Source organism: Aeromicrobium endophyticum (assembly GCF_003586285.1).
GTDB lineage: Bacteria > Actinomycetota > Actinomycetes > Propionibacteriales > Nocardioidaceae > Aeromicrobium > Aeromicrobium endophyticum.
Genome location: NZ_QUBR01000001.1, coordinates 1,762,632 through 1,874,866, shown reverse-complemented (window position 1 = coordinate 1,874,866; position 112,235 = coordinate 1,762,632). Strand labels below are relative to the sequence as shown.

The following is a 112,235-nucleotide window of genomic DNA, read 5'->3' as shown; positions in this document are numbered from 1 at the left end:
CGACTACACGTTCAGCGTCAAGCTCGACCCGACCACCCCGAACACCGACCAGGGCAAGACCGCCACGGCCGCCTTCCAGTGGGACTCGGTCCAGGCCGACGCCACCACCACCAACCAGTAATCCAGACCTGCCGGCCCTCGGGACCGGCGCAGACGGTGCCGCCGACCTCCCCCGGGTCGGCGGCACCTCTGCATTCCCGGCGCGTGCGGACGCCACGGACGTTCGCGAGTTGTGGAACAGACGGGGAGATCGTGTGGAGATCGCGTGGATCGGCTCTCCCTACCTTGGATACATGAGCTCGACGACCCCCCGCCACCGCGACGCGGCAGCGCCGACGAACCGCCGGCTGCTGTCGGCGCTCGTGGGCCTGGTGCTCATCGTCGCGGCCGTCGCCCTCACCGGGTCGTCGTCGGCCTCGTTCGTCGCGCGGACCGGAGCCACCGGCAGCGTCAGCGCGGCCGCCGACTGGGTCGCCCCCACCGTCGCGGTGACCGCCCCCGGCTCGCCGCTGAAGGGCACCGACACCATCACCGCCACGGCGTCCGACGCCGGCTCGGGCGTCGCGAGCGTCACCATCCAGCGCACCGCAGCCGGCACCTCCGACTGGACGAGCGTGTGCACCACCTCATCGTCGCCCTACACCTGCGACTGGGACACCACGCAGGTCACCGACGGCGCCTACGACCTGCGCGCGATCGCGGTCGACCGGGCCGCCAACTCCACCACGTCCGCGGTCGTCTCGGCCACCGTCGCCAACAACGTCACGGTGGTGCTGGCCCGGCCCGGCGACCTCCTGCGCGGCTCCGTCACCACCACGACCACCGTGAGCGGCGCCGCCGGCCTCACGCCGACGGTCCGCGTGGAGTACGCACCGACGGGCACCACGACCTGGACCACGCTGTGCACCGCGGCGGCCTCGCCCTTCACCTGCTCGGTCAACACCGCGACCCTCGCCAACGGCACCTACGACCTGCGCTCGGTCGCAGTCGCCGGCAGCACCACCTACACCTCGGCCGTCGTCAGCAAGGTCGTCATCGACAACCTCGCCCCCACCGTGACGATGACCGACCCGGGCACGCCGCTGAAGGGCACCAAGACGTTCACGGCCACCGCCAACGACACGCACTCGGGCATCGCCACGGTCGTCATCCAGTCGTCGACCGGCGGCAGCTGGAGCGACCTGTGCACCGTCACGACGGCGCCGTACTCCTGCTCGGTCGACACCGCGACGCTCCCCAACGGCACCTACTCCTTCCGCGCCGTCGCCACCGACAAGGCCGGCAACACCGCGACGTCGGCGACCGTCGCCAACCGCACCGTGCAGAACACGACGGCATCGGTGACGCTGACGCCGCCGAGCACGTACCTGCGCAACGGAACGGTGCTGGCAGCGACCGCGACCTCGACGGGCACGATCGCCTCGGTCAAGATCCAGCGCTCGGTCGCCGGTGCCAACAGCTGGGTCGACATCTGCACCGACACCTCCTCGCCGTACTCCTGCACGTTCGACACCACACAGGTCGCCGAGGGCACGTACGACCTGCGGGCCGTCGCGACCACCACCGACGGCATCGTCGCCACGTCGACGGTCGTCACCAACCGCATCGTCGACAAGACGCCCGGCAAGGGCGTCGACATCCAGACGACCAACGGCGGCATCGAGGGCAAGATCGACGCCGGCGACACGGTGGTCTACACGTTCAGCAAGCAGATGGACCTCAGCTCGATCTACAGCGGCTGGTCCGGCGCGGCGACGTCCGGCACGATGCGGGTGCGCGCGGTGTTCTTCGGCCCGGACACGCTCGACGTCACCGCCCCGACCGGTCTCCGTCTCGGCACCGTCGACCTCGGCGCCGACTACACCTTCCTGTTCGACGCCACGAGCGACGTGTCGATCACGGCCGCCACGGTCACGGTCGACGGCGTCCCCCGCACGGTCGTGACGATGAAGGTCCTGTCGGCCAGCGGCATCCAGAACTCCACGCCGGCCGCGATGGTGTGGCGTCCGGCCTCGACGATCGTCGACCTCGCCGGCAACCCGATCAGCACCGCGGCCGTCACCGAGTCCGGCCCCCTGGACGTGGACTTCTGATGGCCGGCCACCACGACCGCTGCCAGCGGCTCGCCACCATCGCGATGACCCTGCTGTCGCTGACGCTGCTCGCCCGGCTGGTCCTGGCCCACCACCGCTCGTACGTCGACGTCCTGCTGCTGACGGTGCTGGTGCTCGTGGCGGCGACGACCGTCAAGCTGCACCGCGACCACGACCTCGAGGCACGGATGAGCGCGCTGGCGCTGTCGCTGCTGTGCGCCGCCAGCGTGGTGCTGACGGCGCTGGCCGGCGTGCCGGGACAACCTCACCACCCCGTCGGGATCTCGGCGATCGTGACGCTCGCCCTGTCCTGCATCGTCATGGGTCTGCTCGCGGCCGACCGCCGTGATCGACCCGCCGACGCCGACCTCGGATCACCGTATGCTTCATGAGATGCCCCACCTCGTGCTGCTCGTCGAGGACGACGACCAGATCGCCGCGCCCCTCATCCGCACGCTGGAACGGGAGGACTACGTCGTCGAGCGGGTCGCTGCCGGGCTCCCGGCCGTCGATCGCGTCCAGACCGGCGGCGTCGACCTGGTGCTGCTCGACCTCGGCCTGCCCGACGTCGACGGCCTCGAGGTGTGTCGCCGCATCCGCGCCAACGGATACGTCGGCGGCGTGCTGATCCTCACCGCTCGCGGCGGAGAGCTCGACCGGGTCGTGGGGCTCGACGTCGGTGCCGACGACTACCTCGCCAAGCCCTTCGGCCTCGCCGAGCTGCTGGCACGCACGCGGGCCCTGCTGCGTCGCGCCACACCCGCCACCCCGGCCACCGATGCCGCCCCGGCCGCGGCGGCTCCGGCTCCGGCCGCTCCCGCCGCGGCACCGCCCGCCGACGGCCTCACGGTCGACACCGAGGCACGCCGCGTCTGGATCGGCACCGCCGAGCTCGTGCTGACCGCCAAGGAGTTCGACGTCCTGGCGCTGCTGCACTCCAGCGCCGGCGCGGTCTTCACGCGGGAGCGCGTCATGGACGACGTGTGGGACGAGAACTGGTTCGGCTCCACCAAGACGCTCGACACGACGATCGGGCGACTGCGCCAGAAGCTCGAGGACAGCGCCGCCCCCGTGCGGATCGTGACGGTCCGCGGCGTCGGGTTCAGGTTGGAGAGCGACACCACGGATGCGTGAACGTCTGGTCGTGACGCTGATGTCGGTGACGGTCGGCATCCTCGTGGTGTTCGGCGTCGTCCGCGCCTACTCGACCGCCGACCTCGTCCGCGAGCAGCAGCGCGGAAGCGTCGCGCAGTCGGCCGACGCCTCGGCCGTGGCGATCGGCGCCCGCCAGGACGGACCCGAACCCGTCAGCGGGGCCTTTCTCGCCGCGCTGGCCGGCGACGACCGTCGCGTCACCTTCGTCGACGCCGACGGCCGGCGCACGTCGGGAGGCGCCGCGTCGGTCACGGGCACCGAGGACGGCGACCTCCGCGCCAGCAGGAGCGTGCAGGGCGGCGGCCGCGTGACGGTGGCCGAGGCTGCGTCGGTGCAGTCCGACCGCGTGTCCGGGGCGCTGCTGCCGCTCGTGCTGCTGGCCTTGGCCCTCGCCGTCGTCGCGGCCGTCATCGGCTCGCTGCTCGCCCGGCGGCTCGCGCACCCGTTCCGTCGCCTCGCCGACGACGCCACCCGCATCGGCGACGGGCATTTCGACGTCGAGGTGCACCACTCGTCGATCAAGGAGGCCGAAGAGCTCGGCAACGCCCTGCGTCGAGCGGCCTCGCAGCTCGGCAGCCTCGTCGAGCGCGAGCGCGAGCTGGCCGTCGTCGCCTCGCACGAGCTGCGCACCCCCATCACCGCGCTGCGCCTGTCGCTCGAGGACCTCACCCTGTGGCCACAGACGCCGCCCGACGTCGCCGCCGAGCTGCAGCACAGCCTGACCGAGGTCGATCGGCTGAGCGGTGTCATCAGCTCGCTGCTCGAGCAGGGCGCGCGTGGTCACCTCGGCAACGTCACGCAGACCGATGTCGGCGAGCTCGTCGGCGATGCCGCCTCCCGGTGGTCCGATCGAGGGGCTGCGCTGGGACGCTCCGTCGTGGCCGGCGGGTCAGACGCCATCGCGCTGCCGCTGCACCGGGCGTCGGTCGACCAGATCCTCGACGTCCTGGTCGAACGCGCCCTGCAGCACGGCGAGGGCACCGTCACGATCGACGCCGCCAGGTTCAGCACGCATGCACGCATCCGGGTCGCCGACGAGAGCGACCGCACCCTCGCGACCGGCATCGTGCGCGCCGACGCGGGTCAGCAGCTCACCTCCGCGGCCAACCAGGCCGAGTCGATCGGTGGCTTCGTCGGTGTCGAGGACATCGCGCACACGGTGCTGGTGCTGGCCCTGCCGTGGCCGCGCCGCCGCGTCGAGAGCTGAGCCACGCCGCCGATCAGCCGGTGGGGGCGCTCAGCTCGAGGGCGATGTTGTCGGGATCGCGGAACTCCAGGATCGCCGTGCCCGCCTCGCCGAGGTCCTTGATGCCCTCGTGCGCGATGCCGAGGTCGTCGAGCACCGTCACGGCGTGCTCCAGGGCCGCGACGTCGGCGACCGAGAAGCTGACGTGGTCGAGGCCCGTGCGGTCCTCGTCGAAGTGGTCGCCGCCGGGCGCGACCGGACGCAGGCCGAGCAGGCCGCCGCCGAAGCTGTAGATGACGCCGCCGAACAGGAAGGCGAGCGCATCCTTCGTGGCCTCGTCGGGGTTCGGCGGCAGCTCGAAGGCCACGTCGAAGTCGAACACGGAGTCGTAGAAGGCGCGCGAGACCTCGATGTCGCGGACGGTCAGACGGACGTGGTTGTAGTCGTTCACGGCGACGGGCATGACGCTCCTGGTGCTGGATGTGAGGGACCCGTCCACCGTCGCACGCGGCCAGCGACTCCGCCCGGTCAGTTCGTGAACAGCGCGTGCACTCCCCCGAGGCAGCACCGGGGTCTCCGGACCGCTCTGCGATACTCGCTGGAGGGCACGGTGGAGGTTCTCCGGATCACCGCCGTCACGCCCGGGCCTCTGGGACATGGGGACAATTGTTCTAACCTGCAGTAACGCGATCTAACCACTGGCATTGCAGTGCGTACCGGGAACGGCTGTCCCGGCCTCTACAGAACGCCGCGAGGCGCAAGCCCGGGAACGTGATGGCGCGGAGCCTGGAACGGGCGTATCCCAGACTCCGGCACCTTCCCGCGAGCGGGCCGTTGCAGGCGCCCCTTGTGCCCACTACTCAGTTCACGCGATCGGTCGACCGACGGGAGATGGTCTGTCGTGACGCCGCCTCCTCGGCCGCTCATGGCTTACCGCCCCCAGGGCCGCCGCCGAGGCCACGCCCGGACGAGCCGAGTTCGAGAAGAAATCTGGACAAGGGGCGCCCACTAGCTCGCAGTGCTCACCAAATTGTTCCCGAGCTCGACATTGTCGTCGTCGAGCAGCAGACCCAGCCGTCGCCAGACCATGTGTTCTACCTGACCTGTTACCCGGGTGAACGCCACTTCGAGTACCGCACGACCGAGTTCGAGGCCAGCCGCCGAACGATGCGACTCCGTCCGTGTCAACAGAGTCAAACCCTTGCGTGCGCAGAAGCGCGGCGATCGCGTCGGGCCCCGCGCGTCGGCACACAGAGAGTCACGACTACCTGCTGACGGGTCCGACGACGTTCTACGAGACGACGTAGATTACGGCTTCCTGGCCGACACGTAGGCCGGACGGTCAGCACTACGCCGTGAAGCGCTCCTTCAGCCATCGACCGATCTGCTGAGCGGCGAGCTCGGTCCCGGTGGGCTCGCCCGGCGCGACAGCCCCCCCGAAGTGGGTGCCAGCGACCCGGACGTGCTTCTTGTCCAGCGCGGGCAGCGCGGCGTACATCTGTCGGGCGTCAGCCGGAAAGCAGGCCTGATCGCCCGTCAGCTCGATCAGTAGCGTCGGAGACGCGACCGCGCTGACGTTCTTCACGAAGTTGGCCCGCGATGTCGTGGCCGACCACGTCGACATCCACGCCGAGGGGGTCGTGATGCGGCAGAACCCCGCGAAGCCGTGGTTGCCGAGATCGGGCCGCCGCCCGAACAGCGACCCGTAGGGACGACGATTCGGGTCGATGGTCAAGTCCAGGGAGCGCAGGTCGGCATCTGTGCGGTGCACGATCATGATGTCCGGGGTGAGCGCCCGCCGTCTGTGGGCCTCATTGCCCGTCTCGGCAGCGAGATCCTGATGATGGCGGGTAGCCTCGACGGACTCGGCCGCCAACCGGTCCAGGCGGTGGACACGAGCCTTCTGCGCCGCGCGGTACCGCTCGACGAACTCCGGTGCGTACGACGAGGAGTCGGGCGCAGGGCGGAACCCGTTGGCGGGGTCGAAGGCGTCAAGGGATGGGTCGACCGAGGTCGGATCGGACTCGTCCGTGATTGACGGGTCGATGACGCGCTGCAGCAGGACGCCCTGCCCAGGGTGCGGGGCCATGAAGATCGACCCGTCCGGCATCGGCATCCGCGCGGCGGCCAGGTCGACCGGCGTGCCGTCGGGCGCCGATGTCAGCCGCTCGCCCGCGTGCAGGCCCGCCTGCTCCTGGTAGAAGGCGAAGAGCGTCGCGCCACCGGAGTGCCCCAGAGCCACCCTGGACTCGAAGTCCTGTTCCTCCAGGAACGTCTGCCCCGCGGCCACGTCGAGCACAGCTTGTTCGTGTAGCAGCCGCATGTCGTTGTTCATCGACCGAGTCCCCTGGGTCCACACCGCGAAACCCTGATCGAGGAGCTGGGAGACCTGCGGGTGGTGCGTCACGTCCTCGCGTGGGTGCATGATGCTCACGACGGTGCCTGCACCGCCGGCGGGCGTCCGAAGCAGCCCGCTGACGAACGCCCCGTCCTGAGTGCGCAGCCGCACCGCAGCGGTCGCCTCTCCGCTCACGACTGGATCTCGAAACGGAGGGAGTTCTTGTCCCACCCCGCGATCCGGAAGCCTCGGATGCCGGCGACACAGCTGTACCAGACAGCGTGTCGGGCCCCCGTGGCCCGGCGGTCGATCTCGAAGGGCTCCGCGGCGCTGATCTCGAAGTAGGGCCCGTTCTTGGTCACGTGCACCTGCTGCGAGCGCTCGGCGACCTCGACGACAGGACGGTTCTCGGGCACGTCGAGGAAGTACACCGAGGCCATCAGCTGGTGGCCTCGGGCTGGGCGAGCAGGGTGTCCCAGTCGTCCGAACGCTCGACGATCAACTCGGCCTTGCGGTTGAGAAGAGCGTGAATGCTCGCATCGCCGCGGCTCACCACATCGACCAGTGCGTCGATCGTGAGATTCGCGTCGACGTCTTCCTGGGGGGTGACCGGTCGCAGGGCACGGGTGATCTCGACGATGTAGCCGTTGGGGTCATGCGTGTAGATCGACTCGATCGTCTCGTGCTGCACGCGCATCTCCGTGGCCCACTCGCTGTCGTCAAGGCGCCGCTGGTACTCGTTCAGCGAGTCTTCCGACTCCACGCTCAAGGCGAGGTGACGCGAACCGAGGAAGAACTCCGGCACGTCGTCGTCGAACTGTGCATAGGCGTCCCCGCGACCGCCGGGCAAGGGCTCCAGCCCGAAGTAGTAGAAGAAGGCGATCCGGTCGCCGTTGCCGATGTCGAAGAAGAAGTGGATGAAGTCCGGGTGCTTCTCCGGCCCCCAGCCTGCGGCGCAGATCGAGTGGACCACCGGGAAGCCGAGGACGTCCCGGTAGAACCTGACCGTGCCGACGGGATCGAAGGTCGGAAACGCCGCGTGGTCGACGCCGCGGACGAGATGCTTGTCGTGCAGAGCGTTCATCGGACTACCCCCAGGTTGATGCTGTCGTGTGCAGTGGCTGCACTGTCGTAGAGATCGGTGCCGGACATGAGGAGCGAGCCGGCGTTCGCGACGGCCGCCGGGAGGTTGAGAGCCCTCAGGATGCTGAAGGCTCCGGCCGTCGCGGCGCTGATGACCGGCAGTCCCAGCTCTTGCTCCGCATCGGCGATGAGCGACAGCGACGGCATCTGCACACAGGCCGACAGCACGACGGCGTCCACTCCGGTGAGGTCGAGCTCACGCGCCGCCGCCATGACGCGAGAACCCTCGATGCACCCGACAGCATGGTTGTCCTCGACCTCGAGCGCGCGGTAGTCCGCCACCTCGAAGCCCTCGTGCTCGATGTAGTCCACGACCTTGCGGGCCAGTGGCGCCATGTAGGGAGTGACCAGTGCGACCCGGCGGACTGACAGCGCCTCCAGCGCCTCCAGGAGTGCGCCGGCGCTCGAGCGCACCAGGGTCGGGGACTGCCCGGTGGCCAGCTGCTCGGCGACCAGCGACTCGACACGCTGGTGCTCCTCGTGCTCTCCGGCCATCAGTGCGACCAGGCAGGCATAGAGCAGGACGTCCGGCCCCGCGTCGGCAACTTCCATGACGCACCGTTCGCGCTGGACGTTCATGGCGGCCAGTCCCGCCGGCGTCACCGCCGTCATCCGCATGCGCGACGAGTGGAAGCTGACGTCGAGCCCCTCCTGCCTGCGCAGGAGCTGCGGGAGCTCGGTCTCCACCGTCACGTTCGAGCTAGGGACTATCAGTCCCACTCGCCTGAGTGTCATGTTTCTCCTTGGTGTCTTACCGCGACAATACCTATCCTTGTCGCCTGAGTCAAAGGTTCAACACTATCGTCAACAACTAACACGGCGACGCCCCCTCGTCACCGAGTCGCCGCGCGATGTAGGACTCGACACCGATGGTCATCATCACGTGGTCTCCGTGCCACACCGTGCCCGTCTTGCGCATCAACGATCGCGACGGCGAGTCCGGCTCCACCGAGTCCACCCACACGGTGGCGCGCACCGTCGTGTCAGGCCTCAACGGACGGGTCATCCGCACGTCGTTGATGGCGCGGCCGGCGATGATGGCCCAGTGACGATAAAGACGCGTCACTGCCAGACGCTGGAAGATCGCCATGGTGTGCAGACCACTGCCGATCAGGTCCCCGAACACCGTGCCGCGTGCGAACTCCTCGTCGACATGGAAAGGCTGGGGATCCCACTGCCGCGCGAACGCGATGATCTCGCCTCGCGTGACGCGGTGCTCCCCAAGCTCGATCTCAGTGCGGACCGGGACGTCCTCGGCGTACACCCGCTCGTACGTCATGGTGTCTCAGGCCGGCAACGCGCCGACGACGCGTTGCCGAAGACCCTTCTTGTCGATCTTGCCGACCTGCGTCCGCGGCAGTTGATCGATCAGCTCCACCCGCTCGGGCCACTTGTACTTGGCCACGCCGAGGGCCTCGAGGTGCTCCTGAAGGTCGGGTACGTCCAACCGCGGTCCCGTCGTGACGAGATAGGCGCACACTCGTTCGCCGAGCACCTTGTCGGGCATGGCGACCACGGCCGCGTCCTGCACCTGGGGGTGCCGGCGCAGAAGACCCTCGAGCTCCTCGGCGTTGATCTTCTCACCGCCCCGGTTGATGAGGTCCTTCAGCCGGCCCTCGATCGAGATGAAGCGCTGGCCGTCGTGCACCGTCACCCGGGCGAGGTCACCTGTCCGAAAGAACCCGTCCGCCGTGAAGGCCGACGCGTTGTGCTCTCCGGAGCTGAAGTAGCCAGGAATCGTGTACCACCCGCGGCACGCGAGCTCTCCGACCTCGCCGTCGCTCACCTCCTGCTCACCGCCCGGCTCGAGGATGCGGACCTCGTCGTCAGCGGCCAGTGGCGGGCCGACCGTGGTGCTCCGCAGCTCGCGAGGAGCGTCGAAGGGCGTGAGGGTGAACATCCCCTCCCCCATCCCGAACGTCTGAAGCGCACGCGCACCCAGCCCCTCGACCCGAGCGAACACCTCCTCCGGAACCTTGGCGCCGGACAGGACCACGGTCCGCAGCGCCGCCGCAGCGGGCTCGTACTCCTCCGACTGGATCCAGTTGAACATCCCGTGGCCGAAGATCGTGTCGTCCACACCGTGTTCAGCCATCATCCGCAGAGCGGTGGACCGCTCGGTCGGTGGCAGCACGATGCACCCACCGACCGAGTGCGTGCCGTGCAGGCCGCACGTGATGCCGGCGTTGTGGATGAGCGGCGCGGCATGGCATGTCACGCTCTCCTCGGTCCGGGACAGTGCGGTCGCCCACGCGAGGCCGTTGTTCCAGTACTCACCATGAAGGCGCGGAATGACCTTCGGCACCCCCGTGGTCCCGCCAGACAGCTGGTAGACGGCGACGTCCTCGGGCCCAAGCCCTGCCTGCGCGGCGTCGACCACCCGGCGTGCCCCTTGCCGGTCGACGTCGGCGCCGAGCGTCTCGATCGCTTCGACGTCGATGGCCTCGGGGTCGCGCACGCTGCCGACGGTGAAGAGCAGCCGCAGCGTCCCGCTCTGGGCGGCTTGCTCACGGGCGAAGGCGACCATGTCGAAACGGTCCGGCGTCGAGTCATCGACGATGTGCGCGACGGCCCCGACCAAGTTCGAGATGTGCCCGATCTCGTGCGCACGGTGTCCCGCCAACGTGGCAACCGGAATTCCACCCGCCTTGAGGACCGCGTACCAGGCCACGACACTGGTGATGCTGTTGCCGATCTGGAACAGCACGGGATCGCCCGGCTCGAGGCCGCCCATCGCGAACGCTGCCGCCACCTGGTCGCTCCGCAGATCGAGCTCGCGATAGGTAACCGACCCCTTCTCGTCGATGACGGCGGTGCGGGGGCCGAACCGCTCCGCCACCGCTCGGAAGCTCTGGGCCAGCGGAATCTCGTCCCACACACCGCTGGACAGGTACCGTTCGACACGAGCAGGGGGATACGGGACGACTCGCGGATCCACACGACGTGTCATGTCTGGACATCCTTCACGATCGGGAGACAGTCGCCTGTAACGCAGGCGATGATTATTCAACGCAGACGTAGATAGTACGTGATCCACATGACCCTGTCCAGCCGTGACACCGCGGGACCTCGTCACCGTAGGGTGACCCCATGGCATCCGACTCTCAGCGCCCGAAGACGCCGAGCACGCCACGGGCGGCTCAGCCAACAGCCGCAGCCGCGACTCCTCGCAAGCAGCTGATGGAGAACGAAGTGCTCGAGCACGCGACTCGACTGTTCGCCGAACGCGGGTTCTCCGGCACGAGTCTCCAAGACATCGCCACGTCGATGGGGCTCAAGCGCCCCGCGCTCTACTACTACTTCAAGAGCAAGGACGAGCTCCTCGACCGCCTCATCGTCGAGGGCGTGAACGGACCGGCCCACGAGCTCGCGGCCATTGCGAAGCGCAGTGACCTGGGTCCTGCCGAGCGGTTGCATGCCATCACGCGACAGAACGTGAAGTGGGTCCTGACGCACACCGACTTGTTCCTCCTCCTGGTCAAGTCCGAGTCAGAGCTGTCGCCTGCCAGCGCCAAGAAGTTCAACGCCGGGCGACGCGATGCCGCCGACATGGTCGCGGCAGTCATCGAGGAAGGCGTCGCAGCGGGCGAGCTGCGTCCTGTCAATACTCGGGTCGCGGCCCTCAGCGTCTTCGGCATCTCGAACTGGACCGCCTGGTGGTTCCAGCCCGGCGGCGACTCGATCGACTCGGTCGCCGACCAGGTCGCCGACATGGCGTTGGCAAGCCTGCAGCAGTCCGATCTGGCGGAACGACAGGCCATGAGTCCCCGACGCGCCATCGCCGCCCTTCGGCAGGATCTCGACCGACTCGAACAGACCCTGGGGCAGGACCGCTCGTCCTGACCGCGGGTCTCTTCGGGTCCTAGCGCATGACGGTTCCACCGTCGACGACGAGGACCTGCCCGGTCAACGCCTCCGCGGCGTCGGATGCCAAGAACGCCACGGTGTTCGCGGTGTCCTCAGGCACCAGCCTCCGCTTGACCGCCTGGGTCGCGATGACCGCGTCGAGCGCCCCCTCCTGGATCACCGCACGCGCCGCTGGGCTGTCGGTCAGGCCGGGCGCCACGGCCGACACGGCGATGCCGTCGCCGCCGTACGTCGCCGCAAGGCTCCTCATGGCGCCCAGCAGGGCAGCCTTGCTCGTGACGTAGGGCAGGAAGTCCGCGGTCGGAGGCACCCACTGACCATCGGAGGAGATGAAGACGATCCGTCCGAAGCCGTTCTCCACCATGCCCGGGACGAACGCTTGCGCCAACAGGAGGCCCGCCTCGACGTTCACGGCCATGAGGGCACGCCAGCGGCTCAGGTCGAGCTCCTCCAACGTCATCGAGTCCAGGTAACCCGCACAGTTGACCAGGACGTCGCAGCGTCCGTGTCGCTCGAGCACCGTCGCCGCAGCCTCTCGGGTCGACGACTCCGACGACAGGTCGCACACGACGTCGCCACCCGCTCGGTCAAGAACGACGGTGCGGTGCCCTGACGCCTTGAGGCCGGCCACGATGGCCGACCCGATCACGCCGGCGCCACCTGTCACGACCGCGATCCGCTGCTCATCTGCCATGGGAATCTCCTCTTCGATCCGAGCAAGCGCCGCCAGGCGCGACGCCGCTCATCCTTGTCATCGTTAGCGTTGATCTTTCAACGCTAGTGTCTATAGTGTCTCACGTCACGGTGCACGAGCGCCATGACCGTCTACTAGGCAAGGAGCATCGACGATGGGACGTCTCGACGGGAAAGTCGCATTCATCACGGGAGCAGGGCGCGGTCAGGGCCGCGCTCATGCACTTCGGCTGGCCGAGGAGGGGGCGGACATCATCGCCCTCGACATCTTGGAGGATATCCCTGGTCTCGCCTACCCGATGGCCACGATGGCGGACCGTGACGAGACGGTTGCGAAGATCGAGGCGATGGGGCGCCGGATCGTCTTCGAGAAGGCTGACGTGCGTGATCTCGACCGACTGCACGAGGTCGCCGCGCAAGGAGTCGCCGAGCTCGGCAGCATCGACATCGTGCTGGCCAACGCAGGCGCCGGGTCGCCCGGGGTCTCGTACGAGATGAGCGAGGACAGCTTCACCGACACGATCGACCGGTTCCTGACCAGCACCTGGCGCACGATCCGAGCGGTCGCTCCGCTCATGATCGAGGCCGGTCGCGGCGGCTCGATCATCCTGACGTCCTCGACGTCGGGACTCGTCGGCGTGCCCGGCATGGCTCACTACGTGGCCGCGAAGCATGGCGTCACAGGTCTGATGAAGGCGTGTGCCATCGACCTCGGTCCGTTCGACATCCGGGTCAACGCCATTGCCTCGACCACCGTCAACACCCCGATGATCCAGAACCCTGCGATCCGCGCAGCCTGGACGGGCGACCCCGACTCGACCGACGAACAGGTCGTCGAAGTCATGTCGGCGATGCACATCCTGGACGTGCCCTGGGTCGAGCCTGTGGACATCAGCCACGCCGTCCTGTGGCTGGCTTCCGACGAGGCGCGCTTCATCACCGGCGCGACGATCCCGGTGGACGCCGGTGCCCTCGCTCCCTTCACGATCCCGCACGGTGCCCGATGAGCGGCAACGGGCGACTCGACGGGAAGGTCGCCATCGTGACCGGCGCCGCCAGCGGGATGGGCGCCGCCGAGGCCAGGTTGTTCGTCGACGAGGGGGCGCACGTCGTGCTCACGGACCTCGACGACGAGCGTGGCGTGGCGCTGGCCGAGACTCTCGGGGACCGAGCTGAGTACCGGCACCACGACGTCGGCGACGAGACGCACTGGGCCGAGCTGGTCCGGCACGTCGACTCGACCCATGGCCGCGTGGACGTGCTCGTCAACAATGCGGGAGTAGCCCGGGCGGGCGCCATCGACGAGTTCTCCTGGGACGACTTCGACCTCTCGGTCCGGGTCAACCAGCGAGGCCCGCTGCTGGGCATGCGCGCCGTCATCGAGCCGATGCGGCGTTCCGGACGCGGAAGCATCGTCAACATCGCGTCCGGCGCGGCCCTGCAGGGCGAGCGGGGGCTGATCGTCTACTCAGGCACCAAGTTCGCTCTTCGCGGGATGACGCAGGTGGCGGCGGCCGAGCTGGCATCCGATGGGATCCGGGTCAACGTGGTGCACCCGGGGTGCATCGACACCCCCATGCACCAGCAGAACCCGCCGGAGCACCAAGCGACCCTAATCGGGCGCATCCCTCTCAAGCGGTTCGGGGATCCGGCCGAGGTTGCGACGATGGTGTTGTTCCTGGCGTCTGACGAGTCGTCGTACATCACGGGCACCGACTTCGCGGTCGACGGCGGAATCCTGCTCTAACGAGCACCGCGCTCCACCTCACGGCGCAAGCAGACGCCCGACCGGGCATCCCGGTCGGGCGTCCGCTCGTTGTCGTGCGGCAGCTAGGAGACGACGTGTCCCCCGTAGCTGGCCTCGGCCAGCACGTCGGCGTTCAGCTGGTCCTCTGCTCCGAACTCGGCCACGACGCGGCCGTGCGACATGACCAGCACCCGGTGCGACTGTGCGGCGACCTCCTCGAAGTCGGTGCTGACGAGGACGACAGCCGTCCCCGCACGCGCTGCCTGGTGCATCAGCCTGTACAGGACGGCTCGAGAACCGATGTCGACGCCGGCTGTCGGGTCCTCCAGGATCGCGACGTCAGGCCGGTCGGCCAGGGCGCGAGCGAAGATGACCTTCTGCTGGTTACCGCCGCTGAGCTCCGACACGACGCGATCGGGACGATCCCGAGGCGTGACGGCGAAGACCTCGCTGATCTCGGCCACCGCCGCCGTCTCCCGACGAGGACGGAGGAAGCCGGCCTTCGTCCAGGCTCCGAAGGCTCGCCGGGTCGGCAGCAGGTTCTCGCGGATGCCGAGTCCCGTGATGATCCCCTCGCGCTGACGGTCGCCTGGCACGACGGCGACCCGTCTCTTGATCAGGCTCTCCGGCCGACCGAGTGTCAAGGGACGACCTTTCAGCATCGCCGCCCCGCCTGTCGGCCGGTGGTTGCCGGCCAGCACCTGGGCCAGCTCTCGCGTGCCGCTGCCCACGAGACCACACACACCCAGAACCTCCCCGGCCCTCACCTCGAACGAGATCGGCATCGGCAGGTCGGCTGTGGTCAGCTCGTCGACCACGAAGTGAGCCGCGTCAGCTGCCGAAGAGCCCGCTACCTGGGGCAACGGCTGCGCGAGCACCGCCTCGGGCTCCGATCCGACGATGTGGCGGACCAGCTCGGTGTGGGTCAGCTCCGCAACCTGCGCCGTCACGGAACGCACGCCATCGCGCAGGACAGTGACCCGGTCGACCAGGCTCTCCAGCTCGTCGAGTCGGTGAGTGACGTAGATGAAGGCGACCCCGGTCCGCCGCATCGACCGCAACGATGTGGCGAGCCGTTGCATCTCCGGGGCCGGCAGGCTCGCGCTCACCTCGTCGAGGACCACGATCTTCGGCTCGAGCGCGAGCGCCCGGGCGAGTGCGCACAGGACCTGTTCGTCACGCGACAGAGAGTTGACCAACCTGTCCGGCGAGAAGGTCGCACCGACGGTCTCGAGCGCTCGAGCCACCCGCCGGGACGTGTCACGCACGCTGATGAGACCGAACGTCTTCTCGAACCCGATCTGGAGTCCGACATTGTCGGCGACGCTGATGTCCTCCACCAGACCGAGGTCCTGGTGCACGAAGGCGATCCCGACATCCTTCGCCGCTCCGGGGTCGTGCCCCGGCTCCAGCTCGTCGCCGTGCACCAGGATGCGACCGGAGTCCTGATGGTGGATGCCTGCCAGGATCTTGATGAGGGTCGACTTGCCCGCTCCGTTGGCTCCGAGCAGAGCATGGATCTCGCCGGGCATCACGTCGAACGAGACACCACGAAGGACGCGCGCCGATCCGAAGCTCTTGGTCAGATCGACGAAGCTCAGGGCCGGCGCCTCGCCGCTCGGACTGCCCTCTTTGTTCACCACAGACATGTCTGCCGCCATTCTCGACGCTGATGGAAGCGTCGTCTCGTGCTCGAGCGGCGCCGGTCGGAGCCGGCCGCTGGAGACGTCGGATGCTCGCCCACGCTGGGCGGGCGGGCTGCTGGACCGGAGGTGGCACGGCCCCGACCGTGCCACCTCGGTTGGATCGATCCCACGACTCAAGCCTTTGCTCGGCGTCGGCGGGCCAGCGTCGCGAAGATCACCGCGACGAGGAGCGCACCACCGTTGAACAGGTCCTGGACGTAGATCTGGGCGCCCTTCTGCTGCAGGCCGATGATGCCGACGCCGATCACGAAGACGGCGATCACGGTGCCGACGACGTTGTAGCGGCCCGGTCGGATGGATGTCGCCCCGAGGAAGGCACCCGCGAAGGCTGGTAGCAGTGAGCCGAACCCGACCACGGGCGATGACCCGCCGAGACTCGTGACCGAGATGCACCCCGCCAGGGCGCACAGCACTCCGGTCGTGACGAACGACTGGCGGACCAGGCGATCAGCCGCGATACCCGACAGCTGGGCAGCGACCGGGTTGGCACCCACCGCGTACGCGCGGCGCCCCCACACCGTCAACTCGAGCAGGACGAACAGCACGACCGCCACGACCGCCAGGTAGACGAAGGGCAGGGGAAGTCCCAGGACCTTGCCGCGGCCCAGGTCCAGGAACCAGGTGGCGGCCGTTCCCGAGATGACCTGGTTGCTGGTGAGCAGCTCGCTGATGCCGAGGACCACCAGACCGGTGCCCAAGGTCGTGGTGAACGAGGGGAGCTCCAGCCGAGTGATCAGCTGGCCGTTGATCACGCCGATCAACGCGCCGACGGCGAGCACCGCGGCGATCGACACCACGGGATTCCAGCCCTCCTTCAGCACGAGCACGGCGCACAGGCTCTGGGCCATGCCGAACTGGAAGCCTGCCGAGAGGTCGTAGTGTCCGGCGACCAAGGGCACCATCACGGCCAGTGCCAGCAGTCCGACGGTCGCCTGCTGGAGCAGGATGGCCTGCACGTTGCCCCACGTCGCGAAGACCGACGGGTTCCACAGGCTGAACGCCACCCACAGCACGGCCAGCACGACGATGAGGGAGAACTTCGAGAGAGCACCGACGACACGTCCGCCAGATGGGTTCGCCACGGTCACGACCCCCTCCGACGCTGCGGCCGGTTCGATCTCGCCGGGGGTCACCGACGCCCTGCCCGTGTCCTCCGCGGCGACCTGTGTAGCGCCGACGTTGCCGCTCACTTTCCGCTCCAGAGCTTCTCGAACTCCGGCTTGTACGAGAACTCCGTGTTCCAGCCGTTCTTCTGCATGTCCTTCGGCGCCTCGTCGATGTTGGCTGCCGTGAACAGACGCTGCGGCACGATCCAGAGCTTCTGCACCTCTTGGCCGTCGATGATGCGAGCGAGGGTGTCGGCGCCCAGCCAGCCCACGTAGTTGTCAGGAGTGAGCAGGTCCGCAGCCTGAGTCCCAGCCTTGAGACGACCCACCGAGCTCGGCGTCGTGCCGGACGTCGCCATGAGCTTGACGTCGGCGGTCCGGTTGGCCTGCTGAATTCCCTGGGCGACGAAGTCCGCGACCGAGTCGTCCGGCGACCACACGTAGTCGACGTCGGCGTGCTGCTGCAGCTGCGAGGTCACGAGCGGAGCCAGACTGGTGCCGACGGTCTGCGACGACACCGTCGAACGCCGGACGACGCAGTCCTTGCAGTCCTTGGCCAGCTGCTTCGCGATGGTGTCGTTGCGCACCATGATGTCGGCGTAGTCGGGGAGGTCGAGCAGGAGGACGTGAGCCTTCCCGCCGGAGTCCTTCGTGATCCACTCAGCCATGTCGCGCCCACCCTTGGCCGCGTCCGGGCTGATCCAGCTAGTAACTCCCTCGACGTCCCCGTCCTTCGGCGTCTGCGCCAGCATGACGAAGGGCACGTTCTTCGCCTTCACGGCGGCCATCGCGTCGCCCATGAGGTTGGGGTCGGACGCCACGTCGATGATGCCGTCGACGCCCGAGTCGACGGCCTGCTTGACCACTCGGTTCCACACGGTCGGATCCAGGCGCCCGTCCACGACCTCGGGGGTCCAGCCGAGCTTGAGGACGGCTTCCTTGGCAGCGGCGCCTTGACGGACGCAGCCGTAGCCGAAGTTGCCGCAGACCAGGATCATGACTCGCTTCTTGGCAGCCGGCGCAAAGGCTTCGGTCGGCCCGACGAAGGTGTCCACAGGCTTCATCGCGTCCGTCGTCGCCCCGCCAGAGGAGGAGCCGGTGCCACCTGCATCACTCGAGCTCGAGCAGGCCGCCATGGCCAGCGCCAGAGCGACGATTGCAGCGCCGGCCAGCTGCCGGCGTCGCATCCGGACGCTGCCGGCCATTCTTCTGGTGCTCACGTGTTACCTCCAGGGTTGGGGCGTCACCGCCATCATCATGCATGTCGTAAATTCGACTGCGGTGTCAAACAGTAGGGTCGCCGACGGTGTGTGTCAACGGTCACTTTTGACGGACGAGCCAGGAGACGCGGAAACCAGAAATGGCCGCGATGACGGGCGTTCTGCAGGCGCACTGCGCCCGCAGAACGCCCGCTCATCGCGGCCCCTGCCCCACCCATGTCACCGGCACAGGAAGGATCAACCGTGCCTGTCGACCCTTCCTGTCATCGCCGTGACGACGTCACCGCCTCCTGTCAGGCGGGTCGTTCCTGCACGAGTCGATAGTTGTCGCCGTCCTCAACGATGTAGCCGGCACCCGAGCCGGTGAAGTGCGTGCCGAGCACCAGTAGATCGGTCCCGGCACTGGCCTCGAAGAAGGCGCGACGCGTACGCCCAGACATCTCCGGATCGAAGTCGCCCGCCGAGCTCCACTCGGGCCGGGCGATCTGCATGGGGTGGTGGATGAAGTCACCCGTGATGAACGCCTGCTCCCCACCCGACTCCAGCCGCACGCTGTGGTGGGCGGACGTGTGCCCCGGCGTGGACTCGTAGCGAACGCCGGGCGCGACCTCTGCGCCCGACGGCACGAGCTCCAGCAGGCCTGCGTCGACGACCGGTTGCAGCGACTCCTTCTGGACCAGCTTCGCCTGGTTCGAGAAGGTCTCGGCATCGGCGTAGAACGCGCGAGCGATCACGTCGACCTCGCCGTCGTCCGCGCCCGTAGCAGACTCGGCGATTGCATCGCCCCCGTCGGGCAGCATCAGGTCGAGGTGGCGCTGCCACTCCGCGTCGACGACGACCAGGCGAGCGTTCGGGAAGGTGGGAACCCAGGCCCCGGTCTCGTCCTGGACGGCACACCAGCCGACATGGTCGAGGTGCACGTGGGTCAGGAGGATCAGGTCGATGTCATCGCGCTCGTACCCGGCCTCCGAGAGCCGCTCGAGGAATGCCGTGTCGAGATTGCTCCACACCGGCTGTGTCGGATAGCTCTTGCCGTTGCCACAGCCTGCGTCGACGAGGATCTTCTGGTCGCCCGTGTCGACGACGTAGCAGTGCAGGTCCGCCAGGATCTGTCCTGCCTCGTTGGCGTAGTCCGGACTCATCCAGTCGATGGTCTGGACCACTTCGCGTGGCGCCTCCGGGATCAACCCGTCGAACAGACCCAGCTCCGCAGGCAGCTCGTGGATCTCGCTGATCTTGAAATCGCCGACAGTCCATGTCCGCATGGCCGTACCTCTTGCTTCCTCGTAAGTGTGTGGTCGAGCCAGTCGCAGTCGCTCGCCGGACCACGTGCTGGTGGTGACGCACGTCATACTACTCGGGTTTCGACGCACTCGTCAATAATCCGTCGAATGCGTTCACGACTGGTGCGAACGTCACCGGCGCGCGACGCGGGTCTCAAGTCTCCGGGTACTCGAACACGAAGCCCTCCGGCACGACGACGCGATCGGTCTCATCCGGGAGCCCGAATCCCACGAGGAACTCTCTGACGCTCCACTCGTCGACGAACCCGCCCTGCCAGAAAGGATCTGCCCTGACGAGGGACTCACAGGCCTCTCGATCGACCGCCCTGTACAGGAACACCGCCCCCATGCCGTCCGCGTACGGCCCACTGAGGACGAGGGCCCCGGACTCCTCGAGGCTCGCCAGGTATCCCGCATGCTTGGGCCGCACGTACTGCCGCTCTTCTCCGCCCACCGAGTAGGCGTACTGCACCATGAAAAGACTCATTGACCTTGCTCCTGTCTCGACTGCGATCAGACGATGGCGCCGAGGCTCGTGTGGATGACCTGTCCCGTGATCGAGCGGGAGGCCGGGAGGCACAGGAACGTGATGACCTCGGCGACGTCGACGGGCTCCGAGGGGGCACCGGTCAGATTCTTCAGCGGACCGGAGCGCATGGCTTCGTCCAGCGCCTCGCGGTCCATCGGGACCATCGGTGTCCGGGTGGGACCGGGCGCGACAGCATTCACGTTGATCCCGTGCACGCCGAGCTCGCCGGCCAGGCTCCTGGCCAGCTGCGCGACGGCCGCCTTCGTCGTGGAGTAGCCGGGACGCGAGAGCTCCGCCCGGAACGCCGAGCTCGAGCTCAGCAGCACCATCCGTCCCCCCGATGCGGCCTCGATCATCTTCTCCGAGGCAAGCCCCGCGAGGATGAAGTTCGCGCGCACGTTCACCTGGTGAAGCAGATCGATCTCGTCGTCCGGGATCTCTCGGACGCCGTGCGGGCCACCCATGATCCCGGCCGAGCACACCAGACCATCGATCCGACCGGCCCACGCGAAGGCGTCCTTGAACCCCCGGCGGATGTCTTCGACATCGGTGAGATCCACGGCGAACACCTCGGCGTTGCCACCTGCTGAGCGCACCGCGTCGACCGTCTTCTCCGCGCCGACCCGATCTCGGTCGAGGACGGCGATCGATGCGCCGTGACTCGCGAGCACCTCGCACGTCGCGGCGCCGATGCCCGACGCACCTCCCGTCACGAAGACGGCACGGCCGGCGAGGCTGTACGACTGCCCGTCCGCGCCGCTCACGACCGCACGCTCCCCGCCGCGTCTTCCATGCCGATGTCGCTGCTGCCGATTGTCTCGTTCACGTCGCACCTCGTGTTATTTGATGATGTCGTCAAATTTTTGTCGTTGCAGTAATCGATTATGTGACCCACTCCACGGAGTGTCAATCAACCGCACGGGTCGCCGCGGCCAGTCGGCGGGCGAGCGGAGCAAGGGTCTGCCCGCCGCTCAACGACTGCTGCCACACGGGCGTACCCGGTCCGTCCCGCCAGGACTCGCTCAATGGGCTGTTGTCGTAGGGGTCGTAACCGATCTCGTCGTAGAACCGCGCGACGAAGGCGGCGGCCGCCGGAAAGTCGCTCGAGAGGGTCAGGGCCAGGCGGTTCTCCGCGCCGACCGGGCGGGCGGTGCGCAGCAGGGTCGGCGCCTGGATGTGCGTGAAGGCCTTGACGATCATCGACCGAGGCAGCTGCTGCTGCCTCAGCTCGTGCACCGTGACCTCACCGGTGCTGACACCTGGTATGAAACCGTCCCGCCATGGCATGTAGTTGTTCGTGTCGAGGACGATCTTGCCGGCGACATCATCCGCTGGCATGTCGTTGACGGCCTTCAACGGCGCGGCAAGGACGACCACGTCGCCGGCCCGGGCTGCTTCGGCGGCTGTCGCGGCACGCGCGGAAGGGCCGAGGTCGGCGACCAGGGCTGCAAGCGTCTCGGGGCCTCGCGAGTTGGCGATAACCACTGAATGCCCGACCCTGATCGCCGCGCGCGCGATCTGCGAACCGACCTCGCCCGCTCCGATGATTCCTATCGTGGTCATGGTCGTCTCCTGTTGATGTGGGTTGTCTCGACGGCCGGAGGGCTCGTCGACGCTCGGCTTCGCGGCGGCGACCCACCGAACGATGTTCCCGAGCCGCCGCCGGCGATGCGGCTACGACGAGGTGAGCTGGCGGCGCACGTCGGCGGAGTCGTGCAGGTTGGTCATCTGGACGAACCGTCCATCTCGCACCTGGTAGATCGCGTACTCGACGATCTCGAACGACTTTCCGGTGGGCGCGACGCCGAGCCATTCCTTCTCCGGAGTGCCGGTGTTGATGGCCCGGACAGCCAGGCGGTCACGATCGACCAGCACCTCCTGCACCTCCCAGTGCATGTCCGGGACAGCGTCCAAAATCGACCGCATGTCGGCGACGACGTCGGACCGCCGTCCCGGGTGTCCGTTCAGCGTCACCTCCTCAGCGACGAACTGGTCCATCTGGTCGAGCTGACGGCCCTCGAGGGCAGCGACGTACGTCATGTACCAGCTGCGCAGGTCTTGGTCGGACACGGGAATCTCCTTCTTCGCCGACGACTCGAGCGCCGCCGACCTTCTCGATGGTGACGACTGATCCAGCCGCTCTGCCAGCATGGGCTGCAAAGACCGCCGCCTGCCGGTACCGCTCTGCATGGGACCGCCCGTGCCACCCTCGGACCGCGGCCACGAGGCACTATGAGCACGTGGACGAACTCGCGCACGTGATCAGAGACTGGCGACACCGGCTGCGCCCTGAGGAGGCCGGGTTCGCGGCTGGGCTCAACAGGCGCACGTCCGGACTACGTCGCGAGGAGCTCGCTCTCATCGCCGGCCTGAGCGTGGACTACGTCGTGCGTCTGGAGCAGGGGCGCGCCCGCCATCCGTCCCTGCAGGTCTTGACCGCACTCGCTCGTGCGCTGCAGCTGAACGATGACGAGCGTGCACACCTCTTCCGGGTCGCCGGCGCCGCGATGCGCCCAACCGGATGCGTGCCGCGACACGTGACCCCTACCTCGATGCGACTGATCGAGCGCTTCCGGGACCTGCCTGTCGCGATAGCCGTCATGACCGCGATCTACGAGCCGATCCTCTGGAACCCGTTGTGGGTCGCCCTGTTCGGGGATCCGGCGAGCCAGATGCTCATCGAACGCAACGTGGCATGGCGCTACTTCACCGATCGGTCCCACCCCGTCACGCATACGCCGGAGGACGACGAGGCGTACGCCAACGATCTCGTCGGGCATCTACGCGCCGCTTCGGGCAAGTACCCCGAGGACCCGCACATCCCCCAGCTGGTGGGGCGTCTGACGTCGACCTCTCCTGAGTTTGCCCGCCGCTGGAAGGGCGGGACGGTCGGCGAGCTTCGCTCCAGCCGCAAGACCCTCCACACATCTCTCGTCGGAGACATCGTCGTCGACTGCGACACCCTCACCGGCCCCGGAGACCAGGCAGTGGTCATCATGACCGCGGCGCCCGGATCCGAGGACGAGCAGAAGCTCGACCTGCTTCGGGTCGTGGGATCGCAGATGTCATCGGGCGTGCCGTCCAGCGGTACCTGACAGGCGCCGCGAGCGCCGACGTCGAACTCGTGGCGTTGTCACGACTCGACCTGGGCGCATCGCGGGCAACAAGACGCCCGACCTTCTGATCTTGGCCGAAGCGGCCTGCCCAGGGCCTGCCTCCGAACCCGGAACGGCTCAGTTCCGTTGTCACTACGGTCGGCCACCGACGAGCGCCTCTGCGGGGACCGAGAGGGCCAACTTCTGACCTCGGTTCCCTGTCTGACCCATCTACACCGCTCAGGACCACCTTCTCGAGCGGGCTCACCAGATTTCTTGGACGTCGCTTCGACAGGTCACCGACCACGCCGGCGACCTCGTCGCTGCCGCCGCCAGCGTCTCCAAGAGCACGGTCACCCAGTTCCTGTCTCGGGAGATTGCGCCCACAATCCACCTGTACCGCAACGTGCTGCTAGCCACAGTGCTCGTAGGCCCTCGTCGAACCTTCGGCAAGAACGACCCCGGCACCCTTGCCGCCCAATTCCCCAAACTGCACCTGCGCACCGGCGAGCGCTGCCGACCGCACACCGACGACGAGATCGTCCTGCTGCGGATCTGGAACCTGATCCAGTCCGACGTCGGCGGCAAGCACGCCCACAAGTCCGCTGCTGTCTACGCCCAGTGCGACGCCGGCCTCACCCCCACCGAGAGGGCCATGGTGTCCGTCAGGAATGTCGCCCTCATCCCCGGACTCGGAAAGATCGATGCACCCGGACTCCGGTCCGGAGTCGCCAAGAGAACCCTCCGCCTCGAGGACGTCAACGTCCACATCCTGTCGGCCTACATGGCCCAGGCCCCCGCGGATCTTGGCACTCCTCTGACCTACCGCCAGAGGGCGGACAAGTTCAGTCTCGCCTCAGCTGGCGCGAGCGCTGACGGCATCCTCAAGCGCCAACGTGCCGCCCTGGGACTCGACCACGAAGACGTCAGTGCCGCCTCCGTTACGCTCTGGCGCGCCAAGTACACCTGGGACAACGACGGGATCGCGGAGGCCACCGACGTCTCAGGACGCCGGCTGGACAACCTCTACGGCCTGCTGCTCACCCGGGTCGACGTCAAGACGACGCCCACAGCACCACCGTCAAAGCCACGCATGGTCAACATCTGAAACCACTACCCGAAGTCGGCACAGGGCCCGCCAGTCTGGATTGGGGGCTCCTGCGCACCCCGAGCCGGTCTAGGCAGAACGGCTCTGTTTGTCGGGACCATGCGGGAGCATGATGGCGTGACGAACTGGTGGTCAAACCTCAGCCCGCCTGAACAGGCCGTGCGCCCCCGCACGGTGTCTGTCCGCACGCTGAGCCAGGCCATCGAGAACACGCTGATGGACGCCTTCTCTCATGAGGCCCTCGCTGTGATCCTTCCGGACGAGGTCGGTCTCCGATGGATGGTCCCGGACGCGACGCCGGCTGATGCCGACACCAAGCGGACCCTCATCAAGGGCTACGTGGCCGGCACCGAGGTTCCGGGGTTGATCGCCTTGGCACGACGAATCCTGACCGAGCTTGAGGTTTCGCCTCAGTTGCTGAGACCGCTGCTGGCCGAGTACGACAGGGGCGGTGGAGTCGGCAGCCCGGCGAAGAACCTCATCTTCGCCGCGAACGGTCCCAAGCCTGAACTGGTGCTCCGCGACGCGGTCAGCAACGACATCGAGATCGTTAGGAACGCTGAGCACTGCCTGGTCTACGAACTCGAGGTTCCCGTAGACGGCCTCAAGTTCCAACACCTCATCGACTGGTGGCGCAGCCACGAGGGTCTCCCCGACGAGCTCGACGACCGGGCGGTCGGCCACCGCCTGCACGCCCGTCTCCGCGCCAGCCTGGCCGGCAACGGGGCCGAAGAACTGGTCTTCGACGCGTACGCTGCGCGATACCGAGCACACTCATTCAACATCCCCGCTCTCATCCCGCAGGTGTACCTCCACTACGACCCGTACACGGCACGCAGTCGAGCGAGCCGAGGCGAGTCAGACGTTCCGCTCGCACGCCAGCGGATGGACTTCCTGATCCTGTTCAGCGACAAGCACAGAGTCGTGCTCGAAGTAGACGGCCGCCAGCACTACGCAGATGCGGACGGCAAGGCGAACACCCGCCTTTACGCCGAGATGGTCGCCGAAGACCGCCGGCTTCGGCTTGCTGGCTACGAGGTGTACCGATTCGGCGGCCAAGAACTGGCCCACCCCGGCGCCGGTGCCATGCTTGCTGCGTTCTTCGACAAGCTCGCCGACCGCATGAAGTAGCGGCCGGCCCAAGACGGCTGGGGATCAGTCGTGCCTGGGCGGACCCACCTTGCGACAGATGCGCGCGTCGCCGGCGCCGGGTCCGCTGACAGCTCGCAGAGATCCTCGTGAAGCCCTCCGCCGTTTTCGCGCTTGCCGCCTGAAGCCACCGATCCGCGTCTACGTCATCATCAAGACGACATCCCCGATGAGCGACGACGGCCAGCCGTACACGACCAGTACGTGTCGGCCGCCTTGTCGTCGTACACGCCCACGCATTGCTCCCTGGTCATGGCAGCCACGAGGGAGCGGACGCCGCCAGCCCGTAGCGCCTTGAGCTATGTCAGCGAAGGCATGTCGGGCATCGAAAACTACACGGAAATTGTCCCGAGGGTTCTACCTATGCGCCCGCCTCGGTCCCCAGGCGGATCTGCGATGATGAGTCCAGACATGGCGCCGTTCTCCTGAAGGTTCTCCGGATTAAAGTCCCCATGTCCCGGGCCTCTAGCTCAATTGGCAGAGCAGCGGACTTTTAATCCGCGGGTTGTGGGTTCGAGTCCCACGGGGCCCACCACGTCTGACCTGCGCAAACGTCGCTCCGACTCCAAGTCGACAGTGGCCGCGTGGGGCAAACGTGGGGCAGGGAGTGCCGCGAGCAGTCGCGCGTTGTTCCGCGGTCGCAGGTGCGAGTACCTCTCGGTCACGGTCACCGAGGAGTGCCCCATGAGCTCGGCAAGCTCCTGAATCGTCACCGTGCCGTCGGCGAGCATCCATGACGCGTAGGTGTGCCGCAGGTCGTGAATCGTCGCCGGCTCCATCTCGACGGGCTCGTCGTCGGTGCCGAGGTTGACCGCGCGCAGGGCGCTCCGGAACGTCGTGTCCCAGTTGTCGCGTCGCACCACGGTGCCCGAGCCGGTGCGGAACACCAGCCCGGACCGACACACGCCGGAGCGGTGCTCGAGCCCGCACGTCTTCGCCGCCGGTCGTGATTTCAGCAGCCACTCGAGCTCGAGCGCGAGCCACTCGGGGATCGGCAGCACGCGCGACTTCTTGCCCTTCGGCATCGGCTTGATGTTGCCCATGACCTCGTCGAAGGTCTCTGCGATGGTGACCTGCCGGCGCTTCAGGTCGAGCCGGTGCTCGTGTAGGCCGGACGCCTCGCCGATGCGCGCGCCGAGGTAGGCCAGAAAGTGCGTCAGCACGCGATCTTGCCGGGTGGGCATCTGTTCGACGAGCTCGTCGTACTCGCCGATCTCGAGGTATCGCTCCTTCGGCGGCGGTGCCGGTGGCAGCTTGATCCGCGCGGCCGGGTTCGCCTGCAGGATCTCGGCGTCGACGGCCGCGACCAGCGACGCGGACATCAGGTGCACGATGCGCTGCACGGTGGTGTTCGCGAGAGCCTTCCCGTCGTCGTTGGGCTGACGCAGCTGGGCGACCCATGCCTTGATGTCGTGCCGGGTGATCTGCCCGAGGGGGACGTCGGCCCACCGCGGCTTCAGGTGCACCTCGAGCCGCGACTTGTCCCGCTTCAGGGTGCCGGGCTCGACACCGCGCGTGGGCCACCACATCTCGCACCACTCCCCCCACGTCTGCCGGTGCGCGTCGGGGTTCGTCTGCAGCGTCTTGCGGGACTCCTCCTCCTTGATGCTGGCGGCGCGCACCGCCCTGGCCTTGTGGGTGAAGGTGCCTGGCGCCGTGCGCCGCGTGTTGAAGGCGTCCCGGTAGAGCCCGCGGTACTTGCCGCTGGGCAGCTTCTCAGCCCACGCCACTAGGACTCGATCCCGAGGCGGCGCGCCGATCGCGACCGCTGCCGGTCAGACCGGAGCCGTCGCAGCCGCTTCACGAGCACGGGCTCGGCGGCGAGCGCCGGCTCGGTGTCGATAAGGCTGTTCAGCACCTGGTAGTAGCGGGTCGACGTCATGTTGAAGCGGTCGCGGATGGCCTGCTCCTTCGCCCCGGCGAACTTGAACCACAGCTTCTCGAGCTCGAGGATCTCGCGGTCGCGCTCACTCAATGCCTGCAGGCGCGGCTCGACCTCGTCGTCAGGCCCACTCATCGTCGGCTCCCACGACCTGCGACCCGGTTTCGATCGTGTCTTGCGCGACGTAGACGGGGTGGGGCTCTCGGCGTCGCCCGCACCCGAAGGCGAGGACCACTCCGTCCTTGTCTAGGAAGGTCGTCACCTGGCCGTCGCACGACGTCCGGGTCTCGACAATCGAGCGTTCCAAGTCCTCGTACAGCGCGTCATTCCACGTCTGCTCGTCGGCTACGGGGTGCCGGTAGGGCTGGGTCGTCATGCGATCGCCCCGGCGGCCTCGAGCCGGCGTCCGCGGACCTCGTACCAGATCCGCCACGACTCGACGGCGCGCTTCGTCGTGCCGAGCTCGTGCGCGAGGGTGCCGGCGTCGCAGCCGTGGGACCACTCGGCACGTCGGTACGCCCGGGTGTCAATGACTAGCCCGGCCGCGAAGATATCGGCCCGGCGTTCGATGCGTGGCGTGCTCGACGTGTCGTCGTAGACCACGTGGGCGAGCTCGTGCGCGAGGGTGAACTCCACCTGAGCGGTGGTGAGGCCGTGGTCGAGCAGGATCAGCCCGTCGCCCTTGCGGTAGCAACCCCGTTTGCCGTCGAGGTAGCAGTGCACGATGTCGACCTCAAGGTCTGCCGCGTGACGCAGCAGCTCGTGCATGAGGTTAGTGGTCACGGTTCCTCCGTCAGTTCGATCGCTTCGCGCTCAATGTCTTCTCGTGTCGCGTGGTGGGCGTCTGCGGCCTCCTGTGTCCTATCTGTATCTGCGCCGTCGGACGTTTCTGATCCAGTACCAGAGATCGCAGGGAATTGGTGGATCGACGCGCCGGGCGTGTCGCCCTGGTGAGCAGCGCCGAGCGCGGTCGTGAGGAGCAGGACGATCTCGCGCGCCACCCCGGGCCGAGCCTCCGCAGGTGTCTGCTGCAGAAGCTCGCCGATCATGGCGACCAGCACTTCGACCTCGGGGTCGAGTGCGGGCTGGGACGTCTCGAGGCCAAGCGCGTCGATCAGCTTGCCGATCACGCTGGCCTGTCCGACGGAGTCGCCTCGCTCGATCGAGCCGAGGGTGCGGGTCGTCGTGCCGGCTTTCGCGGCCAGCTCCTCCTGGCGCATCCCTGCGCGCACGCGTGCCAGCCTGATGCGAGGGCCCCAAGCGGCCCGTTCGTTCCGATCCATGCAAGAAAGACTAGTCACTTTTTCCCATTTGTCACTAGTCAGGGAAAAACAGGGCGCGTTGCCTTGCTCACGTAGGAAACTCTGCCTACAGTCCTTCCTATGACGGAAACAAACGCAGTCGGAGTTGCTCTCAAGACTCTGCGGGAGGCCGCCGGGATGACCTTGAGCCGTGTCTCTGCCGACGCGGGGGTGTCCATCTCCTACCTGTCCCGCGCCGAGAACGGGCAGGTGCAGCCGTCGGCCGACTGGGTCCGTGTCATCACCGCGACGATCGGGGCCAACCTCGTCGCAGCGCGCGAGACGGAGCCCGCGGCATGACGACCGCGACGGCCGCACCGGTCACCGACAGGATCTGGTTCGACACCGCCCAGGCGGCTGACTACGCGGGCTTCTCGACGAAGACGATCGTGCGGGCGCTGCAGGCGGGCGAGCTGAGGGGCCAGCAGCGTAAAGAGCGCGGGCGGTGGCGGATTCACCGCGACTGGCTCGACACGTGGCTCAGTGGCGATGCCTCATGACGTGGGTCAAGTCCGCGACCGGTGTCGTGTCCTGGCCGAACGGCTTCGACGACGAGCCCGACGACTCCGAGCTCGAGCCCGTCGACCTGGCGACATGGCTGCGCGAGGAGCGCGACAACCGCATCTGCCAGCTGTACCGCGCCGACTTCACACCGGCCGAGATCGCCGCCGAGCTCGCCACGACAAGCACGACCGTGCACAACGTGCTCCGCGCGCGAGAGATCCCGGCGCGTCGCACCCGGTCCCGCCAACTGGCTTCGGCCCCCTAGACGGCCGGGTGCCCTGGACCCCCCTTGTTCGGCGAGAGCCGTCGCCAGCGAGCACCCGGCAGCACCACCACAAAGAGAACGACGACCCCATACGGGCTGGAACCCGGGGCCGTCGTCTGACTGAGAGGCAGCATACCAATGGAAGTTCGAATCCTCACCCCTGCTGACCGGCGAAGGTGGTGCGCGGCGAGCCGCGTCCGCCTGATCCCGTCCGGCAACGGGCGCCGCGCGCTCCCCTACTTCTTCCACGCTGACTGGGCGAAGCCCGCCGTGCCGGTCGGCCGCCGGGTGGCGTCATGAGTGCCCTGCTTGTGCTGCTCGTGCTCGTGATGGTGGTCGGCGCCGGTGCGGCGCTGATGCTCACCGACTCGCTGCTCGAGAGCACGAAGGCCGGGGCGCGGCTGGCTCGGTTCGTGGATCGCTGGATCGGGGCCGAGTCGTGACCGGGCTGACGGTGACGGCGTCCGAGCTGCGGTCGGTCGTCGAGCCGGTGATCGGTCTGGTCGACGCGGGCTCGGCCGTGTACGCGCTGACCGGTGTGCGACTCCGCACCGAAGAGGCCTACCTCATCGCCGAGGGGGCCGGTCAGTTCGCGCTCGGCCAGTGCCGACAGATCATCGACCAGCCGGGCGAGCTCGACGTGCTGCTGCCGTTGGACGCGCTGCAGCAGGTCATGCGCGAGGTCGCGGTCGCCGCTGATCGCCGCCCTCTTGTCGACTTCAGGGTCGAGTCCCCGGGCCGGTTGACGGTCGTCGTCCGCTCGCGGCCTGACGTCAACGCCGCGGCGTTCGCGTTCGAGCTCATGGATCACACCCAGTTCCCGGACCTCGCGAAGCCGTTCCTCAAGGCCATCCAGTCCCCGGCCAGTCACCGCACCGCCGCCGCGCTGACCCTCGCCCAGCTCGACGCGTTCCGCGCCGTCGAGCACCCGCTGTCCAACCCGGACGACTACCCGCTCGTGATCCTGCCCGGCCAGCGTCGTGCTGACCCGGTGCTCGTGACGTGCGGCCACCACTTCATCGGCCTCGTCACCCCACGGCAGGAGCTGCGACCGGGCACGCGTCACCGCCGTGCCGCGGTGATGGCGCGCGACCTCGACGGATGGGGGGCGCTGCTCTCGTGACCGACATGACGGTGCTCTGCGGGAAGTGCGGCCGACCGGCCGGCCCCGTCGACGCCCGTCTCATCTCCAACTCCCTCGTGCTGGTCGACCCCGACCCGGCACGCCAGCTCGACACCCACCACTGCGAAGGACTCTGAACATGGCCACCCAGCCCAAGACCGACAAGACCGCCACCGAGCCGACCGAGGCGCCGAAGGTGAAGGCCGCCAAGCCGCCGAAGATGCTCCACCACGCCTACGCGATGGCCGGCGCTGTCGACGGCGACTCGTTCTCGGAGGTCGTCACCTTCGGCACCCGCACGGCCGCCATCGAGCACGCGCTCCCCCGCAAGTGGGACGTCGTGTCCGGCCTGCCGGGCGTCCCGCTGACCGAGCTCATCAAGGCGGCGCGCTCATGACGCTGCCCGAGTACGTCTACGTCGCGTCATCGTGGCGCAATCCGATGCAAGACGCTGTCGTCGCTGTCCTCCGCGCCGCGGGGATCGAATGCTACGACTTCAAGAACCCCGAGGGCGGCACGGGCTTCGCCTGGTCGTCGATCGACCCGGACTGGATGAACTGGACGTCCGCCGAGTACATCGCTGCGCTCGAGCACCCGCTCGCGATTGCCGGCTACGAGTCGGACTTCAACGCCATGCAGCGCGCCGACACGTTCGTGCTGGTCTTGCCGTGTGGCAGGTCGGCTCACCTCGAGCTCGGCTGGGCCGTCGGCCAGGGCAAGCGCACCGCGATCCTCACCCGCAACGGCGAGGAGCCGGAGCTCATGGCTCGGATGGCCGACCACATCTCCTCGTCCGTCCACGATCTGCTCGGCTGGCTGGGGGTCGAGGACTGATGATGACCGCACACGGTCGTCCCGGGCCTCCCCCGCTGGCGATCGACGAGAAGGATCGCGTCATCTCGAACGGCGAGTACGTCGGCCGCCTGGTCGAGCTCGGCCGCCGCCGCTGGGTGCACGCCCGTCCTGGCAAGGCGCCCTCGGCCAAGACGTACCGGGATCGTGAGTCTGCTGCGCGTGCGCTGGTGGACGTGGTCGCTGCTGAGTCGGTGCCCGGATGAGCGCGCGGCCGAAGGTGCTCGACCTGTTCGCCTGCGAGGGCGGCGCGAGCGAGGGCTACCGCCGTGCTGGCTTCGACGTGTACGCCGTCGACCTCGACGAGAACCGCCTCAAGCGCAACCCGTCAGCGAAGCACCTCGGCGACGCGCTCGCGGTCCTGCGCGCCTTGATCGACTACGAGGCCGTGTGGTTCACGCACCCGGACGGTCAGCGGGAGCGGCTGTATCTGCGCGACTTCGTCTTCGGCCACGCCTCGCCCCCGTGCCAGGGCTACACCCGCGGCAACGCCGGCAAGGTCACCGCGTGGCCCAAGCTCATCCCCGACGTCCGGGCCCAGTTCGTCGACTCGGGCCTGCCCTACGTCATCGAGAACGTCCGTGACGCCGGTCCCGAGATGGTCGACCCGGTCGGCCTGTGTGGGTGCATGTTCGACCTGCGGGCGAACGACGTCGACGGCGAGCCGTTGCTGCTGACGCGGTGGCGCCTGTTCGAGACCAACTTCCCTATGTCGGCGCCGCGCGAGTGCGATCACTCGTCTGGCTGGATCGCTGGCGCCTACGGCGGGTCGCGTCGTGCGAAGCGGGAGGACGGCGAGTCTCTGGCCGCCGTCGCCCCGCGCGACCGCCACGAGGCGCGGTACGTCCGCAAGGGCGGCTACGTCCCCCGGTCTCGCGAGGTGCTGAAGGCGCTGCTCGGCATCGACCACGACATGACTCTGCGCGGTCTACACGAGTCGATCCCGCCGGCCTACGCCGAGCACGTCGGCCGCGAGCTGCTGGCGTCGCTGGCGCAGACCACGATCGACGACGCGCTCGAGGAAGTCGCATGAACAGCCTCCCGGCAGTGGGCACCCTGTTCCTGGACCCCGAGTCGGGTATCGCCTATCGCCTGCGGTCCTACGGGACCAACTGGCACTCGGAGCCGTTCGATCCGACCCCGACCGTCCCGTCCTACTCGACCCTCGGTCTCAGTGGCGGTTCGAGCGCGGCTGAGTCGCTTCCTGTGGCCGCGGTCGTCGTGTGGTCGCCTCCCGCTGCGGGGGCGGTGTGAGTGCCTTGCGCGCGTGGGATGCGCGTTGCGACGGGGACGCCGGGCTCGGGGTGCAAGGCGTCGTGTCTGCATCGGCAGCTGGTGGAGGAGTACCGGGTCGAGCGTCATGCGTGGGAGGAGCAGCTCGAGGCGGCGGCGATGGCGTACAAGACGGAGGAGGCCGACTTCAGATCGTCGCATCCACCGCCGATGTTCAAGGACCGACTGATCGCGTCAAGGCGTCCAGCTCCGCCAGAGGTCGCATCGCTACCCACGAACGAGCAGCCGTGGGCTGGGGTGGCGTAGTCCGTGGGGTGCGGGTGTGGAACCGCGAGTCGTTCCCCGAACCGTCCGACGACGAGCTCGCTGAGTACGGGTACGTGAAGCCGCCGCCGAAGCGCGCACCACACGCACCGACAGGACTGTCGGCGTCTGGCTACCGGAAGGTCTGCGTCGACTGTTCAGCGAAGATCCGCGCCTCGTCGACGCGGTGCCGCGCCTGCCATGCCGTGTACCGCGGCGTCGTCGCTGAGCGCCGGCCACGGCGCAAGGACTCGCGGGCGCATGACGACGTCGACGAGGTGGTGGTGCAGCGCGTCTTGTCCGGGGACTGGCGCATCCGGACGACCCAGGCCGAGAAGAAGGCCGTCACTGCGAAGTGGGTCGCCGAGGGCCGCTCGGTCGCCGAACTGGGCCGGCTGACCGGCTGGCGCGCCGAGCGGTACCTGCCTGCGCGCGACGCCGCCGCATGACAACCAACGAAGAGGGAGACCTGTAGATGAAGAACAACACCTGCGAGACGTGCGGGGTGGCGGTGCGGCGTGTCCCGAAGGGCGAGGGCCGCGGGATGGTCGTGCTCGAGCCGGGTGTCGTCCGACGAGACCGGGTCGGCCGCCGTCGCGCTCGGGTGTTGGACGCCGGCAAGGCGTTCCTGCCTGACCACATGGCTGAGCGGCTCGACCTGCGCCAGACGCCCGCGCAGCGGCACGTCGGCGGGATGCGCCGACGACCGACCAACGAGGTCGACGAGTACGAGTGGCACCTCGAGCACCAGTGCGGGGGTCGCTGACGTGGCGAAGGAGCGCAGTAGCCCTGAGCGTGCCGCCGAGGTGCTGGCGTACCTGCGTCACATCTCGGTGGGTGACGAGGTAACCGCGTCGATCCGCTCGATCGCGGTCGCCCTGCACATCGGACGGTCGACCGCGATGCGAGCCCTGCACACGCTGATCGAGGACGGCCACCTGCAGGTCGCCCGGCGCGGCACGGGATTCCTCTACGACACGCGGTTCAAGTTCGTCGCCGAGCGGGCAGGCGGCCGGCACTCATGTGGATGAAGGTCGACGACAAGCTGCACGATCACCCGAAGGTGCAGCGGCTGCTCGAGCGGTATGACGAGACCGACGCGCTGGCCGCGATGGGCCTGTGGGTGCTGTCGGGGTCGTGGTCGGGCGATCACATGAGCGACGGCGTGATGACGCCTTACATCTTGAAGCGGTGGCATAGCGAGTGGAAACGGCTCGCGGCGATGCTCGTCGAGGTTGGCCTATGGGAGGTCGTCGACGTCGACGATCGCAGCGTGCACCAGTTCCACGACTGGACTCACTACAACGACTCGAAGGCCAAGATCATGGCCGACCGGATCGCGAGGCAGCTTCGCAAGGAGCTGTTCGCTGACCCCGACCTCATCAAGGCCATCCGTGCACGCGATGGCGACCGCTGCCGCTACTGCGGCTGCCTCGTGCGCTGGGGCAACCAGCGCGGCCCCTCGGGCGCGACCTACGACCACGTCATTCCGGTCGGTCGTCCCGGGTGCACGAACACGCTCAAGAACGTCGTCACGGCCTGCCGTGGCTGCAACGCACGCAAGAAGGACATGACCCCCGACGAAGCCGGAATGAGGCTGTTGCGCCCCGGCACTCTCGGGGCCCCAGCACCCGAGGGACTGAATCCGTCTGACTCCCCCAGCGGGTCTGGTCTGGTCGGGTCGGGTGCTGGGTCTGGTCCGAGTCCGGATTCAATCCCGGACCCAATCCCGCCGAAGAAGACACGCAAGGCCGCCACCACCCAACCCAGGACCAGGAGCAAGGCATGACCACCAACGGACAGCACGTCATCGTCGCCTCACCGCACGCCCACCTCGCCATCGACGTGCGGCTCGGAGACCTCCGCGTGCACCCGGCGCTCGACCCTCAGCAGATCCTCGAGCCGATGGCCGCAGCGTTCGATCACGCGGGCCGGATCCTTGTGGCGTTCACCTACCCGGGTCGGGTGTCGGCATGAGCACGACGTCGCGCTTCTCGGAGGAGACCCGGGCGGTGATCCTGGCCCGGGCCGGCTACTGCTGCGAGCTCTGCGGCCGGTCGTCGCGGATCTGGTCGGGCTGGTCGGTGCATCACCGTCGTCCGGCTCGCATGGGCGGCGATCGTCGTCCGGAGACTCGTGGCGCCGCGAACGGAGTTCTGTTGTGCGGCTCGGGGGTCGACGGCTGTCACGGCTGGATCGAGTCCCACCCGGCCGAGGCCCGCGGGAAGGGCCTGATCCTGCGTCGCGACGAGATCCCGGCCGAGGTGGTCGTCGAGCTGAAGCGCGGTGCCGTGCTCCTCGACGACCGTGGCGGATTCGAGCTGGCCGCATGAGCGTCACCGAGTGCCTGACCTGCGACCGTCCGTCGCCGTCCGGCTTCCTGTGCACGAAGTGCATCGCCGTCCTCCGGGGCAGCCTCGAGTCGGTCCCGTTCTACATGCCGGCGCTGCGTGAGGCGGTCGCCCGTCAGGTGCAGTTCGGTCCCCAGGCTGGCGGGTCACACGGTCGGCCGCTGGTGTTCAACGTCGACGCGTCGAACCTGCTGGCCGAGCTGACGTCGTACCTGACGGGTGTCGCTGGCGCGGTCGCTGATCGTGCTGGTGAGCCTGTCCGGTTCCTGAGCGCGGTCGCGGCGGCGCGGTACCTGCTGGGCAAGGTCGACCGGTTGAACACGTTCCGTGGGATTGGCGAGCTGCACGTGGTGCTCGGCGGCCACGTCGCGGACGTGGTGAAGCTCGTCGACGTCCCGGTCCAGCCGATCTACCTCGGGGTGTGCGGGGCGACGTCGTGCGCCGATGACGTCCCGTCGGGGCCGTGCGACGCGGTGCTGTGGGCGTCGCCGACGGAGACGACGACCCGCTGCAAAGTGTGCGGCGCATCGCACGCCGTCGAGACGCGGAAGGCCGAGATCACCGACCGGGTATGGGTGCACCTGCAGGACCGGGTCATGACGGCCACGGACGCCGCCGACGCGCTGCTCGCGGCCGGTCTCATCACGGGCGATCCGGCGCGGGTCGTCGACAAGATCCGCAAGCTCGCCAGGTCGACACCGTCGCCGATCCCTGGTGCTGATCCGACACCCGCGCGGCTGACGCCTCGCCTGTACCGGACGGTCCTGGGTCACGCCCGGCCGGCGTACCGGGTGGGCGACGTGCTCGAGCTGCTGACGAAGACCTCACGCAAGACCAAGACGGGAGCATGAGCATGGCTGACGACGAGACCCTGACCGTGATCGAGCTGGGCCAGGAGGACGACTCGTGGTTCGTGCAGGGCACGGACGACGTCGACCGGGCGCGTGCGGCGGTGCGGGAGCACGTGCGTGGCATGTTCGCTGGGCACCTGGACCTCGCCGAGGAGGTGCTCGTGCAGGTGGGCACTGCGGCGCCGACGACGGGCGACGACTGGTGGTGGCAGCCGGTCGATCCTGAGGAGCCGGACCACGAGGCGTACCTGCGGAACGCGCACGAGCACGCGACTCCGTCGTCGGCCCGCCTGGTGACGGGCGTGTGGTTCCGGTGAGCCGCCGTCCCGTGGTGTCGTCGGCTGCTCGGTCGTTCCCGGTGCTGCCGATGGGCCTGCAGGTGTCGGTGACACCGGCAGAGCACCGCACCCCCATGGAGCGGGCCCGCCTCGACCTGTACGCGGCGGGCCAGTTCGCGGTGATGCTGCACCGCAACGGCGCGACGGCCCTCGACGACCCGGAGGTAGTCAACACGATCTCGTGGTTCGAGCACACCGACTACCGGCCGCTGCCGCGCCGCTGGTGGCACCACCTGCTGTTCCGCACGCCCGTCGAGCCGGTGACGCATCCGCACCGCGTCGACGGCTTCCACGAGGGTGCCGCCCGCTACGACCTGGTCTATGGCATGCACGGCGTCGTCGTCCCGCCTGAACTCGCCGACCGCGTCCGCGGCGCCTGGGTCGGGTCTCGTCCCACACGCATCCCCCCAGCCATCACCTACCCGACAGCACGACCGACCGAAGGAGCACACCCGTGAGCGTCCACTTCTTGAAGACCCGCGAGCCCTGGTACTCGCGTGTCGTCGACGGTCAGAAGACCGTCGAGATCCGCACCCATGACCGCGACTACCAGGTCGGTGACGAGCTCGTGCTCGTCCGCACCGTCCATGAGCTGTCGTCGTCGGCCGAGCAGATCCTCGAGCGCGACAACGACGACACGCAGGCGGTGGTCGTCGAGGTCACGCATGTCGCCCCGGCATCGCTGATCGGTGGCCTGATCGGTGGGTTCTGCGCGCTCTCGATCCGCCTCGTCGGCGACTACGACCGGGGGGCAGCAGCATGAGCAACAGGCAGAAGCCGAAGAACCGGATCCCGCTCGGCAGCGAGCCTCACCGGGGCCCTGCGCACATCGAGGTGTTGCGTCAGCGTCAGCAGGTCGAGCGGACCCCGCACCACGGGATCAACGCCTACCACTGCGACACGTGCGACAAGAACACGGTGACGATCGACGTCGACCCTGGTGTCACGCCGATGTTCCTCGCGTGCCGGCGCACACCCGACTGCCCGGGTCAGGCCGCGTCGTCGGGCTACCCGTCGACCGACCCGCCCCCGGTCGTGCTGATGCGTCTCGAGTGGGAGTGGGCGCTCCCGACGGTCGACGAGTTCCGCAAGCTGTCGCCGGAGATGAAGGCGCACGTCGACGCGGGTGGCCTGGTGCTGCAGCCGTACAGCGGGCGCCCGTCGGCCTACGCCGGCGTGCCGCCGAAGCCGGCGCGGGTGTCCTCATGACCGCCGCCGGGCTCGACCTGGCCGCGGTCAAGGCGAAGGAGCAGGCAGTCGTCGAGGCTCGTGAGCGTGTGAACCTACTCCACGGTTCAGCCCGCCGCGCCGGCAAGACGTTCGCCCGCGAGACCCTGTTCGGCGCTGCCGTCGAGTCGGCGCTCGATGTGCCCGCCCTGGTCGCTGAGGTCGAGCGGCTGCGGAAGGCTCTGGCGACGATCAAGGCGACCTACCACCTCCAGTGTCCTCCGCAACGGTCTGCCTTCGCCGATGGCAAGTTCGGCGAAGGGGCCTACACCGCGCACAGGTGGTGGTCGGTCTGCCTCGGTGGCGACCTTGAGCGCGCTGGGGCCACCTCATGACCGGCGCCGTGTCGGGTGTGCCGGCAGAGGCCATCGAGGCGGCGGCGCGCGCGATCTACCACCACGACGTGAGGCTCAGCCGGCCACGCTCCTACGACCGATGGGGCATCGCTCTCCCGCATCACCAGGAGGCGTGCCGTGACGAGGCCCGTGCCGCTCTCGCAGCTGCTCTCCCTGCGCTGCGTGAGGGGATCGCGGCCGAGGTGCTGGCACCGGTGCGGGAGGTCGAGGATCGCTGGTCCAGCGACATGAACCTCCACGCGGCCAGCCCCTACGACATCCTCGACGACTTCCAACGCGCCCTGTCCGGTCCCGTGCAGGCTGCCGAGGAGGTGCACGCCTACGCCGCTGCGGGCTATCTCGTGTGTGGCCAGCAGACCGGCGGCAACATCAGCCGTGTCGACGGGTACGAGGGCCCTGCGCATCGCGGTACGACAGTCGACGCGGACGTGACGTGCCGTGAGTGCCGGGCGTGGCTGGACGACATGGCCCGCGTGGCTGCCGAGGAGGTGGGCGGCGAGGTCCGGACGTCCGGGAAGTGCGCAACGTGCGGCGAGGAGGTCTACCTGACCGTCTCAGGCCCTTGGCGTCATGTCGAGCGAGATCACGCACACGACGCCACGCCCACCCCGACGAACGGAGTCACCCCATGAGCACGACAGACCACACCATCGCCGTCGACACCGGCCCTACTCGCCTCGTCGTCGGTCCCATCACCTTCTGGACCGACGGCCGCGTCGAGGTCACCGGCGAGATCGCGGCCGGCGAGGCAGCAGCGGAGGTTGTCCGACTCTTGGTCGACGGTGGCATCTTCGCTGCTCATGTCGCTGCTGTGGTGGAGGGCAAGGACGCCGAGATCGAGCTGCTGCGCGCCGACGTAGAGCGGTTCAGGCCGCTGTGGGCGTCGCCGCTGGCTCCACCGGAGCGGTGGGTCTCGGAGTCGATCCCGTACCCGAGGCGCTACGTCTCGACGTTCGACGTGCTGAAGACCTACGACGAGTCGATCCGCTGCTCGTCCGCCTGGCCGCGCGAGAAGCGTCATGCTGCGATGGACAAGGCGCTGAACTCAATCCCGGATCTCGCCTACGAGATCGACCACCTGCGTCGTGACCTCGACGAGGCTCGGGCTGCGATGTCCCAAGTCGTCTGCACGGTCTGCGCCGAGGCCATCGTGCCGAGCGACGACGCGACGCCTGACGGTGACCGGTGGGCACACCGCGACTGCTCGGAGGACGGCGCATGACCGCCCATCCGTTCGATCCGAAGTGCGACGGGTGTGTGCAGTTGGCGGTCATCAACGAAGCTCAGGTCAAGGCGTGGGACGAGGGCCGTGCGTTCGGCGATCCACACCAGCGTCGAGGCCGCCCCGATCCTGCCGACAACCCTTACCGCAGCTCGCCCGCTCCTGTGCAGGCTGCGGAGGCGCCGGGCGGCGCGTTGAGCAGGTGCCGGGTGTGCGGCGGCTCAGAGATCGAGCACACGTATCCGACCAGCCACGTGATGCGGAGCCACGAAGCGCACGAGGTCGAAGGTGAGCGGTTCGAGATGGTCTCGGTCCCGACGTTCGCTGATCCTGGTGCCGAGATGCCGGGGCCGCCGGTGTTCGTGAGGGGTGACGTCTGATGGCGTCGCAGATCCGTGCCTCGGTTGGCACCTGCTCGACGTGCGGGAAGCAGTGTTACCCGTCGAAGCGTGACGCGAAGGCTCAGTCGCGCCGGATGCCGGTGAAGCGCCGGGGACGGCTGCATCCCTACAAGTGCGGCGACTACTGGCACTTCGGTCACATGCCGCCGAACGTCACTGCCGGCCGTGTGGGCCGGGATCAGTTGGGTGCTCAACCGTCTACGAAGGGATCTGACCATGAGGACTGACCACGCACGCGAGATGCCTCGTCTCGGCTCCTCGGGCGGCACCCACGTCAGGCACGGCGTGCTCGACGTGCCGGTGGCGTCGATCGCCGCGAAAGCTGCGCGCATGATGGTTGAGCGTGACGCGGCGGTCGCTCAGCTGGCTGCTGTCACGTCTCCCGCCTACGCGGAGGAGGTGTGGCTCGCGTCCGGACGTGACGTTCGGCAGCTCGCGACGATCACCCGGTTCCATGCTGAGCAGGGCTTCGACGATCGGACGCGGTCGCTCGTCCGTAGGGGGCTCACTGCTCCCAGCCCGGGACTCGATCTCACGATCGCGATCGAGCGGATGGCTGCGAACATGCGAGCCGTGGCTGCTGCCTTCAACCCGTTCCCGATCCGGGTCATGCTGGGAGTAGAGGCCGAGCCGGTGTGGATGGAGACGCGCGAGCTTGGTGCTGCTGAGAAGTCGGCTGCGCTCGACTGGCTGAACGATCTCCTCGACCGGACCTACGCAGACCTCGGGCTCGTGCGTGACCCTCACATCACCCGCGGGGTGGAGTGATGGCGACGCTGTCGGACGAGGTCACGGCGTACGTGTTGGAGCAGCTGGCCGAGCAGCGTGAGGGGATCGTGACGTTCCTGCGTCAGGCGGCCGAGATCTACAGGCCGATGACTCGCGGTGCCGTGCTCGAGCTGGCCGGCATGGTCGAGGAGATGGGCATGGTGTGCTCGCACTGTGGGGCGGGCAAGGTCGAGGTGCGGCGGAGTCAGGATGCTCGGCGTCCGATCCCGTGCGAGCGGCAGGACCGCGAGGGTGCCGTGGTGCAGGCGTGGTCGCGTCATCGGTTCGGCACGTCGTGACCGAGCACGTGAGGGTATGCGCCTGGTGTGAGGGCCCGATCCCTGAGGGCGCCCGTCGTGACGCGGTGACGTGTTCGAAGCGGTGCCGGCAGGGTCGCCACCGGTTCATGCAGGGTGTGGGCTCGGCGTCACCTGTCGTGCATGGCCATCCGCGACGTCTCGCCTACGCTGACCCGCCGTACCCGGGTCGGGCCGCGACGTACTACCGCGATCACCCGGACTACGGCGGCGAGGTGGACCACGCCGAGCTCGTGAGGCGTCTCGACGTCGAGTACGACGCGTGGGCGCTGTCGACTGCCGCTGATGCGCTGCAGGACGTCCTCGCTGTCTGCCCTCCCGGGGTGAGGGTCGCGGCGTGGGTGCGAGGCGAGCGGCCGAACAAGGACGCTCAGACCCCGTTGAACTCGTGGGAGCCGGTGATCTACGCGGGCGCGATCCGTCGACTGCCTGCGGATGCGACCCGTCGTGTTGAGCAGCTCGACGCGTCGCGCTCGGCCGAGCAGACCCGTCTCGTCGTGCCGGCGTCACACGACGCGTCGCATCCCGCGGCCGCGACGGCGCAGCGGGTCGACTCTCTGGCGTACCGAGCCGTCGCCCGCACCACGGATCCGCACCGGGTGGTCGGCGCCAAGCCCGCAGCGTTCTGGCGGTGGATGTTCGAGCTGCTCGGCGCGACCGTCGAGGACACCTTCATTGACGTGTTCCCGGCTTCGGGTGGTGGCGGCAAGGCGTGGGCGGCGTACACGGGATCCGTCGCACAGGATCTCCACGACGCGTCGCGTTCCACCGTGGTGCCGTCGGCCATGCGCACCAGCGCATCGTGACCGATCACGAGCTGCTCATCCTGCTGTGGCGTGCTGGTGCCCTGGTCCCGTACCGGATCACGAAGGCGCTCGACTGGGCTGGGTTGCAGGGGCCTGAGGTAGACCGGCTATGCGAGGCGGCTGAACCCGAGGTGGACGAGTGGGAGGCGGGCACTAGGTACCCGCGTCTCGTGCAGGTGCGGGCGCTGGCCGAGCTGACCGGCGTGCACCCGCTGTGGTTCTTCCGCACGACCGACCAGGACACCGATCGCCTGACCTCCCCCGTGTTCGTGTGCGGGCCCGGTGGGTGCAACGCGATGGTCGACGACGGGGTCGAGTACGTGCTCACCTACCCGATCGACGTGGTGCGCGCGACCGTCGGCGACGACTGACCGTTCGTCGAATTACACGAACGGCCGGTAGTGTTCTCCATGATCTGACAAGCGTCTCGACTCAGCCCCACACACCATCAGGTGAGTGGGGCTTCGTCATGCTGCGATCGAGTAGGTGATCTCGTGGCGAAGCGCGTGTGCATCCAGTCAGGGTGCGGCAAGCTCATCGACGCAGGGCGTAGCCGTTGCCCCGACCATGAGCGGCAGCGCGACAAGGCGCGTGGCACTCGGCAAGCGCGCGGCTACGGCGCAGCGCATGACCAGCTGCGAGCAGCGTGGCAGACCAAGATCGACCACGGCGATCGCGTTGTGTGCTGGCGGCCGGACTGCGACACCGTGCTGGTCGGCCGTAACTGGCACCTCGGTCACGATGACCACGACCGCACCAAGTACCGCGGCCCCGAGTGTGTGCCGTGCAACCTGGCAGCAGCAGGACGACAGGGGCGCGGCTGATGCACATATCTCTGGTCATCTTCGGTGTGACGGTGCTCGAGCTGAGCGTGTCAGACGGCGCCTCTGAGGCCCCCGAGCACATTGAGGACCACACCGGCTACCGCGTCGGCTTCGAGGCTCCACCGGCCGTTCCTGACGCTCTCGGCCTGCCTCAGCGCGACCTCTGACCCCGGGGGGGACCCCCTCGGAGGGGGTCCTGAGGAGGACCGCTGGGGAGGGCGCTCTGAGGTGCGGAGGGTTCAAGATTTTCGGTTCTGGCGCGATGCCGGGGCCAACCAACGCGGCGCGATGCCGTTGAGGGGGTGGCTCGGATGGCTGGTCACGGCGGAGCCCGGAACCGATCCGGCCCAGCGAAAGATCCCCGTTCAGGCCGGAGTGACCGGCAATTGTTCAACCTGACTGCGCTCCCCAACGAGGGCTACGACGGGAAGGTTCCGACGTTCCCACTCCCCCAGCTGCGGCGCTACCGGTGGGAGTTCGAGGACAAGAAGAAGTACCAAGTTTTCGACGAAGAACTCACCGATGTGTTCCGGAAGCGGGAGCGCGCGGTGTGGCGCGACATCTGGCGGACGCCCCAGGCATGCGCGTGGTCGAACGAGTCGTGGCGCTGGCCGATCATCGGCGAGTACTGCCGGCTGAAGACGGTTATCGAGCAGGAGCCAGACTCCAACGCTGCTCTCGTCGGGCAGCTGCACCGCTACCGCGATCAGATCGGGCTGACACCGGCAGGGATGCGCGAGAACGGTTGGGCGATCGCTCCGGACGAGGTTGCGCAGAAGTCGGCCGAGCGGGACGACGAGTCCGAGGACGACGATCCCGAGCCGGAGCGCCGACTGTCCTCGGTCCCCGATGCGCAGTAGCGGCGTCGGCGCGGTCGACTTCCCGACGCTCGGCCACCTGCTCGACGGCTGGATCGAAGCTCACTGCCGCGTGCCGCAAGGATTCGCGCGCGGCGACGCGTTCAAGCAGGCGGACTGGCAGTTCTGGTGCACCGCGAACCACTACCGCGTCCGGACGGACGCAGAGTGGATCCCCAAGCGCCCGCTGCTGAACCAGGCGTTCGTGTACCGCCGCTCGCAGATCGTCGCGCCACAGAAGACCGGCAAGGGCCCGTGGTCGGCTGCGATCACCGCCGCTGAGGCGGTGGGACCAACTGTGTTCGCGGGCTGGGCGCGCCGTGGCGAGCGGTACTACTGCGAAGACCACGGATGCGCGTGCGGCTGGTCGTTCCGTTACGCGGCCGGCGAGCCGAAAGGCATGCGTCAGCCGTCCCCGCTGATCCAGCTGACGGCCACATCCGAGGACCAGGTCGACACGAACCTGTTCGGTCCGCTGCGCGCTTCGATCACGATGGGCCCGCTCAAGGATCTGCTGCTCGTGCGCGAAGGGTTCGTGCGGATCGTCGGCGATTCTGCCGGCGACGACCCGGACACTGACCGCATCGACATCGTGACCGCGTCCGCGCGCGCCCGCCTGGGAAACCCGATCAGCTTCGCCGTTCAGGACGAGGCCGGACTGTACACCAAGGGCAACAAGATGCGGACGGTCGCCGAGACCCAGCGTCGTGGTGCTGCCGGCATGGGTGGCCGCACCATCGAGACGACGAACGCCTGGGACCCGACCGAAGGCAGCGTGGCGCAAACGACCTACGAGTCGTCAAGCACCGACGTTTTCCGGTTCTACAGAAACCCAGATCTCGTCGAGGAGCTGCGAGACGACAACGGCCACCTGCTCAAGTACTCGAGCAAGCGCGCACGCAACAAGATCCACGCCTACGTGTACGAGGGATCCTGGTGGGTGAGCCTCGACTCGATCGAAGCTGAGGCGGCAGAGCTGATGGAGAACGATCGCGCCCAGGCCGAACGATTCTTCGGCAACCGGCTGGTGCAGGGCGCCGGCTCGTGGCTCGAAGACCTGACCTGGTCGAACGCGTATGCCGGCCGATGAGGTGTGGCTCCCGCCCCCGCCGCGCGGTACGAGCGTCTGCGCAGGGTTCGACGGGTCGGAGAACGACGACTGGACGGCCATCAAGCTCGAGACTCGCGAGGGCCTCATCTTCACGCCCCGCTACGGCCCCGACCAGCGACCGACGATCTGGAATCCGGCCGAGTGGCCCGGCCACCGGATCCCCCGCGATCAGGTGCACGTCGCCTGGGACGAGATCTGCCGGACCTACAAGGTGATGCGCGCCTACTGTGACCCCGGCTTCCACGACGAGATGGACTACTCGACCGAGATCGAGGAGTGGGACCAGAAGCACGGTCCCGACGTGTTCATCCCCTGGCCGACGAACATCGTCAACCGCATGTACCCGGCGCTGCGCCGGTTTGAGGCCGACCTCGCCACGGGTGGCATCACCCACGACGGTTGCCCGATCACCTCGACCCACATGGGCAACGCGCGCAAGATCGCGAAGACCGCAGATCGGTACATCCTCGGCAAACCGTCCCTGACACAGAAGATCGACGTCGCGATGACGACGGTTCTGTGCCATGAGGCCGCCGCGGACATGCGAGCCGAGGGCTGGGCGCTGCCAAGCAAGGGCAAGCAGATCTCGACTCGCATGTACGGCTTCAACTGACCCAGAGAGGACGGCCATGGACCAAAGGACCGCCCTCGACAGGCTCACCATCGGCATCGCCGAGATCGAGAAGAAGACCAAGCCGTGGGAGCGCCGCGAGGACTACTTCCGCGGCGACCAGGACGACCCGTATGCACCGCAGGGTGTCAACGAGGAGTACCAGGAGCTGCAGGACCAGGCCAAGGCGAACGTGCTCGAGATCGCCATGCGCGCTCCGATCCAGCGGATTGCCGTTGACGGATTCACCCGCGGCAGCGCGACGAAGCAGGAGCCAGACAAGGCGTTCTGGCGTGACGTCTGGCAGGCCAACAAGCTCGACCGACAGCAGCGCAAGATCTACGAGCCGATGATGGTCCACGACATGGGCCTCACCGGCGTGTGGATGAACCAGGCCAACAAGAAGCGGCCGATCGTCCGTGTCGAGAACGGCAAGCGCGTCCACCTCGAGCTCGACCCTCAGGATCCGACTCGCATCCTGTGGGCGGTCAAGACGTACACCGAGCGCCTCCGCATGCCGACGTCGATCGCGCTGCCCGCTGGCGTCAACATCTCGTCGTCGCGGCAGTTCGGCTGGGTGTACGACGACGGCACCTGGTCGCGGTGGATCCGCGAAAACGGCGCCGGCTCGTGGAAGTTCGACGCCGATGGCACCCACGATCTGGAAGACGTCCCGTTCGTCCCGTACAGCTTGAACGACGATGCCGACGGCAAGCTGCACCCGTCGATCACTCCGTTGATGCCTCAGCAGGACGCCCTCAACACGATCCGGTTCAACACGCTGCTCGCGATGCAGTTCTCGGCGTACCGGCAGCGCGTGTTCGTCGGCTACGACCCGGTGCTGAAGGACGAGACCGGCCAGATCCTATGGCAGCGGAACTCCGACAACACCATCAGGCTTGATGCCCAGGGTCAGCCGATGCCGATGCTGTCGACGCCTGGGCGGGTCGGCGTCGATCGAGCCTTGGTGTTCCCGGGCGCCGACACGAAGGTCTTCGACCTGGCCGAGTCCAACCTGAAGAACTACATCGACGTCTTCGACTCGTTCTTGACCACGTTCTTCGCCACCGGCCATATCCCGCCGCAGTACCAGCTGAACAAGATGGCGAATCTGTCCGGTGACGCGATGGCTGGCGCTGAGTCGACGCTGCAGGCACTCATCGACGACATTCAGCAGGCCACTGGCGAGTCTCACGAGCAGATGGCCATCCTGGCGGCCCGGGCCGCCGGCGAGGACACCGCTGATGTCGCGTCCGAGGTGATCTGGGGTGACGGAGAGGTCCGCTCGTTCGCGCAGGTCGTCGACGCCGTCGTCAAGCTCATCAGCATCGGTTTCCCGCGACGGTCCGCGTTCGAGATGATCCCCGGCGCGACCCAGACCAAGGTCGAGACCTGGATGGATCAGCTGGCCGAGGAGTCCGACGACGCGCTGCTGAGCGGTCTGCTTCGGCCGGTTGCTGGTCGACCGCAGGAGGCTGGCGATGCTGCAGTCGGCAGTTGAGCACTACGAACGTCAGCAGCAGTTCACCGCTGCGGCGCTCGTGGCTGGTCGCCGCTCGGGAGTCTCGACTGTCGAGCTCGCCCGGATCGTCGCGGCGCTGCAGCTGCTGGCTGCGCGAGACGCACTTGAGTCGATCGACCCGATGCTCGAGGAGCAGGACATCTCCGCGCCGCCGGTCGGACAGATCGCAGCGGCGTCGTTCTCCGGCACTGCCAGTGACGGCCGTCCACTGGAGTCGCTGCTGCTGCAAGCCGCGACTCCCGACGCCCTGGACATGATGGTCGTGACGCAGGTGCAGGACGCCGCTCGGCAAGCCGCGTCGGTGTCGATCGCCGCGCGCCCACACATCGGCTACGTCCGGATGCTCAACCCGCCGTCGTGTTCAAGGTGTGCCATCCTCGCCGGGAAGTTCTTCCGCTACAACGAGGGATTCCAGCGGCACCCCCGGTGCGACTGCCGGCATATCCCCTCGACTGAGTCACTCTCGGGGGATCTGACGACCGACCCCAGCGCGTACTTCGACAGCCTCACCGGCCCGGAGCAGGACAAGGTGTTCACCAAGGCCGGTGCCGAGTCGATCCGTCTTGGGGCTGACCCGACGCAGGTTGTGAACGCTCGGCGCGTCACTGCAGGGATGCAGGTTGCAGGCGTCAGCCCCATCAAGATCGATGCGCGCGGCATCCTGCGAACGACCGAAGGCACCACCCGTCGCGGACTCGCCTACCAGCAGCAGCGCGGGCTACGCCGGAACGGCGACGTGCAAGGTCGTCTGATGCCCGAGTCGATCCTGCTTCGAGCCGCGGACCGCGCCGAAGCTCAACGGATGCTGCGTCTCTACGGATACATCGTCGACAACGACGCTGCCGCGCGAGGTCGCACACTCATCGCCGAGCGTCGTCGCGCCGACCGGGCCGCTAGAGCTCGCGAGCGCCGCGCCGAGCGCCGCGCCGAGCGCGGCGCAACGACGTAGGCCCCAATCTTCCGACAGCGCGAGGCTGCCGGCTTATCCCCCGCGATGGAGGACCCATGAAGAACACACTCAACCACCCGTCCACCGGCACTCGTTACGACGTGCCGCTGTTCGTCGACAAGCACGGTCGGGCCCGCTACCCGATCGGCGGCGGCTCCGAGGACGGCGGTGGTGACGGCGGCGACGCTGGCTCCGACGACGGATCCGGTGGTGACGGCGGCGACGACGAGAAGCTCGGCGACGCTGGAAAGAAGGCGCTCCAGGAGGAGCGCGACGCCCGCAAGGCCGCTGAGAAGCGGGCCAAGAGAGCCGAGGACGCCGCGGAGGCCCTGCGCAACCGCGACAAGTCCGAGGACGAGAAGAAGCTCGACGAGGCCAAGAAGGCCGGCCGGGCCGAGGCCGACGCGGCGAACAATTCGCGACTCGTCAAGGCCGAGCTTCGCGCCCTGGCCGCGACGGCCAAGATGCGCGATCCGCGCGATGCGATCGCTCAGCTCGGAGGAGACCTCGAGGACATCGAGGTGGACGACGGGGAGGTCGACTCCAAGGCGCTTCAGAAGCTCCTGGACGACCTGAAGAAGAACAAGGCGTACCTGTTCGACGACGGCAAGAGCACGACCACCCACCAGGACGCCGGCATCGGCGGCACTGGTGGCGACGGTGCGCCGACCGTCGCGCCCGGGCGCGCCCGCATCAAGTCGGCGATCGCCGCGACCAGCAAGACGAAGTAGCGACTCCAGAACCGTTCTGCGAGCGCCCATCCGAAGGAGAAACAACCATGGCAGTGACACTCGCCCAGGCGGCTGTGCTCTCGCAGGACGATCTGCAGCGCGGCGTCCTCGAGACGTTCGTGCAGGAGTCCTCGGTCCTCGACCGGATCCCCCTCATGGACATCGAGGGCAACGCCTACGCCTACAACAAGGAGGCCACGCTCCCCGGCGTCGCCTTCCGCTCGGTCAACGAGGCCTACGTCGAGTCGACCGGCACCGTCGTGCAGGCCACCGAGACGCTGTCGATCCTCGGCGGCGACGCCGACGTCGACCGCTTCATCGTCAAGACGCGCGGCAACCTGAACGACCAGCGCGCCGTCCAGCTCGGCATGAAGATCAAGGCTGCGTCCTACAAGTTCCAGGACCACTTCATCAACGGTGACGTGGCCGTGGACCCCAAGGGCTTCGACGGCCTGAAGAAGCGCCTCGTCGGTTCGCAGGTCATCGACGCCGCCACCAACGGCATGGGCGTCATCGCCGGCGGGCACGACTTCTTCGACGTCCTCGACGCCGGCATCGCCGCCGTCCCGGGCATCAACGGGGCCAACGGTGCCATCTACGTCAACAGCGGCATCCAGGGACGCATCCGGTCCGCTGGTCGCCGCCTCGGCGGTACCGACATCTTCAAGGAGGATCTCAGCGGCAAGCGGGTCCTGGTCTACAACGGGATCCCCGTGCTCGACATCGGCATGACCGCGGCCGGCGGATCCATCATCGGCCAGACCGAGACGCAGGGAACGGCGACCGATGCCTCGTCGATCTACGTCGTGAAGTTCGGCGAGGACGAGGGCGACCAGGCCGTCACCGGCCTGACCAACGGCGGTGTCGAGGTCGAAGACCTCGGCCAGCTGCAGGAGAAGCCCGCCTACCGTCACCGCCTCGAGTTCTACTGCGGCGTCGCGACGTTCGGCGGCAAGGCTGCTGCCCGCATCCGAGGTATCCGCAACCTCTGACCGTCCCGCTGGGGGCGCGCCTCGACGGTGTGCCCCCAGCACTCCCCGCATCACCACATCAGCAGAAGGAGCACGACATGAGTGACAAGCTCACCGGCGCGGACCTCGAGCAGGCCCTGAAGGACCGCAACCTGCCCGTCGAGGGCACCGCAGACGAGAAGCGCGACGCCGTCGCCCGGTACGACGCCGACAAGGCGAAGTCCGATGGCGGCAGCGCGAAGCCCGCGGCCGACGCCGCCACGGGCGACGCCGGCAAGGCGGAGTCCGACGACGCCGCCGCGGAGACGGCGGCCGACGACGCCACGGACGAGAAGGGCACCACGACTCTCGACTCGCACCTGGACGCCCCGTCGGTCACCGCCCCCGGCGACGGACCTGCCGACACGACCGACGCCTCGGAGATCGCGTCGTCCGCGGCCCCCGACAAGGGCGCGGCGGCCAAGGGCGGGAACCTCACGGTCAACGCCGTGGTCAAGGTCGGTGAGGCGGCCAAGGTCGCACCCGCACAGGCCGGCGCCCCGCGGATCGAGACGTACAAGGCGACCAAGCCGAACGGCGACGTCGTCACCGTCACGCACAACCTCGACACCGGCGCGACCTCGGTCGAGCCGGTCGCCTGACCTGGAGGAGGTGAGAGCCCATGCCTATCGCGATCGAGCAGGACGTCGTCAAGCGGTTCCGCGCTCTCACCTCCGAAGAGGCCGCTGTGGTGCCCACATGGCTGAAGGACGCCGAGGCGGACCTCGCGTCGAAGGTCGTGGCCCTGCGTGAACGATTCGAGGCTGCGGATGACGAGAGCGACTTCCGCCAGCTCGCCACGGCGACGGTCTGCGCCGCCGTCATCCGCGTCTTGCGGAACCCCGATGGCTGGCGTCAGTTCGCCCTTGACGACGGATCGTTCACGCGGGACCAGGTCATCTCCTCCGGCCTTCTGCAGTTCCAGGATGACGAGGTCACCCGGCTGCAGCCGATCGTCGTGCTCGGCGGCGCCTACGTCATCGGCCTGGGCGGATGACCAGCCCGTACGAGAGCGGGCTGCGCGCTCTGCGCCGCGAAGCTGAACGGGCGATGATCGACAGCTGCAAGGTCAGCCGGATCCGTCGCGACGACGCCGGGCAGCCGGTCACCACGACCGACGCCGACGGCATCGTCGCCGAGGTCCGCGACGACATCTATGGGCCGGGCATCGAACCGCACCGCGGCAAGGCCAAGCGCCAGGCGGACCAGGTGCAGGAGCAGACACCCGAGGCCGGCGGCAACACCTTCACGATTCAGCGGTACCGCGTCGACTTCCCAGCCGAGTCGTTCCGGCCTGCTGTCGGCGACCTAGTCGAGTGGGTCGCCTGCCCGCTCGACGCCGGCCGCGTTGGAACCCGAGACCGCATAACTGGACCGTTCGGCAAGACGTTCGCCACGGCACTACGGGTCAGCGTCGAGGAGGGAGCCTGATGTCTTCGTTCGAGCTCGACACCTCTGAGATCCGCGCGCTCGCGGCCGACATGCGCCCGGTGCCGGACGTCCTCGCGAAGGAAGTGCGCGCCGTTGTCGTCAAGGGCGCCGTCAACATCAAGAACGACCAGCGGCGCGCCGCCAACGAATCCCGCCACTTCGACTTCGCCCGCGCCATCTCGTTCGACCTCCACGGCGGCTCGCTGTTCGGTACCGCCGTCATCGAGGCCGAGATCGGCCCCGTGAAGGGCAAGCCGGGCTCGCTGGCGAACATCGCCTACTTCGGCACCTCCCGCGGTGGCGGCACCGTCGAAGACCCGGGCTCCGCGCTCGAGCGGGAGTCCGCGAAGTACCACGGTGCGCTTGAGAACCTGATGGGCAACCTGCTGTGATGGCCGAGCACGTCGCCGCCGTCAAAGAGCTCCTGAAGCCCTATGGGCGGCCGGTGCATTTCGGTGAGGCGCCCGGTGAGACCAACTACCCCTACGTGCTGCTGTGGGCGTCGCCGGGACTCCTGCGCGCCGCCGAGCTTGACGGCGTGCAGGACGACCTCGACGAGCTCCTCGGGGTGACCACGGTCGCCGCGACGTCCGACGCCGTGCTGGTCGCCATCGGCCGCGTGCGGGGCTACTTGCTCGGCAAGTCCCCGCAGGTCGAGGGGCGCTTCGTGCAGGCGTTGCGGCTCGAGGGCTCGCAGCGCGTCCAGCCAGATCTCGACGTGACGATCGGCCAGACGAACCGCCACCCGTCGTTCGGCGTCGACATGCTCCGGCTGATCTCCGAACCCGTCTGACCTCACCCACCCGACAGCCCGCCTCGGCGGGCAGTCAGTCATGCCCAGGAGGCACCCATGCCGCTCGTCGAGGCGTACAGCACCACCACCGGCAAGAAGCTCCCGTACCTCGTGCCCGAGGACCACCTCGATCACCCCGTGCTCGGAGCGAACAAGTCTCGTCTGCCGAGTCAGGCCGCCGCCGTCACGGTCGCGTCCCTGCGCGAGGAGATCAAGACCCGCAACGCCGACCGCGACGAGGCCGACCGCATCCCGTCGAGCGGCAACAAGGCCGAGCTCGTCGCCGCCTTGGCCGCCGACGACGCGCGGCCTCCCACAGATCCCGTGAACCCCACCCAGACCCCGGCACCCGGGGACGAGAACAAGGAGAACCCGCATGCCGAAGCTGATCTCTGACGAGCGGGTCGCGCTGATCGCGCTGCCCGAGCCGCCCGCCGATCCCAAGAACATCACGGTCGAGGAGTGGGACGCCGGTGTCCCGCTGCAGTGCCGGATCATGGACTATCGCCTCTCGGCGACCGCGTCCGACACCGTGCCCGCCGGCGAGCTCTGCGCAGGCAACAACGCGCAGGCACCCGGCCGCTCGAACTACGAGGGCAACGTCACCGTCATGCGATACCTGACGCCGGCCGGCCTCGCCGACCCGGCGAACGACATCGCGTGGACGACGTTCAAGGACAAGGGCACGACCCTGCACCTGGTCGACCGCGAGGGCCCCGAGCACGACGCCGACGGCGCCGCCGGCCAGGAGTACTCGTACTACGAGGTCGTCACCGACAACCCCACGAAGCCGACCGAGCGGGCCGGATTCATCCGCCGCGAGATCGTCCTCCTGGTCCAGCGCGCAGCGGAGAACCGCAAGCTCGTCGCCTGACCCCGACTCCCGGCGGCGTGCCTTCACGGGACGCGCCGCCGGGGCTTTCCCCTATCCCGTGACCCCATCCCGTGACCCTGTGGAGGAACCACCATGAACGATGTCGACCCCAGCGCATCCGAGTCGATCGCCGCTGACTTCGAGGGCGATGCCTTCGACGACTGGATCGGCGGTGCGACCGTCTCGAAGCGGTCCGTCGCGATCTACGGCAAGCCCGGCCTGTACGCCGAGTACCAGGAGCTCGAGCGGGAGCTTGAGCGCATCGAGGCCGAGAACAAGGGCGGCGGCGAGATGGCCGGCTCCGGCTTCGCGAAGGTCACCGCTCGCATGGCCGAGATCTACGACGAGTGGATCGAGTCGAAGTCGACGTGGATCGTGCGCGCGCTCGACGACGACCAGACGAAGGAGCTTGAGGCCGAGCTCGGCGAGGGCCCGCTGAAGCCCGACGAGCTGGTCGAGCCCGTGCTGCCGGCCAAGCACACGGAGAACCAGGCCAAGGCCCACACGCTGAAGATGCGCGCCTACGAGGAGGCCAAGCCTCTCCACGACGAGGCGGTCAAGGAGCACGAGGCCGCCAACGCCGAGTACGTGACGCAGCTGAACCTCCGCATCATCGCCGAGGCGGTCGAGCGCATCGACTTCGCCAACGGCCGCGTGCAGCACTCCATCACCGTCGAGCGGCTCCTCTCGCTGAAGAAGAAGCTCGGTGAGCGCCAGCTGCTCAAGCTCATCAACGCGTCGCAGCTCGCGCTCCTGGCTGAGCCGGAGATCCACGCCCCTTTCTCGCAGGACTCCTCGGAGACCGACCAGACCTGATCCTCTCGCTTCAAGCCGCGCGAGCTTGGAGCGAGAGGCCGACGGTCTTCCTCGGGCACTCCGAGGGGGGCGGCCCGTGGTCGGCGCGCGACCGCGAGCTCGCCGAGGCGCTACTGCTCCACGAGGGGTCGATCTGCAACGGGTGCGGGCACAGCCTCACCGAGACGCTCGACCCCGACCGTGAGGGTTGGTACAAGGTCGAGGTCGTCACCTGTGCGGGCTGTCAGGCCAAGGAAGCCGACGCCAAGGAGCGCAAGAGCGAGCCTGGCGACAGGGTGCGCGTGCTGGCCGACCCGAGGTACGTGAAGCGGTCCTAGTCGGACGTGGTCGGCCCGTGGTTCGCGGTTCCGACGCGGATCGCGCCGATCAGCACGTGGACCGCGCCGACGAGTACGAGCGCGTAGCCAACGGGCGCGATGTCGCCTGCGTTCACCAGCACCACACCGATCAGCGCCCACAGCGCCCCGTTGATGAACAGCGCGGCCGGTGTCCAGGGGCCTCGGTCTGTCTTGGGCGACTTCATCCCGCCATTGAACTACATATCGGAGGCCGACGTGTCGAATCGCACCATCGTCACCCGCCTCCGGGCCGAGATGGCCCAGTTCAAGCGCGAGTGGGACAGCGGGACGAAGTCGGTCACGGCCGCGGCTGACGCGATGGACCGGGCGGCCAAGAAGGCCGGTGGCGCGTCGAAGGTGATCGACGAGTCCGGCACCGCTGTCGGGCGTCTGACCGCGAGCCTCCGGAACAACCGTGCCGAGTGGGACACCGTCGGCACGTCGCTGCTGCGGACGGGCGCGGCGCTGACGGCTCTGTCGGTGCTGACGGTCAAGGCGGCGATGGACTGGGAGTCCGCCTGGACGGGCGTGACGAAGACGACGAGCGGTTCTGAGCGCCAGATGGCGCAGCTCGAGGCAGGCCTGCGCGGCCTCGCCAAGACGCTGCCGGAGAGCCACGCCGGGATCGCTGCCGTTGCCGAGGCGGCTGGCCAGCTCGGTGTGAAGCGCGAGAACATCGTCGGCTTCACCAAGACGATGGTCGACCTCGGCGAGACGACGAACCTCACCGCCGACGAGGCCGCGACCAGCCTGGCGCAGTTCATGAACATCATGGGCACCGCGCCCGACATGGTCGACAACCTCGGCTCGTCGCTCGTTGCCCTCGGCAACGACGGAGCGTCGACCGAGCGCGAGATCCTCGAGATGGCGCAGCGCATCGCGGGTGCCGGCAAGATCGTCGGCCTGTCCGAGGGTGACGTCCTCGGACTCTCGAACGCGCTCGCGTCCGTCGGCATCGAAGCCGACGCCGGCGGTTCCTCTGTCTCGGCCATCCTCATCGACATCAGCAAGGCCGTCGCCACCAACTCGGACGACCTCGCGAAGTGGGCGGCCGTCAGCGGCATGTCCGTCGACGAGTTCGCTGCGAAGTGGAAGACCTCGCCCGCCGAGGGATTCGCCGCGTTTACCGAAGGGCTCGGTGAGGTCAACGCGGCCGGCGGCGACGTCTTCTCGACCCTCGAGCAGCTCGGACAGACCGACATCCGCGTCACCCGGGCCCTGCTTGGAATGGCCGCCAGCGGTGACCTGCTGCGCAACTCGTTCCGCACCGGAAACGTCGAGATGGAGCGCAACAACGCTCTCTCGGCTGAGGCGGAGAAGCGGTACGACACGGCAGCGGCGAAGGCGCAGATCGCCTGGAACGGCATCAAGGACAACGCGATCGACGCTGGCCAGGCGGTCCTCCCCGTCGTGGCCGAGGTCGCCGAGGTCGTCTCAAACCTCGCGTCAGTGTTCGGACAGCTGCCCGGCCCCGTGAAGGGCGGCCTCGGCGCGCTGACCGGCGTCGCGGGCGTGTCCCTCCTCGCCATCGGCGGACTCATGAAGGCGGCCGGCGCCGTCTCGGACTTCCGCAGCTCTCTTCGTGAGCTGGGCGGCGAAGCCCCCCGTACCGGCCGGGCTCTCGGACTGCTGGCCCGCGGCCTCACTGTCATCGCCGGCGCGGCTACCGCGGCCAAGGTGCTTGAGAGCTGGGACCACATCGACGTCGCCGGCGTCAACAAGTTCACCCGCGGCCTCCTCGACGCCGCCAAGGGCTCGGACAAGCTGCTCAACAGCATCTCGAGCAACGGAAACTCCGGCATCTTCGGCCTCAACCGCAACGCCGTCGACGGCATCGCGGACGCCTTCAACAAGGCGGCCGACGCCAGCGGCAAGGTCGATCTGTCGTTCGCCAGCGACTCCGACTGGGACCGGGCCAAGGGCTACGTCGAGCAGGTCGACCAGGCCCTCGTGTCCCTCGTGCAGTCCGGCGCCGTCGAGGACGCGGCAGCGGCCTTCGCCTACCTGCGAGACGAGACCGGCAAGAGCGGCAAGGAGCTGCAGAAGCTCCTCCCCGGTTACACGGACACGCTCGAGGGGATCGACGTCCAGCAGAAGCTGGCCGGCGACTCCGCGCAGAAGCTCGGCGGCGACCTCGACGCCCTGTCACCCGAGGCTCAGAAGGCCAAGGACGACCTCGAGCAGCTCAAGCAGTCCACGACCGAGGTCGCGCTGTCGTTCCTCGACTTCACCAAGGGGCTCGACAGCAACAAGCTCTCGTACAAGGAGTGGGTCAAGGGCCTGCAGGAGATGGCCGAGGCTCAGCGCAACTGGCAGGACAACATGCTCACCGCGCAGACCCTCGGCGCCACCGACGAGACCCTCGCGAAGTTCCGGGAGCTCGGTCCCGCCGGCGCGAAGATGCTCGACGAGATGGTCAAGGGCGGCCAGTCCAGCATCGAGGAGTTCAACGCCCTCATGGGCGACGCCGAGCTCAGCGCGGGTCGCTTCTCGACGGCCATCACCGGCAAGCTCGCCGAGATCCCTGCCGAGATCCGCACCGCGTTCGTCGCGTCCGGCGACCGTGGTGCGATCCAGAAGGCTGCTGCAGTCGCGCACGAGTACGAGCTGACGCCGTCCGAGGTCAAGACCGTCCTGAAGGCGAACGACTGGGCGACCGCGGATATCAAGGCCGTCCTCGCCCACATGGCCGAGCTCGACCGCAAGGAGGCGAACCCGAAGGTCGGCGTCGACATCGGCGGCGCCCTGGGGCAGATCAACCTCCTGCAGCGAACCATCAACGGCATGAACGGCAAGACGATTCGCGTCGCCGTGAAGGGCGGCACCGGCGGCGGCATTACCCAGGACGCCGACGGGTCCATCCACACCCCGCGTGGTCGCATCACGCGTTTCGCCAACGGCGGCATGCGTGACGTCCGAGACCAACACGTCGCCGAGATCGCGCCGGCCGGCGCGATGCGGCTGTGGGCTGAGCCGGAGACCGGCGGCGAGGCGTACATTCCGTTGTCGGCGGCGAAGCGACCCAGGTCGCGGTCGATCGCCGAGCAGACGGTGCAGATCCTCGGCGGCACGATCCAGTGGTTCGCCGACGGCGGCATCAACCCCGCGTCGAAGCTTGACATCAAGCAGGCCGAGATCCAGGTCCGCGATATCCAGCGGTCGTTGAACGAGACCGAGAAGTACGGCAAGAAGCCGAAGAAGGGCAAGGACACTCGGCCCCGTCGGCGAGTGCTTCGTGGCGCTGACCGGGAGCTCGCCGAGCTGCAGCTGGCCGAGGCGAAGCGCGAGCTGCGTGACCTGAAGAACGACAAGGCGTACAAGACCGACCAGGCTGAGAAGGCCGCCGAGGCTGCGGAGAAGGCGCGCGACGACGCGCAGAAGATCGCCGACGAGGCGGCGGCCGAGGCTGAGCGGGTCGAGTCCAACCGCCTGTCGGTGAAGGCCGGCTACGCGAGCAACTTCAAGATTGGGTCGCTGTCGTCGACGGCCGCGGTCGACCGGACGCTCGAGCGGACTCTGGCTGACGCTGGCACGTTCCTCGGGCTGCTGGGTGACCTGAAGTCCAAGGGTGCTTCGCCGTGGCTGCTGCAGCAGCTGGTCGAGGCGGGGCCGACGAAGTCGGCGATCAAGCTGGCACGCCAGTACGCGACCGACTCGGCCGCCCTGGCGAGGGTCAACGCGACCGCGTCGCAGATCGACTCGCTCACTAACTCCTACGCGAACTTGGTGACCAACCCGGCGTTCACGGCGCCGCAGGCGTGGAGCTCGGGCGTCTCGACCCAATCGGTGTCGAAGAGTTACGAGATCAACGCCTACTCGCCGGCCGAGGTAGCTGCTGAGTTCTACCGGCTGATCCGGTTCCACGAGCAGAACGAGGCCATGGAGGCAGACGCATGACGACTGCTCAGCTCGGCGACTCCGGGATCACCATCGGGGAGACTGACTCGTTCGGGTGCCGGTGGGGATGGTCCGGTGACAGCCCGGATCCCTGGTCGCCATCGCCATCGCCGCGCGACGTCACCGGTGAGAACGCGACCACGCACGGCGCATGGGATGCGACGGAGTTCTACGGGCCGCGCACCTTCTCGCTCGAGGGCTTCGTGGTCGCCCCGTCGCACGAGGCCCTGCACCAGGCCAAGACCCGGTTCTGGGCGGCGTGCGGATTGCGGCCGTTCGAGCTGCGCATCATCGAGCCGGGCTACGACCGGTTCGCCACGATGCGCCGCGGCGGCGAGCCGTCGTGGAAGGAGATCAGCCCGGAGTCTCCAGCCCGAGCTAACTTCTCGGTGCCGCTGTGGGGTCGTGACCCGCGCCTCTACTCCACCGTCCTGCACACCGCCTCGACCCGCTTCCCGACGACGACCGGCGGCCTCGAGGTGCCGCTGCAGGTGCCGTTCGAGTTGGACGCGGTCGCGACGTCGGGCGAGATGAACCTGCAGAACACCGGCAGCGAGGACGCCTGGCCGGTGTACCGGATCGACCCGGCCAACTCGGTTCCGGTGGTCGATCCGGTCATCGTCGAAGCGGCCACCGGCCGGGCGATGCGGTTCAAGCTCACGATCAACCCGGGCGACTGGGTGACCATCGACACCCGCAACCATCTGGTGCTCGGCAACGGCGAGCCGGGCGCGTCGCGTCGCAGCAGCTTCTACGGCGACTGGCTCAGCCTCGAGCCCGGCGCGTCCAAGACCATCCGCTACGCCGGCGCCTCCGGCGACGGTTCGACCCTGTCCGCCGCGTGGCGGATGACTGACATCTAGGAGGCCGACGTGGCTACTGACGGATTCGCGAGCTGGATCGACAACGCCGGCCTCTACAAGGCCGCCGACCTCCGACGCGCCGACTCGGTCCTCATGATGCCTGGCGGGCCGACGACGTCACCGTTCGCGGTCAAGGGCGGCCGGCGCGTCAACGGCGCGGGCCTGCAGGTGAGCGTCGGCGGTTCGCCGGAGTCGTGGACCTGCACGCCCGGCGCCGGCGTCGTGTCAGATCCGGCGTACCTGGCCCAGGGCGGATGGCGCTACGAGATCCCCAACGCCACGACCGGGCTCATCGGCGCACGCCCTGCAGCCGGCCAGTCCCGCATCGACCTCATCGTCGCGCGGATCTACGACACGACCGCGATCGGGTCCGGCGCGGCCGAGGTCAAGATCGAACGCATCCCGGGCGCCGCGGGCCAGGATCCGCAGGCACCGACACCGCCCGCCGGGTCGATCACCGACGTGGTCGCACGGATGCTGGTCAAGGACACCGGCGCGGTCGTGGTCACCCCCTCCACCGAGCGGACCGTCGCCGCCGGCGGCATCCTGCCCGTCCCGACAACCGCGGCGATGGACAAGCTCAAGGCCGACGGCATCACGTACCGCGGGATGGTCGTCGACAACGCGCAGACCGACTCGCTGCACCGCTACGACGGCACCCGCTGGAAGCGGCTCGTCGACCCGTCGGCGCTGCTGTCTGTGCCCGCGAAGCGGTGGGGGGTCGACTTCGACCCGACCAAGCACATCCCGAAGCGGCTCGCGTGGACACTCGTCTCAGCGACCACCCCGGGTGGCATCACGGCCATCGTGAACGACCTCAAGCCGTTCTTCGTCGGCGTGGGTGCCGTGCAGGTCACCGGATCGGCAGACGACGCGCTGCGGTACGTCAAGAGCGTGCTGTCCGGCGACCAGCTGTTGGCGTACTGCTACGGCGCGAACAACGGCGGCGTGATCTCGCAGACGGTCACGATGGACGTGACGATCGACGGCTGGGTCTGACGATGCCGCTGTCCTGGACGCTCCACGACCTGCGGTCTGGCGACCTGACCGAGGAGCTCCCGCTGACGGTCAACGGCACGGTCGAGAAGACCGTCGGCGAGTCGTCCAGCCTCGGCGTCACCCTGGCAGTCCGGTCGGCCGGGTGCCCGGCGAACTGGGCCACGCTCATCGACCCGATGCGCGCCATGTTCGTGCTGTCCGACGACGACGGCCCGATCGTCGGCTACTACCTGGCCGGTGACGGTGCCGGCAAGCCGACGGCGACGTTCGCGCTGACATCGCTCGAAGGCCTGCTGAACGAGACGTACTGCCGCACCCACGACTTCTACGAGGGCCAGCACGACGAGACCGTCGCCGCGGCGACCCTGCTGGCCGACGTCGTCGCCTCCGACCGCCCGGGCGGCTACAACTTCGAGGTCGACGCCACGCCCACGGGACGCACCGCCGACCACTCCTACCTCTTCGAGGAAGAGCAGACCGTCGGCGACGCGCTCGCTGACCTGTCCAAGACCCAGGGCGGTCCCGAGTGGACCGTGCGGCTGCGGTGGGCTGACTCCACCAAGCAGCGGATCATCAAGACGATCGAGATCGGACCACGCATCGGCGCCGACGTCCCCGGGGTCGTCGTCGAAAACGCACACCTCGCGCAGGACGGTTACCGCTCCCGCATCGGCTCCTATAGCCGCGGGAAGCGCGCCACCTACGTCATCGCCACCGGTGACGGTTCCGGCGGGGAGCGTTCCATGTCGACACCGTCTGTTGACGCGGACGCCTTCGACGACGGCGTCATCCAGTGGGAGGTTCGCCTCCCCACCACGGGCGTCACCGACGACATCCAGCTCGAGCGCATCTCCGACACCGGCCTGGCTCGCCGGCGTCGTGGCATCCGAACGTGGGAGATGGAGCTTGCGATCTCGGCAGGCGCCCCACGGCCAGGCCGCGACTTCGACGCCGGTGACCGGATCACGATCGACTCCGCCCCGTTGCGCGACGACCCGATCGAGTGGCGCGGGCCCGCGCGTGTCATCGGGTGGAGGGCCAAGGTCGAGGGCCGCGACTTCAGCACCGTCAGTCCCGTCTTCTACGAAGAGCCTGAGGAGAACGTGGCGTGAGCGACCTGACCCAGATGCAGCCGAGCAACGAGCGCACCCGCACCCGCATGCGTCTCGACAAGCTCGAGCGCCTCGTTCGCAAGCTCGCCGCCGCACCGATCCGCAATGCGACGATCGACGGGCCTGTCGTCGTGTCGCCGCGGGGCGGCGTCACTGCCACGTCCGGCGACGGAAGCACGATGTCGCTGTCTAGCGATGGTGTCGTGTCGACGACCGAGGACGGCAAGTCCCTCGTCGTCAGCGGTGCTGACGTGCAGGTGCAGGCGGGCCCGGGCGAGCCGTGGGTGCCCTTCGAGCAGATCATTCTCGACCAGGTGCCCGGCACCGATGGGCTCGTCCCGACGTCGCCGCCCGAGGTGCAGGTCATCGAGGGCAACGGTGACGTGCTGCTCGCGATCACGCCGGTGGTGGGCGAGGACGAAGACCCGATTGTCGCGTTCACCGTGTACGTCGACGGCGTCTACCGCCTGACCGCGTTCTCGACCACGATCAGCATCGCCGGGCTGCCCTACGACGTCGACAGCACGTTCACCGTCTCCCAGTCGGATGCCGACGGCGAGGGCCCCCTGTCCGAGCCGGTCACCGGGCGGCCGCAGAAGATCGGCGCCGGCGACCTGGCGCAGACGATCATCGAGAGCCTCGACAAGGGCGATCAGGCCTACGAGATCGCGTCGGGTTCGTCCCGCATCGTCTACGCCGGCACCGACCCGGAAGACGACGAGAAGGACAAGGACGGCGACACGTGGTTCCGGTTCGCCGATGGCGCGCTGGTCGGCCAGTGGCGCCACGACGGCACCGACTGGCAGTCCGTCACCATCGACAAGACGATGCTCGGCGAGCTCGACGCCGCTATGATCACCACCGGCTTCCTGAATGTCGCCCTGCTGATCCAGGCCGGTGCCATCACCGCCGAGAAGGCCGACATCGCGTCCTTCAAGGCGCCGTTGGCGAACATCGGTGTGCTGGTCGCGAACGACGTCTACACCAGCGGCGGCCTGCACATCACCAAGGCCGGGTCGCTCGCACTGATCGACGAGAACGCCACCGACGGTCGCCGCCAGTACGACTCCACCGGCAAGCTGCGGCTCTCCTTCCCGATGGACCCGTCGGTCGACGCGCCGTACCTGTTCGACGGCGACGTCGTCGCGCGGACCCTCACGATCAAGGGCCGGGCGTCGTTCGAGGGTCAGCAGATCGAGTTCTCCCGCAACTCCGTGGTGACGATGCAGCGGGGCACGACCGCACCGCAGTCGGCGCCTACGGCGAGCACGGCATCCTGGCAGGCCGCCGCGCCGCTGGGTGCTGCGCCGGGCGTCGGTGGCTTCTGGGACGGCAGCGGCTGGCTGTTCCTGGTGCGGGGCACTCCGATCGAGGCGGGTTCGCTGTACTCGGGCAAGCCTCGGATGGCCCGCATGGCGACCGACGGGACCGTCACGTACACGACGCTCACCGGGCTGCCTGCCGGGTCCAACACCCCGGGGGACTCGTACCGGGACCCGCTGGGAATCGTCAAGATCGGCACCGACTACTACGTGCTGGCCGAGCGCACACGGCCCAACCCCGGTTCGTTCATCAGCAACTACCTCGACATCACGCTGTACCGACTCAACTCGTCGTTCGGGCTCGTGGGAAGCGGGGTCGTCTTCTCCGGGGAGACCTACGCCACCGGACCGCAGTACGCCAACCTCGGCACCGACGGCACGACGCTCTACGTGTCGCTGCCCGACCCGGCCACGTCCGGCGCGACGACGTACATCCGCACCGTCAACACCTCGACGATGCTCTGGGCTTCCGACCCCGCGATCGCCCTCCCGACCGCAGAGTCGTCCCGCTTCATGGTTGGGAACTTCGACTTCGGCGCGAAGCGGTTCGTCTTTCAGGCCAATAGCGACTCCGACGGCCTCTTCCGTTCCTACACCGCCGCCGGCGCCGCCGTGCCCGCCGAGAACTTCAACATCCGCACCCCGTCCTACGTGTACCTCGCCTACCTGCCGGCCTACGGCTGGGACGGCACCCGGTTCACGGTCTGGCCCGCAGACTCGGTCCCGTTCAAGTCGTCGACCAGGTTGACGACGCTGACCCTTCGCGTGGCGGCGTCGTGGTACTCGGCGACAGGTGGGCTCGAGACGCCGATCGGTCCTATCCGTTCGGTCACGCTGCCCGCCCGGTCCGGGTCGGTCACGTTCACGATGCCCGCCCCCGACAACGACGGCACCGCCGGCTCACCGTCATCGTCCCGGCTCTACGTCGGCCTCACGGACTCGACGCTGCGGCTGCAGGCTGGTGAGTTCGTCGAGACCAAGACGCTCACCGACCCGAACACCACGAGCGGCGCGGCGCCGAAGACCACGAACACGTTCCCCGACGGTGTCGCGGCCCGCTTCCAGTCGGCCGCCGGAACGACCTACATGGACGGCGCCGGGAAGCTGCGGGGCATCGATTTCGGTGCCGGACCCGCGAACCAGATCGCGATCGACGCCCTCGGTAACGGCCGCGTCGGGCCGATGCAGTTCACCACCACCCTCAGCGGCTACGGATCGACGACCGGTCACATGGGCGGCACGGTCCTCGGTCAGCTCGGCGACGGCGTGTCGTCGACGGACGCGGTCAACAAGCGGCAGCTCGACGCCGGCGGCACGAAGTCGCTCGCCCGCCGCCGCAACACGGTCGCGCAGCTCACCAGCGCCGGCAACTACGCCAAGGTACTGTTCCAGACCGCCGAGGAGACACACTCCGACATCACCTACAGCAGCGCCGGGCACTTCACGCTCGGCCCTGCTGCGATCTGGGAGATCACCGCCGAGATCACCTTCGACGCGGCCGGCACGGGCTTCCGCCAGGTGCTCATCGTGGAGGGCAGCGGCAGCACGGTGACGGCGAGCAACATCATGGCCGCGGTCACGATGCCGTCCTTTGGTTCTGCGGCGTTCGTCGGCGTGCAGGTCACGGTCCCGAAGAAGCGGCTCGCCGCGGGTGCTTCGTTCTGGATCGCGACGTACCAGGCCGAGGGATCGCTGTACCTCGTCGCCGCCCGCAACGTCGTCTCCGTCATGCGCGTCGGCGCGTGACGGCATCCCGTCCCCGTCGACAACGCCGGGGTTCCGCCACACCCAGGAGGCACCCATGAACGACGTCCACCGATCCATCGAGCGGGCGTCGTGAAGCCCCCGGCGAGGTGGAGGCCCGCACGGCTGCTGATCGCCGACGTAGTCGTCCTCACCATCGGACTGACGAGCGTCGCCGCGATCCGAGGCTTCGACTACTCCACGGGCGACGACTCCCGGGCACGTGGCCCGAAGCCAGGCGTCGAGTCCGCGCTCGTCGGCATCGAAGCGGCCTTCCCGCTCTGGACGTGGGGGCTGATGCTCGGTGCCGGCGTCGCGTTCCTGATCGTCGGGATGACCTGCAGGTGGCACTCGTTCGTGTGGACCGGCCACGTCATCCTCTGCTTCGCCTACGCCGGCCTGTGTGCCGGGTTGGTCGCCGGCTACCTCGACCGCCCCTGGTTCGACGGCATCCGCTCGGGCGCGGGCCTCGCGTTGCCTGCCCTCCTGCACTACCTGCTGTGGTGGCGCATGGGGTTCCGACCCGTCGAGACCGAGGGGGCCGCCGGTGTTCCCAGGAGCCTCTGACGTCAGCCAGCAGGGCATCGTCGTCTACGTCACCATCGCGGTCGTTCTCGTCGTCGCCATCACCACAGCATCCGAGCGGATCGCCAAGGTCTTCGGCCCCATCGGCCGAGCATGGTTCGACTTCGCGAAGCTACGCCGCGAGGCCGCCGCGGCGAAGAGGTCCGCCGACGTGGCCGAGCTGCAGCGTCAGATCGACGGGCTCGCCGACGCGCTGCGATCGCAGTCCGCCCGTCACGAGCGCCAGCTCGGCGAAGTTGAGCTGCGCCGCGAGGCTGACCGCGGCGAGATCCAGCACCTGCAGACCACGGTTGTGTCGTGGGAGCGGTGGGCCTACGAAGCCACAATCGCCGCAGCTCGCGGCGGCGTAACCCTGCCCAAGCCACCCAGCAACTGACCCACCCCGCCACCAGCCTGCCGCCTTCCTGGCGTCGGGCTCACACCCATGCCCAGGAGGCACTCGTGAAGACGACCCGATACGAGCTGGTGCAGCGCGCCGGCATCTGGCTAGACCGATGGACCGCGCAGCTGTGGGACAAGCTCGTGGCGAAGTTCCCTGGCCTGATCCTCACCCAGGGGGTGAACAGCGGCGCCGCGGCGTCGGCTGGCACGCACCGAGGCCTCGGCGTGCTCGACCTCTACCTCGGCCGGTGGGCGGCGAAGTGGCGCGACGTCCTGCGCTACGCCTTCGACATCGGCTTCTTCGGCTGGTACCGGCCCGAGCTCTGGGTCTGGCGCGCTGGCAAGAAGGTGCGCGAGTGGAAGACCCACATGCACCTCGGCGTCCGCGGCTGCGTCCGTGCTGCCGCGTCGCTCAAGGCGCAGTTCACGTCGTGGCTGCGGGGCCGCAACGGCCTGCAGGGCGATGGCCGCGACGCCTTCACCTACCGGCCCAAGAGCGCGAGCAAGGCCGCCCCGTACAGCGAGCCGAAGCCGGCCAAGCCACCGAAGCCCGCGCGCAAGATCTACCCCTGGTTCAACGTCGCCTTCCTCAACGGATGGGGCAACAGCGTCGAGGGTGGTCGCAACTTCCTGAGCCGCGTCGTAGGCATGGCTCGCAGCCTCGGCGCTGGCCGGCCTGCCGTCATCGGGTACGCCGAGCTGCGCGAGGGCCAGGTCTCCGCTCTGTCGAAGGAGCTGGGACGCAAGGGCCGCGGCAGCTACCGGCTCGTCGCGTACAGCGAGGACAACATGGTCGCGGCGTTCGCGCGCCCGCACGTGAAGGTGCTCGGCTACTCGTTCTCGAAGTTCTCCAAGCAGCACGGCGGCAACGTCGAGGGCGTCCTGCGTGTGAAGTTCATCGTTGGCGGCAGCCGGGCACAGGTGGGCATCGTCCACCTCGACCATGACTCGCCGGTCGCGTTCAAGCGCAGCAACCTCACCGAGACCGTCGCGGCGCTCGAGCGGTACGGCAACACGATGCCGTCGGACTGGAAGGCGCGCACCGTCATCATGGGCGACCTCAACCATCCGACGGTCGGCGAGACGCTCGAGGCTCTGGGCTTCAAGAACGCCGGCGCCGGCGCTGCGATCGACGAGATCTACGTCGGCGAAGACCGCGCCCTGCGCGGCGCCGGCAAGAACGACACCAACTCCGACCACCCCCGCGTCTGGGCCAAGCTCGGTCGCTACTCGAAGTGAGGTACTCCACCATGAAGATCCCCCTGTTCGACCGTCTGAGCCTGTTCGTCTCGAACGCGATCGCCGGCTACGAGCCGGTGATGGTCCGCTCGATCGTTGTCGCGTTCTTCGCGATGCTCGCGTCCTTCGGGGTGGGGTCCGGCGCACTGCCGGCACCGGTCGAAGGCGTGCTCGTGTTCCTCGCGTTCGTCGTGCCGATCCTGGCCGGCCGCTCGGCTCGGAAGAAGGTCACGCCGGTCGAAGGCCTCGAGCTGCCCGAGGATCACTACGAGGGCGGCTACGAGGACGCGGTGCTCGCCGAGCGTGACCATGAGGCCGAGCACCCGTCGCTGGTCTACGAAGCCGAGCAGCCATGAGGTTGCTGCGCGACGTCGTGCTCGGCACCATCGAGCTCGTCGCCGTCATGCTCGACCGCGACCTGGTCGCCGACTGGGCCTACGCCCACCGCGCCGCGCACTGAAGCCCACCGCTTCATCCGGTCAGATTGAAGCCCCCACCTTCCTTCGGGAAGGTGGGGGCTTTTCGTCGTTGGCGGGGACTACCCTCCCGGCATGGACCTCGGGGACGGAGTCGACCGTGACGCGAACGGTTACGCCTACAAGGACGGCATCACGTCTCGTGTCGGACGGCACCAGCGAGTCCTGAACGAGTCGTGGCCGCAACGTGATCCGGACGGGTCGCGGCACGCCCGCAACGTCCATCCGGCGAAGCGCGGCGACGGCACTCCGTGGACGATCGACGTGGAGGTGCGCCTCGAGTTCGACGTCGACGGGGTCGTGGTCCTGCCCGGCCGAGCCGAGCGGTGGACCAAGACTCACGTGTACGTCGTCGTCGACGACCCTCGTGTGCCGTGGGCCCATGTGTGGGTGAGCGCGGGGGACGTGTCGCGGGCGGCCGACGGCGACGGCTCGACCGCTCGCTGACGTCGTCGGCGTGGGGCAAATCGTGGGGCAACGCGAGGTACTACTAAGTCCTCGCGTGTCCTCTCCCGCTCACGCCAAACCGCCTCTGACCTGCGGAAATGGCCCTTACGTCCTTCCGTGTCACTGTGTGTCATCTCGCCCGGATCGCGCTTTTAATCCGCGGGTTGTGGGTTCGAGTCCCACGGGGCCCACCACGTCCGTCCTGCGCAGACGACGCCCTGGCCTCACGTCGACGACGGGCGCGTGGAGCACACGTGGAGCAGCGATCTCGTGGGCAAGAGTGCTCGACATCGCCGGGCCTGGCTCGCAACCCTTGCCGATCGCGGCCCGCAACCCAAGCTCAGGACAGCTCGAGCAGGAGGTCGCCGCCTTCGACCTGACGTGTGTCTGCGATGAGGAGTCGAGCGACCGTTCCGGCGCTGGCGGTCGTGATGGAGGCTTCCATCTTCATGGCTTCGATCGTGGCGACCGTCTGGCCGGCCGTGACGGTGTCGCCCTCGGCCACGAGTGCGTGGACGACACCTGCGAAGGGGACGGCGACGTGTCGCGGGTTGATCGTGTCGGCCTTCTCGGCCGTCGTGGTGCGGGAGTCGACGGACCGGTCGCGCACCTCGGTGGGTCGCAGCTGACCGTTGATCGTGCCGAGGACGTTGCGGATGCCACGCTCGTCGGCGTCGCCGATGGCCTCGATGCCGAAGAGCAGCAGCCTGCCCTCGGCGACCTCGACCTCGGTCTCGCCGCCGTCCTGCCGCATGCCGTAGAGGAACGCCTCGGTCGGCACGACCGACAGGTCGCCGTACTCCGCCAGTGCCTGATCGAAGTCTGAGGTGGGCCCGGGGAACAGCAACCGGTTGAGCGTGTGACGACGGTCCGACGCCAACCCGGCTCGGTCGTCGTCGGTCAGCTCGGTGACGGACGGCTTGGTGCTGCGGCCCTGCAGGGCCTTGGTGCGGAAAGGTTCGGGCCATCCGCCGGGAGGGTCGCCCAGCTCGCCGGACAGGAAGCCGATGACGGAGTCGGGGATGTCGAACGACGCCGGGTCGTCGGCGAAGGCGGCGGGGTCGGCGCCGACGGCGACGAGGTGCAGGGCGAGGTCGCCGACGACCTTGGACGACGGGGTCACCTTGACGACGTTGCCGAGGATGTCGTTCGCGGCGGCGTACATGTCCTCGATCTGCTCGAACTTCTCGCCGAGCCCAAGGGCGACGGCCTGCTGGCGCAGGTTCGACAGCTGCCCGCCGGGGATCTCGTGTCGGTAGACGCGGCCCGTGGGTGCGGGCAGGCCCGACTCGAACGGGGCGTAGAGGCGGCGGGTCGCCTCCCAGTACGGCTCCAAGGCATTGACGGCGTCGATGTCGAGCCCCGTCGTCCGCTCGGAGTGGTCGGTCGCCGCGACCAGCGCCGACATCGGCGGCTGCGACGTGGTGCCGGCCAGGGCGGCCGAGGCCGCGTCGACCGCGTCGACCCCGGCGTCGATCGCCGCGACGAGCGTCGCGAGCTGACCACCGGGGGTGTCGTGGGTGTGCAGGTGGACGGGCAGGTCGAACCGCTCACGCAACGCCCGCACGAGCGTCCGGGCCGCGGGGGCGCGCAGCAGGCCGGCCATGTCCTTGATCGCCAGCACGTGCGCACCCGCTTCGACGATGCGGTCGGCCAGCCGCAGGTAGTAGTCGAGCGTGTAGAGGCGCTCGCCCGGGTCGGACAGGTCGCCGGTGTAGCACAGCGCGACCTCGGCGACCGTCGTGCCGGTCTCGCGGACGGCCTCGATCGCCGGACGCATCTGGTCGACGTCGTTGAGGGCGTCGAAGATGCGGAAGATGTCGATGCCGGTCGCCGCGGCCTCGGCGACGAACGCGTCGGTCACCTCGGTCGGGTAGGGCGTGTAGCCGACCGTGTTGCGTCCGCGCAGCAGCATCTGCAGGCAGATGTTCGGCACCGCCTCGCGCATCGCGGCCAGCCGCTCCCACGGGTCCTCCTTCAGGAACCGCAGTGCGACGTCGTAGGTCGCGCCGCCCCAGGCCTCAACGCTCAGCAGCTGCGGCGTCACGCGTGCCACGTACGGCGCGACCTGCACCAGGTCGCGGGTGCGCACGCGGGTGGCCAGCAGCGACTGGTGCGCGTCGCGGAACGTCGTGTCGGTGACGCCGACCGTGTCGCGCTGCCGCAGGTCCGCGGCGAAGCCGTCTGGTCCCAGCGTCAGCAGGCGGTCGCGGCTCCCGGCGGGCGCGGCTACACCGAGGTCCACCCGAGGGAGCTTCGAGACCGGGTCGACGCTGGTCGGCGAGACCCCGTGCGGCCGGTTCACCGTGACGTCGGCCAGCCACGACAAGATCTTGCCCGCCTCGTCCGATGCGCCGTGGGCCTCCAGCAGCCCGGGGTGCTGCTCGATGAAGGACGTCGTGACACGTCCCGCCCGGAAGTCGGGGTCGGCCAGCAGGCCCTTGAGGAACGGGATGTTGGTCGAGACGCCGCCCACGTGGAACTCGCCCAGGGCTCGCTCGGCCCGCGTCACCGCCGCCTCGAAGTCACGCCCCCGGCACGTCAGCTTGCTCAGCAGGGAGTCGAAGTGGGCGCTGACGACCGCTCCGGTGAACGTCGTGCCGCCGTCGAGCCGCACGCCCGGGCCGCCCGGCGAGCGGTACGACGTGATCGTGCCGGTGTCGGGCCGGAACCCGTTGGCGGGGTCCTCGGTCGTGATGCGGCACTGCAGCGCGAAGCCACGGGTGACGATCCTGGACTGGTCGTCCAGCCCGAGCTGGGCGAGCGTCGCACCTGCCGCGATGCGCATCTGCGCCTGCACGAGGTCGACGTTCGTGACCTCTTCGGTCACGGTGTGCTCGACCTGGATGCGCGGGTTCATCTCGATGAACACGTAGCGCCCGTCAGCACCCAGCAGGAACTCGACGGTGCCCGCACAGGAGTAGCCGATCGACTCGGTGAACCGGACCGCATCGGCGCACATCGCCTCGCGCACGTCCGCCGGCAGGTGCGGCGCCGGCGCGATCTCGACGACCTTCTGGTGACGGCGCTGCACCGAGCAGTCGCGCTCCCACAGGTGCACCACGTTGCCCCGCTGGTCAGCCAGGATCTGCACCTCGATGTGTCGCGCGTCGACCACGGCCTCCTCGATGAAGCACGTCGGGTCGCCGAACGCCCCGTCCGCCTCGCGCATCGCAGCCTGGATCGACTCACGCAGCAGCGCGGGATCGTCGACCTTGCGCATCCCCCGGCCACCACCACCTGCCACGGCCTTGACGAACAGCGGGTACGTCAGCACCGACGACGCCTCCACCAGCACGTCGACGTCGCCGGAGGGATCGACCGACCGCAACGTCGGCACCCCCGCCGCCCTCGCCGCCGCGATCGCCGACGCCTTGTTGCCCGTCAGCTCCAGCACGTGCTTCGGCGGACCGATGAACGTGATGCCCGCCCGCCCGCACGCCTCGGCCAGATCGGGGTTCTCCGACAAGAACCCGTACCCCGGATACACCGCATCGGCGCCCGCCCGCACCGCCGTCGCCACGATCGCCTCGGGATCCAGATACGCACGCACCGGGTGCCCACGCTCACCGATCTCGTACGCCTCGTCGGCCCGCACCCGGTGCTCGGACCCGCGGTCCTCGTACGGGAACACCGCGACCGTCTCGACCCCCAGCTCGTGCGCGGCACGGATCGCGCGCACCGCGATCTCGCCGCGATTGGCCACGAGAATCTTCTGGAACATCCTTGCCGTCCTCGTTCTAGGGTGTGCTGCCGAACGGTGCGTGGTGCACCTGCGCCGTGTGGTGCCCGTGGTCGGACGGGACGGACCTCGAGCAGGCGGCCCGTGGCAGGCTCATCGTGCGCGCGCCAGCAGCGCAAGCAGGTCGAACACCAGTCCCGCAGCGGCGAGAGCCGTGATCTGGGCGTGGTCGTAGGCGGGAGAGACCTCGACGACGTCAGCGCCGACGATGTTGAGCCCGACGAGGCTGAACAACAGCATCTGCAGCTCACGCGTCGTCAGGCCGCCCGGCTCAGGCGTGCCTGTGGCCGGCGCGTGGGCCGGGTCCAGCACGTCGATGTCGATGCTGAGGTAGACGGGCAACGCTCCCACGCGTTCACGAATCCGGTCTGCGGCCTCCTCGATGCCTCGGCGTGCCACCTCGAGCGTGGTGATGGTGGCGAAACCGAGCTTCTTGTCGTCAGCGAGGTCCTGCGCCGCCGGAGTCGTCTGCCGGATCCCCACATGAGCACAGTGGTCCACAGCGAGCAATCCCTCCTCCGTCGCTCGACGAAATGGTGTTCCGTGCGTCAGCGACGCGCCGAACATGCTGTCCCAGGTGTCGAGGTGGGCATCGAAGTGCACGAGGGCGATCGGCCCGTGACGTTCGTGCGCGGCCCGCAGGAGTGGCAGGGCGATGGTGTGGTCACCACCGATCGCGAGGATGTGATCGGTCTTTCGGTACAGCGCGCGAGTCGCGACGTGGATCTGCTCGATGGCGGTCGCGATGTCGAACGGGGTCACACCGACGTCACCCGCGTCCGCGACCTGCATGGCCGACCAGGGATCGACGTCGAGCCCGATGTGGTGCGGCCTGATGAGCTTCGACCCGGCACGGACGGCCTCGGGCCCGAATCGAGCACCAGGACGATACGTCGTTCCCGAGTCGAACGGGACGCCGAGGATGGCCACGTCGGCACGACCGACCTCGTCGAGCCGAGGCAGTCGCGCGAACGTGGAAGGACCGGCGAATCGCGGCAGCTGCTGCGTCGCGCTCGGCGGGCCGACGATGGTGCGCTCGCCCTGGTCCGGCTGTTCCGCGGAAGTATCTTTGTCCGGCACGGCTCTCCTCGTGTGCTGATGTCCATCCACCGCGCTGGAGCGGTGGAATCGTTGACGCTCGACACTACGAACTGGCAGAGACCCGCGGCTTGGCCGAATGACCAAGCATCGGCCGTGCGCTTTGAACCCTCGCACCATGCCCGAACGTCTGCATCTGCCGCACGATGCGAAGATCCACGCGCACGAGATCACCGTGCCGCCAACGACCAGGAGACACCGTGACAACCAGCGAGCAGCCCGCCCCCACCTCGACGGACGCAACGCGAGACTTCCTCACGGCCATCGACGTCGAACGCCAGCGGCTCTCCATCCCCGGTGCCATCGTCCACGTCAGCAGTCCGACGGTCGGCAGCTGGACGCACGCCCTCGGCGTCGCGGACGTGCGAGCCACGACACCTCTGGCTGTGGACAGCCGGATGAGGGCAGGCAGCGTCACCAAGGTAGTCGTGGGGACGATGGTCCTGCAGCTCGTGGACTCCGGTGAGCTCGACCTGGACCACGACGTGCGCGCGATCATGCCCGACCTCTCAGTTCCGCCGGGCGTGACGGTGCGCCATCTGCTCGCGATGACGTCGGGGCTTCCCGACTACACGTCCGATGCCTTCATCGAGGCCCTCTGGGACGCCCCCGACCGTGTCTGGTCGCCCGAAGAGCTGCTCGACACGACGCGCGGCGAACCGCAGCACTTCGCCCCCGGCACGTCGTGGGAGTACTGCAACTCCGGCTACATCGTGCTCGGGCTGATCATCGAGCACCTGACCGGCCGGACCGCCACCGAGGTCGCCCGCGACCTCGTCTTCGAGCCTCTCGGCATGCTCGACTCCGACATCGCGCCTCCCGACCGACCGGCGGTGGCACTGCAGAGCGCCCCGGTCCGTGGATACCACCCCCGCGACGGGCAGCTCGCCGACGCGACGCACATCAACATGTCGTGGGCGTGGACCGCCGGCAGCCTCGTCTCCACGGCAGCCGACCTGGCGCGTCTGGTCGAGGCGGTCGCCGCGGGCGAGCTCCTCAGCGACGCAGCTCAGCGCGAGCGGTTGGACACCATGGCCGTCCCCGGAGCGTCCATCAGGTACGGGCTCGGCATCGCGGACTTCGACGGGCTGTGGGGGCACAACGGCTCGTTGCCGGGGTTCCAGTCCTTCGCCGGGTACGCCCCCGCGTCAGGCACGACCATCGTGGCGATGACCAATGTCGACGACAGCGCCGCAGACAATCTCGCTGCCTTCATCCGCACCCGTCTGGCCGCGAAGGACTCCGCTCACCGCCCCTGACGGCGAGCGGAGCTGGACCTAGGTCGAGATGACCATCGACATCGGCCGGGTCGCGGCGTCGAACAGTGCCGAGCCGCCGGTCGCCCCTGATCCGCTCTCCCCCCACGGCTCGTACTCCATGCCGACGCCGCCGCCCTGCCATTCGTTGACCCACACGATCGCAGCCCGGATCTCCGAGCAGTGACGGAGATCCGCCTCGGCAGAGGTGTAGACCGTCGCCGCCAGACCGAAGCTCGTCCCGTTGGCCAGGGCGACAGCCTCCTCAAAGGTGTCGAAGACCATGACCGGCGCGACCGGGCCGAAGGTCTCCTCCTTCAGGATCAGCGACTCCGGTGCGAGGTCCACCAGCACGGTGGCCGGATAGAAGTACCCGGGCCCGTCGGGCAGCTCGCCGCCGCACAGCGCCGTCGCTCCCAGCGCGACGGCATCCGTGACGTGCCCGTGGACCGTCTGGCGTTGCTGCTCGTCGACCATGGGTCCGAGTCCTGACCCTTCTGGACCCTCCACCATGCTGAAAGCCGCCGCCTCGGCCACCAGGGAGCGCGTGAACTCCTCGGCGATCGAGCGGTGCACGTAGATCCGCTCGGACGACGTGCAGATCTGACCGCTGTTGACGAAGCTCGAGAACGCCACGGCCCGGGCCGTGGCGGCCACGTCGTGGACATCGGCTCCGACGATCACCGGGTCATTCCCGCCGAGCTCGAGGATCGATCGCGTCAGGCGTCTCGCGGCCGCCTCGCCGACCGAACGACCCGCGGCGACGGAGCCCGTGAAGTGCACCAGGTCGACTGCCTCGTTCTCGACGAGCGGCTGACCCGCTCGTCGGTCGCCGTGCAGGACGTTGACGACCCCCGGCGGAAGATCGAGCAGCTCGACCAGCCGCGCCGCCGACATCGGGGACTTCTCCGAGGGCTTGACCACGACCGTGTTGCCGGCCAGCAACACGGGTCCCAGAACCGCCAGGACGGACGTGACGGTGAAGTTCCAGGGCACGATGAGGGCCACCACGCCCACCGGCTGCCGGAGCACCATCGTGCGGCTGGGCTCGCCCGACGCCGAGACGTCCGCGACGAACGGATACGTCCGAGCCAGCTCGATGCTGGCGCGGAGCGCGCCGACGCCTCCGGCCATGAACTGCTCGGCGAGAGGGATCGGCTTGCCCATCTCCGCGCTCTCCAGCTCGGCGAGCTCTCGGACGTTCCGCTCCACGACATCGGCACAGGCAGCGAGGTACTCCGTGCGGTGGACGAGATCGAGGGCGGCCCACGCCGGCTGGGCGGCCTTCGACGACGCGACGGCCGCCTCGGCATCTTCCGGGCAGCCCGCAGGGATGTGCGCGATGACCTGGCCCGTGTAGGGGCTGACGACGTCGCAGGTCGACGGGTGGGCCGACGCGACGCTGGTCCCGTCGATGATGTGTTTCAGTTCAAGCATGAAGGCGTCCTTGCCAGGTCGGAGTCAGCTGAGTCTTCGCGCCATGAGCTCGCCGGCCATGACACACGCGAGATGAGTATTGGCGCGGGGAACGAACGGGAATATCGAGGCGTCCACCACGCGAAGGCCCTCGACACCGACGACCCGGCAGTCGGGATCGACGACGGTGGTCAGGGCGTCGGGGTGCCCCATCCGGCACGTGCTGGTCGGGTGCTGGGTGTCGACCGCGGTGGCGAGCAGGTGGCGGCGCAGACCGTCCGGCGGTCCGTTCAGGGCCCGGCTCAGCTCGGGGTTGGAGGACCTCACGTCGGCTGCCGCGATCGTGGTGAAGGCCGGATGACCCACCAGCCCCATCAACCGCTCGACGCCGGCGGCGAGCCGGCTGAGGTCGCGCTCGTCCGAGAGCATCCTGAGCGACACCTCCGGCTGGACGCGCGGGTCGGTGCTGACCAACCGAAGGGCGCCCCGTGAATACGTCCGGTTGACGAACACCCCGACCGCGCCGGCGCCGCTACGCAGGTCGGCCGATGCCATCGCGAGCACGTTCTGGTTCAGGGAGACCAGCATCATGTCGTTCTCATCCGGCACGAGGCCGCTGGAGTACCGGATGCAGCAGTTGGTGTGCCGGTCCTCGGGGCCGGCCGACGCGGCTTCGGTGAGAGGCACACCGATCAGCGCCAAGGGGTGGTCCTGCAGCCCTCGTCCCACGGGCAGGTCGGCACGCACAGGAACACCCAGCGCCTCGAGGTCTCGAGCCGGGCCGATGCCGGAACGCATGAGGATCGTCGGCGACGCGATCGCGCCGGCACTGAGGATGACGGTGTCCGCACGGTAGGACGTGCCGTCCGCGAGCCGCACGCCCACCGCACGGCCGCCGTCGAACAGCACCCGATCGACCACGGCGTGACCGCGGATCGTCAGCAGCGAGCTGCCCCGGAGCGGCTCCAGGTAGGCGTCGTTGCACGACACTCGCCGCTGATCGACCGAGTTGATGGGGTAGGGCGACACACCACTCGCCCCGGGCGCATTGACGTCGGCAGCCCACGGGAGTCCCGACGCCAGCGCCGCATCACGCAACGCGAGGTCGACCGCTCCCCACTGCTCGACGGGCGTGCGGACGACGGGGATGGGGCCGGCGTCCCCGTGATAGGCCTCGGCACCGAAGTCGACGTCCGACTCGAGGTCCACGAACGCAGGCATGACCTCGTCGGCCGACCAACCGGCGCAGCCGTCGGCAGCCCACTCGTCGAAGTCCTCGACCGGCGGCCTGATGGCGATCTGCCCGTTCACCGTGGAGCTCCCGCCCACTCCCTTGCCCCGCCAGTAGAGAGCGGGATCCTGAGCGTCGGTCCGTGCTGCCACGAGATCTTCCCAGAGGTAGTCGCCCAGCTCCCCGTCCGTGATGGCGTTGAACGGATTGGGCGATCGCCACGCTTCTGGCAGGTCGGAGGCGGGATAGTCCCGCCCCGCCTCCAACAGCAGGACACGACGACCCTGGCGGACGAGCCCGGCGGCGAGCGCGGTCCCGGACGAGCCGGCACCGACGACCAGGACGTCGTACGACCCCTGACCGGCCGTCACCGGAGCCTCGCCGACATCCACTCCACGTGCGCAGCGCGGTGCACGGCGATCACGCCGTCACCTCCACGGAATCCACCGTGTACTCCGTGAGCAGCTCGGGGATCGGCTCCACGCCGAATCCCGGGCCTTGCGGCACGGCCACACCGCCGTCCTCCATCACGACCGGCTCGGTGATGTCACGTTGGTAGAAGCGGTCCGAGGCCGAGATGTCGCCAGGCAACGTGAAGCCCGGGAGGCCGGCCAGAGCGGCGTTGGCCGAGCGGCCGAGACCGGTCTCCAGCATGCCGCCACACCAGACGGCGACCCCGTTGGCGACGGCCAGGTCGTGGATGCGGACCGCCTCGAGATACCCGCCGACGCGACCCGGCTTGATGTTGATGACGCTGGCGGCACCGAGCGCGATCGCGTCGGCTGCTGACTGCGCCGACACGACAGACTCGTCCAGGCAGATCGGCGTCGCGATCTGCCGGGCCAGCACGGCGTGCTGACGCAGATCCTCCTCCGCGAGCGGTTGCTCGATGAGCAGCAGGTCGAATGGATCGAGCCGGCGCAACGTCGAGACGTCCGACAACCGGTAGGCCGCGTTCGCGTCGACCTGGAGCGCGATGTCACCGAAACGCTCCCGGACCGCCTTGACCGGCTCGACGTCCCATCCGGGACGGATCTTGAGCTTGACCCGGACGTAGCCCTGGGCGACGTAGTCGTCGACCTGGGCCAGGAGGTTGGGGATCTTGTCCTCGATCCCGACGCTGACGCCTGACGGCACCGAGGTCCTCGTGACGCCGAGGTGCTCGGCGAACGAGATACCGGCGCTGCGCAGCTGCGCGTCGAGCACAGCCATCTCGACGGCAGCCTTGGCCATGCGGTGCCCCACGACATGCCTCATCGCCGCGCCGACCGACTGCGCCGTCACGCGCAGCCCCTGTGCCTGCGTTGCGAACAGACCCGGGAGCAGAAAGCGCTGCAGCGCCTCGCGGGCGCCGTCCAGGTACTCCGGCGAGTAGAACGGTTCCTTCAACGCCACGCACTCACCCCAGCCGATGACAGAACGGCCGTCGATCGACGCCGTCACGCGGAGCAGGAGCGGATAGCGCTCGGTCTGCGTCGAGAACGACGTGGTGAACGGGTGGACCAACGGCATGCGGACCGTGATGAGGTCGATCTTCTCGATGTGCATTCAAACCTTCTTTGCCAGGCGGTATCGTCCGCCTCTGTCGAAATTGATGACGGTCCAGCCGGTGCTGAACAGTCCGTCGAGTGCGTGCCGGAGGGCGAGGCGCCATTGCGCGGCACACCTGGGGTCGTCGCGGCGCATGGCCTCGATGTCGGAGGGGATCTCCACGTAGCACCGATCGGCGTCGAGCACCGCCCCGAGGTCGAGCACCGGCAGCCCCTCCACCATGCGCAGGGCAGCCGTCCCAGGATCGTCCGGGGCGGAGTCCTCGACCCTCGTCCCGTCCAAGGGCCAGGAGACCAGGAGCCGATCGCTGTGCTGCCCCCGGTTGAGCCCGTCGTGCATCGATCCGTAGAAGTCGGGCAGGTACGCCACGACCTCGCACCCCAGCTTGTGGATGTTGAAGTATCCGTTCCGAGCCACCAGCGGGTCGTAGGTCCAGGTCACGCGCTTCACGCCGCGCTCCAAGCACCATTGCCTCTGGTGCAGCTTGAGCGACTCGCCCAGGCCCGTTCCAGCGGCGTCCGGACGCACGCCCGCGATGTGCGAGTGCAGCGCGTGGTCGTGCGGGGGGTGGAAGAAGCCGACGCACATGGCCAGCAGCTCATCACCGCGGAAGGCGCCGACGACGTAGTTGCCAGCGTGCGCGAGGGCGGTGAGCAGCTCGGGGCTCACGTGGGACTGCGCGCTCTCGACCTTCCAGATGTGTGCTGCGAGGTCGGACGCCGCTTCCATCTCCTCAGCGCTGTGCAGGATTCGGATCTCGGTCTCTGCTGGCCGGCTCGCTGCGGAGGTCGTCGTGCTGGTCATGGCGTGGTCTCCCGCAGGTATCGGGACCCGATGTAGATGCCACCCGGCACCACGCGCAGCTGATCCCACCCAGCCATGTCGGGAGTCGTGAACGCGTAGACGCCAGGCGTCGCGGAGGGCTGGAGAGCAGTGGTCGACATGCTCTGGGGCGCGTCGTCGACCATGCCCATCAGATCCGTCAAGGTGAGCGTGAGCCCGTCCCCGACGCGGCGCACGTCGGCCCGTGTGCCCGCACAGGCCCACGTGCCCTCCAACGTCTCGATGGCCTGCGCAGGTTCAGGGCGCAGCCGAGGCGGCAGGACACTCCCGTCGATCGCCATGGCCACGTCGGAGAAGAGCTCTGCGTAGAGCCCGTCGGCACGTCCGCCGGACGTCAGCAGCACGACCGCGTAGCCAGCCTCCGGGAACACGCGCAGGTAGGCTCGCTGGCCGATGGTCCCGCCGTCGTGCCCGTAGACCTCTCGGCCGCCCCAGTCCTCGAGGAACCATCCCAGGCCCCATCCCGTCGCCGTGACGTGCGTGTCGCGCAGGTCGACCCGTTCCTCGGTCATGAGCCGGACGCTCTTCTCGGACAGCACTCGGGTGCCGTCATCCGACACGCCTCCGCGCAGCACGGCTTCGGCGAAGGTCAGCAGATCGCCGGCCCGTGCCGAGATCAGCCCCGCCGGACCCATCGATCGGGTGATCGACCACTGCGGTACCGGCACGGCGGCATCGCCATCCATCGCATGCCCCGTCGCGACCGCGAACCGACCCGCCTCGTCCGACGAGGCGATGGTGTGGTGCAGGCCGAGTGGCTCGATCAGGTGACGCCGGACGGCGTCCTCCCAGCTCATCCCACGGAGAACCTCCACGATGCGACCCGCGACGACGAACGCCGCGTTGCAGTACGAGAACCGCTCACCGCGCGGGTGGATGTGCCTGACCGAGGCCAGCTCGTCGACGTAGACCTTGACGCAGTCCTCGCCGTGCCCCGTGTCCGTGAAGACGTCGCCATCGATCCCGCTGGTGTGGTCGAGCAGCTCGCCCACCGTCACCTCCGGGGTGGCTGAGTCGGCCAGGCGGAAGTCGGGCAGGACGTCACGCACCGCATCGTCGAGCGTGAGCAGACCCTCGTCGACGAGCTGCATGACCAGCATCGTCGTCCACACCTTGGTGATCGACCCGATCTGGAAGAGCGCATCGTCGACCACCGGGGCCTGCGTGGCTGCGTTGAGGACGCCAGAGCTCACGGTGAGCCGGTCGAACGGTCGGCCCGTCTCGTCGAGCTGCACCATCGCGAGCTGTGCGCCGACCACTCCGTGTCGTTCACGAAGGAGGTCGAGGCGGCGCTGCCAGTAAGCGACGCCCCGAGGCGCGGGAGAGGCGGCGTCAGGCTTCGGGACGCTTCGCGCGTACTGCTCGACCCACTCCACGACCCTCGCGTGGTAGTCGACCCGATGCTCGATCAGTCCCTCCGCGATGAAGAGATGGCTGCCGCCCGGGTACACCACCAGGCGGCTCGGCGTTCCCTGGTGCCGGAGGGCGGAGAACCACTCCTGCGCCTGGCCGACGGGGCACGTCGCGTCGTCCTGACCGTGGAGGATCAGGGTCGGCGTGGCCACGTGGGCCACGCGTGCGATGGGTGAGCGCTCGGCCAGGAGAACCGTGTCCGTCGGCACGAGTCCCGCGGTCATCGACGCGAAATAACCTTCGCCGAGCCGACGTCCGGCCAAGGCTGCGAAGTCGCACAGGAGCCCGCCTGCCACGGCGGCAGCGAATCGGTCGGTGTGCGCGGTGAGCGCACAGGTCGCCGCCCCGCCGTAGCTGTACCCGGTGACGGCGAGCCGCTCCGGGTCCGCCAGCCCTTCGGCGACCAGCTGGTCGACGGGCTCCAGGAAGTCGGCCAGGTCGACCTGCCCCCAGCCGCCGTTCACCGCGCGGTAGAACTCCTCGCCGTAACCGTCGGATCCCCTCGGGTTGACCGTGAGCACGCGCCATCCCCGGGCCACGAGCAGCTGTTGGTAGAGGTGGATGTCGTCCGCGACGCCCGACCATGCATTGTGAGGACCGCCGTGGACGTCGAGGAGAAGAGGGGCTGGTCCGGTCGTCTCCGGCGCCGACGTCAACCAGCCGTGCACGACGGTCCCGTCGCTGATCGTGAACTGACGCGGATCGGGACGGTAGAGCTCGACGCCGGGGAGGCTCTGGTCCTTCAGCGAGGTCACGACCCGTACCGCTCCCGTCGCCAGGTCGACCGTCGCAACCTCCGCGAACGACTCCTGCGTCGTCAGGACGACAGCTGCACGGGGCGCCGACGCGGCGACCGACAGCGCCGACACGACGTGGTGCGGTTCGGCGACGATCGGTCGAGGCGATCCTCCGCTCAGCTCCACGCCGTAGAGATGGGTCCACCCGCGGTCGCGCACGCAGAAGGCGATCTGCAGGCCATCGGCCGTCAGCGTCGGCCGCCCGCCGGGGTAGCCGGTCGCTCCCGGCATCACGTTCAGGTCGAGGCCGGCCGTGAGGTCGTCGTCGGGTCGATCTCCGCGGTGCAGGCGCACGAGCCGGGCAGGACCGTCGTCGACCGAGCTCGACCCCACCGCGATGACGGATTCCCCGTCGGGCGCCCAGAGCACCGGACCCATGAGCCCGGCCGCGTGGCCCACCGTCTCGAGGGGCGCCAGCGGGTCGTCGACGTCGATCACAAACGCACGTCGTTCAAGGGTGACGTCCGCAGACCGCGCCAGTCCCGCGACGAAGGCGAGCTGCTCCCCGTCCGGCGACCACGCGGGGTCGTCGACGTCGTAGTCGCCGTCGGTGACCTGCCGGACGCGCGCGCTGGCGAGGTCGAGCACGAACACGTGCCGACGGGCGCCGCCGACCCACCCCACTCCGTCCGCCTCGATGTCGAGCGTGTCGGACACGATGGGAGCCCGGCTCTGCGCTGGATATTCCTGGACGGGCGCGACGAAGGCCAGCTGCGTGCCGTCGGGGCTCAGCGTCGCGGGACCGGCCCCGAGACGCCGCGTCGTGAGCTGCAGCGGCTCCCCCTGCTGCGGGAGCACGTGCAGCTGAGGGACGCCGGCGACGTCTCTGAGGAAGACGACGCCCGACGACGTGACCACTGGGGCGCGGTCGCTGGTACCCCGCGTGAGCGGTCTGGCCTCGTGGTCCTCGCTCACCTCCCACAAGGAGGTGCACGTCCGACCGTCGACGACCTCGCGCCTGGTGAAGACGACTGACGTCCCGTCCTGCCTGATCGCCGTCTCAGGGACTGTGACGATCTGGTGGATGTCGTCGAGCGTGAGTGGACGCGTGCTCATCGATGGGCTCCTCGGTCGAAGAGGGGGGTGCCGACGCGCGGGATGGCCGCGATCAGCTCCTGGGTGTAGGGGTGCTGTGGATCGTCGATCACCGACGCCGCCGGTCCGACCTCGACGATCTCGCCGTCCTTCATGACGGCCACGTCGTCGCAGAGCTGACGCACGACGGCGAGGTTGTGACTGATGAACAGCACCGTCAGGTCCAGCTCACGCTGCACGCGCATGAGCAGGTTGAGGACCGTCCCCTGCACCGACACGTCGAGCGCCGAGGTGATCTCGTCCGCCAGGAGGATGCGCGGCTCGGCGGCGAGTGCACGCGCGATGGAGACCCGCTGGCGCTGGCCTCCCGAGAGCTGCGACGGGAGGTCGCCGGCCCTCGCCGGATCGAGCTCGACGAGCTCGAGCAGCGTGGCCACCTCGGCTCGCCGTCCGGCGCGTCCGCCACCCGCGCCGCGGACGACGAAGGCCTCCTCGATCGAGGCACCGATCGACATCCGAGGGTTCAAGGATGAGTTCGCGTCCTGGAAGACCATCTGGACCTGCCTGCGCACAGCGGCCGTCTTCCCACGAGCGCCCACGACATCGACGTCGTCCACGAGGATGCGCCCCCTGCTTGGCTCCTGCAGACCCACCGCGGCGCGGGCAAGAGTCGACTTTCCCGATCCGGACTCCCCGACCAGCCCGACGAGCCGCCCGTCTGGGACCACCAGATCGACGCCCCGCACCGCGTCGTGGGACGAACGACCGGATCCGTAGCGGACCCACACATTCTCGAAGGTCAGTCTCGTCATGATGCTCCCTGTGCGGGATCGTCGTCGAACACCGCTCCCTCGTGGATCGTGGCGAACTCCGAACCCGGCTCGGAGTCCATGTGCGGCACGGACGCAGCGAGTGCGCGCGTGTAGGGGTGCTGAGCACGACCGGCTGCCAGGTCCGCGGCAGTGAGGTCCTCGACGAGCGACCCCCGGTACATCACGAGCACACGCGTGCAGAACGAGGAGACGAGCGAGATGTCGTGCGACACGAACATCACCGCGGTTCCGCGCTCCTGGTTGACCTCGTGCAGCAGCGACAGGACCTCGCGCTGGACCGTCACGTCGAGGGCGGTCGTGGGCTCGTCGGCGATGATGAGCGCGGGCTCACCCATGAGCCCCATGGCGAGCATGGCGCGCTGCCTCATACCGCCCGAGAACTCGTGGGGGTATTGACCAGCACGTCGTTCAGGATCGGGGATCCTGACCGAACCCAGCCTGTCGATCGCCCGGCGCCGCGCCTCCTTCCGGCTGAGACCACCGTGCAGCTCGCCGATCTCCGCGACCTGCGTCCCGACATGGATCGATGGGTTGAGAGACGTGGAGGGGTCCTGGAACACGAGCGCCATGCGAGTGCCGAGCTGAGCCGCCACCTCCTTGCCTCGTGGCGCGGCGCCTGAATGACCATCGACCGCCAGCTCGGTGTCGTCGAAACGGATCGACGACGCCGAGACGCTCAGGGGCTGCTCCAGAAGACACGCCACCGCCATGCACGTCAGCGACTTGCCCGACCCGGATTCGCCGACGATGCCCACGATCTCGCCCCTGCCGACGTCGAAGCTCACTCCGTCGACCAGCGTGGTCCAGCCCTCGGCCTGCGGGGCCTGGACGGTGAGTCCGCGCACCGACAGCACGGCGTCGTCGACGACCCGCTGGGGCTGCGGAACCGCAGACCCCTCAGACCCTGCCGATGAAGGCCGGCGCTTCCGGCGTCCCGATGGGCGGTGCACGCCGAGCGCGCGTGCCAGCGCCTCGCCGGTCAAGGCGAAGGTGACTCCAGCGAGAACGATGGCAGCGCACAACCCGAGGGAGGCTGCAGGGTTGACGTAGATCGAGTTGAGGCTCTCGCCGAGCATCCGGCCCCAGTCGTACCGAGGCGCCTGGACTCCCAGGCCGAGGAAGGACAGCCCCGTCGCGGCGACGAGCGCCGTGCCTGCGCCGATGCTCGCGTTGACGATGAGGGGATCCCGCACGTTGGGGAGGATGTGCTTGACCAGGATCCGCGTGCGCCCGGCACCGAGGATGCGTGCGGCCGCGACGAAGTCGCGTCCTGCCACGGAGGCACCGAGGGTCTGGGTCAGCCTGGCGTACGAAGGCGCCATGGCCAGGCCGATGGCCAAGCTGACGCCGACCAGACCCGCACCGAACATGATGGAGACCACGATGGCGAGCAGCAGGGCGGGGAAGGCCAAGGCCACACCGATGACGCCGTTGACCGCGTTGGCGATGCGCCGAGGGGCGACGATCGGCAGCAGACCAGCGACGACACCCACCGACACCGCTATCGCCGTGGCCATCAGGGCCGAGGTCAGGGACAGCCGCGTGGCGGTCAGGACTCGCGCCAGGACGTCACGCCCCCCGGCGTCCGTCCCGAGCAGGTGCTCGGCACTGGGCTTCGCCGACAGCTTCGTCAGGTCCGCCTGTCCAGCCGTCTCCCCCCACAGCACGGGCCCGAAGATGGCGAAGAACACGAGGGTGAGCAGGGTGACGGTCGCGGCGATACCGATGGGCGAGCGCAGTGTCGCGCCGAACCCGTGGCGAGGACGCCTCGTGATGTCGATCGGATGTGTCGCAGCGTCCGAGATCGATGGCAGCGTGTCGGGGTCGAGTGTGGTCATCAGCTGTCCTTGAGGGCTGAGCGCGGATCGAGGCACACCAGAGCGATGTCGATCAGGAGGTTGGCGATCAGGACGATCAGCCCGTACACGACGACGATGCCTTGGGCGAGCGGAAAGTCCTTGCTCCGCACGGCATCCACGATCGTCAGCCCTAGCCCGGGCCACGAGAAGATCGTCTCGACCAGGACGGTTCCGGCGATGAGCGACCCGAGGACGATCCCGCCGACGGTGAGCGACGAGGTCAGGAGGTTCGGGAGCGCGTGCCGGAGGTACAGGCGTGTTCTCGACATCCGCTTGGCTCGCGCCGTTCGGATGTAGTCCTGGTCGAAGACCGTCAAGGCTTCGACGCGCACGATCCTGGACATACCCGCACTGACTCCTATCGACAACGCCAGCACGGGCAGGACGTACGAGCTCGGCCCGCTGCGGCCCGCGACAGGCAGGATCTGCGAGTGCACCGCGAACACGTACACGAGGCCGACGCCGATCAGGAACTCCGGGATCACCGAGAGCAACCCGCTGACGGAGGTGTAGGTGAAGTCGACCGCCCGGCGGCGCCCGCCTCGGGTCAGGGCTGCGACGACGATTCCCACCGGAACCGACACCAGGAGGACCACGGCGAGCGAGAGGAAGGACAGCTCGAGGGTTGCCGGCAGCCGCTGGCCGATGATCGTCGAGACGGGCGTGCTCAGCGAGAACGAGTCGCCCAGGTTCCCCGTCACCAGCCCCTTCCAGAAGTTGCCGTACTGCATCCACAGCGGGTCGTTGAGACCCAGGCTCTCCCGTCGCGCCTCGACGATGGCGGCCGAGGCGTTCGTGCCGAGGGCGTTGCGAACCGGGTCGCCGGGGATGAGTCGCACCATGAAGAACGCCACGGTCACCAGGGCGATCACCGACCACACGAGCCGCATCAGCCTCCGGCCGATGAACGTGACCAGCGCGTTGCCGCGGCCGAGCCCCCTCGCCGCGAGGGGAGCAGGCTCGGCCGTGCCCGGGTTCGGCATCGCGGCGTGTTCAGTCGTCACTTCAGGACACGGATCGCGGTACCGGGGATCGCGCCGTCGACCGGTCTGACGGCCGAGGTCGCACCGTTGAAGTACAGCTTGAACGGAGTGACCGACACCGGGATGAGGTCCGCGCTCGTGAACAACGTCTCCTCGGCCTTGGCCCAGGCTGCGCAGGCCTCAGTGCCGGTCTTGTCCGCCGCGTCGGCCACAGCCTGCTCGTAGGCCTCGTTCGCGATCGAGGCGAAGTTCGTGCCGGTCGGCGTCGCAGGGCCCGCGAGGTACTGGGGGAAGATCGCCGGGGTGCCGGACTGCAGGATCAGGCCGAGCGTCGCGGTCCAGCCGCTGGGGTCCTTCGCAGCGAAGGACCGCCCGAGGACGAAGTTCTCGTCACCGCCGACGAGCTTGACGTCCATGCCGAGCTGTTCCCACTGCTTGGCGACGTACTCCGCTGCGGCACTGCGCGTGTCCGTGCTGTTGTCGTACAAGAGGGTGATGGTCAACGCCTTGCCGTCCTTGGCGTACTTCCCACTCGCACCCTTGGCGTAGCCGGCGGCCTCCAGGCTCGCGGCCGCCGCCGATGCGTCGTTCTCCGGCAGCGTCTTGGACACCGTGTCGTACGTGCAGCGGCGTCCAGCGCCACTCACCAGCGACGTCGCACGTTCGCCCTTGCCACCTGTCAGCACCTTGGTCAGCGTGTCGAGGTCGATGGCCTCGGTCAGCGCCTTTCGAACGTCGACCTCAGCGGTCGGCAGTCCCTTGAGGTGGTTGTAGATGATCATCCCGGACAAGGTCGGCGACGGCACGGACTTCAGACCCTTGAGCCGATCCTCGTCACTGCCACTCACCACTCCGGCGTTGAGCTCGCCCGAACGCAGCAGGTTGGCGCGCGTCGAGGGACTGGGCACGATCTTGACGACGACCGTCTTCGGTATGCCGGCAGTGGCGGTCGTGCTTCCGTTCGGACCCCACGTGTAGTTGTCCCTCCGGGTCAGCGTGATCGAGTCGCCTGCCACCACCCGGTCGATCACGAACGGGCCCGTCCCGTCGCTCTTGGCCGACACGCTCTTGGGATCCTTCAGCGCACCCTCGCATGCCATCTGCTGCGAACCGAGGTCAGCCAGCATGAACGGCCGCGGCTTGGTCGTCTCGACCGTCAGGACGTTGCCCTTCGCGGAGACCTTGGCGTCGGCCGGCACGACCGACTCCAGGCGCGGCGACCCGTTCTTGGGATCGATGATCCAGTTGAGGTTGTCGGCTGCTGTCTGTGCCGTGAACGGCGACCCGTCCGAACACGTGATGCCGTCGCGAAGCGTGTACGTCACCTTGGTCGGGCTCTCCGTCCAGCTCGTGGCCAGGTACGGAGAGGGCTTCGACGTCTTGGGATCGTCGTAGATGAGCGAGTCGTAGGCCAGCAGTCCCACGATCTGGGCGTTGACGAGGTTGGTCACCAAGGGGTTCAGGTTGCCGGGATCGGAGTCGACGGCCATCGAGAACGAGCCGTCCTTGACGACGTCCCCACCCTTCCCGCCCGAGTCTGAAGAGCTGCAGGCCGCAAGAGTCAGCGGAAGCGTGATGAGTGCTGCAAGAGCCGCGCGTCGTTTCATGTGAGACCGCCTTGGTCAGAGCCGTAGTGTGACGTTGGGCTCATAGCGTCCTTCATCGAACACGACTCACTCTTCGTGCGTCCATCTGATAGATACAGATCCTTCTTGGACGGAAGGCCAAACACCCTGTCTACGGCCGTCGATGCGCCTCGGTCGGGCCGGTCGCAAGCCGGAGCTGCAGCAGGAGGCTGAACCGGACGTCAGGATCTGACAGATCGGCGCCCGCGATCGCGGCCACCCGATCGAGTCGGTATCGCAGGGTGTTCTTGTGCACGTGCATCGCCTGCGCCGCGGCCGTGACGTCGCCGAAGTGCTCGAGCCAGCTCTGCAGCGTCGAGATCAGCTCGGCGCCGTGGGTGTGGTCGTACTCGCGGAGCGTCTCCAAGGGGCCGTGGAACTGGATGCGGTCGGCCTTGATCGAGTCGCTGATGCGGTGCATGACCGCATCGAGCTGCACGTCGGCGAACCGTGCGACGCGCTCTCTCGATCGCGACCTGGACCTCACGACCCGCAGGGCTGCGTCCGCGTCGCGCCGTGAGAGGTGGAGGTCGCCGATGTCCGGGACCACGTCACCCAGGCCCGCACAGAACTCGGAGGTCGTGTCGAGCCTCGCGATGAACTCGGAAGCGAGGTTCTCGACAGCGGCCATCGTGCGATCGTCGTTCGTCCGGAACGGGACGACGGCATAGACCACCCCTCCCAGCTGAGCTGCGATCGCACGGGGGAACACCGGTTGCAGATTCATGCGCAGAGCCGACGCCGCACGCTGGGTGTCCGCCGCGATGCGCACCTCGTCGGGGCCGCTGGAGGGCCCGATCGCGATGACGCAGGCGGGCGACGACTCGATGCCCAGCTGCTGCGCCGCTTCACGCGCACTGGTACCGCCTTCGAGGAGCCTCGAGGCGATCGATTCCGACAGCCGTTGGGACGCATCCGCGCTGACACGGGCGCGGAGCATCGCCAGCGCCACGACCTGAGCGCCCTCGATCATCCCCTGCTCGCGTTCGGGCGTCAGCGGCTCGGAGACGACTGCCCAGATCGATCCCATGACCTCGCCGCCGGCCTGCACCCGCATGACGACTCGGGGCAGGGTGTCCGGAGCGGGCTTCTCGAGGTAGATCGGCCTGTCCGACTGGTAGATCCGGCGGAAGACCCCCCTCTCGCGCTGTATCGAGCTGTACAGCTCGGGCACCTGAAGGCCGAGGATCGTCAGCCGGCGCGGCTCGTCGGTGCCAGCTTGGTCAGCGGAGAATGCGACGACCCGCGAGGACCGGTCCTCGATCGTGACCGGCGCGCCGAGCAGCGCCGACAGCGCGTTCGCCAGCGTGAAGAGATCACGTCCTGAGTCGACGTCGGCAGAGCCGTGCTCGTCCGTACCGATGTTCAACGCGCCTGCCAGCAGAGTCGCCACCTGCACCCACGATGCGCCACGCACCAACCCGAAGACGGAGACCTGGTGCCGCCGGGCGGACTCCGCCACGCCCGGGTCGATCGTCACGGGCTCCCGCACGATGAGGGCGGCAGCGCGTGATTCGCCCAGCTCCTCGACCAGCGACTCGAGGTCGCCATCGGCGCCGACACCGACCCCCAGCACCAAGGCTCCCGGTACGACGTCCGGAGGATCGAGCGGGTCCAGGAGAACGACCGTCGAGATCGTCCTGGTCGACTGCGCCTCCCCCGCCACCAGCGTGAGCAGCGTCGAACCGAGTCGTTCGGTCAAGCGGCCGAGGTCTGTTTCTTGCGAGAAGGGCGCAGACATGGGGCGATGGTACAGGCGAGATGATCGGCGTTTGGGCGTGTGAACAAGCGCCGAGGCCCACGTGCGCGCGAGGCTAGGAGCATCATGGTCGGGTCCCGACGCCGGGCTGACAGGACAACGGGTGAGGAGCACGTCGTGAAGGTGTACATATCGGTCGACATGGAGGGCGTCGCAGGCATCGCCACACTCGACCAGATCCTGCGGGGTGGTTTCGGGTACGCCCGGGCTCAGGAGCTGATGACCGAGGAGGCGAACGCCGCCATCGCCGGGGCATTCGACGGCGGGGCCACGGAGGTCGTCGTCAACGACTCGCACGGCACCATGGACAACCTGATCCATGAACGACTCGATCCCAGGGCGCGACTGGTCTTCGGCGCACCCAAGGCCCAGTGCATGGCCGAAGGCATGACCGCCGAGTGCGTCGTGGCACTGTTCGTCGGATATCACGCACCTGCCGGTGCACCCGGTGTCCTGGCCCACACCTTCTCGTCGCACTTCGGTGAGGTCCGATTCAACGGGTCACCGGTGTCCGAGGCCGAGGTGAATGCGCTCCATGCGACCTCGCTGGGGATTCCCGTGGGTCTGGTCAGCGGCGACGACGTCATCAGCACGATCGCCACCGAGGCGTTCCCCGGTGCGGAGATCGTCACGGTGAAGACCGCACACGGGTTCTCCGCGACCGACTCGGTCTCACCTCGTGTGGCGAGGGACCTGATCCGCGAGAGTGCTGCCCGTGCAACCAGCGGAGCGACCGACCTGACGGTCCCGTCGCTGCCCTCGACCTTCACGGTCGAGGTCGACATGCCCTCGCCGCTCGGGGCTGAGCTGGCTGCGAACATCCCCGGGTGCTCCCGCACCGGGGACCGCACCGTCAGCGCGGACGTCACCGGGCCGAGCGAGGTCATCGGACTCATCAACGTCCTCTACGAGCTCGCCGCGGCCAGCGAGCGCACCCGTCTCGCCGTCGTCAATCGACGCTGACGACGTCAACGCTCCGCGGTCGAGCCCTCGAGCGCAATCTCTTCCACCAACGCCTCGAGCAGGTCGGTCCTCGGGAGGATCCATGCGATCTCCGCGTGCTCGTCGTCTGCGTGGGCACCCCCGCCCACCGCACCGAGGCCGTCGAGGGTCGGCACACCCATGCCGGCGGTGAAGTTGCCGTCCGAGGCACCTCCGACGGACACGCTCACGAGTGGCGGGTGCCCCAGGTCGTGGGCGATTCGCTCGGCACGACGGAAGAGCCCTTCGGCAGCGACCCGCTCCATCGGTGGCCGGTTGATGCCACCGCGTACGTCGATCCGGGCGCCGTCGACGGCGGGACGCACGCCGCGAATCGCCGCATCCACACGTCGCTGCTCGTCGACCGTCGTCGCTCGCACGTCGACAGCGAACGTCGCTGAGGCGGGGACGGTGTTCGGAGACGTGCCCGAGGTCAGCGCCGTCGGTGTCACCGTCGTGCCCGCAGCGGCATCGCCGAGCACGGCGATCGCCAGGACCGCTTCGGCGGCTGCGATGGTCGCGTTGATGCCCTTCTCGGGTTCGAGACCGCTGTGGGCCGCGCGACCGACGACCGCGACGTCGTAGCGCGAGACGCCCTTGCGCGCCGTCTTCAACGACCCACCTGGTCCTGCCGCCTCGAGCATGAGAGCCGCCGAGCAACGCGCAGCCTCCGCCTCGATGATGGCTCGCGACGTCGTGGAGCCGACCTCCTCGTCGCCGGTCACCAGGAGGGTCACCCTGTCGAGCGCTCGCGAACCGTGACGTTCGACCAGGCGGGCGAGTGCGTGCACCGCCTGCACCACGCCGAGCTTCATGTCGAAGCACCCGGGCCCGCGCACCACGCCGTCGGCCTCGAGGTAGGGCAGGACGTCCAGCGTGCCGATCGGCCAGACCGTGTCGTGATGGCCGAGGATCAGGACCCGCGGATCTGCACCCCGCAGCAGGACGTGGTGCACACCGTCCACGTCGACGATCTCGGGCCGGCGCGACAACCGCTCGTGCACGAGGTCCGCCATGATCCGGGCCGAGCGACGCACGGCTTCGAGATCCGAGGACGGCGACTCGGTGCGGACCAGACGGGCCAGGTCCGCCAGCATGAGCTGCAGGTTGCCGGCTCCGCCGTGATCGGCATCGGACAGGTCAGAAGTAGGTGCGAATGGCATCGATGACCTCATGGTCTTCCGTGATCAGCGGGATCAACCGCCACTTGTCGAACGTCGTACAGGGGTGCGAGACACCGAAGCAGACCAGGTCCCCCACCTGGAGCTCGTCGCCACCCGAGACGGCGACGAAGGCATGTTGGTCGTTGACCGCCGTGACCTGCAGACCCACGGGCTCCCTCGTCACGCGGGCACGCCGGACGGCGATCGGGATCGGAAGTCCCGCGTCCGTGGACACATCTCGCCGCCCCACCCCCACGACCGCCAGGTTCGGCTCTGGGCACGAGAGCACCTCGCCCCACACCTCGACGGCCGGCAAGGGGCCGGGCGCCTGGTGGAGCAAGGGTGATGTTCGAGCGTAGATGCCGTGGTCGTGGGTCAGGTAGCACCCGCTGCGGAGCACCACGTCGACCCGAGGGCCCACCCATTCGTCCCTGAAGCAGGACACCACCAGGTCGAAGAACGAGCTCCCGCCGAACGACACGATGGGGGTGTCGCGAGACAGCAGCTCGCGCTCGTGGAGCCGGTGCACCACCGAAGCAGACCAGCTGAGAAAGGTCTTGGCGCGGCGTCGTTGATCATCGACGGTGTCGCCGGGGACGAGCCCTTCGAAGCCCTCGATCCCCACCAGCTCGAGGTGCTGACTCCGTCGAACGGCGTCCGCCACGTCCATCGCATCCGCGGTGGTGCGGACCCCACCACGCCCACCGGCGTAGCCGACCTCGATCAGGACCGGCATCCGCGGCAGGTCCTCTCCGAGCTCACGCAGCGCGGTGTCCATGATCTCGACGGCAGCATCCGAGTCGATCAACGTCAGGACGTCGAGGTCGGGATCGATGCGGCGCTGGACGGCCAGGTAGGTGAGGTCGGCCGCCCCCACGACGGGATTGGCGATGAGGAGCCGACGAACGCCGGCGGAGATGAACACGCGAGCCTGCTCGACATTGGCGACGGTGATCCCCCACGCGCCGGCGTCCAGCTGCTCGGCGGCCAGGTGTGGGCTCATCGTGGTCTTCGCGTGAGGCGCCAGCAAGACGTCGTGGGCGAGGCAGTAGTCGCGCATGAGCGAGAGATTGCGGTCCAGCGCAGACCTCCGGAGCGCCATGACGGGAAGATGAAACGTGCCGTCCAGCAGATTCCAGCGCTGCGCGGCAACATCGGTGATGGCCACGTCGCCGTCCGGAAAGCTGCGATCTCGCCACGTGATGTGATCCTCGGCGCGAAGCGCGCGCAGCGACGTCCTGTACGCGGGCTCCATCACCGCACCCGCCACTGCTGAGTCGGCGATGCCACGAAGGGTGGAGTCAGCCGCCTCGGCTCGAGCTCGCTCATCTCGGTGGTCATGCACCTCTCCTCGTCAGTCTTCGGACGGCGCAGGTCTGGTCGGAGGTCACTCGTGAAGTCTCGCTGAGCGGCCGTCTCCCGTAACCGTTCGAACGACCTACGAATCGCGGCACGTGTCGGTCACGAGAACAAGGCTGACCGATGTCGCACGTGCCCAGTGGCATGGCTGAAGGCGTCAGCCAGCCCCCAGGCGGACGGCTCGTCGCTGCTCACGATGCGTCGGGCCAGGGGAGGTCGAACCACTCCGCCGTGTCAGGGCGGCCCAGCGCGACTCGCACTGCCGGCGACTCCGAGAGCGTGAACTCGGCGCTGCAGAACGTCTCCGTGCGCACCTCGCTCGTCGGCTGGACGCACAGGCCGGCGGAGGGATCGCTCAGCGCGGACTCGATGTCGCCCGCCCGCTCGATGCCAGGGACGATCGACAGCAAGGCCTCCAAGCGCGCGAAGGTGGTCAACCCGCCCCAATCACCCTCGACGCTCGATGGCGAGTCAGCCCAGATCGGATGATTGGTGTGGACGAGACGCTCGGTCGGCGGGCCCTCCACGCACGCCTCGGACGAGCACTCGAACCCCCTGACCGAGTGTCTGTCACCGATGGCGTAGTGCTGGCCCGACGCGTGGGGTACGGCCTTGAGCCACGTGACGGCGGCGTCCGCGTTCGGCCGGCGCAGGATCTCACGCACGATGAAGGCGACCGGCAGACCCGACCGCCCGGCTGGCAGCCCTCCGAGCGTGTTGACGCAGCACCCCACACCGGCGCGGTTGACGCCGAAGAGGCCCACCATCCCGGCCGCGGTCAGCACGATCTGCGCTGGCTCGTCGGCAGCAGCTGCGATGCGGAGAGCCGCTTGGGTTCCGGCCATCGACGAGGGCAGGTCCATGTTCTGCCCCATCAGGACACCGCCTGCGGGAGCGGTAGATCGTGCTGCCAACAGACTGCAGCCCACCCCCTGGTCGTGCTGGAAGCGCCACTCCTCGTCCATCAGGTTGTAGGCCCAGATCTCGTCCAAGGGCTGGCCACTACCGGCTGCGATCCCGAGCACCTCCTCGTGAAGGTCCGGGGCCATCTGCTCGACCGTCTGGACGAAGCCGGTGGATGCCAGGAAAACCTCGACGAACCGCGAGGGCGTCAGGCCGTGGCGGGCGGCGACGTGGTCACGCCAGCGATGGAGAGCAGTGTCGATCGTCGACCGCAGACTCTCGCCGTGGGCCTCTCCGCGACTGCGACCGTCCCCGCTGATGTCGACCACCGTGGGTGGCAGAGCGTTGCTGGTGCCGAGATCACCGCCTGCTGGCGAGGAGCGCCGACCATTCGTCACGTCGGCTCTCCTTGGCTCTGAAGGGTCACGATCGGGGATGCGATCCGAGGTGGTGCGGGGATCCCCGCGTCGTCCCACACGAGCTCAGAGGACGGCGAGCGCGGGGTCGCGCAGGACCGCCGCGGTGTCGGCGAGCAGCTCGGATCCCTGCTGACCGTCCATGACCCGATGGTCGAACGAGAGCGCGAGCGTCGTGACCCACCGTGGCTCGATGCGCTCGTCCACGCCCTCCCCGACCACCCACGGCCGACGGGAGATCGTGCCCACGCCGAGGATCACGGTCTCCCCCGGGTTGAGGATCGGGGTGCCCGTGTCGACGCCGAACACACCGAAGTTGCTGATCGTGGCAGTGCCGTGCGACATCGCCTCGGGGGTGGTCCGGCCTGCTCGGGCGGTGGTCGCGAGGTCGGCGATCGCGTCGGCGAGCTCCGCGAGGGACAGCCTCTGGGCAGCTCGGATGTTGGGCACCACGAGACCACGGGGGGTTGCTGCGGCGATGCCGAGGTTGATGTCGCGCAGCTGGACGATCTCCTGGGCCTCCTCGTCCCACCTCGAGTTCGACGAGGGGGTGCGCTCCATGGCACGCAGGAATGCCCTGGCGATGAACGTCAGGGGGCTGAGCTTGACGTCCTTCATGTCGCGGCGAGAAGCCAGTCGTTCACGCAGCTCCATCGTGGCGGTGATGTCGAGGGTCACGAACTCCGTGACGTGCGGGGCGGTGAACGCCGAGCTGACCATCGCCGCGGCGGTGTGCTTGCGCACACCCTTGATCGGGATGCGGATCTCGTCCACCGAGGACTCGGCCACCGCCGGCGGCGGCATCACGTCGGGCGTCTTGGTGGACGCCGCCAGCACGTCGGCGCGGGTCACGATGCCGTCGAGCCCTGTCGGAGTGACCTCGGCCAGGTCGACCCCCAGCACCTTGGCCAGCTTGCGCACCGGGGGCTTGCACCTGACCGGCCCCGACCGGACCGCCGCCGGAGCGGGGGTGGCCGCCGCCGGAGCGGGGGTGGCCGCCGCCGGAGCGGGCGTGGCCGCCGCCGGAGCGGGCGTGGCCGCACCGCGTCGGCGACGTCGCCCGCTCGTCTCCTTCGCGCCGTAGCCGACGAGGAGCTTGGGCTCGTCCTCGGTCGCCGGACGGGCCTCCGGGATCGACGGCGTCGGTGTCGTCGCGCCGGCCGTCGCGATGCTGATGATGGGCTTGCCGACCTCGACGGTGTCGCCGGGTTCGGCATGCAGCTCGGTGACCTCACCCGCGAAGGGCGACGGAAGCTCGACCAACGACTTGGCGGTCTCGATCTCGACGAGGATCTGGTTGACCTCGACCACGTCGCCCGCCGCGACGAGCCAGGTCACGATCTCAGCCTCGGTCAGACCCTCGCCCACGTCGGGCAGGTGGAACTGCTGCACGTTCGTCATGTGGTTGCTCCCTTCCCTCAGTAGGTGAAGCTGCGGTCGATGGCGTCGAGGATCCGGTCGAGGCCAGGGAGCCAATCACCTTCGAGCCGGCTGGGCGGATAAGGGGTGTCGTATCCCGTGACCCTGATGGCCGGCGCCTCCAGCGAGTAGAAGAGCTCGTCCTGGACGCGTGCGACGATCTCCGACCCGAGCCCCGCTGTCTGCGACGCCTCGTGGGCGACGACGAGGCGGCCCGTGCGCTCGACCGAGGCGAAGATCGTGGCGTCGTCGATCGGAGACAGCGATCGCAGGTCGATGACCTCGACCGACCGTCCGTCCTCGGCGGCCGCAGCGGCGACCTTGACCGCGGTCGGCACCAGCGCGCCGTACGTCACGAGGGTGAGGTCGTCGCCGGGGCGGACGACCTTGGCTGTCCCGATCGGCGCAGGTGCCGCGGACCTGTCTATCTCGCCCTTGAGCCAGTAGTTGTGCTTGGGTTCGAGGAACACGACCGGGTCGTCGCTGCGGACCGACGCCCGGATGAGGTCGTAGGCCTCCTGGGCAGACGACGGGCTGACCACCCGCAGGCCGGCCGTGTGGGCGAAGTAGGCCTCAGGAGACTCCGAGTGGTGCTCGATCGCCCCGATGCCTCCGCCGACGGGGATGCGGATGACGACGGGCAGCGAGACGCGACCCTCGGAACGGTGCCGGTACTTCGCGAGCTGCGTGATGATCTGGTTCATCGCAGGGAAGACGAAGCCGTCGAACTGGATCTCGCACACCGGTCGGTAGCCGGCCATGGCCAGGCCGATCGCGCTGCCGACGATGCCTGCCTCGCCGAGCGGCGCATCGACGACGCGCTGCTCGCCGAAGTCCTTCTGCAGACCGTCGGTCACCCGGAAGACCCCGCCGAGACGGCCGATGTCCTCCCCGATGAGCAGGACCTTGTCGTCCTCCTCCATGACGGAGCGGAGTCCCTCGTTCAGGGCGTGGGCGATGGCCGTGCTCATGCGGGGTCCGCCTCTCCGGCTGCGACGTACTCCAGGTGGTCGTTCATCTGACGCTCCAGGTCGGCCGGCATCTCGGCATAGGTGTGCAGGAACGACGATGCGGGCTCGGGATCCGGCAGGGCGCGGCATCCCGCCCGCAGCCGCTCGCTGAGCTCGGTCTCCTGGGACGCCACCTCGGCGAAGAAGTCCTCGTCCGTCCCGATCGTCGTCAGGTAGGTGCGCAGGCGTTCGATCGGATCGAGCGTCGTCCAGTCGTCGGTCATGGCGCCCTCGCGGTAACGGCCGTCGTCGTCCGACGTCGTGTGCGGGTTGCGGCGATACGTAAAGGCCTCGATCAGCGTCGGCCCGTTGCCCGCACGCGCCTGCTCGAGCGCCTCGACCGTCACGGCGTGGCTGGCGACGACGTCGTTGCCATCGACGCGGACACCTCTGAACCCGAACCCCTGAGCACGCTGGGCCACCGGGACGCGGCTCTGCACCGAGTAGGGAGCCGAGATCGCCCACTGGTTGTTCTGGCAGAAGAAGACGATCGGCAGGTTCTGCGCCGCTGCCCAGACGAATGCCTCGTTCGTCTCGCCCTCGCTCAGCGCCCCGTCGCCGAGGAACACCAGCACGGCGCGGTCACGCTCCGGGTCTCCCGTGCCGACGTCCCCGTCGCGGACGATACCCATCGCGTAGCCGACGGCATGCAGCGTCTGGGCACCGATGACCAGCGTGTAGAGGTTGAAGTTGTTGGCCGTCGGGTCCCACCCGCCCAGCGTCGTCCCGCGGAACAGCCCCAGCAGGCTCACCGGGTCGACGCCCCGGCACCACGCCACGCCGTGCTCGCGATACGTCGGGAACGCGACATCGCGAGGGTTGAGGGCACGTCCCGCCCCCACCTGAGCAGCCTCCTGACCGAGCATCGACGGCCACAGACCCAGCTCGCCCTGACGCTGGAGGGCGATCGCCTCGGTGTCGACGCGGCGACTCATCACCATGTCGCTGAACATCCCGCGCAGGTCGACCGACGCGTTCGCCGCGTCCGACAGCACCCCGTCGGGGCTGAGCAGGCTGAAGAGGTCGTCGGTCACGAGATCGCTCCGGTCACCTGGTCGAGCCGCCGGTCGACGATCTCGCGTGCCGCACGCCCCGGCGTGACGGCGTCGGTCGCCGCCTTGATCAGCATCGTCTCCACGAAGGCACCCAGTGCGCCGACCCGGTCATGCACCCCAGCGGAGTCGTTGCTGCGGAGCTCGGCGGCGACCTGGATCAGTCCGCCCGCATTGGCGACGTAGTCGGGCACCCAGAGGATCCCGCGGCGGGCCAGGTCGTCCTCGACCGAGTCCGTCAGCAATTGGTTGTTCGCCGCACCGCAGACGATGCGCGCCTTCAGGTCGCCGACCGAGTCGTGGGTGAGCGTGGCTCCCAGAGCGCACGGGGCGTAGACGTCCACCTCGGCGTCGATGACCGAGTCCCTCACGTCGACCTCGGGGTACGCCGCATGCACACGGTCGCGCGCAGCGGGACTCTGCTCGCTGAACACCACGCGAGCACCCGCTTCGAGGAGCAGTCCGATGAGCTGGAAGCCGACCTTGCCCGCCCCCTCGACGCCGACCGTCACCGGCGCCAGCGGCGCACGACCGAACGACACCCGCACCGCTGCCTCGATGCTGCTGAAGACCCCGAACGCCGTCGAGAAGCCGCTGTCACCCGAGCCGCCCGAAGCGGCAGTCCGCGCGACGACGTGCGACGTCGTCCGGCCGATGACATCCATGTCGTCCGACGTCGTCCCGACATCCCCCGCCGTGATGTAGCGACCGCCCAAGGAGTCGACGAACCGCCCGTACTCCTCCAGGAGCTCCGGCGACTTCAGGGTGGCCGGGTCGCCGATGATGACGGCCTTGCCTCCGCCCAGTGGCAACCCCGCTGCGGCCGCCTTGTAGGTCATCCCCTCGGACAGTCGCAGGACATCGGTCAACGCGTCCGCGTCGCTGGCATACGGGTAGAACCGCGTGCCGCCCAGCGCCGGCCCCAGGCGCGAGTCGTGGATCGCGATGATCGCCTTGAGACCGGTCTTCTCGTCGTGGTGCAGACGGACGCTCTCGTGGGACTCGAGCCTGATCTCCCCGCCCAGCTCGAAGATGCTCGGGTGGCTTCCAGCCAGCTGCGAGGCACTCATGTGCCCTCCTTACGACGATCTGATCATCTGAGTTCGAGATAGATGATGGTTCTGGTCCGGTAACGCTGACGGATTGGGTACTTTGGGTCAATAGTGCTGGGCACAATGTGACTCCAGCGTCAGTCAGCGCAAGCGAACACGACCTGAGGTGTCACATATGCTCAGCATCGACCGGCTCGACTCAGAGATTCTCGGCAAGCTCACCGACAACGCCCGATCAGCCGTCGCCGACCTCGCCGGCTCGCTCGGCGTGGCTCGCAACACCGTGCTGTCGCGGATCCGACGCCTGGAGGAGACCGGCGTCCTCAACGGCTTCATGCCGCTGATAGACCTCGAGGCCGTCGGCGTTCCCATCCAGGCCTTCGTCGCGCTCGAGCTCGACCAGCGCAAGATGGCTCAGGTCGTCGCCGCACTGAGCGAGGTCGTCCACGTGCTCGAGATCAACACCCAGGCCGGTCGCGAAGATCTTCTCGTCCGCATCGCGGCACCGACCCACCGCGAGCTGCAGGAGGTGGTGACGAACATGATCGAGCTGGACGGGGTGCAGCACACCGTCACCACGATGATCGTGTCGACTCCCCTGCCGTTTCGTACCCGCCCTCTCATGAAGCACCTCACCGCAGAAGCCGGCTTCGGCAGATCGACGCCAGCCACGACCCCGTGACGACGTTATTCCGCGCTGGAGAGCTGGCCCCCGCACGGCTGGCCGATCAGACGCGCGCGAATTTGTCCGGGACAGTCATGGGCTGAAGCCGTGTGACGGCTTCGCGGCTGACGCTCACGAGCTCGGCTGTCCGCCTCTCGGAGGAGGTCGGCGGGACCGAGCAGGAAGCTCCGCACATCACCCACCGAATGACCCACGATGGGTCTACCTCGATGTGCGCCGGAATTGCCTACGACACCTCGTCGCAGTCGAAGGCGCTGTAAACGCAGTGAAGTCCCTCTCGATGGACCCACCAGCGAGGACGCGTTCTTGCAGCGCTCAAGATCCGCGGGTTGTGGGTTCGAGTCCCGCGGGGCCCAACGCGCCGACCATAGTGGCGAGCCCATCCTGTCGACAACCCCCACCGGGCGGCAGCGGGGTCCTTCTCGCCGTTCCGAGCCTTACGGTCTCGGGGTGCGTCGAGGCCCGTGCTGCGCAGCGTCAGGGACGACCTGCACCGCATCATCCGCGGCGAGGCGGACGCGAGCGCCCTCCAGCGGCACCTGGACGGGGCGTCGGGGCGACCGGTCATCGATGGTGACGTCGTGATGTGGCGCCCGGACGTCGCCGGGACCGCGGCCATGGGGCTCACCCTCGTGCTGGCCTGGACTGATCTGGTGACGCGGTTTCCGGGCCGGGTGCGGCGCTGCGCCAGCACCGACCACATCAACCGCCTCAAAGCCCGTCGGCACTCCGTGCGCGCCAGCGAAGGAAAGGTGACAGGAGCCCATTCACCGACCTAGCCCTTGGCCGAAAAACAACGGCATGTGCCGACCGCGGTGGGTCGATCTCGATCGGTCTGCGGCGTTCACCCGAGCGTCGCTCAGATGCCGACCGACCCGGGATCGGCGACCATGAGCGTCAGTCGCGCCCCGTTCTGGCCGCCCAGGTGCAGCGTGTGCTCGTTCGTCTCGGTTCTCGTGGTCAGCCACGGGTCCTCGGCGGTGCCGGGGGCGGTGACGTACTCGGGCGAGTCGCTGCCGGCGATCAGCAGCCGGAGCCGGTGACCCTCACGCAGCCGATACCCGACGTGCGCGAGGGAGACGGTGGCCGTCGTGGGCTCGACGGCGTCCCGCACCCGCGACTGTCCGCGTGCCATGAAGCGGGCCGTCCCGTCCGGCGACACGTCGAGCAACCGCACGAAGACGTCGATGAACGGGCCCGTGGTGCTCACGGTGACGTGCAGCTCCACGGGGCCGCAGAGGTCCACCGGTGCTGTCAGCGTGCCGCCCGTGAAGGTCAGGACATCCGGTCGCGCAGAGAGGTGCTGCTCGTCCGCGAGCTCGGCCAGCATCGCGAAGGTGTTGGCGTACGGCGACGGCACGGGGTCCTGGGGGTCGTGGACCCACCGCACGGACGACTCCTCCTCGGCGCCCCCCGTCGAGGAGAGCCGGCCGTCGGACACACCGTCACCGGCCACCAGCGTCAGCGAGGTCGTGTCGCTCGCCGGCGGAGGCCAGGTCTGCGACCGCTGCCAGTCGCCGTTGACGTGCTCCCACGAGACCTTGGCCGGCAGCGGTGCAGCCGGGTCCTCGCGCAGATAGACGTCGAAGAACTCGACGGCGGGGTCGACGGTCCTGCTGATCGACGCCTCCATGGCAGCGGGGCTCACCATGTGATCGGTCGACTCGTCGATGGGCACGTCGCCGTAGTGGTAGGACTCGTGGTCCATGGCCTCGACGCGCAGGTGGAGCAGCGAGCGCCAGGCCGGGCGGCTCATCAGGTCGGCGTAGTCGCGCCAGCCGAAGTGCGCACAGTTGTCGAACCATCCCAGCACCAACAGGGTCGGCACGGCGTGTGCGTCGAAAGGGTGCCCGTTCGGGAACCGACGCGTGACGTCGAGGTGGGGGAAGTCGGCATCCCAGGCGGGCGAACGACGACCGATCGTCTCGAAGAATCGCTCGAACTCCTCGGCGAACGGACGCTGCCACGTGGGCTTCCACAGATAGGTGTCCTGGTCGACGAAGAACGTCGCACGGTACTCGCGGTTGATGAACCACTCCGGTCCGTCGTCGACGATCGGTCCGCCCAGGCGGGTGCCGGTCATGCGCGGCACGATCGCGCGCAGAGCCGAGTGACCGTTGGAGGCCGCCGCCCACTGGGTGAACCCGTAATAAGACTCCCCCCACATGCCCACCCGGCCGTTCGACCACTCCTGCTGGACGATCCAGTCCAGCGTGTCGTGGGCGTCCGCGACCTCGTTGACCCACGGGACTGCCTCGCCCTCCGACCTGTGCTTGCCGCGGACGTCCTGGACCACCACCGCGTAGCCGGCCTCGACGAACCGCGGGGCGATGCGCGGCATGTACGTGTACTCACCGGTCTTGCCGTACGGCAGACGGACCAGGACGGCCTCGGTGGGCTGCCCGCTCGCCGGCAGGTAGACATCGGTGGCCAGCCGCAGACCGTCACGCATGCGCACCATGTGCTCGGTGGCATCGCCGGACGGTTCCCCGGGGCCCACACGCGTGATCGCGATGGTCGGGGTGTCGTCGAGTTTCGTCATGGTCGTTCCTCATCGTGCTGTTCGGGGATGCCTGCGACCCCACCGCGACGCATGGGCGTCCATCCCGCGCGCGGGATGGACGCGACCAGCCGACGCGTGTACTCCTCCTGGGGATCGCGCAGGAGGGCGGTGGCCTCGCCACGCTCGACGACGCGGCCGTGGCGCATCACGACGACGTCGTCGCACAGCTGCCGCACCACGGCCAGGTCGTGCGAGATGAACAAGAAGGCGATCCCGGTGCTGGCCCGGATGTCGGCGAGCAGGTTGAGCACCTGCGCCTGGATCGAGACGTCGAGTGCCGCCACCGCCTCGTCGAGGATCAGGAGCTGGGGCTCGGCCGCCAGCGCCCGGGCGATGGCGACCCGCTGGCGCTGGCCACCGGACAGGTTCTTCGGCAACGAGGCCGCCTGCCGCTCGTCGAGACCGACCTGGTCGAGGAGCTCGTCGATCCGAGCAGATCGTCGCTTGGCGTCACCGTGGCCGCGCAGCCGCAGGGCCTCGTCGAGGCAGTCGCGGACCTGCTGCCGCCGGTCGAGCGACTGGTACGGGTCCTGGAACACCATCTGCGCGATCCCGGCACGACGCCGGCGTTCCCGCGCGGACACCCGGCCGCTCGACCACTCGCGACCGCCGAGCAGGATCTGGCCCGACGTCGGCTGCTCCAGCCCGACGGTCAGGCGCGCGCAGGTCGACTTACCCGATCCGGACTCGCCGACGATGGCCACGGCACCTCCCACCGGCACGACGAGATCGACGCCGTCGACGGCGACCAGCTCTTCGCGTCCTCCGCCATCGGCACGACGTACGTGGAAGACCTTGCGCAGCTCGCGGAGCTCCAGCAACGACTCAGTCATGAGGCAGGACGACCTTTCGCGAGTCGAGGACCTGCTCTGCGAAGTGGCAGGCCACGGAGCCTCCGGCGATCTCACGCAGCTGCGGAACGTCGTCACCACATCGGGGCTGGGCGAGCTCGCACCGGGTGCGGAACGCGCACCCGTCGCCGACCTCGTACGCCGACAAGGGACGACCGGGGACCGCCACGAGCGGTGCACGATCGCCGAGCAGGTCGGGACGGGCGCCCAGCAGCCCGACCGTGTACGGGTGGCCGCTGCGTTCGTGCAGCTCGCGAGCATCCCGGTCCTCGACGATCGAGCCGGCGTACATGACACCGATCCGGTCGCAGACGGCTGCCGCGAGCTCGAGGTCGTGGGTGATGAACAGCATGGCCAGGCCCCGATCGCGCCGCAGCTCGTCGAGGATGGCCATGACCTCCTCCTGCGTCGTCACGTCGAGCGCCGTCGTCGGTTCGTCGGCGAGGATCAGACGAGGCTCGGCCACGAGCGCCGCCGCGATCATGACCCGCTGGAGCAACCCTCCCGACAGCTCGTGCGGGTGCTGCCGCAGTCGCCGCTCGGCGTCGGAGATCCCGACCTCCTTGAGCAGCGCGACCACACGCGCCGTCGCGGCGGAACGGGTGACCTTGCCGTTGAGGCGCAGCGACTCGGTCAGGAAGTCGCCGATCGAGTGCACGGGATTGATGTGCGCCCGGGGGTCCTGGAAGATCATCGCGACGTCGTCGGCCCGCAGACGTCGAAGGTCGGCGGCGCCCATCTCGGGCACCGATGCACCGGCGAAACGGATGTCGCCGGACACCTCGGCCCGCGGCGGGAGCAGCCGCATCACGGCCCGGGCCGTCATCGACTTGCCGGAGCCCGACTCGCCCACGAGCCCGACGGCCTCGCCCGCGGCCACGCTCAGCGACACCTCGTGCAGCACGGTCCGGTGAGCTCCGTTCACCGGCAGGCGCACGCGCAGCCGGTCGATCTCGAGCAGCGGCGACGTCATCGTGCACCAGCCGTCTCGAACCGCTGGGCGACACGCTCGCCGACCAGGTTGAAGGCGACGACCGCGACCACGACGAGCAGCCCCGCGTAGAGCGACTGCTGGGGGTAGCCGTTGATGATGGACGGCTGGCCCTCGGCGACCATGACGCCCCAGTCGGGGCTCGGCGGCTGGATGCCCAGGCCCAGGTACGAGATCGCCGCGAGGTCGAGCATCGCGTATCCGAAGCTGACGGCCGCCTGCGCGACGACCAGTGGCATCAGGTTGGGCACCAGGTGCTTGAAGCAGATCGACCAGCCCGACGCCCCTTGGACCCGCAGCGCCGCGATGTACGGCAGGTTGCGTTCCTTGATCGCGGCGCTGCGAAGCACCCGGGCGACGACCGGGACGTAGGCGATGCTCAGCGCGACGACGGGGGAGACGAAACCGGTGCCGAACAGCGCGACCGCGACGACCGCGAGGATCAGTCCCGGGAAGGCGAAGAGGATGTCGACGACGCGCGACAGTGCGGCGTCGACCCAGCCGCCGAGCCACGCGGCGGTGACGGCCACGGCGACGCCGAGCACGGTCGACAGGAGCACGACGAGAGCCGGGCCCGCAAGACTCACCCTGGTGCCCACGATCAGCCGCGAGAGGATGTCGCGGCCCGTGTCGTCAGTGCCGAGCAGATGGGTCGGGCTCGAGCCCGCGAACACCTCGATGACGTCGGTACGAGTGGGGTCATGGGGAGCGATCCAGGGACCGACCACGGCCACGACGATCAAGGCCAGGCACACGACCCCGCAGAACACGTAGAGGGGGCCGATCGACGCGGCGCGCCTGATGACGTCGGGACGACCACGGGCCGCCAGCTGCGCGGCGCTCATGCGTCCACCGCCGACGCGACGAGCCGCGGGTCGAGGGCGGCACTGATGACGTCGACCACCGTGTTGATGACGACGAACGCCGCGACCATGAACATCGCGATCACCTGCACCACGGCGAGATCCTGCTTGGCCGCGCAGTCGATGAGAAGGGCACCGATGCCGTTGACGCCGAAGGCCTGCTCCGCGACGGCCGTGCCGGCGAACAGGCCGGCGACCGTCAGTCCCGAGATCGTCAGCACCGGAGCAGCCGCGTTGCGCATGACGTGGTGCCGGACGATCGATCGTCGGGGCAGACCGCGGCTCGTCGCCGTCACGACGTGCTCGCTCTCCAGCTCGGCCGAGACCGCCGACCGGGTGATGCGCGAGACGTAGGCGATCCAGGTGAGGCTCAGCGCGACGGCCGGCAACGTCAGGTGCCACAGGCGATCGACGAGCCCAGAGCCCGAACCGTAGATCGGGAACCAGCCCAGCTGCGTCGAGAAGAGCCAGACGAACACGATCGCCGCGACGAACGTCGGCGCCGCCATGCCGATGGTCGTGACGACGGTGACGGCCGTCGAGATGCGCCCGCCCCTGAGCGCCGCCAGGGAGCCCAGTCCGACGCCGATGACGATGATGAGCGTGGCCGCGTAGACGACGAGCATCAGGGAGGTCACGACTCGACTCGCCAGCAGGTCCACGACGTCCGACCGGAACACGACCGACCTGCCCAGGTCACCCTGGAGGAGACCCGACAGCCAGTGCCAGTACTGGCTCCAGAACGGGTCGTTCAGGTGGAAGTCGGCGCGGATCTGCGCCAGCGCTTCGGGATTCGGGGTCGAACCGCCGGCCAGCAGAGCCGCGGGGTCGCCTGGCGACAGGTACAGCGAGCCGAAGATCACGACGCTCGCCACCAGCAGCGTGACGACGAGCCCGAGCAGGCGACGGCCGACGAAGGCAGGTGTCAGCACGGCGGGCTACTTCGTCCCGCCGAGATCGGCTGCCCACGGAGTGCTGATGTAGGAGAACGACGCCGGCGCACCGGTGATGCGCTTGTTCATGAACAGCAAGGAGTAGGCGTTCGCGAACGAGATCTGCAGCCTGGCGGGCGCGAAGACCTTCTGCGCGTCGACGAAGGCGGCAGCAGCAGCCTGCGGGTCGGTGGCCGCTCTCGCTTCCTGCAGCTTCGTCGTGACCTCGTCGTCGGAGTAGCCGGACCAGTTGAAGATCGTGTCGGGCAGGGCGAACAGCGAGGCGTACACGAGCGCTCCTGGGTACTCGATGTATCCGGTCGTGACCACGAAGTCGACGCTCTCGCGCTTGGCCGCGTCGTAGAACAGCTCGGAGAACTCGGTGGCCTGGAGCTGCTTGATCCTGAGCTCGATACCCAGCTCCTTGCCGGCGGCCTGCGCAAGGGTCGCCGCCTGCAGCGTGAGCTGGTCACCTGCGCTGACGGCGATCGTCAGCGTCTTGTCGGGGACCGTCGTCGTCGCCAGGAGCTTCTTGGCCGCGGCCAGGTCGCGATCGGTGTCGGGGAGCGCGTCGTAACCGGCTCGATACGTCGCTGCGGCATCGTCGCCTGACCAGACCAGCTCGGGCGTGAGCGTCTTCTGCACCTCGCCGGCGCCGCGCAGCTGGTTCTTGACGAAGGCCTTCTTGTCGATCGCGAGATCGAGGGCTGCCCGGATCTTCGGGTCGGCGGCAGGGCCGTCGCTCGTCGTGGGGCTCATGCTGATCGACGAGGAGCTCGGCCCGGCGAACACCGATCCGCTGCCGGACTTGCGCAGACCCGCGACACTTCCGGGCGGCAGACCGAACGAGCCGTCGATCTCGCCAGCCGCCAGGGCGCTGGTCAGCGTGGCGTCGTCCGAGATGAACTCGAAGGTCAGGTTCTGGACCTTCGGCTTGCCTCCCCACCACGCGTCGTTCGCCGTGATCTTGATGTCCTTGCCCGAGGTCCACGAGACCAGTGAGTACGCGCCGCTGCACATCAGTCCACCCGAGGGGGTGCCGACCTGGTCACCCGTCTTCTCGGTGAACGCCCGCTGCATGATGTCGCCCGCGATCGATGCCATCGCGTCGCGGAACACCGAGTCGTGGGCGGTGAACGAGATCGTCACCTCGAGCGGCCCCGTCTCCTTGATCGTGTCGACGTTGTCGAAGACCGAAGCGTTGACCGCCTGGGTCTTGGGGTCCATCTGACGCTGGAGGCTGAAGACCACGTCATCGGCCGTGACCTTGCTGCCGTCCCAGAAGGTGGCGTCATCACGCAGCGCGATCACGAACGTCGTGTCGTCGGTCCACTCGGCGCTGGTCGCCAGAGCGCTCGAGATCGACCAGTCGGGCTCGAGGCGCAGGAGACTGTCGCACAAGTTCGTCACGACCGTGTTGGACGACTCGCTGCCGCTCTTGGCCGGGTCGATCGTCGGCGGCTCGCCGTCGGGCAGCGCCCACGTGACGTCCTCGACGGCCCCGGCGCCCTTGGGCGTGGTGTTCACGAGCTCGAGCGCAGCACCGTCACGCTTCGACCCTGTCGTGCCTCCACTGCAGCCACCGGCCACGATCCCTACCGCGGCCACCCCCAGCACGACGGCGACCAAGCGCTGCTTGGGGCGAGATGGCGGGCGCACGAGCAGGCCTGCAGCCTCAGGACGATCCAACAGATTCACAGCTACTCCTCGGCACGTTGAACAACACTGTTGCATAACGATGTTGCAGATAACCATAGGTGGGTCGGGTCACACCGTCAAGGTCCTGTCACGACCTTGCCGTCGAGGACGGGTGCCTCGACGAAGCCGGTGCCCACGCGCCCGAGCGCGACCGTATGCTCGGCTCATGCCGATCGAGGTGAACGTCGACGACCGCCTGCGGGAGATCGCAGCGGCGACCCTCGACGTGGCACGGGAGAGCGGCGTCAACGCAGTGTCGTACCGGTCCGTGGCACGGGCGATGGGCGGTTCCACCGCGATCGTGACGAACTACCTGCCGACGCGAGCGGCGCTCTTGAAGAACGCCCTCGACCACACGATGGCGCTCTGGCACGTCGAGATGGCACGCGTCGTCGCGGAGGCCCGTCCCGGCGACCGCTTACGGACGCTCGCCACCTGGTCGTGCACCACGGAGCCGGATGACCTCGTCATCCGCCACATGCTCATCCACGCACTCGCCGAGCTCGGCCACCCCGTCGCGATCCTGTCCGATCTCCAGCGTGACGCCGACGAGCATCGTCAGGCCCTGCTGCAGGCAGCCACGGACGACGGGGTGCCCGATCCCGCGGCGCTGGCCGATGCGATCTACCTGATCTGCCACGGCTTCTACCTCTCCACGGTCGAGGCTCGCGATGCGTGGCCCGACTCCCGAGCCTCGGCGGCGATCGACGCGGTGCTGGCAAGCGGCGGGCTCCGCAGCCGCTCCTGAACCCCAGCGCGGCTCAGCAGCAGGTCGCAGCACCGCGGGGCTCGCGCTGGAGATTCACGGGACATTCAGCGGTCCCAGCATGGACGGGAGCCTCGCCCAAGCGGTCATCCGAGAGGCACGTCCTCGCGATCCGTGACGATCAGCAGGCCGGTGCTCGTCTCCTAAAACCTGCGGATCGAGCAGCCGGCAACGGGCCACGCCCCAGCCCCTCGGGGCAGATGGGCGCCGGGGGGCTGACAAGATGTTGCCATGCGTGGCAGCCGTGATGTGAGCCTGCCGTAGCAGGACACGCAGCTGCAGGAGGCACTTCGCCCTCGCCCTCAGGGAGTGACCTGACGTCCGTCCACGAAGGTGTGCAGGACGCGCGTGTCCGAGAGCCGGGTGGTGTCCGTCGTCGGGTCGCGGTCGAGGACCGCCAGGTCGGCGGCGAAGCCGGGCTCGAGGACGCCGGTGCTGCTCTCGAGCCCGTTGATGTAGGCGCTGCCGCTGGTGTATGCCCTCAAGGCCTCGGCTGCCGTCAGCCGTTCGGCCTCGACGAGCGGCTCCGCGTCGGTCTCGCCCGGGGGCCGGCGGTTCACCGCGACGTGGATGCCCGCCAACGGATCCGCTGACGAGACCGGCCAGTCGCTGCCGAAGCCGAGCCCGGCGCCCGCGTCGAGCAGCGAGCGGAACAGGTACTGCGACTCGCGCGCGGTGGAGCTCAGGAACGGGAGGGTCAGCTCGTCCATCTGGGCGTCGCGGCACGCCCACAGGGGCTGGGCATTGGCGATCGCGCCGGTCGACGCGAAGCGAGCCAGGTCGTCACGGGCGATGATCTGCAGGTGGGCCAGGTGATGACGGTTGCCACGATCGCCGTTGCGTGCGCGTGCGTGCTCCACCGCGTCGAGGCTGTCGCGCACCGCTCGGTCACCCAGCGCGTGGACGTGCACCTGGAAGTCGAGGGCATCGAGCTGCGCCACGAACTCGCGCAGGTCATCGGCCGGGATGAATGAGATGCCGTGGTTGTCGGTGGCGTGACCGTCACGGTCGAGGTACGGGTCGAGGACCGCCGCGGTGAACGTCTCGCACACTCCGTCCTGCATGATCTTGACCGCCGTGGCCCGCACCCCGTGCGCCAGCGCGCGAGATCGGCGCTCCACGAGCTCCGGGATCTGCTCGGCACCACGGTCGCGGTCCCACCAGAGCGCGAGCACTGCCTTGCCGGTCAGCCGTCCCGTCCCTGCCAGGTCGATGTAGGTGTCGAACGAGTCCGCCATCCCGAGGCCCGTGCCGACGAGCGCGTCCTGCCAGCCCACGATCCCCAGCGAGTGCAGGTGGGCCTGCGCCGAGAGCAGCGCCTCGCGCAGGTCGTCGGACGACGGCCGGGGTGCGATGTCGGCGACCAGGGACATCGCGCCCTCGTGCAGGCACCCGGTCGGCCGCCCGCTCGCGTCGCGCTCGATGCGGCCGTCGGCGGGATCGGGGGTGCGCTCGTCGATCCCGGCCAGCGCCAAGGCCGCGTTGTTGACCCAGGCGCTGTGGTGGTCCCTGTTCGGCAGGTAGACCGGCCGGTCGGGCTCGACGGCATCGAGCAGCGCCGCGGTGGGGGTGCCCCGCTCGAACGCCTCCATGCTCCATCCGCCGCCGAGGATCCACGGGACGTCCGGACGGTTGCGCGCGTAGGCAGCCACGGCCTGGACGCTCTCGTCGGCGGTCGTAGCCCCGCCGAGGTCGCACGCGTTCATCTCCAGCCCGGCCGAGGTCGGGTGGACGTGCGCGTCGTGGAAACCCGGTGTGACCCACGCGCCGTCGAGGTCGCGCACCTCGGTGCTCGACGAGCGTCGAGACGCGGCGTCGTCCGACGACCCGATCGAGACGATGCGCCCGTCGGACACGACCATGCTCCCCCGCTGCCAGACCGACCCGGTCAGGAAGTGCGCGTTGCGCAGGATCAGATCGGCTGGGCTGTCGGTCATGTGGTGTGCCTCCATCTGCTCGGTCGGGGCTCGCGTGGGACGCAGGGTCGCGCTGGCACCCGCTGCGCCGAGCGACGGTGCCAGTCAACACGAGGGCCAGTCGACCGAGGCGACGGACCGGGGTCACCCCACGAGCCGCCAGGTGCTCGACCACCTCGACCGGCAAGTGTCCTGTGACGCCATGGGGCGCCTTCCGCACGATCACGCGCTCCCGGGCGGACGGCGCAGAGGGTGGGGTCGCGGCGCGGACGGGCCGAGCCGTCCGTGCCGCGGGTCGCCCGGGGTCCTAGTCGGTGGGACGGTCGGCGACGACGCCGAGCACCCAGGTCACCCCGAACGGGTCGGTGAGCATGCCGAACCCGGCACTCCAGGCCGATGCTGCCAACGGCTCGACGATCGAGCCGCCGACCGAGAGCCTGTCCCAGTAGCCCTGCACCTCCTCCAAGGACTGCCCTTCCACGGACACGAAGAACGTCTGGTCGGTGATCGTGACGCCGTTCTCGCGACGTGTGGACCCGGCCATACCTGCCGACGGGCCCGCCTGCCCGGGGATGTCGTAGGCGAGGAGGCGGAATCCGTCGGCGGTCTCGACCTGCCCGAAGACGACATGGTCCGCACCCGGTGCATCCCCGGGCATGCCGAGCTCGGCGTAGGTCCGGACGACGGTCCGGCCTCCGAAGACCGACTGGTAGAACTCCAGCGCCGCACGCGCGTCGCCGCGGAAGTTGAGGTGGGTGGTGGTGGTCAAGCTCATGACTTCTCCTGGGTCGATGCCTCGGGGCTTCTCCCCTCGGCACCCTCGAACCTTCCATCCTTGTAGGTCTCTTTCTGTCCTAGACATCACCTAGTGTTCCGGGATGACCACGACCTCGCGGCTGCTCAGCCTGCTGTCGCTGTTGCAGACGAGGCGCGACTGGCCGGGCCCCGTGCTCGCCGAGCGACTGGGAATCAGCCACCGCACCGTGCGTAGAGACGTCAATCGGTTGCGCGAGATGGGCTACAGCATCCACGCCGCCATGGGCCCCGAGGGCGGGTACCGACTCGATGCCGGCAGCGAGCTGCCACCCCTGCTGTTCGACGACGACCAGGTCGTCGCACTCGCCGTGGCGTTGCAGACGGCCGCCACCACAGGCGTGGGTATCGACGAGGCGGCCCTGCGCGCACTCACCACGGTGCGGCAGGTCATGCCCTCGCGGCTGCGCCACAGGCTGAACGCACTGCAGTTCACCACCGTCCAGGGCCGTCCCAGCGACGCCATCCTCGCGCCGGTCTCGCCCGAGGTGCTCGTCACGGTGTCGACGGCTACCCGAGCTCGCGAGGTGCTGCGGTTCGACTACACGGACGGCCGTCCCGAGACCACCTCGCAGCCGACCTCTGCGCGCCGGGTCGAACCCCATCACCTCGTGACCTCGCACGGCCGCTGGTACCTCGTCGCCTGGGATCTCGAGCACGACGACTGGCGCCTGTTCCGCGCCGACCGGATCACGCCTCGGACGCCCAACGGAGCACGGTTCAGCCCGCGCGAGCTACCCGGTGGCGACGTGGCCGCTTACGTGTCGGCCCGTTTCAAGGGCTCCGCGCACGCCAACCGCTGGCCGTGCACCGGCACCGTCATCATCCACCTGCCGGCCGAGCAGGTCCTTCCTTTCGCCGGCGACGGCAGCGTCGAGCACCTCGGGCCCGATCGGTGCGGATTCGAAGCCGGGTCGTGGTCCTGGGTGGCACTGGCCGCATCGCTCAACCGGTTCGACGCCGATGTCGAGGTGGTCGGCCCACCTGAGCTCACCGAGGCGTTCGCGACCCTCGCGTCCCGCAACAGGGCCACCTCGTCGACGACGGCCGAGCATCGAGCACCGAAGCCCACGACGGGGCCCCCGAACCGCACATCGCGATCCGTGGGCTCCGTCACGTGAGGGCGTGGGCGGGGGTCAGCCGCGGAGCTTGCCCGCGACCATGAGCACGCGCGTCACCAGGTGGTCGAGCGCCGCACGGTCGGTGTCGTCCAGGTCGCTCCCGGCGGTCTTGCTCACACCGTAGGGGTTGCCGTCGTTGAACTTGACCTGGTCGGTGTATCCGGGCGGGACGATGATGCCGCCGAAGTGCGCGAACGTCGTGTTCATGGCCTCGAGAGTCGTCTCCTGACCTCCGTGCTGCGTCGAGGTCGAGGTGATCGCGGCATAGACCTTGTCGGCGAGCTTTCCCTCCTGCCACAGCGGTCCGAGGGTGTCGATGAACGCCTGCAGCTGGCTGGTCACGTGGCCGTACCGCGTGCCCGAGCCGAAGATCGCCGCGTCCGCCCAGTCGAGGTCCGCGGGCTCGGCGACCGGCTGGTCGGCGACCGATGCCGCGTGGGCGGCCCATGGCTCGACGCTCTGCACGACGTCGTCCGGCGCGGTCTCCCGCACCCGACGCAGGCGCACCTCGGCGCCGGCGCTCTCGGCCGTCTCGGCCAGGCGGGTGGCCATCGAGTGGATGGTTCCGTAGCTGGAGTAGTAGATGATCGCGAGTTTGGTCATGATTCGACGCTACGTCGGTCCGGCGGTGCCCGCACGACGCAGTGCTGTCGACGGGGCGGGGCGGAGGCAACTCCCCCGCCACCCGCCCCGCGGCTCAGCTGCCCGAGAGCGCCGAGAAGATCCGCTCGTAGCGCTCGCCCGGGCCGAGGGTCAGCCCGGACTTCACGAGCTTCGCCCAGTCGTCGGCCAGCACCTCGTCGAGGCCCGACTCGACGGCGTCCAGGCCGGCAGCCGCGACGGTCGACGGGGCGATCTTCGGCGCGTCCGCACCGGCGCCTGCGCCCATGTCGGTGTCGACCAGGCCCATGTGCACGGCGACGACGTGCGTGCCCTGCCCCGCGAGCTCGAGCCGCGTGCTGTCGGTGAGGCTCCAGGCCGCTGCCTTCGAGGCCGCGTAGGCGCCCGACCCCGGCGTCGTGAACCACGAGAGCGCAGACGCGACGTTGACGATCGCGCCTCCACCGTTGGCCGCCAGCACGGGCGCGAAGGCCTGGGTCATGAGCAGCGGGCCGTAGAAGTTGGTGTCCATCTCGCGCCGGATGGCCGCGACGTCGCCGGAGACGACCGGCGTGCCGGTCGAGATGCCGGCGTTGTTGATCAGGATCTGGACGTCGCCGGCCGCAGCGGCCGCCGCTTGGATCTGCGCCGGGTCGGTGACGTCGAGGCGGATCGGCACGACACCGTCGACGGCCACGTCGCCGGCGCGCGAGGCCGCATAGATCTTCGCGGCACCGCGCTGCTTGAGCTGTGCGACGAACTCGGCGCCGATCCCTCGGTTGGCTCCGGTCACCAGCACCACGGCGTTCTCGATCTGCATGTCCATCCCTATCTGCAACGATCACTATGAATTGATCTCCACGGTAACACATTCCATAGCGATCACTACGGTATGCTGGAGCCATGGCAGGCAGACCGAGGAGCTTCGACCGCGACGAGGCGCTCGCGGCCGCCGTCGAGCAGTTCTGGCGCACCGGCTACGACCAGACGTCGATCGCGATGCTGACCCAGGCGATGGGCGTCACGCCCCCGAGCCTGTACGCGGCCTTCGGCGACAAGGACCACCTCTTTGACGAGGCGTCCACCCGCTACTTCGAGCGCACCTGCGAGGCCGTCGACGCCGCGGCCGCCCAGCCCACCGCCCGCGCGGCCATCGCCCGGATGCTCGACGACACGGCCCGCGCGCACACCG

At 68.7% G+C, this 112,235-nt stretch carries 125 protein-coding genes, 1 tRNA gene and 1 pseudogene (2 of these 127 cut by a window edge); 76 read left to right on the top strand and 51 right to left on the bottom strand.

Annotated elements, in window-relative coordinates:
* The 5 genes from DX116_RS09325 to DX116_RS09305 all read left to right on the top strand — a co-directional run.
* Positions 1–121: the 3' portion of a TasA family protein gene (locus tag DX116_RS09325; RefSeq protein ID WP_119703821.1), read on the top strand. Its footprint begins 407 nt before the window's first position; the window shows 121 of its 528 coding nt (coding positions 408–528); its start codon lies beyond the left edge, outside the window; its stop codon occupies positions 119–121.
* A 172-nt stretch (positions 122–293) separates the two neighbouring features.
* Positions 294–2,093 (top strand): Ig-like domain-containing protein, encoded by a 1,800-nt coding sequence (locus DX116_RS09320; protein WP_158591958.1) that lies wholly within the window; start codon positions 294–296, stop codon positions 2,091–2,093.
* Positions 2,093–2,485, top strand: a complete 393-nt coding sequence (locus tag DX116_RS09315) for a hypothetical protein (RefSeq protein WP_119703820.1) — start codon at positions 2,093–2,095, stop codon at positions 2,483–2,485. The genes DX116_RS09320 and DX116_RS09315 overlap by 1 nt, the downstream gene beginning before the upstream one ends.
* A gap of 1 nt (position 2,486) precedes the next feature.
* Entirely contained in the window at positions 2,487–3,227 is a 741-nt protein-coding gene (locus DX116_RS09310) for a response regulator transcription factor (protein ID WP_119703819.1), read from the top strand.
* Positions 3,220–4,455 carry a sensor histidine kinase gene (locus tag DX116_RS09305; RefSeq protein WP_119703818.1) on the top strand — a complete coding sequence of 412 codons (1,236 nt, stop codon included), beginning with the start codon at positions 3,220–3,222 and terminating at the stop codon, positions 4,453–4,455. Before DX116_RS09310 ends, DX116_RS09305 begins: the two co-directional genes overlap by 8 nt.
* A 13-nt stretch (positions 4,456–4,468) precedes the next feature.
* Here the strand turns inward: DX116_RS09305 and DX116_RS09300 are convergent, their stop codons facing one another.
* From DX116_RS09300 to DX116_RS09270, 7 genes are all read right to left on the bottom strand, one after another.
* On the bottom strand, positions 4,469–4,897 hold the full coding sequence (locus DX116_RS09300; RefSeq protein WP_119703817.1) for a VOC family protein: 429 nt from the start codon (positions 4,895–4,897) through the stop codon (positions 4,469–4,471).
* An 885-nt stretch (positions 4,898–5,782) separates the two neighbouring features.
* Positions 5,783–6,868: an alpha/beta hydrolase gene (locus DX116_RS09295; protein WP_147393638.1), complete on the bottom strand. Its 1,086-nt coding sequence runs from the start codon at positions 6,866–6,868 to the stop codon at positions 5,783–5,785.
* Positions 6,869–6,963: 95 nt separating this feature from the next.
* A complete protein-coding gene (locus tag DX116_RS09290; protein WP_119703815.1) occupies positions 6,964–7,212 on the bottom strand; it encodes a thioredoxin domain-containing protein in 249 nt (82 codons plus the stop codon).
* Positions 7,212–7,856 carry a VOC family protein gene (locus DX116_RS09285; RefSeq protein WP_119703814.1) on the bottom strand — a complete coding sequence of 215 codons (645 nt, stop codon included), beginning with the start codon at positions 7,854–7,856 and terminating at the stop codon, positions 7,212–7,214. Before DX116_RS09285 ends, DX116_RS09290 begins: the two co-directional genes overlap by 1 nt.
* A complete protein-coding gene (locus DX116_RS09280) occupies positions 7,853–8,650 on the bottom strand; it encodes a maleate cis-trans isomerase family protein (RefSeq protein WP_119703813.1) in 798 nt (265 codons plus the stop codon). Before DX116_RS09280 ends, DX116_RS09285 begins: the two co-directional genes overlap by 4 nt.
* 76 nt (positions 8,651–8,726) lie before the next feature.
* Positions 8,727–9,194 carry a MaoC/PaaZ C-terminal domain-containing protein gene (locus DX116_RS09275; RefSeq protein ID WP_119703812.1) on the bottom strand — a complete coding sequence of 156 codons (468 nt, stop codon included), beginning with the start codon at positions 9,192–9,194 and terminating at the stop codon, positions 8,727–8,729.
* Between the two features lie 6 nt (positions 9,195–9,200).
* On the bottom strand, positions 9,201–10,754 hold the full coding sequence (locus DX116_RS09270; RefSeq protein ID WP_233556613.1) for an AMP-binding protein: 1,554 nt from the start codon (positions 10,752–10,754) through the stop codon (positions 9,201–9,203).
* Positions 10,755–11,005: 251 nt separating this feature from the next.
* Between DX116_RS09270 and DX116_RS09265 the strand changes: the two genes are divergently transcribed.
* Complete coding sequence (locus DX116_RS09265; RefSeq protein WP_119703810.1) at positions 11,006–11,758, top strand: TetR/AcrR family transcriptional regulator; 753 nt, start codon at positions 11,006–11,008, stop codon at positions 11,756–11,758.
* 19 nt (positions 11,759–11,777) lie between these two features.
* Here the strand turns inward: DX116_RS09265 and DX116_RS09260 are convergent, their stop codons facing one another.
* Positions 11,778–12,476: an SDR family NAD(P)-dependent oxidoreductase gene (locus DX116_RS09260; protein WP_119703809.1), complete on the bottom strand. Its 699-nt coding sequence runs from the start codon at positions 12,474–12,476 to the stop codon at positions 11,778–11,780.
* A gap of 154 nt (positions 12,477–12,630) precedes the next feature.
* Here DX116_RS09260 and DX116_RS09255 point away from each other — a divergent pair, with 154 nt between their 5' ends.
* Both DX116_RS09255 and DX116_RS09250 read left to right on the top strand, forming a co-directional pair.
* A complete protein-coding gene (locus DX116_RS09255; RefSeq protein WP_119703808.1) occupies positions 12,631–13,482 on the top strand; it encodes a mycofactocin-coupled SDR family oxidoreductase in 852 nt (283 codons plus the stop codon).
* Complete coding sequence (locus tag DX116_RS09250) at positions 13,479–14,222, top strand: SDR family NAD(P)-dependent oxidoreductase (RefSeq protein WP_119703807.1); 744 nt, start codon at positions 13,479–13,481, stop codon at positions 14,220–14,222. Before DX116_RS09255 ends, DX116_RS09250 begins: the two co-directional genes overlap by 4 nt.
* 83 nt (positions 14,223–14,305) lie before the next feature.
* Here the strand turns inward: DX116_RS09250 and DX116_RS09245 are convergent, their stop codons facing one another.
* From DX116_RS09245 to DX116_RS09210, 8 genes are all read right to left on the bottom strand, one after another.
* A complete protein-coding gene (locus DX116_RS09245; RefSeq protein ID WP_158591957.1) occupies positions 14,306–15,871 on the bottom strand; it encodes a sugar ABC transporter ATP-binding protein in 1,566 nt (521 codons plus the stop codon).
* Positions 15,872–16,041: 170 nt separating this feature from the next.
* Positions 16,042–17,010 carry an ABC transporter permease gene (locus DX116_RS09240; protein ID WP_158591956.1) on the bottom strand — a complete coding sequence of 323 codons (969 nt, stop codon included), beginning with the start codon at positions 17,008–17,010 and terminating at the stop codon, positions 16,042–16,044.
* Between the two features lie 104 nt (positions 17,011–17,114).
* The gene (locus tag DX116_RS09235; protein WP_158591955.1) at positions 17,115–18,032 is read right to left on the bottom strand and encodes a sugar ABC transporter substrate-binding protein; all 918 of its coding nucleotides are present in this window, start codon (positions 18,030–18,032) and stop codon (positions 17,115–17,117) included.
* A 515-nt stretch (positions 18,033–18,547) separates the two neighbouring features.
* Positions 18,548–19,519: an MBL fold metallo-hydrolase gene (locus DX116_RS09230; RefSeq protein ID WP_158591954.1), complete on the bottom strand. Its 972-nt coding sequence runs from the start codon at positions 19,517–19,519 to the stop codon at positions 18,548–18,550.
* 172 nt (positions 19,520–19,691) lie between these two features.
* Positions 19,692–20,012, bottom strand: a complete 321-nt coding sequence (locus tag DX116_RS09225; protein ID WP_158591953.1) for a YciI family protein — start codon at positions 20,010–20,012, stop codon at positions 19,692–19,694.
* A gap of 38 nt (positions 20,013–20,050) precedes the next feature.
* Positions 20,051–20,830 carry an SDR family NAD(P)-dependent oxidoreductase gene (locus DX116_RS09220; protein WP_158591952.1) on the bottom strand — a complete coding sequence of 260 codons (780 nt, stop codon included), beginning with the start codon at positions 20,828–20,830 and terminating at the stop codon, positions 20,051–20,053.
* Positions 20,831–20,972: 142 nt separating this feature from the next.
* Positions 20,973–21,713, bottom strand: coding sequence for an NADPH-dependent F420 reductase (locus DX116_RS09215; RefSeq protein ID WP_119703800.1), 741 nt, complete (start codon positions 21,711–21,713; stop codon positions 20,973–20,975).
* 27 nt (positions 21,714–21,740) lie between these two features.
* Complete coding sequence (locus DX116_RS09210; RefSeq protein WP_119703799.1) at positions 21,741–22,136, bottom strand: ester cyclase; 396 nt, start codon at positions 22,134–22,136, stop codon at positions 21,741–21,743.
* A gap of 170 nt (positions 22,137–22,306) precedes the next feature.
* Here DX116_RS09210 and DX116_RS09205 point away from each other — a divergent pair, with 170 nt between their 5' ends.
* The 4 genes from DX116_RS09205 (at position 22,307) to DX116_RS09190 (ending at position 25,953) form a co-directional block, all read left to right on the top strand.
* A complete protein-coding gene (locus tag DX116_RS09205; protein WP_199715974.1) occupies positions 22,307–23,161 on the top strand; it encodes a helix-turn-helix transcriptional regulator in 855 nt (284 codons plus the stop codon).
* 406 nt (positions 23,162–23,567) lie between these two features.
* Complete coding sequence (locus DX116_RS09200) at positions 23,568–24,269, top strand: hypothetical protein (RefSeq protein WP_147393636.1); 702 nt, start codon at positions 23,568–23,570, stop codon at positions 24,267–24,269.
* Positions 24,270–24,386: 117 nt separating this feature from the next.
* Positions 24,387–25,400, top strand: coding sequence for a hypothetical protein (locus DX116_RS09195; RefSeq protein ID WP_147393635.1), 1,014 nt, complete (start codon positions 24,387–24,389; stop codon positions 25,398–25,400).
* A 477-nt stretch (positions 25,401–25,877) separates the two neighbouring features.
* Positions 25,878–25,953 (top strand) — tRNA-Lys (locus DX116_RS09190).
* A gap of 115 nt (positions 25,954–26,068) precedes the next feature.
* On the opposite strand, the pseudogene DX116_RS20515 reads toward DX116_RS09190, so the two are convergent.
* The 5 genes and pseudogenes from DX116_RS20515 to DX116_RS09165 form a co-directional block, all read right to left on the bottom strand.
* Positions 26,069–26,740: pseudogene (locus DX116_RS20515) on the bottom strand (tyrosine-type recombinase/integrase); the annotation flags it as partial.
* A 407-nt stretch (positions 26,741–27,147) separates the two neighbouring features.
* On the bottom strand, positions 27,148–27,435 hold the full coding sequence (locus tag DX116_RS09180) for a DUF3263 domain-containing protein (RefSeq protein ID WP_119703795.1): 288 nt from the start codon (positions 27,433–27,435) through the stop codon (positions 27,148–27,150).
* Positions 27,422–27,676 (bottom strand): hypothetical protein, encoded by a 255-nt coding sequence (locus DX116_RS09175; RefSeq protein ID WP_119703794.1) that lies wholly within the window; start codon positions 27,674–27,676, stop codon positions 27,422–27,424. The genes DX116_RS09180 and DX116_RS09175 overlap by 14 nt, the downstream gene beginning before the upstream one ends.
* Complete coding sequence (locus tag DX116_RS09170) at positions 27,673–28,083, bottom strand: ImmA/IrrE family metallo-endopeptidase (RefSeq protein WP_147393634.1); 411 nt, start codon at positions 28,081–28,083, stop codon at positions 27,673–27,675. The genes DX116_RS09175 and DX116_RS09170 overlap by 4 nt, the downstream gene beginning before the upstream one ends.
* Positions 28,080–28,583: a helix-turn-helix domain-containing protein gene (locus tag DX116_RS09165; RefSeq protein ID WP_119703792.1), complete on the bottom strand. Its 504-nt coding sequence runs from the start codon at positions 28,581–28,583 to the stop codon at positions 28,080–28,082. The genes DX116_RS09170 and DX116_RS09165 overlap by 4 nt, the downstream gene beginning before the upstream one ends.
* Positions 28,584–28,682: 99 nt before the next feature.
* On the opposite strand from DX116_RS09165, the gene DX116_RS09160 reads away from it, so the two are divergent.
* From DX116_RS09160 to DX116_RS08945, 47 genes are all read left to right on the top strand, one after another.
* On the top strand, positions 28,683–28,901 hold the full coding sequence (locus DX116_RS09160) for a helix-turn-helix domain-containing protein (RefSeq protein WP_119703791.1): 219 nt from the start codon (positions 28,683–28,685) through the stop codon (positions 28,899–28,901).
* Positions 28,898–29,101 (top strand): helix-turn-helix domain-containing protein, encoded by a 204-nt coding sequence (locus DX116_RS09155; RefSeq protein ID WP_119703790.1) that lies wholly within the window; start codon positions 28,898–28,900, stop codon positions 29,099–29,101. The genes DX116_RS09160 and DX116_RS09155 overlap by 4 nt, the downstream gene beginning before the upstream one ends.
* Positions 29,098–29,370 (top strand): hypothetical protein, encoded by a 273-nt coding sequence (locus DX116_RS09150; RefSeq protein ID WP_119703789.1) that lies wholly within the window; start codon positions 29,098–29,100, stop codon positions 29,368–29,370. Before DX116_RS09155 ends, DX116_RS09150 begins: the two co-directional genes overlap by 4 nt.
* 296 nt (positions 29,371–29,666) lie before the next feature.
* Positions 29,667–29,813, top strand: coding sequence for a hypothetical protein (locus DX116_RS19920; RefSeq protein ID WP_158591950.1), 147 nt, complete (start codon positions 29,667–29,669; stop codon positions 29,811–29,813).
* Positions 29,810–30,493 carry a hypothetical protein gene (locus DX116_RS09145; protein WP_119703788.1) on the top strand — a complete coding sequence of 228 codons (684 nt, stop codon included), beginning with the start codon at positions 29,810–29,812 and terminating at the stop codon, positions 30,491–30,493. The genes DX116_RS19920 and DX116_RS09145 overlap by 4 nt, the downstream gene beginning before the upstream one ends.
* Positions 30,490–30,630, top strand: a complete 141-nt coding sequence (locus DX116_RS20110) for a hypothetical protein (RefSeq protein WP_199715973.1) — start codon at positions 30,490–30,492, stop codon at positions 30,628–30,630. The genes DX116_RS09145 and DX116_RS20110 overlap by 4 nt, the downstream gene beginning before the upstream one ends.
* 2 nt (positions 30,631–30,632) lie before the next feature.
* A complete protein-coding gene (locus tag DX116_RS09140; RefSeq protein WP_119703787.1) occupies positions 30,633–30,890 on the top strand; it encodes a hypothetical protein in 258 nt (85 codons plus the stop codon).
* Positions 30,887–31,327 carry a hypothetical protein gene (locus tag DX116_RS09135; protein WP_119703786.1) on the top strand — a complete coding sequence of 147 codons (441 nt, stop codon included), beginning with the start codon at positions 30,887–30,889 and terminating at the stop codon, positions 31,325–31,327. The genes DX116_RS09140 and DX116_RS09135 overlap by 4 nt, the downstream gene beginning before the upstream one ends.
* Positions 31,328–31,329: 2 nt before the next feature.
* Positions 31,330–31,551 carry a hypothetical protein gene (locus DX116_RS09130; RefSeq protein ID WP_119703785.1) on the top strand — a complete coding sequence of 74 codons (222 nt, stop codon included), beginning with the start codon at positions 31,330–31,332 and terminating at the stop codon, positions 31,549–31,551.
* Complete coding sequence (locus DX116_RS09125; RefSeq protein WP_119703784.1) at positions 31,548–32,378, top strand: DNA cytosine methyltransferase; 831 nt, start codon at positions 31,548–31,550, stop codon at positions 32,376–32,378. The genes DX116_RS09130 and DX116_RS09125 overlap by 4 nt, the downstream gene beginning before the upstream one ends.
* The gene (locus DX116_RS09120) at positions 32,375–32,599 is read left to right on the top strand and encodes a hypothetical protein (protein WP_119703783.1); all 225 of its coding nucleotides are present in this window, start codon (positions 32,375–32,377) and stop codon (positions 32,597–32,599) included. Before DX116_RS09125 ends, DX116_RS09120 begins: the two co-directional genes overlap by 4 nt.
* A 266-nt stretch (positions 32,600–32,865) precedes the next feature.
* Positions 32,866–33,330 (top strand): hypothetical protein, encoded by a 465-nt coding sequence (locus DX116_RS09110; RefSeq protein ID WP_147393633.1) that lies wholly within the window; start codon positions 32,866–32,868, stop codon positions 33,328–33,330.
* Positions 33,331–33,356: 26 nt separating this feature from the next.
* On the top strand, positions 33,357–33,647 hold the full coding sequence (locus tag DX116_RS09105; protein WP_119703780.1) for a hypothetical protein: 291 nt from the start codon (positions 33,357–33,359) through the stop codon (positions 33,645–33,647).
* Between the two features lies 1 nt (position 33,648).
* Complete coding sequence (locus tag DX116_RS09100) at positions 33,649–33,912, top strand: helix-turn-helix domain-containing protein (protein ID WP_119703779.1); 264 nt, start codon at positions 33,649–33,651, stop codon at positions 33,910–33,912.
* Positions 33,909–34,670: an HNH endonuclease gene (locus DX116_RS09095; protein ID WP_199715972.1), complete on the top strand. Its 762-nt coding sequence runs from the start codon at positions 33,909–33,911 to the stop codon at positions 34,668–34,670. The genes DX116_RS09100 and DX116_RS09095 overlap by 4 nt, the downstream gene beginning before the upstream one ends.
* Positions 34,667–34,858, top strand: coding sequence for a hypothetical protein (locus DX116_RS09090; protein ID WP_119703778.1), 192 nt, complete (start codon positions 34,667–34,669; stop codon positions 34,856–34,858). Before DX116_RS09095 ends, DX116_RS09090 begins: the two co-directional genes overlap by 4 nt.
* Entirely contained in the window at positions 34,855–35,214 is a 360-nt protein-coding gene (locus DX116_RS09085; RefSeq protein WP_119703777.1) for an HNH endonuclease, read from the top strand. Before DX116_RS09090 ends, DX116_RS09085 begins: the two co-directional genes overlap by 4 nt.
* On the top strand, positions 35,211–36,083 hold the full coding sequence (locus tag DX116_RS09080) for a hypothetical protein (protein WP_119703776.1): 873 nt from the start codon (positions 35,211–35,213) through the stop codon (positions 36,081–36,083). The genes DX116_RS09085 and DX116_RS09080 overlap by 4 nt, the downstream gene beginning before the upstream one ends.
* Positions 36,080–36,400: a hypothetical protein gene (locus tag DX116_RS09075; protein ID WP_147393632.1), complete on the top strand. Its 321-nt coding sequence runs from the start codon at positions 36,080–36,082 to the stop codon at positions 36,398–36,400. The genes DX116_RS09080 and DX116_RS09075 overlap by 4 nt, the downstream gene beginning before the upstream one ends.
* Entirely contained in the window at positions 36,397–36,879 is a 483-nt protein-coding gene (locus DX116_RS09070; protein WP_119703774.1) for a hypothetical protein, read from the top strand. The genes DX116_RS09075 and DX116_RS09070 overlap by 4 nt, the downstream gene beginning before the upstream one ends.
* Positions 36,876–37,184, top strand: coding sequence for a DUF3850 domain-containing protein (locus DX116_RS09065; protein ID WP_119703773.1), 309 nt, complete (start codon positions 36,876–36,878; stop codon positions 37,182–37,184). Before DX116_RS09070 ends, DX116_RS09065 begins: the two co-directional genes overlap by 4 nt.
* Complete coding sequence (locus DX116_RS09060; RefSeq protein WP_119703772.1) at positions 37,181–37,630, top strand: hypothetical protein; 450 nt, start codon at positions 37,181–37,183, stop codon at positions 37,628–37,630. The genes DX116_RS09065 and DX116_RS09060 overlap by 4 nt, the downstream gene beginning before the upstream one ends.
* Positions 37,627–37,983, top strand: a complete 357-nt coding sequence (locus DX116_RS09055) for a hypothetical protein (RefSeq protein ID WP_119703771.1) — start codon at positions 37,627–37,629, stop codon at positions 37,981–37,983. Before DX116_RS09060 ends, DX116_RS09055 begins: the two co-directional genes overlap by 4 nt.
* Positions 37,980–38,636, top strand: coding sequence for a hypothetical protein (locus tag DX116_RS09050; protein ID WP_119703770.1), 657 nt, complete (start codon positions 37,980–37,982; stop codon positions 38,634–38,636). Before DX116_RS09055 ends, DX116_RS09050 begins: the two co-directional genes overlap by 4 nt.
* The gene (locus DX116_RS09045; RefSeq protein WP_119703769.1) at positions 38,633–39,226 is read left to right on the top strand and encodes a hypothetical protein; all 594 of its coding nucleotides are present in this window, start codon (positions 38,633–38,635) and stop codon (positions 39,224–39,226) included. Before DX116_RS09050 ends, DX116_RS09045 begins: the two co-directional genes overlap by 4 nt.
* On the top strand, positions 39,223–39,606 hold the full coding sequence (locus DX116_RS09040; RefSeq protein ID WP_119703768.1) for a hypothetical protein: 384 nt from the start codon (positions 39,223–39,225) through the stop codon (positions 39,604–39,606). The genes DX116_RS09045 and DX116_RS09040 overlap by 4 nt, the downstream gene beginning before the upstream one ends.
* 186 nt (positions 39,607–39,792) lie before the next feature.
* The gene (locus tag DX116_RS09035) at positions 39,793–40,395 is read left to right on the top strand and encodes a hypothetical protein (protein ID WP_147393631.1); all 603 of its coding nucleotides are present in this window, start codon (positions 39,793–39,795) and stop codon (positions 40,393–40,395) included.
* Positions 40,395–40,694, top strand: a complete 300-nt coding sequence (locus DX116_RS09030; RefSeq protein ID WP_119703766.1) for a hypothetical protein — start codon at positions 40,395–40,397, stop codon at positions 40,692–40,694. Before DX116_RS09035 ends, DX116_RS09030 begins: the two co-directional genes overlap by 1 nt.
* Before the next feature lie 233 nt (positions 40,695–40,927).
* Entirely contained in the window at positions 40,928–41,518 is a 591-nt protein-coding gene (locus DX116_RS09025; protein WP_147393630.1) for a hypothetical protein, read from the top strand.
* Positions 41,515–41,889 carry a hypothetical protein gene (locus DX116_RS19760; protein WP_147393629.1) on the top strand — a complete coding sequence of 125 codons (375 nt, stop codon included), beginning with the start codon at positions 41,515–41,517 and terminating at the stop codon, positions 41,887–41,889. The genes DX116_RS09025 and DX116_RS19760 overlap by 4 nt, the downstream gene beginning before the upstream one ends.
* 123 nt (positions 41,890–42,012) lie before the next feature.
* Positions 42,013–42,342 carry a hypothetical protein gene (locus tag DX116_RS09015; RefSeq protein WP_199715971.1) on the top strand — a complete coding sequence of 110 codons (330 nt, stop codon included), beginning with the start codon at positions 42,013–42,015 and terminating at the stop codon, positions 42,340–42,342.
* Positions 42,342–42,509: a hypothetical protein gene (locus tag DX116_RS19915; protein WP_158591949.1), complete on the top strand. Its 168-nt coding sequence runs from the start codon at positions 42,342–42,344 to the stop codon at positions 42,507–42,509. Before DX116_RS09015 ends, DX116_RS19915 begins: the two co-directional genes overlap by 1 nt.
* Before the next feature lie 219 nt (positions 42,510–42,728).
* Entirely contained in the window at positions 42,729–43,202 is a 474-nt protein-coding gene (locus DX116_RS09010) for a hypothetical protein (RefSeq protein ID WP_119703763.1), read from the top strand.
* Positions 43,192–44,289 (top strand): terminase, encoded by a 1,098-nt coding sequence (locus DX116_RS20105; RefSeq protein ID WP_199715970.1) that lies wholly within the window; start codon positions 43,192–43,194, stop codon positions 44,287–44,289. Before DX116_RS09010 ends, DX116_RS20105 begins: the two co-directional genes overlap by 11 nt.
* Complete coding sequence (locus DX116_RS20100; protein ID WP_199715969.1) at positions 44,276–44,923, top strand: terminase; 648 nt, start codon at positions 44,276–44,278, stop codon at positions 44,921–44,923. The genes DX116_RS20105 and DX116_RS20100 overlap by 14 nt, the downstream gene beginning before the upstream one ends.
* A gap of 16 nt (positions 44,924–44,939) precedes the next feature.
* On the top strand, positions 44,940–46,421 hold the full coding sequence (locus DX116_RS09000; RefSeq protein ID WP_158591948.1) for a phage portal protein: 1,482 nt from the start codon (positions 44,940–44,942) through the stop codon (positions 46,419–46,421).
* Complete coding sequence (locus tag DX116_RS08995; RefSeq protein ID WP_147393628.1) at positions 46,402–47,391, top strand: hypothetical protein; 990 nt, start codon at positions 46,402–46,404, stop codon at positions 47,389–47,391. Before DX116_RS09000 ends, DX116_RS08995 begins: the two co-directional genes overlap by 20 nt.
* Before the next feature lie 56 nt (positions 47,392–47,447).
* Positions 47,448–48,122, top strand: coding sequence for a phage scaffolding protein (locus DX116_RS08990; protein WP_119703760.1), 675 nt, complete (start codon positions 47,448–47,450; stop codon positions 48,120–48,122).
* 47 nt (positions 48,123–48,169) lie between these two features.
* Positions 48,170–49,114 (top strand): major capsid protein, encoded by a 945-nt coding sequence (locus tag DX116_RS08985; RefSeq protein WP_119703759.1) that lies wholly within the window; start codon positions 48,170–48,172, stop codon positions 49,112–49,114.
* A gap of 77 nt (positions 49,115–49,191) precedes the next feature.
* The gene (locus DX116_RS20095) at positions 49,192–49,734 is read left to right on the top strand and encodes a hypothetical protein (RefSeq protein WP_199715968.1); all 543 of its coding nucleotides are present in this window, start codon (positions 49,192–49,194) and stop codon (positions 49,732–49,734) included.
* Positions 49,735–49,754: 20 nt separating this feature from the next.
* A complete protein-coding gene (locus tag DX116_RS08975; RefSeq protein ID WP_119703758.1) occupies positions 49,755–50,129 on the top strand; it encodes a hypothetical protein in 375 nt (124 codons plus the stop codon).
* Positions 50,126–50,563, top strand: coding sequence for a DUF6093 family protein (locus tag DX116_RS08970; RefSeq protein WP_119703757.1), 438 nt, complete (start codon positions 50,126–50,128; stop codon positions 50,561–50,563). The genes DX116_RS08975 and DX116_RS08970 overlap by 4 nt, the downstream gene beginning before the upstream one ends.
* The gene (locus DX116_RS08965) at positions 50,563–50,955 is read left to right on the top strand and encodes a hypothetical protein (protein ID WP_119703756.1); all 393 of its coding nucleotides are present in this window, start codon (positions 50,563–50,565) and stop codon (positions 50,953–50,955) included. The genes DX116_RS08970 and DX116_RS08965 overlap by 1 nt, the downstream gene beginning before the upstream one ends.
* Positions 50,955–51,356, top strand: coding sequence for a hypothetical protein (locus DX116_RS08960; protein WP_119703755.1), 402 nt, complete (start codon positions 50,955–50,957; stop codon positions 51,354–51,356). Before DX116_RS08965 ends, DX116_RS08960 begins: the two co-directional genes overlap by 1 nt.
* A gap of 57 nt (positions 51,357–51,413) precedes the next feature.
* Entirely contained in the window at positions 51,414–51,752 is a 339-nt protein-coding gene (locus tag DX116_RS08955; protein ID WP_119703754.1) for a hypothetical protein, read from the top strand.
* The gene (locus DX116_RS08950) at positions 51,733–52,230 is read left to right on the top strand and encodes a phage tail tube protein (protein ID WP_119703753.1); all 498 of its coding nucleotides are present in this window, start codon (positions 51,733–51,735) and stop codon (positions 52,228–52,230) included. Before DX116_RS08955 ends, DX116_RS08950 begins: the two co-directional genes overlap by 20 nt.
* Before the next feature lie 93 nt (positions 52,231–52,323).
* Positions 52,324–53,046 (top strand): hypothetical protein, encoded by a 723-nt coding sequence (locus tag DX116_RS08945; RefSeq protein ID WP_119703752.1) that lies wholly within the window; start codon positions 52,324–52,326, stop codon positions 53,044–53,046.
* 313 nt (positions 53,047–53,359) lie between these two features.
* Here the strand turns inward: DX116_RS08945 and DX116_RS19910 are convergent, their stop codons facing one another.
* Positions 53,360–53,569: a hypothetical protein gene (locus DX116_RS19910; protein ID WP_158591947.1), complete on the bottom strand. Its 210-nt coding sequence runs from the start codon at positions 53,567–53,569 to the stop codon at positions 53,360–53,362.
* Positions 53,570–53,600: 31 nt separating this feature from the next.
* On the opposite strand from DX116_RS19910, the gene DX116_RS08940 reads away from it, so the two are divergent.
* The 10 genes from DX116_RS08940 (at position 53,601) to DX116_RS08895 (ending at position 66,448) form a co-directional block, all read left to right on the top strand.
* Entirely contained in the window at positions 53,601–57,281 is a 3,681-nt protein-coding gene (locus DX116_RS08940; protein ID WP_158591946.1) for a phage tail tape measure protein, read from the top strand.
* Complete coding sequence (locus DX116_RS08935) at positions 57,278–58,144, top strand: phage distal tail protein (RefSeq protein WP_119703750.1); 867 nt, start codon at positions 57,278–57,280, stop codon at positions 58,142–58,144. Before DX116_RS08940 ends, DX116_RS08935 begins: the two co-directional genes overlap by 4 nt.
* A 9-nt stretch (positions 58,145–58,153) precedes the next feature.
* On the top strand, positions 58,154–59,143 hold the full coding sequence (locus tag DX116_RS08930; RefSeq protein ID WP_119703749.1) for a hypothetical protein: 990 nt from the start codon (positions 58,154–58,156) through the stop codon (positions 59,141–59,143).
* A 2-nt stretch (positions 59,144–59,145) separates the two neighbouring features.
* Positions 59,146–60,255 (top strand): hypothetical protein, encoded by a 1,110-nt coding sequence (locus DX116_RS08925; protein ID WP_119703748.1) that lies wholly within the window; start codon positions 59,146–59,148, stop codon positions 60,253–60,255.
* Positions 60,252–63,323: a hypothetical protein gene (locus tag DX116_RS08920; RefSeq protein WP_119703747.1), complete on the top strand. Its 3,072-nt coding sequence runs from the start codon at positions 60,252–60,254 to the stop codon at positions 63,321–63,323. The genes DX116_RS08925 and DX116_RS08920 overlap by 4 nt, the downstream gene beginning before the upstream one ends.
* Positions 63,324–63,413: 90 nt before the next feature.
* The gene (locus tag DX116_RS08915; RefSeq protein WP_119703746.1) at positions 63,414–63,887 is read left to right on the top strand and encodes a hypothetical protein; all 474 of its coding nucleotides are present in this window, start codon (positions 63,414–63,416) and stop codon (positions 63,885–63,887) included.
* Positions 63,868–64,281: a hypothetical protein gene (locus tag DX116_RS08910; protein ID WP_119703745.1), complete on the top strand. Its 414-nt coding sequence runs from the start codon at positions 63,868–63,870 to the stop codon at positions 64,279–64,281. Before DX116_RS08915 ends, DX116_RS08910 begins: the two co-directional genes overlap by 20 nt.
* A 65-nt stretch (positions 64,282–64,346) precedes the next feature.
* Positions 64,347–65,525, top strand: coding sequence for an endonuclease/exonuclease/phosphatase family protein (locus DX116_RS08905; RefSeq protein WP_119703744.1), 1,179 nt, complete (start codon positions 64,347–64,349; stop codon positions 65,523–65,525).
* An 11-nt stretch (positions 65,526–65,536) separates the two neighbouring features.
* Positions 65,537–65,881 (top strand): hypothetical protein, encoded by a 345-nt coding sequence (locus tag DX116_RS08900; RefSeq protein ID WP_119703743.1) that lies wholly within the window; start codon positions 65,537–65,539, stop codon positions 65,879–65,881.
* Between the two features lie 195 nt (positions 65,882–66,076).
* Positions 66,077–66,448, top strand: a complete 372-nt coding sequence (locus DX116_RS08895; protein WP_119703742.1) for a hypothetical protein — start codon at positions 66,077–66,079, stop codon at positions 66,446–66,448.
* A 340-nt stretch (positions 66,449–66,788) separates the two neighbouring features.
* Here DX116_RS08895 and DX116_RS08890 read toward each other — a convergent pair whose 3' ends face one another.
* Positions 66,789–70,172 carry a pyruvate carboxylase gene (locus DX116_RS08890; RefSeq protein WP_119703741.1) on the bottom strand — a complete coding sequence of 1,128 codons (3,384 nt, stop codon included), beginning with the start codon at positions 70,170–70,172 and terminating at the stop codon, positions 66,789–66,791.
* A gap of 111 nt (positions 70,173–70,283) precedes the next feature.
* Positions 70,284–71,408, bottom strand: a complete 1,125-nt coding sequence (speB, locus tag DX116_RS08885; protein ID WP_119703740.1) for an agmatinase — start codon at positions 71,406–71,408, stop codon at positions 70,284–70,286.
* 80 nt (positions 71,409–71,488) lie between these two features.
* Here speB and DX116_RS08880 point away from each other — a divergent pair, with 80 nt between their 5' ends.
* Positions 71,489–72,547 (top strand): serine hydrolase domain-containing protein, encoded by a 1,059-nt coding sequence (locus DX116_RS08880; RefSeq protein WP_158591945.1) that lies wholly within the window; start codon positions 71,489–71,491, stop codon positions 72,545–72,547.
* A gap of 18 nt (positions 72,548–72,565) precedes the next feature.
* Here DX116_RS08880 and DX116_RS08875 read toward each other — a convergent pair whose 3' ends face one another.
* From DX116_RS08875 to DX116_RS08830, 10 genes are all read right to left on the bottom strand, one after another.
* On the bottom strand, positions 72,566–73,981 hold the full coding sequence (locus DX116_RS08875) for an aldehyde dehydrogenase family protein (protein ID WP_119703738.1): 1,416 nt from the start codon (positions 73,979–73,981) through the stop codon (positions 72,566–72,568).
* Positions 73,982–74,005: 24 nt separating this feature from the next.
* Positions 74,006–75,562 (bottom strand): GMC family oxidoreductase, encoded by a 1,557-nt coding sequence (locus DX116_RS08870; protein WP_119704206.1) that lies wholly within the window; start codon positions 75,560–75,562, stop codon positions 74,006–74,008.
* A 49-nt stretch (positions 75,563–75,611) separates the two neighbouring features.
* Positions 75,612–76,739 (bottom strand): o-succinylbenzoate synthase, encoded by a 1,128-nt coding sequence (gene menC / locus DX116_RS08865; protein WP_119703737.1) that lies wholly within the window; start codon positions 76,737–76,739, stop codon positions 75,612–75,614.
* Entirely contained in the window at positions 76,740–77,546 is an 807-nt protein-coding gene (locus DX116_RS08860; protein ID WP_119703736.1) for a GNAT family N-acetyltransferase, read from the bottom strand. It abuts the gene before it with no gap.
* The gene (locus tag DX116_RS08855; protein WP_119703735.1) at positions 77,543–80,851 is read right to left on the bottom strand and encodes a serine hydrolase; all 3,309 of its coding nucleotides are present in this window, start codon (positions 80,849–80,851) and stop codon (positions 77,543–77,545) included. The genes DX116_RS08860 and DX116_RS08855 overlap by 4 nt, the downstream gene beginning before the upstream one ends.
* Positions 80,848–81,642: an ABC transporter ATP-binding protein gene (locus DX116_RS08850; RefSeq protein ID WP_119703734.1), complete on the bottom strand. Its 795-nt coding sequence runs from the start codon at positions 81,640–81,642 to the stop codon at positions 80,848–80,850. Before DX116_RS08850 ends, DX116_RS08855 begins: the two co-directional genes overlap by 4 nt.
* Positions 81,639–83,501 carry a dipeptide/oligopeptide/nickel ABC transporter permease/ATP-binding protein gene (locus DX116_RS08845; protein ID WP_119703733.1) on the bottom strand — a complete coding sequence of 621 codons (1,863 nt, stop codon included), beginning with the start codon at positions 83,499–83,501 and terminating at the stop codon, positions 81,639–81,641. The genes DX116_RS08850 and DX116_RS08845 overlap by 4 nt, the downstream gene beginning before the upstream one ends.
* On the bottom strand, positions 83,501–84,526 hold the full coding sequence (locus DX116_RS08840; RefSeq protein ID WP_199715967.1) for an ABC transporter permease: 1,026 nt from the start codon (positions 84,524–84,526) through the stop codon (positions 83,501–83,503). The genes DX116_RS08845 and DX116_RS08840 overlap by 1 nt, the downstream gene beginning before the upstream one ends.
* Complete coding sequence (locus DX116_RS08835) at positions 84,523–86,112, bottom strand: ABC transporter substrate-binding protein (protein WP_119703731.1); 1,590 nt, start codon at positions 86,110–86,112, stop codon at positions 84,523–84,525. Before DX116_RS08835 ends, DX116_RS08840 begins: the two co-directional genes overlap by 4 nt.
* A gap of 130 nt (positions 86,113–86,242) precedes the next feature.
* Positions 86,243–87,871, bottom strand: coding sequence for a helix-turn-helix domain-containing protein (locus DX116_RS08830; protein WP_119703730.1), 1,629 nt, complete (start codon positions 87,869–87,871; stop codon positions 86,243–86,245).
* Positions 87,872–88,006: 135 nt separating this feature from the next.
* On the opposite strand from DX116_RS08830, the gene DX116_RS08825 reads away from it, so the two are divergent.
* A complete protein-coding gene (locus DX116_RS08825; RefSeq protein WP_119703729.1) occupies positions 88,007–88,852 on the top strand; it encodes a M55 family metallopeptidase in 846 nt (281 codons plus the stop codon).
* Positions 88,853–88,857: 5 nt separating this feature from the next.
* Here the strand turns inward: DX116_RS08825 and DX116_RS08820 are convergent, their stop codons facing one another.
* The 7 genes from DX116_RS08820 to DX116_RS08790 all read right to left on the bottom strand — a co-directional run bounded on the left by DX116_RS08820 (position 88,858) and on the right by DX116_RS08790 (position 97,262).
* Positions 88,858–90,033, bottom strand: a complete 1,176-nt coding sequence (locus DX116_RS08820) for a M20/M25/M40 family metallo-hydrolase (protein WP_119703728.1) — start codon at positions 90,031–90,033, stop codon at positions 88,858–88,860.
* On the bottom strand, positions 90,011–91,303 hold the full coding sequence (locus tag DX116_RS08815) for an alanine racemase (protein ID WP_119703727.1): 1,293 nt from the start codon (positions 91,301–91,303) through the stop codon (positions 90,011–90,013). The genes DX116_RS08820 and DX116_RS08815 overlap by 23 nt, the downstream gene beginning before the upstream one ends.
* A gap of 280 nt (positions 91,304–91,583) precedes the next feature.
* Positions 91,584–92,693: a C45 family autoproteolytic acyltransferase/hydolase gene (locus DX116_RS08810; RefSeq protein ID WP_147393627.1), complete on the bottom strand. Its 1,110-nt coding sequence runs from the start codon at positions 92,691–92,693 to the stop codon at positions 91,584–91,586.
* Positions 92,694–92,777: 84 nt separating this feature from the next.
* Positions 92,778–94,103: a dihydrolipoamide acetyltransferase family protein gene (locus DX116_RS08805; protein WP_267897692.1), complete on the bottom strand. Its 1,326-nt coding sequence runs from the start codon at positions 94,101–94,103 to the stop codon at positions 92,778–92,780.
* Positions 94,104–94,129: 26 nt separating this feature from the next.
* The gene (locus DX116_RS08800; RefSeq protein ID WP_119703724.1) at positions 94,130–95,101 is read right to left on the bottom strand and encodes an alpha-ketoacid dehydrogenase subunit beta; all 972 of its coding nucleotides are present in this window, start codon (positions 95,099–95,101) and stop codon (positions 94,130–94,132) included.
* Positions 95,098–96,174 carry a thiamine pyrophosphate-dependent enzyme gene (locus tag DX116_RS08795; RefSeq protein WP_233556611.1) on the bottom strand — a complete coding sequence of 359 codons (1,077 nt, stop codon included), beginning with the start codon at positions 96,172–96,174 and terminating at the stop codon, positions 95,098–95,100. The genes DX116_RS08800 and DX116_RS08795 overlap by 4 nt, the downstream gene beginning before the upstream one ends.
* Positions 96,171–97,262: a Glu/Leu/Phe/Val family dehydrogenase gene (locus tag DX116_RS08790; protein WP_119703723.1), complete on the bottom strand. Its 1,092-nt coding sequence runs from the start codon at positions 97,260–97,262 to the stop codon at positions 96,171–96,173. The genes DX116_RS08795 and DX116_RS08790 overlap by 4 nt, the downstream gene beginning before the upstream one ends.
* Before the next feature lie 157 nt (positions 97,263–97,419).
* On the opposite strand from DX116_RS08790, the gene DX116_RS08785 reads away from it, so the two are divergent.
* Positions 97,420–97,926, top strand: coding sequence for an Lrp/AsnC family transcriptional regulator (locus tag DX116_RS08785; RefSeq protein WP_119703722.1), 507 nt, complete (start codon positions 97,420–97,422; stop codon positions 97,924–97,926).
* A 467-nt stretch (positions 97,927–98,393) separates the two neighbouring features.
* Positions 98,394–98,708, top strand: coding sequence for a hypothetical protein (locus DX116_RS08780; RefSeq protein ID WP_119703721.1), 315 nt, complete (start codon positions 98,394–98,396; stop codon positions 98,706–98,708).
* An 80-nt stretch (positions 98,709–98,788) separates the two neighbouring features.
* Here the strand turns inward: DX116_RS08780 and DX116_RS08775 are convergent, their stop codons facing one another.
* From DX116_RS08775 to DX116_RS08750, 6 genes are read right to left on the bottom strand one after another with little or no spacing between them, the layout of a single operon-like run.
* A complete protein-coding gene (locus DX116_RS08775; RefSeq protein WP_119703720.1) occupies positions 98,789–100,471 on the bottom strand; it encodes a CocE/NonD family hydrolase in 1,683 nt (560 codons plus the stop codon).
* On the bottom strand, positions 100,468–101,325 hold the full coding sequence (locus DX116_RS08770; protein WP_119703719.1) for an ABC transporter ATP-binding protein: 858 nt from the start codon (positions 101,323–101,325) through the stop codon (positions 100,468–100,470). Before DX116_RS08770 ends, DX116_RS08775 begins: the two co-directional genes overlap by 4 nt.
* Positions 101,318–102,316 carry an ABC transporter ATP-binding protein gene (locus DX116_RS08765; protein ID WP_119703718.1) on the bottom strand — a complete coding sequence of 333 codons (999 nt, stop codon included), beginning with the start codon at positions 102,314–102,316 and terminating at the stop codon, positions 101,318–101,320. The genes DX116_RS08770 and DX116_RS08765 overlap by 8 nt, the downstream gene beginning before the upstream one ends.
* Positions 102,313–103,179, bottom strand: coding sequence for an ABC transporter permease (locus DX116_RS08760; protein ID WP_119703717.1), 867 nt, complete (start codon positions 103,177–103,179; stop codon positions 102,313–102,315). The genes DX116_RS08765 and DX116_RS08760 overlap by 4 nt, the downstream gene beginning before the upstream one ends.
* Positions 103,176–104,129 carry an ABC transporter permease gene (locus DX116_RS08755; RefSeq protein ID WP_199715966.1) on the bottom strand — a complete coding sequence of 318 codons (954 nt, stop codon included), beginning with the start codon at positions 104,127–104,129 and terminating at the stop codon, positions 103,176–103,178. Before DX116_RS08755 ends, DX116_RS08760 begins: the two co-directional genes overlap by 4 nt.
* A gap of 6 nt (positions 104,130–104,135) precedes the next feature.
* A complete protein-coding gene (locus DX116_RS08750; protein ID WP_158591944.1) occupies positions 104,136–105,827 on the bottom strand; it encodes an ABC transporter substrate-binding protein in 1,692 nt (563 codons plus the stop codon).
* 166 nt (positions 105,828–105,993) lie between these two features.
* Between DX116_RS08750 and DX116_RS08745 the strand changes: the two genes are divergently transcribed.
* Entirely contained in the window at positions 105,994–106,575 is a 582-nt protein-coding gene (locus DX116_RS08745; protein ID WP_119703715.1) for a TetR/AcrR family transcriptional regulator, read from the top strand.
* A 320-nt stretch (positions 106,576–106,895) separates the two neighbouring features.
* On the opposite strand, the gene DX116_RS08740 is transcribed toward DX116_RS08745, so the two are convergent.
* Positions 106,896–108,530 carry an amidohydrolase gene (locus DX116_RS08740; RefSeq protein ID WP_119703714.1) on the bottom strand — a complete coding sequence of 545 codons (1,635 nt, stop codon included), beginning with the start codon at positions 108,528–108,530 and terminating at the stop codon, positions 106,896–106,898.
* A 286-nt stretch (positions 108,531–108,816) separates the two neighbouring features.
* On the bottom strand, positions 108,817–109,284 hold the full coding sequence (locus DX116_RS08735) for a VOC family protein (RefSeq protein WP_119703713.1): 468 nt from the start codon (positions 109,282–109,284) through the stop codon (positions 108,817–108,819).
* 103 nt (positions 109,285–109,387) lie between these two features.
* Between DX116_RS08735 and DX116_RS08730 the strand changes: the two genes are divergently transcribed.
* Positions 109,388–110,443, top strand: a complete 1,056-nt coding sequence (locus tag DX116_RS08730) for a helix-turn-helix transcriptional regulator (RefSeq protein WP_119703712.1) — start codon at positions 109,388–109,390, stop codon at positions 110,441–110,443.
* A 15-nt stretch (positions 110,444–110,458) separates the two neighbouring features.
* On the opposite strand, the gene wrbA is transcribed toward DX116_RS08730, so the two are convergent.
* Both wrbA and DX116_RS08720 read right to left on the bottom strand, forming a co-directional pair.
* Positions 110,459–111,046, bottom strand: coding sequence for an NAD(P)H:quinone oxidoreductase (gene wrbA / locus DX116_RS08725; protein WP_119703711.1), 588 nt, complete (start codon positions 111,044–111,046; stop codon positions 110,459–110,461).
* Between the two features lie 94 nt (positions 111,047–111,140).
* Complete coding sequence (locus DX116_RS08720; RefSeq protein ID WP_119704203.1) at positions 111,141–111,863, bottom strand: SDR family oxidoreductase; 723 nt, start codon at positions 111,861–111,863, stop codon at positions 111,141–111,143.
* An 83-nt stretch (positions 111,864–111,946) separates the two neighbouring features.
* Here DX116_RS08720 and DX116_RS08715 point away from each other — a divergent pair, with 83 nt between their 5' ends.
* A protein-coding gene (locus DX116_RS08715; protein WP_119703710.1) for a TetR/AcrR family transcriptional regulator crosses the window boundary here: on the top strand, positions 111,947–112,235 show its 5' portion. Its footprint extends 263 nt past the window's final position; 289 of the gene's 552 nt are visible here — the first part of the coding sequence; the start codon lies at positions 111,947–111,949; the stop codon falls past the right edge of the window.

Bases quoted from the DNA above. Each gene is read 5' to 3' on its own strand.
- DX116_RS09320 (WP_158591958.1), top strand. From the start codon at position 294: ATGAGCTCGACGACCCCCCGCCACCGCGACGCGGCAGCGCCGACGAAC.
- DX116_RS09315 (WP_119703820.1), top strand. From the start codon at position 2,093: ATGGCCGGCCACCACGACCGCTGCCAGCGGCTCGCCACCATCGCGATG.
- DX116_RS09310 (WP_119703819.1), top strand. From the start codon at position 2,487: ATGCCCCACCTCGTGCTGCTCGTCGAGGACGACGACCAGATCGCCGCG.
- DX116_RS09305 (WP_119703818.1), top strand. From the start codon at position 3,220: ATGCGTGAACGTCTGGTCGTGACGCTGATGTCGGTGACGGTCGGCATC.
- DX116_RS09300 (WP_119703817.1), bottom strand. From the start codon at position 4,897: ATGCCCGTCGCCGTGAACGACTACAACCACGTCCGTCTGACCGTCCGC.
- DX116_RS09290 (WP_119703815.1), bottom strand. From the start codon at position 7,212: ATGGCCTCGGTGTACTTCCTCGACGTGCCCGAGAACCGTCCTGTCGTC.
- DX116_RS09285 (WP_119703814.1), bottom strand. From the start codon at position 7,856: ATGAACGCTCTGCACGACAAGCATCTCGTCCGCGGCGTCGACCACGCG.
- DX116_RS09280 (WP_119703813.1), bottom strand. From the start codon at position 8,650: ATGACACTCAGGCGAGTGGGACTGATAGTCCCTAGCTCGAACGTGACG.
- DX116_RS09275 (WP_119703812.1), bottom strand. From the start codon at position 9,194: ATGACGTACGAGCGGGTGTACGCCGAGGACGTCCCGGTCCGCACTGAG.
- DX116_RS09265 (WP_119703810.1), top strand. From the start codon at position 11,006: ATGGCATCCGACTCTCAGCGCCCGAAGACGCCGAGCACGCCACGGGCG.
- DX116_RS09260 (WP_119703809.1), bottom strand. From the start codon at position 12,476: ATGGCAGATGAGCAGCGGATCGCGGTCGTGACAGGTGGCGCCGGCGTG.
- DX116_RS09255 (WP_119703808.1), top strand. From the start codon at position 12,631: ATGGGACGTCTCGACGGGAAAGTCGCATTCATCACGGGAGCAGGGCGC.
- DX116_RS09250 (WP_119703807.1), top strand. From the start codon at position 13,479: ATGAGCGGCAACGGGCGACTCGACGGGAAGGTCGCCATCGTGACCGGC.
- DX116_RS09245 (WP_158591957.1), bottom strand. From the start codon at position 15,871: ATGTCTGTGGTGAACAAAGAGGGCAGTCCGAGCGGCGAGGCGCCGGCC.
- DX116_RS09235 (WP_158591955.1), bottom strand. From the start codon at position 18,032: ATGATCCTGGTCTGCGGCAACTTCGGCTACGGCTGCGTCCGTCAAGGC.
- DX116_RS09230 (WP_158591954.1), bottom strand. From the start codon at position 19,519: ATGCGGACATGGACTGTCGGCGATTTCAAGATCAGCGAGATCCACGAG.
- DX116_RS09225 (WP_158591953.1), bottom strand. From the start codon at position 20,012: ATGGTGCAGTACGCCTACTCGGTGGGCGGAGAAGAGCGGCAGTACGTG.
- DX116_RS09180 (WP_119703795.1), bottom strand. From the start codon at position 27,435: ATGAGTGGGCCTGACGACGAGGTCGAGCCGCGCCTGCAGGCATTGAGT.
- DX116_RS09175 (WP_119703794.1), bottom strand. From the start codon at position 27,676: ATGACGACCCAGCCCTACCGGCACCCCGTAGCCGACGAGCAGACGTGG.
- DX116_RS09165 (WP_119703792.1), bottom strand. From the start codon at position 28,583: ATGGATCGGAACGAACGGGCCGCTTGGGGCCCTCGCATCAGGCTGGCA.
- DX116_RS09160 (WP_119703791.1), top strand. From the start codon at position 28,683: ATGACGGAAACAAACGCAGTCGGAGTTGCTCTCAAGACTCTGCGGGAG.
- DX116_RS09155 (WP_119703790.1), top strand. From the start codon at position 28,898: ATGACGACCGCGACGGCCGCACCGGTCACCGACAGGATCTGGTTCGAC.
- DX116_RS09150 (WP_119703789.1), top strand. From the start codon at position 29,098: ATGACGTGGGTCAAGTCCGCGACCGGTGTCGTGTCCTGGCCGAACGGC.
- DX116_RS19920 (WP_158591950.1), top strand. From the start codon at position 29,667: ATGAGTGCCCTGCTTGTGCTGCTCGTGCTCGTGATGGTGGTCGGCGCC.
- DX116_RS09140 (WP_119703787.1), top strand. From the start codon at position 30,633: ATGGCCACCCAGCCCAAGACCGACAAGACCGCCACCGAGCCGACCGAG.
- DX116_RS09135 (WP_119703786.1), top strand. From the start codon at position 30,887: ATGACGCTGCCCGAGTACGTCTACGTCGCGTCATCGTGGCGCAATCCG.
- DX116_RS09130 (WP_119703785.1), top strand. From the start codon at position 31,330: ATGACCGCACACGGTCGTCCCGGGCCTCCCCCGCTGGCGATCGACGAG.
- DX116_RS09125 (WP_119703784.1), top strand. From the start codon at position 31,548: ATGAGCGCGCGGCCGAAGGTGCTCGACCTGTTCGCCTGCGAGGGCGGC.
- DX116_RS09120 (WP_119703783.1), top strand. From the start codon at position 32,375: ATGAACAGCCTCCCGGCAGTGGGCACCCTGTTCCTGGACCCCGAGTCG.
- DX116_RS09105 (WP_119703780.1), top strand. From the start codon at position 33,357: ATGAAGAACAACACCTGCGAGACGTGCGGGGTGGCGGTGCGGCGTGTC.
- DX116_RS09095 (WP_199715972.1), top strand. From the start codon at position 33,909: ATGAAGGTCGACGACAAGCTGCACGATCACCCGAAGGTGCAGCGGCTG.
- DX116_RS09090 (WP_119703778.1), top strand. From the start codon at position 34,667: ATGACCACCAACGGACAGCACGTCATCGTCGCCTCACCGCACGCCCAC.
- DX116_RS09085 (WP_119703777.1), top strand. From the start codon at position 34,855: ATGAGCACGACGTCGCGCTTCTCGGAGGAGACCCGGGCGGTGATCCTG.
- DX116_RS09080 (WP_119703776.1), top strand. From the start codon at position 35,211: ATGAGCGTCACCGAGTGCCTGACCTGCGACCGTCCGTCGCCGTCCGGC.
- DX116_RS09075 (WP_147393632.1), top strand. From the start codon at position 36,080: ATGAGCATGGCTGACGACGAGACCCTGACCGTGATCGAGCTGGGCCAG.
- DX116_RS09060 (WP_119703772.1), top strand. From the start codon at position 37,181: ATGAGCAACAGGCAGAAGCCGAAGAACCGGATCCCGCTCGGCAGCGAG.
- DX116_RS09055 (WP_119703771.1), top strand. From the start codon at position 37,627: ATGACCGCCGCCGGGCTCGACCTGGCCGCGGTCAAGGCGAAGGAGCAG.
- DX116_RS09050 (WP_119703770.1), top strand. From the start codon at position 37,980: ATGACCGGCGCCGTGTCGGGTGTGCCGGCAGAGGCCATCGAGGCGGCG.
- DX116_RS09045 (WP_119703769.1), top strand. From the start codon at position 38,633: ATGAGCACGACAGACCACACCATCGCCGTCGACACCGGCCCTACTCGC.
- DX116_RS09040 (WP_119703768.1), top strand. From the start codon at position 39,223: ATGACCGCCCATCCGTTCGATCCGAAGTGCGACGGGTGTGTGCAGTTG.
- DX116_RS09030 (WP_119703766.1), top strand. From the start codon at position 40,395: ATGGCGACGCTGTCGGACGAGGTCACGGCGTACGTGTTGGAGCAGCTG.
- DX116_RS19915 (WP_158591949.1), top strand. From the start codon at position 42,342: ATGCACATATCTCTGGTCATCTTCGGTGTGACGGTGCTCGAGCTGAGC.
- DX116_RS20105 (WP_199715970.1), top strand. From the start codon at position 43,192: ATGCGCAGTAGCGGCGTCGGCGCGGTCGACTTCCCGACGCTCGGCCAC.
- DX116_RS20100 (WP_199715969.1), top strand. From the start codon at position 44,276: ATGCCGGCCGATGAGGTGTGGCTCCCGCCCCCGCCGCGCGGTACGAGC.
- DX116_RS09000 (WP_158591948.1), top strand. From the start codon at position 44,940: ATGGACCAAAGGACCGCCCTCGACAGGCTCACCATCGGCATCGCCGAG.
- DX116_RS08995 (WP_147393628.1), top strand. From the start codon at position 46,402: ATGCTGCAGTCGGCAGTTGAGCACTACGAACGTCAGCAGCAGTTCACC.
- DX116_RS08990 (WP_119703760.1), top strand. From the start codon at position 47,448: ATGAAGAACACACTCAACCACCCGTCCACCGGCACTCGTTACGACGTG.
- DX116_RS08985 (WP_119703759.1), top strand. From the start codon at position 48,170: ATGGCAGTGACACTCGCCCAGGCGGCTGTGCTCTCGCAGGACGATCTG.
- DX116_RS20095 (WP_199715968.1), top strand. From the start codon at position 49,192: ATGAGTGACAAGCTCACCGGCGCGGACCTCGAGCAGGCCCTGAAGGAC.
- DX116_RS08975 (WP_119703758.1), top strand. From the start codon at position 49,755: ATGCCTATCGCGATCGAGCAGGACGTCGTCAAGCGGTTCCGCGCTCTC.
- DX116_RS08970 (WP_119703757.1), top strand. From the start codon at position 50,126: ATGACCAGCCCGTACGAGAGCGGGCTGCGCGCTCTGCGCCGCGAAGCT.
- DX116_RS08965 (WP_119703756.1), top strand. From the start codon at position 50,563: ATGTCTTCGTTCGAGCTCGACACCTCTGAGATCCGCGCGCTCGCGGCC.
- DX116_RS08960 (WP_119703755.1), top strand. From the start codon at position 50,955: ATGGCCGAGCACGTCGCCGCCGTCAAAGAGCTCCTGAAGCCCTATGGG.
- DX116_RS08955 (WP_119703754.1), top strand. From the start codon at position 51,414: ATGCCGCTCGTCGAGGCGTACAGCACCACCACCGGCAAGAAGCTCCCG.
- DX116_RS08950 (WP_119703753.1), top strand. From the start codon at position 51,733: ATGCCGAAGCTGATCTCTGACGAGCGGGTCGCGCTGATCGCGCTGCCC.
- DX116_RS08945 (WP_119703752.1), top strand. From the start codon at position 52,324: ATGAACGATGTCGACCCCAGCGCATCCGAGTCGATCGCCGCTGACTTC.
- DX116_RS19910 (WP_158591947.1), bottom strand. From the start codon at position 53,569: ATGAAGTCGCCCAAGACAGACCGAGGCCCCTGGACACCGGCCGCGCTG.
- DX116_RS08935 (WP_119703750.1), top strand. From the start codon at position 57,278: ATGACGACTGCTCAGCTCGGCGACTCCGGGATCACCATCGGGGAGACT.
- DX116_RS08925 (WP_119703748.1), top strand. From the start codon at position 59,146: ATGCCGCTGTCCTGGACGCTCCACGACCTGCGGTCTGGCGACCTGACC.
- DX116_RS08900 (WP_119703743.1), top strand. From the start codon at position 65,537: ATGAAGATCCCCCTGTTCGACCGTCTGAGCCTGTTCGTCTCGAACGCG.
- DX116_RS08895 (WP_119703742.1), top strand. From the start codon at position 66,077: ATGGACCTCGGGGACGGAGTCGACCGTGACGCGAACGGTTACGCCTAC.
- DX116_RS08890 (WP_119703741.1), bottom strand. From the start codon at position 70,172: ATGTTCCAGAAGATTCTCGTGGCCAATCGCGGCGAGATCGCGGTGCGC.
- speB (WP_119703740.1), bottom strand. From the start codon at position 71,408: ATGGTGCGAGGGTTCAAAGCGCACGGCCGATGCTTGGTCATTCGGCCA.
- DX116_RS08875 (WP_119703738.1), bottom strand. From the start codon at position 73,981: ATGCTTGAACTGAAACACATCATCGACGGGACCAGCGTCGCGTCGGCC.
- menC (WP_119703737.1), bottom strand. From the start codon at position 76,739: ATGCACATCGAGAAGATCGACCTCATCACGGTCCGCATGCCGTTGGTC.
- DX116_RS08860 (WP_119703736.1), bottom strand. From the start codon at position 77,546: ATGACCAGCACGACGACCTCCGCAGCGAGCCGGCCAGCAGAGACCGAG.
- DX116_RS08855 (WP_119703735.1), bottom strand. From the start codon at position 80,851: ATGAGCACGCGTCCACTCACGCTCGACGACATCCACCAGATCGTCACA.
- DX116_RS08850 (WP_119703734.1), bottom strand. From the start codon at position 81,642: ATGACGAGACTGACCTTCGAGAATGTGTGGGTCCGCTACGGATCCGGT.
- DX116_RS08845 (WP_119703733.1), bottom strand. From the start codon at position 83,501: ATGACCACACTCGACCCCGACACGCTGCCATCGATCTCGGACGCTGCG.
- DX116_RS08835 (WP_119703731.1), bottom strand. From the start codon at position 86,112: ATGAAACGACGCGCGGCTCTTGCAGCACTCATCACGCTTCCGCTGACT.
- DX116_RS08830 (WP_119703730.1), bottom strand. From the start codon at position 87,871: ATGTCTGCGCCCTTCTCGCAAGAAACAGACCTCGGCCGCTTGACCGAA.
- DX116_RS08820 (WP_119703728.1), bottom strand. From the start codon at position 90,033: ATGCCATTCGCACCTACTTCTGACCTGTCCGATGCCGATCACGGCGGA.
- DX116_RS08800 (WP_119703724.1), bottom strand. From the start codon at position 95,101: ATGAGCACGGCCATCGCCCACGCCCTGAACGAGGGACTCCGCTCCGTC.
- DX116_RS08790 (WP_119703723.1), bottom strand. From the start codon at position 97,262: ATGAGTGCCTCGCAGCTGGCTGGAAGCCACCCGAGCATCTTCGAGCTG.
- DX116_RS08785 (WP_119703722.1), top strand. From the start codon at position 97,420: ATGCTCAGCATCGACCGGCTCGACTCAGAGATTCTCGGCAAGCTCACC.
- DX116_RS08775 (WP_119703720.1), bottom strand. From the start codon at position 100,471: ATGACGAAACTCGACGACACCCCGACCATCGCGATCACGCGTGTGGGC.
- DX116_RS08770 (WP_119703719.1), bottom strand. From the start codon at position 101,325: ATGACTGAGTCGTTGCTGGAGCTCCGCGAGCTGCGCAAGGTCTTCCAC.
- DX116_RS08765 (WP_119703718.1), bottom strand. From the start codon at position 102,316: ATGACGTCGCCGCTGCTCGAGATCGACCGGCTGCGCGTGCGCCTGCCG.
- DX116_RS08760 (WP_119703717.1), bottom strand. From the start codon at position 103,179: ATGAGCGCCGCGCAGCTGGCGGCCCGTGGTCGTCCCGACGTCATCAGG.
- DX116_RS08745 (WP_119703715.1), top strand. From the start codon at position 105,994: ATGCCGATCGAGGTGAACGTCGACGACCGCCTGCGGGAGATCGCAGCG.
- DX116_RS08740 (WP_119703714.1), bottom strand. From the start codon at position 108,530: ATGACCGACAGCCCAGCCGATCTGATCCTGCGCAACGCGCACTTCCTG.
- DX116_RS08735 (WP_119703713.1), bottom strand. From the start codon at position 109,284: ATGAGCTTGACCACCACCACCCACCTCAACTTCCGCGGCGACGCGCGT.
- DX116_RS08730 (WP_119703712.1), top strand. From the start codon at position 109,388: ATGACCACGACCTCGCGGCTGCTCAGCCTGCTGTCGCTGTTGCAGACG.
- wrbA (WP_119703711.1), bottom strand. From the start codon at position 111,046: ATGACCAAACTCGCGATCATCTACTACTCCAGCTACGGAACCATCCAC.
- DX116_RS08720 (WP_119704203.1), bottom strand. From the start codon at position 111,863: ATGCAGATCGAGAACGCCGTGGTGCTGGTGACCGGAGCCAACCGAGGG.